The sequence below is a fragment of the Saccharothrix luteola genome (genome assembly GCF_020859565.1).
Classification (GTDB): Bacteria; Actinomycetota; Actinomycetes; order Mycobacteriales; family Pseudonocardiaceae; genus Actinosynnema; species Actinosynnema luteola.
Genome location: NZ_JAJHUO010000016.1, coordinates 68001 through 182080 on the forward strand (window position 1 = coordinate 68001; position 114080 = coordinate 182080).

Genomic DNA, 114080 nt, shown 5'->3' on the forward strand with positions numbered 1-114080 from the left:
AGCGCGAGCCCCACCCCGGCCGCCGCGTTCATGCCGGGGGAGTTGGGGTACTTGTAGTTGATGAAGAAGGTCGCCGCGCCGAGCACCACGGGTGTGAGGAGCAGGTGACGCCACGGCGCCCGCCGCCGCACCGTGCCGATCAGCCAGGTGAACGAGACTCCCAGCGCGAAGCCGACCGCGATGCTGGAGTTCTCGCTCACCGTCGCCCAGAACAGCAGGCCGGTGATGGTGGTCGCCAGGACGAGGCGCGGCCGGGGGAGGCGCCACCAGGCGATGTCGCCGGCCGCGTTCGCGGCGGCGTGGCGGGCCAGGAAACCGAGCCAGCGGTGTGCCCGGTCGGCCGGGTAGCGCCCGGCGCCCGGCGGCAGGGGCGCGAGCCGGGGCGGCGGTGTCGGCGGGTCGCCGTAGACCGCGGTCACCAGTGAGTCGAGCAGGTGGTGTTCGAGGTCGGTGTGGTCGGCGAACCGCGTCCGGTCGACCAGTTCGGCGGGGTCGCGGTCGACGCGGCCGTAGACGGCGCGGGCGAGGTTGATCGTCAACGGCGTGGACAGCGACCGCGCGAGCACCGGGTCGCCGGTCGTGCGCAGGTGGTCGAGCACCGGGGTCCAGCGCCGGACGACCTGCGGCAGCGAGGTGGCGAGGAACTCGATCGCGTCGTCGGCGGCGACCGGCTCCAGCTCGACCACCGCGGCCGCGGGCAGCCCCGCGCCACCGGCGCGCACCGCGGCTTCGTACTCGTCACCGCGGCAGGTCAGGACCAACGGCCGGCCGGGGCCGAACGCGTGGTGGACGCCCTCCAGCGCCGGCGCGAGCAGCTCCGGCGGCAGCTCGTCCAGCCCGTCGAGCAGCGGCAGCAGGCGCTGCTCGACCGCGAGGCGGCGGGCGGCGTGCCGGCCGTAGGCCCTCCGGTTCTTCAACGCGGGGTAGTCGATCTCCAGCCGGCGGATGATCCAGTCTTCGAGGTGCTCGTCGTGCGGGTTCCACGAGGCGGGGGACAGCAGCACCGGCACGGGCTCGCGGGGCGTTCGGCGTTCGAGCAGGTCCAGGACGAGCAGCAGCGCGGTGGCGGACTTGCCCGCGCCCGGTCCGCCCAGGACCACCAGCTGCCGGCTCGCCAACGAGGCGAACAACCGGTCGAGGTCGCCGAGGTCGCCGCCCATGACCGCGGGCGGGTGCGGGTAGGCGACCGGCCGGCGGGTGGGCGCCCAGCGCAGCCGCAACGGCTCCGGCCGCCGCAGCGAGCGGACGGCGGCCTCGGCTTCCCACTGCCGGCGCACCACGGCCGCCAGGAGGTCGGCGGCGTCGTCCAGGGCGGATCGCGCCCGGGTGACCACGTCACCGTTGATCACATCCGCTTGGACGACGGTGTCCGCGTGCCCGCCGAATTCGTTGCGGACCACCCGCGGCCCGATTCGATCACGCCCCGAGATGCCCATGCCGTCCCCTGGTCTCCCGCCCTTGTTCGGACGGTACCGAGACGATCACGTTCTGTTAACGGTAAAGCGTGAATTCACACTGACGGGGACTCGAAATCCGCCGAACTCGCCACGCGGGCGACGCTTATCCGGCCGTGAGCCGGAATTCGAGCAGGCACCGGTGATCGGTCAGGTCGGTCACGGTGTCGAGGACCAGGCCGTGCGGCGAGCCGAGCGCGCGGAACTCGTCGAGCCGCCGCTCGCGCCCGCCGAAGATCACGAGCATGTCCAGGTCGCTCGCGGTGCTCGCACGCAGCCCGCCGACCCCTTCGACGACCAGCACGCGTGCGCCGGGGTGGGCGGCCTCGGCGCAGCGGCCCAGGATGCGGTCGGCGTGCTCGTCGTCCCAGTTGTGGAGGATGTCGAACAGCACGTAGGCGTCCGCGCCGGCGGGCAGCGGGTCGAAGAAGCTGCCGGCCGTCACCTCGGTCCGCTCGTCGAGACCGTGAGCGCTGAACGTGCGGCGGGCGCCGGCGGCGGTCGGAGGGAGGTCGACCAGGTGGCCGCGCATCCCGGGGTGGGCGAGGAGGATCGCGGCGAGCAGGCCGCCCTCGCCGCCGCCGACGTCCACGACGGTGGCGAACAGGGACCAGTCGACACCGGCGACGATCTGCGGGATGTCGGCGCGGAAGCGGTGCGTCATCTGCCGGTCGAACGACGCGCGGAGGTGCGGGTGCTCGGCCAGGTCCCGGTAGAAGTCCTGCCCGTACCGGTGCGGGTAGGCCGCCCGACCGGTGCGGACGCTGTGCGCCAGCTCGACGAACGCCAGTTCCGCCCGCCCTCCCGCGGTGTCCAGGCTCAGGAGGTCGGCGAGGCCGTTGCCGGCGTCGACGCGGAGGTTCGCGCCGTACGCGCTCGTCCGGTAGCCGGTGGAGGTGCGTTCGAGCACCCCTAGGGTCACGAGGTGGGCGAGGAGGAGTTCGAGGGCGACCGGGTCGACGTCGAGCTCGACCGCGAGCTCGTCGGCCGGGCGACCGTCGCCGAGCAACCGGTCCGGCAACCCCAGGGTCACCGCGACCCGCAGCGCCATCGGGGTGGCCAGCCCGGCCAGGTCGCGGAGCGCAGTCGCGTCATCGTCGTTTCGTCCCACGAGAATCCACTCTCCCAGGGGTGTCAAAGGAGAAATCCGCGGAAATTTCTTCGACGACCTCGGGCCGGGATGTCGATCCGGGTCGTCGCCGTTCGACTCAAGGGTGACAGGGCACGATCGAGACCGGGGAGACGACGATGAGGGCAGGACGACGCGAGTGGTCGGGGTTGGCGGTGCTGGCGCTGCCGACGCTGTTGCTGTCGGTGGACATGAGCGTGCTGCACCTGGCGGTCCCGCACCTGGCCGCCGACCTGCGCCCGAGCAGCACCCAGCTGCTGTGGATCATCGACGTCTACGGCTTCATGATCGCCGGCTTCCTGGTCACGATGGGCACCCTGGGTGACCGGATCGGCCGGCGGAAGCTGCTGATGGCGGGCGGCGCCGCGTTCGGCGTGGCGTCGGTCGTGGCGGCGTTCACCACCAGCCCGGAGATGCTGATCGGCGCGCGGGCCGTGCTCGGGATCGCCGGCGCGACGCTCATGCCGTCCACGTTGGCGCTGATCAGCAACATGTTCCAGGACCCCGGGCAGCGGGGGACCGCGATCGCGGTGTGGATGAGCTGCTTCATGGGCGGCATGGTGATCGGGCCGGTGGTCGGCGGCGTGCTGCTGGAGCACTTCTGGTGGGGCTCGGTGTTCCTGATGGCCGTGCCGGTCATGGTCCTGCTGCTGGTCGCCGCGCCGAAGCTGCTGCCGGAGTACCGCGACACCGCCGCCGGGCGGCTCGACCCGGCGAGCGTGGTGCTGTCGCTCGGCGCGATCCTGCCGATCGTCTACGCCCTCAAGGAGACGGCCAAGGACGGCGTGTCGCCGCTCAACGTGGTCGTGCTCGTCGTCGGCGTGGCGGTCGGCGTGGTGTTCGTCCGCCGTCAGCGCGGCCTGGCCGACCCGATGCTGGACCTGCGGCTGTTCCGGGTGCGGGCGTTCAGCGCGGCGGTGAGCATCATGCTGGTCGGCGCGCTCACCATGGGCGGTGTCTTCCTGCTGGTCAGCCAGTACCTGCAGATGGTCGCCGGGCTCACCGCCGTGCAAGCCGGGCTCTGGCTGGTGCCGCAGGCCGGCGCGGTGGTGGTCGGGTCGCTGATCGCGCCGCGGCTGGCGCGGCGGTTCCGGCCGGAGTTCGTGCTCGGGTTCGGGATGCTGGTCGCGGCGGGCGGGATCCTGCTGTTCACGCAGGCCACCGGCGTCGGCGGGGTGGCGTTCGTGGTGGCGGGCATGGCGATCGCGAGCTTCGGGATGGGGCCGCAGGGCGTGCTGTGCACCGAGATGGTGGTCAGCTCGGTGCCGCCGCGGAAGGCCGGTGCCGCGTCGGCCATGTCGGAGACCAGCGGCGAGTTCGGCATCGCCATGGGCATCGCGGTGTTCGGCAGCGTCGGCACGGCCGTCTACCGCGCCGAGGTCGCCGTTCCCGAGCAGGTGCCCGCCGAGGCCGCCGCCCTGGCGACGGACAGCATGGCCGGCGCTCTACAGGCGGCGGGGAGCCTGCCCGGTTCGCCGGCGGACGCCGTGCTCGCCACCGCGCGGGACGCCTTCGCGTCCGGGCTGCACACCGTCGCCGTCGTGGGCGCCTCGGTCGTCGTGGTGTTCGCGGTGGTCGGCATGATCGCGCTGCGCGGGACCGGCCCCGTCGAGGAGCCGGTCCCCGCGCTGGAGAACCGCTGACCGCTCAGGCCGGGGCGCGCAGCGACGCGACGGCCGCGGCGATCCCCTTCTTGTCGTAGCTGCTCGTGGGCAGCGTGGCGCCGTGGGCGTGGCGGACGACGCCCTCGCGGTCGACGAGGACGCTGCCGGACTGCTGCATCGACCCGAACACCTTCCTGCTCAAGCCGACCAGCTCGTGGGGGCTCTCGCGGCGGCCGGTGAGGACGGGGAACGGGATCCCGCGCTTCGCCTTCCACGCCGTCGCCGCCTCGCGGTCCTCCGGGACCGCGATGAGGACGCGGACGTCGTCGGCGGCCAGTTCGTCGGCGCGCTCGACGAGGTCGCGGACGTGCGCGTTGCAGACCGGGCACGACGTCGAGCGCATGAAGAAGAGCAACACCGCGTGCCGCCCCCGGTAGTCGGACAGGCTGACGGCCTGCCCCGTGGTGTCCTCCAGCGCCAGGTGCGGTGCGGGTGATCCGGCTTCGAGCATGGTGGGGTTCCTTTTCGGAGCGGGGTGGTCGGGAACGTCAGTTCGGGACGGACGGCGAGGGCGGGACGGCTCCGCCACCCAGGCTGAGCCGGAGCGCGGTCCGGGCCCGGTGCAGGTGGGACTTCATCGCCGGGGTGCTCAGCCCGAGCGCCTCGGCGACCGCCCGTCCCGGTCGGCCCAGCACGTCGCGCATGATCAGCACGCGGCGCTGGACGTCGGGCAGCGCCCGGATCGCCTCCGCGACGCGTTCGGCTTCCAGCCGCCGGAGCACTTCGTCCTCGGCGGACGCCACCGGCACGACGCCGGCCTCGTCGTAGCGGTCGAACAGCCGCCGGGCGCGGCGCAGGCACTCGTGCCGGACCACCCGGAACATCCAGGACGCGAGCGCCGCCGTGGCCCGCAACGACCCGATCTTGCGGTAGAGGACGATCAACGCCTCCTGCGCCGCGTCCTCGGCGTCCTGCGGCGAGGCGCACAGGTGCCCGGCGAACCGCAGCACGTGCGGATGAGCACCGTGCACCACGGCGGCCAGCGACTCCAGGTCACCGCCCTGTGCGGCCTCGATGAGCTGCTCGCTCGCCCAACCGCGGTCAACCACGTCCACCCCCGCAGCACGCCGCGAACCCGTCGCACGTGTCCCTCTTGACGTAACCATCGCCCATAAGAGACCCCGACACCGCGAAAGGATTCACCCCGGCCCGCCCGGGTCGGCGTGGATCAGATCACACGATCGCGGTCGTGCCGTCGAAGCGGGTGTAGGTGAAGCCGTCGAACTCCTCGGTGAGGGTGCGGCGCAGGTCGGCGAGCAGGTGGTCGGCGACCTGCTCGCCCAGGAGCAGCCCGGCGGTGGTGTCGGAGCGCCAGTGCACGCCGGCGAAGTTGCGGCCGTAGGCGGCGTTGAAGGCGAGCTTGTCCAGCTCCCCGCCGACGGTGAGCGGCGGCCCCGGGTAGCGGCGCAGCGACGTGCCGTCCGCGCTGGGCACGACCGGGTCGCGCAGGACGAAGGCCTCGTCGTAGAACGCCTTGAGCACGGTCGCGCAGGCGCCCGCGACGGTGGCGTGCGCGGCGGTGTAGGAGGGGTGGGTGGGGCATCCCCTCGGGTAGGCCATCGGCAGCAGCAGGGTGCCGTGCTCGGCGCGGACGCGGTCCGGCGCCTCGGCGTCGAGCAGTTGCGGGTGCAGGGGGTGGTCGACCCGGCCGAGGGCGTGGTTGTGGGCGTGGCCGGCGAACTCCTCGGGGCGGAGCCTGCGGTGCACGCACCACTTCTGGAACCAGGCGGCCAGCTGCGCGGCCTGCACGACGCGGGTCACCAGGTCGAGCGGGTGGGACCAGTCGAACGTGACGCCGGGACGGGTGTTGGCGCGCAGGTAGGGGTTGTTGCGGTCCCAGGCGTCCGGGCCCTGGTCGATCAGCAGGAGGGTGGCCATCAGGTAGGGCTGGTGGGCGAAGTTCAGGCGGGAGTACTCGGCGAGGTCGCGACCGTTGCGCGGGTAGCGGGCGGTGCCGTCGTAGGCGCTCTCGCGCTCCGGCTGGTGACCGCGGATGTTGCGCAGCCACTCGTCGTAGTCGGTGAGGTGGTCGTCGCGCGGCGCCGGCACGCGGAACGTCTGCTTGATCGTCGCGGGGCCGAAGGGGACGTCGCGCAGGAGGAACTGCGAGAGGTACGGCCCGGTCAGGGCGCCGGGCATCGGGCCGCGGAACACGGTCGCCGGTGTGACGCGCCGGTGCTCGGTCGGGCCCTCGTAACCGGTGAGGCGGGACAGGTCGCGGCAGGCGGCGGCGATGAGCGGATCGGTGTCGTAGGCGGCGAACGGCACGTCGCGGCACAGCGCCTGCCAGTACAGCTCGACCATCTCCGCCGCCGTCGTCGCGCCGGCGAACGGTGGTGGCGGCGGCACGGTCAGCTGGTGGGAGTCCGCGCCGACCAGGCCGTAGGTGAACGCGGCGTGCGGGTTGGCCAGCCCGACCGGCCCGTCCACGACGATCCCGTCCAGGTCGCCGGGCTCGTCGCCGGAGACCGCGCGCACCATGCCGGCGTAGGCGGCCGGGTCGACGCGCCCCAGCCCGTCGTGCGGCAGCCCCTTGCCGTAGTTGCCGATCAGGTCGGGGTGGGCCGCCTCGTCACCGTTGTCGTGGTGCTGCGCCGCCGGCAGCCCCAGTTGGCGTGCCGCCGCCTGCTCGCGGATCCGGTACGCCCGTGCCCGCCGTGAGCCCGGCGGCACGGGGTCCGCGCGGTCCTCGGCGTGGGCGACGGCGCCGGGCAGGCCGGCGGTGAGCCCGGCCGCCCCCAGCCCGCCGAGGACGGCGCGACGGCTGAACGAGCGGTGCTCCGGCGCGTTCTCGACCGGTTCGTCCGACGGCACTGCCACGACTGCCCGTCCTGTCCTTGGCTGCTGTTCTCGTCGGCCCGGGCGGGCCTGTGAGCCAGCATCGCGCGAAGCGCCGGCGTCGCGGAACGGCGGAACCGACCGTCCACCCGAAGGTGCGACACCACCCACCACGGCGTCCCGGATCCCGCCGCGCCGACGGGATCCGGGACGCGCGCGGTCAGGGCGCGTTCGGCAGGGTCACCTGGCCGCGGAACAGGAGGCGGACGCCGTCCGAGCTGATCGCGGTGCGCCCGTGCAGGGTGCGCTGGTTGTCGATCACCAGCAGGTCGCCCGGCTGCCAGCGGTGCTGGTAGAGGTAGCGCGGCGAGTGCAGGTGGTCCGACAGCTCCTCGAAGAACTTGTCCGACGCGGCCTCGTCCACGCCCGCCAGGCGCACCAGCCAGCCGCGCGGCACGTCCGGCCCGAACCGCAGCGCCAGGTTCAACGACCGGACCCGGCCGTAATCGCGCGTGGTGGCGATCCCGTACCAGTCGGCGGGCACCTGGGGGAAGTAGCCGCGCTCCTCCACCAGGTACTCCAGCTCGCCGTCGGCGAGCGGCCCCGCCAGGTGCTCCGGCATCTCCCGCCACGCCGCCAACTGGTCGCACACCGTGGTCTCGCCGGAGCCGGGCTCGTCGGAGAAGTCCTTGGCGAACAACACGATCAGGTCGACCTGCTCACCGACCAGCAGCCCGTCGGTGTGCAGCGGCAGCGGGCCGCGGCCCGTCACGACCTTGCCCTCGTCCCGCGACGCGTTGAGCTTGAGCAGGTCGGCCCGGCCCTCGCCGAACTTGTGGTCGACGGTCTGCCCGAGCAGGTGGACCAGGTGCTGGAAGGACGGCTCGTCGAAGTCGAGCCCCCGCACCAGGACGACACCGCGCGACAGCGCCGCCTCCCGCACCCGCGGCACGAACTCCTCGATCGGCTCGTCGGCTCCCGCGGCCAGCACCGCGCCGAGCCCGGATTCGGTCAGGCTGCCTTCCACGACACCACTCTCCTCACTCATCGGGATGCCGCGACGGCGGCGGTGTAGACCTCTTGCGCGTCCCAGTCGTCCAGACGTCCTCGCCCGGCCAGGGAGAGCAGCTCCGCGAAGCACGCGCGGTAGACGCGCTCGGGATCGGACTCGCCCAGGTCGGCCGCGACCCGCCGCCGGATGCCGTCCTGGAGCCCGCCGCCGTGGTGCACGGCGATCTTGCGCCGCCAGGCGATCCCCGGTGCGACGTGCTCGGCCATGGCCGACCGCAGGTGGAACTTCTCCCGGCCCTCGCGCACCTTGCACGCGGGCGTGGTCTCCAGCGCGACCCGCATCACCGGCAGGGTCCAGAACGGGTGGAACGCCTCGACGCCGTGCGCCAGCGGCATCCGGTTGGACAGCTCGCCGCTCACGCGGGTGCGCCGGATCGACTCCAACCCCTGCTCGATCAGCTCCTCCGGGCGCTCGAAGGGCGTGAAGAGGCCCGCGTTGATCAGGTCGCTGCCGTAGCCGGTGAGCAGCACGCGACCCGGTTCCAGCACGCCCGCCTGGTAGACGGCGGTGGCCGTGAGCGCGACCTCGACCACCTCCGCGGCGGCCGTGCCCAGCCACCGCACGGCGGCGGGGATGGCGCGCACGATCGCGTCCTCGTCCAGCCGCACCTCCCGCATCCGCAGGCCGGCGGCGTCGGACAGCTCCCGGGCGTCGGCGAACTCGTCGCCCCACGGCGTGCCGACGCTGTAGGGCACGACGTCGAGCCCGCGTGCGGCGGCCAGGTAGGTCACCGTCCCCGAGTCGATGCCGCCGGACAGCAACGTCGCGTAACCCGCGCCCGGCCGGTCGGCGGCGATGGCGCCGATCACACCGTCCAATTCGGACAGTTGCGCCTTGCCCGCCGTCAGCGGGTCGTCGCGGTGCGGTTCGCGGAACCGCTCCAGCAGGTCGTCCAACTGCTCGGTGGCACGGTGCCGGTCGGCGAGCGTCCGGCGCTCGCGCGTGGAGTGCCGCAGCCGCCGCACTCCGACGACCAGCGTCGCCTCCGGGTCCACGCCCACCGGCGCGGTCGACGTCCGGACGCCCAGTTCCAGCGCCGGCAGCACGAGCGCGGCCAGCAGCAGGTCGGTGAAGTAGGCGAACCCGCCCGACGGGCCCTCCGCGGCGTAGATCGCCTCCTCGTTGAACACCGACGTGGACGCCAGCACCTCGCCCTCGGCGACCCGGATCACGGTCCGCTGCACGGGTTCCGCGGGCAACTCGCCGTCCGGCACGGTGGCGGCCAGCGTGCGCACGTCGATCTCGAACGGCGCGGTCGACGGCAGGCTCGTGCCGCCCCGGTGGTAGACGAACAGGTCACCGACCCGCACGGGCTCGGTGAACCGCTCCAGCCCCGGGACGCGCCGGTCGGCGACGACCGCCCACGCTCCCCTCACGCCTGCCCCACGATGCGGCGCATCCGCTCCTGCGGGCGACCGGAGGCGAACCCGGCGCGGTGCGACTTCTTCGCGGTCTCCCGCAGCACGTGCAACCCCTCGACGTAGTCGCCGTTCATCTGCGGTTTGGTGCCGCGCACCGCGACCGGGTTGTACTCGGCGAACGCGGCGGCCCGCGCCAGAGCCGTGGCCGACACCTCCGCCGCGGGCGCCACCTGGTGCAGCAGCCCGTCGCCCAGCGCGCGTTCCGCGGGCCATTCCTCGCACGACAGCAGCATGTTCTGCATGACGTGCCGCCCGACCGAGCGCTCCAGCATGTAGGCGCCGAAGTTGCACGCGATGCCGAGCTGGAACTCCGGCATCCGCAGCACCGACGTGTCCGCGCCGACGCGGAAGTCGCACGTCAGCGCGAGCTGCAGGCCGATGCCGATGGCGTAGCCCTCGATCGCGGCCACGGTCGGCTTGGTGATCTCCAAGCTCGCGACGTAGAGGTCGGTGATGCTGTCGATCCAGTGGTCGACCTCGTCACCGCCGGAGAAGTGGCTGACCTCGTGGAAGTCGCCGCCGACCGCGAAGGAGTTGCCCTCGCCGCCGTGCAGCACCACGGCCGCGACGTCGTCGTCGGCCTCCACCTCGCGCAGGATCTCGGTGAGGGCCCGCATCCGGGCGCTGCTCATGGCGTTGGACCGGTGCGTGCCGTCGAAGGCGATCCGCACGACGCCGTCGTGCGCGTGCACGGCGAACGTCTCTCTGGCCGAGGTGTCAAGACTTGTCATAGCCGACCGTCCTCCACGGGAAGGGAAAAGAGCGCACGGCGGGGAAACCGGAACACCGCCGTGTCGTCGGTCCGGGTTGGCTCGCCCGGACGGCGTGGGACGCGGACGGCGGACGTGCCGCGATCCGCGGTGGGAAACCCTTGTCGCGCAAGCCGAAGCGCTGATGCCCCCAGTGCCCCCGCCACGCGTCCCCCGACGTCCGCGCGCGGAGGCCGGCGTCGCGCAGCGCGCGCCGCGGGGGCAATGCGCGGCCGGAAACCTCCCGGATCGTGGGAGACGCGGCCGACTCACCCGATCGTGTGACGTGGGCGTTGTGGATAGTTATGCAACGCGGGGGCGGCAGGCTCCGGGCTCTGTCGACAGAGCGCATGTTGACTATGCAGTGTAAGGTATGCCCATCCATTGGGCGGGGTGGCCGCACACGAGCAGATCTGAGGTGTCCATGACGGAGACGGCGGTGCCGCGGGGCTTTCGCGGGATCACGAAGAACATGGGGCTGAAGGACGTCGGCGACGACTTCGCCGCCGTGGTCTCGGAGGTGCCGGCGCGGTCGGCCGCGGTGTTCACCAAGTCGCGGTTCGCCGGCCCCAGCGTGGTCCTGAGCCGCGAGTCCGCGGCGACCGGCCACTGCCGGGGCATGGTGGTGCTCTCGCGCAACGCCAACGTCGCCACCGGGCGGACGGGCGCCGCCCACGCCGTCGAGGTGCGCCGGCGCGTGGCCGAGATCGCCGGTGTGGCGCCGGAAGAGGTCGTCATCGGCTCGACCGGCGTGATCGGCCGGCCCTACCCGATGGAGAGCATCCGCGCCAACCTCGACGCGCTGACGTGGCCGTTCCCCGAGGCCGACTACGAACGCGCCGCGACGGCGATCATGACCACCGACACCCGCCCGAAGACCTGCCACGTCCGCGTCGGCGACGCGGTGCTCGTCGGCATCGCCAAGGGCGTCGGCATGATCGAGCCGAACATGGCCACCATGCTCGCGTTCTTCTTCACCGACGCCGACATCGACGGCGCCGAGCTGGACGCCGCGTTCCGCCGCGTCGTCGACCGCACGTTCAACGCGCTGAGCATCGACACCGACACCTCGACCAGCGACACGGCGGCGATCTTCGCCAACGGCCTGGCCGGCCCCGTCGACACCGCCGAGTTCGAGCAGGCCCTCTACGAGTGCGCGCTGCACCTCGTGCGGGACATCGCCTCCGACGGCGAGGGCGCGAGCAAGCTGATCGAGGTGCGCGTCACCGGCGCCCGCGACGACGCGCAGGCCAAGCTCGTCGGCAAGAGCGTCGTCAACTCGCCGCTGGTCAAGACCGCCGTGCACGGCTGCGACCCGAACTGGGGCCGCATCGCCATGGCGATCGGCAAGCTCGAGGACGAGACCGACATCGTCCCCGAGAACGTCCGCATCCTCTTCGACGACCTGCCCATGCACCCCGAGGAGCCGAGCGACGCGCTGCTGGAGCGCGCGGCCAAGTACCTCGGCGCCGACGAGGTCGTGATCAACATCGACCTGGGCATCGCCGACGGCGCGTTCACCGTGTACGGCTGCGACCTCACCGAGGGCTACGTCCGGATCAACGCCGACTACACGACCTGACGACGGCCCGTTCACGGCGACGCCAAGGCGCGCGTGATCTCCGCCTCCAAGCGGGTCACGGTCACGCGCGCCGAGAACAGCCGCTCGGTGTCGAGGTCGACGTCGAAGACCTCCTCCAACGCGGACAGGGCCTGGATCAGCGTCGCCGAGTTCACCCCGGCGCTGATCAGGTCCACCTCGTGCTCGTCACCGGACAGGGTGAACCCGCGGGCACCCAACTCCCGGACGATCGCGCCACGCACGTCCACCGCCATCACCGCACACCCCTGATCGCCGCGAGCACCGAGCGGGCGTTGTCGCCACCGAACACGTCGAAGTGCCCGCCCTCCAGGACCACCACGTCCGCCACCTCCGCCACCCGGCTCCAGGCGTCGGCGTCGCGCTCGGCCGGGCGCCGTTCCGCGCGGCACTCCACGACCGGCGCTCTTGACGCCCCGGCCGCTGCCGGCGTCCACCCGCGCAGCAGCGCCAGGTTCTGGCGGTACACCTCGAACCTGTTCGCCAACGTCGGGTCCGCGGCCACCTGCTCCGCGTCGACCGCCACACCGCTGGTCTCCAGCACGTCCGCGGCGAACCCGCCGAGCGACGGCTCGTCGAAGCCCCGCGACCCCGCCGACACCGGCGTGTCGACCACCACCACTCGTGCCACCTCCTCGCCGCACAGGCGTGCCGCCTCGAAGGCCAGCGCGCCACCGAACGACCACCCGCCCAGCACGAGCGGCACGTCACCGGACCGGACGTCGGCGGGCAGCCGCTCCAGGCAGCGGCGCGCCAGGTCGGTCAACGTCAGCGCGTCGTCGGGTTGCGGTGCGTCGAAGCCGACGACGTGCGCCTCGACGTCCACCGGCAGGTCGCGGATCAGGGGGGAGTAGCAGGACACCCCGCCGCCCACCGGGGGGAAGAGGACCAGTCGCAGCCGCGGTGCCGCCGCGGCACGCGGTTGGTAGGCCCAGATCGTCTGCTCCGCCGGACGCGCCTGCCGGCACCGTGCGGCCAGGCCCGCGACGGTCGGGTCGACCATGAAGTCGCCGAATGACACGGCGTACCCGAACCTGGCGCGCAGCAGGGACAGCAGCCGGATCACGTCGTACGAACCGCCGCCCGCCTCGAAGAAGCCGCCCTCGCCCGGCGGTTCGCCCAGCACCTCCTGCCAGCAGGCCGCGACCTCGTGCCCGACGAGGTCGCGCGGTTGCGGCGTCGCCGTCGGGTCGGGCGCGTCGTCCAGTGCCAGCGCGCCCAGCTTCCGGCGGTCGACCTTCCCGTTGGCGGTCAGCGGGATCTCGTCCAGTTCGGCGAGGACGTCCGGCACCATGTACTGCGGCAGGGCGTTGCGGAGCGCGGCGTAGGCCTCCTCGCGCCACGTGGTCGGCGCGTCCGGCGCGAGGCTGACGAAGGCGACGATCCGCTTGCGCCGGCCCTCGCCGCGCACGCAGGCGGCGCAGCCGTGCACGGCGGGCAGGCCTTCGAGCAGGTGCTCGACCTCGCCGAGCTCCACCCGGTGGCCGTTGATCTTGACCTGGGTGTCGGTGCGGCCCAGGAACTCCACCACGCCACCGGGGAACCGCCGGCCGCGGTCGCCGGTGCGGTAGACCCAGCCGTGCTCGGGGTCGTCGAAGAACGCGGCCGAGGTGCGCTCGGGGTCGTTGAGGTAGCCGTCCGCCACCCCGGCGCCGGCGATGTGGAGGTCGCCGACCTGCCAGTCGGGGCACACCCGCCGTGCGGCGTCGAGGACGAGGACGTCCTGGCCGCGCAGCGGCGTGCCGTACGGGATCGAGCGGCCGGTGCGGTCGGCGTCGGTGATCCGGTGGTGGATCGACCAGATCGCGCCCTCCGTCGCGCCGCCGAGGCTGACGACCTCCGCGCCGGGCGCCAGGCGTTCCAGCGCGTGCGGCAGGGTCAGCGGGATCCAGTCGCCGCTGAGCATGAACGCCCGGACCGACGGCGTGGCCGCACCCTCTTCCGCCAGCAGCGAGGCCAGCGCCGGCGCCGAGTTCCAGACCGTCACCGCGTGCCGGTCGATCAACCGGGCCCACGCCGCCGGGTCGCGCGCGGTCCGCTCGGACAGCATCACCACCGACCCGCCGCGCAGGAGGGGGCCGAAGATGTCGTACACGGACAGGTCGAAGCCGATGGAGGAGACCGAGAGCACGCTGTCGGTGTCGCCCAGGCCCAGCACGTCGTTGACCGCGTCGATCGTGTTGACCGCCGCCGCGTGGCTGATGACGACGCCCTTGGGCTCCCCGGTCGAGCCGGACGTGAAGATCACGTACGCGGTTGGCCACCCATCCGGCCGGGCGCTGCGGCTGCTGGGGCCGGCGTTCTGCGGCACGAGCAGCGGGCAAGCGCCTCGGGCTTCCCAGCCGGCCGCCGCTCCCGCCACCGTGACGGCGAACTTCACGCCCGCGCGGCGCGCGATGCCGTCGAGGCGGCCGTCCGGCACGCCGTGGTCCAGCGGCACGTAGACGCAGCCCGCCAGCAGCGCGCCCAGGACCGCGACCACCTGGTCGCGTCCGCGCGGCAGGTGGACCGCGACGTGGTCACCAGGCCGCGCGCCGGAGGCGAGCAGCGCGTCGGCCACCCCACCGGCCCGCTCGACGAGGTCGGCGTAGCTCAGCGTGCCGTTCTCGTCGTGGACGGCGGGCGCGTGGGGGCGCTCGGCCGCAACGCGCAGCACCCGCTCGTGCAGCGCATCAACGACCCTCCCACCCGGCCGCGCCATCCCACCCGGCCGCGCCATCCCGCCCGGCCGCGACATCGCGCCGGGTCCCACCGCGCGCTCGGGCCGCGCGACCCCGCCCGACCGCAGAGCTCCCTCGGGCCGCACCTCCCGTCCCGTCCCGCTGGCCCGCGGCGCCTGGGGCGCAGGGGTGCGCTGCGGTACGCACGTCCACGCCTCGCCGCCGCCGGGGCCGTATTCACCGGCTAACGTGAGAAATGCGGTTGGGGTTGTCACAGGTTGCGTTATTCGCCCGTCCGACTGATCCAGGACGTCGCTCCCCGAGGGCACCGGGTGAAGCGGGTCATCGGCCAAGGCCCGCACCAGGTCCGCGCAGCGGTCGACGAAGTCCTCCACGAAACCCTCGTCGAACGCGTCGGCCCGCCAGTCGAAGCCCAGCCGGACCTCACCGTCCGACTCCAGCACCACCTGGTGGTCGATCAGCACCTGCGGCACCCGCAGTTGCACCTCGTCCCACCGCCGGCGCAGACCGAGGTCCGCCTCGCCCAGCCCGTCGACCTCCAGGGACGTGAAGGCGAACGGGTGGGGCAGGCGCCGCGGGTCGCCGTCGGGATCACCCAGCCGCACGATCTCCGCACCGCTGAGCGAACCGCGCATCGCCTGGGTCAGGTACGTCCGCTGCACCGCGCGGGCGAGGTCGAGGAAGCTCGTGCCGGCGGTGGCCGGGATCGCCAACGGCATGGTGTTGCCGTGATTGCCCAGACCGGAGGTCGCCGACCGCTGCGAGTGCAGCACCGTGATCGTGTGCGCCGCCTCGCCACCGAGCTGCCCGAGCACGGACCCGTAAACGGCGAGGTACACCATCGGCGGCGTGAGCCCGTGGTGGCGGGCGGTCTTGGCGATCCGGTCCGCGGTCGCCGCGTCGAAGGTCACCACGCGGTGCGCGACGGCCGGGCCCGACTGCCGCCACGTCGGCCGCAGCGGGAGTTCCGCCGGGCCGGGCAGCGTGGCCGCGCGCTCGCGCCAGAACCGCTCGTCACGAGCCGACCGCCGGCGCACCGGGGCAGGGGCGTCGCCGGTCGGGCACACCTGGTCCGAGACCAACCCGGCCAGGAACAGACCGAGCGACGCGGCGTCCATCAACCACAGCGCGTAGCACAGGTGCAGGCTCGCCCGCCGGGCGCTGTGCACGACCACGACCCGCAACTGCGGCCACTCGCCGAAGCCGAACCCGTCGGAGGTCAGCTCACGGCGCACCGCGTCGTCGGCCGCCGCCAAGTCGGCGTCCGCCACCGGCCGGAGGTCGACCTCGACCACGGCCTCTCCGGCAGGCGACAGCGCCAGGTCCGCGCCCACCCGGGTCCGCAGCACGTCGTTGGCGCGCACGAGCCGGTCCAGCCGCGCCCCGATGCCCGGCACGTGCTCCGGGCTCAGGTCGCACGCCAGGTAGTAGCGCGCCGGACCGCGCAGCTCCAGCCCGTCCTGGTCGCCGACGAGGTAGGCGCGCTGGATCGGGCTCAGCGCCTCGACACCCGTGATCATCTCAGTGCACGACCTCTCGGACCGGATCACGGCTCAGGAACCCGGCCGGGCTGAACGACGGCCCGTAGGCGCCGACCCCGGAGAACACCAGGAGGTCGCCGACCACCACCTCGGGCAGCGGCACGTCCTCCGCCAGCACGTCGAGCTGCGAGCACAGCGGTCCGGTCACGTGCGCGCGCCCGACCGCCCCGCCCGCCCCGACCGCCCGCACCGAGGGCTCACCCCGGCCCGACCCCGCCACCAGCCGACTGGCGATCATCACGTGGTTCATCCCCGCGTCGACCAGCACGTACCGCCGACCGTCGATCACCTTGACGTCCAGCACGGTGGTGATCAGGCTGCCCGCCGGGCCGACGACGGACCGGCCGTACTCGCACGCCACGACCTCCGCCGGGCGGTCCCGAACCGGCGCGAGGCCGGCCGCTCCCAGCCCCGCCCAGTCCACGTCCGGCTCGCCGTCGCGCCACGGCATGGCGATGCCGCCGCCGAGCGAGAGGAACCCGAACGGGCCACCCCGCCGTGCCGCGAGCTCGGCCGCGCGTTCCCACGCCGCCTTCCGCGCCGCCAGGATCACGTCGGCGTCGAAGTACTGCGAGCCCCAGAACACCTGCAACCCGGCCAACTCCACCGGCGACCCGCGCAGGACGGCCGCGACCTCGTCGTAGTCCGCCGCGGACACCCCGAACTGGTTGGGCGACACCGGCCCGCCGGCGGCGCGCGGGGGATAGGGCGTGTTGAGCCGGACCACGGCCCGCCCCGTGACGCCGAGCTCGGCCGCCACGTCGGCGAAGAGCCGCGCCTGGGACGGTGACTCGACCGTGACCGCGACCCCGGCGGCGAGCCCGGCGGCTGCCTCGGCGCGCGATTTCGCCGGCCCCGTGAACAGCACCGACTCCGGCGGCGTACCCGTGTCGAGCGCGGTTTCCAGCTCCGTCGTCGAGCACACGTCGAACCCGTCCACCAGCGTGGACAGGAAGTTCACCACGCCGGGGTGAGGGTTGGCCTTCAACGAGTAGTAGATGTGCGCGTCCCGCACGGACGCGGCCCGCACCCGCCGCACGGCCGCGCGCAGCGCCTCCCGGCTGTAGGCGTACACGGGCGTGCCACCGGCCCGGTGCACGAGCAGGCGCGCCTCGTCGTCGCCGATCGTCGCGACCTCAGTCCGCATGTCCGGCCCTCCCCGCCGCCGAGACCGCCGCCAGGACCCGCGCGTGGACCCGGTCCACCACACCCGTCCCGTCCGGGGCGATCCCGCGCCGGTAGTAGTAGGTCAGGGCGATCTCCCCCGCAGACATCTGCAACTCGCCCTGCAACTGGTAGCGCAGCTTCCGGCCCAACTCGCGCGGCGAGCGGCTGCCGAGGTCGCGCACCCGCAGCCCGCGCGGCTTGGGGTGCTGGTTGAACAGCACGGTCGACAACGGGAACCCGGCGGAACCCGCCAAGCCCAACGCCTCGACGCGCTGGTCGAACTCCCACGCGCTGTGCGCCGTGCCGACCTCGACCTGGCGGGCGAGCTCCCGGGCGTTGTCGCGCAACGACGTGGAGCCCGTGCCGCGGACCACGAGCTGGCTCATGAACATGCCCGCGGTCGACGTCCGGTAGCCCTCGCGCACCTGCACCGGGACCACGACGGAGAGCGGTCCGAGCCCGAACTCCTCCGCCACGGCCCGTTCGAACGCGGCCAGCACGACCGCGAAGACCGACACCCCGACCGCCTCGGCCACCCGGTGCGCCGCCCGGGAACAAGCGACGCCGAACGGCCGCGACACCAGCATGCCGTCCTGGGCGTCGGCTCCCGGCGCTTCCGGCAGCTCGACCTGCCGCACGCCGCTGAGGAACGCCGTCCAGTGCTCGACGTCGGCCGCCGGCGGCTCCGGGGAGCGCCGCGTCGCCACGCAGTAGCCCCGGAAACCCTGCCGCGGCACGTCGTCCGGCCGCTCGCCGCGCAGCAGGGCGCGGAAGTCGGCCGCGAGGAGGTCCAGGCTCAGGCCGTCCACGAACAGGTGGTGCGCGACCAGGATCACGGAACCGGTCTCCCGGCCGCGGACCAGGGCCACGCGGATCGCGGGCGCGAGCGTCGGGTCGACCAGCTCCGCCACGGCTTCGACGCGGGCCCGCTGCACCACGTCGCGGTGGTCGTCGTGATCACCGGAGGACTCGTGGACGGTGACCGCGAACCCGCGACCGGCGGTGTCCACGTGGACCTGCCGCGACCAGTCCGGGGTGAGCGCGAGCCGCAGCACGTCGTGCCGCGCGACCAGCTCCGCGACCGCCGCGCCGACCTCGGCCGTGGACAGGGCGCGGTCGACCGGGATCTCGCGCGAGAGGTTGCACCAGTTCGCGTTCCCGTCGGCCATCGTGATGGCCATGTACGCGTGCTGGCGCGTCGACAACGGGTACGGGCCCGGTCCGGGGTCGCCTCCCAGGACCTCTCCGGTCGGCGCGGTCCGGTCCGCCGACCGTTCGATCGCCCGCGCCAGCGACGCCACGTCGCGGTGCTCGAAGCAGTCCCGCACCGACAGGTCCGCCCCGAAGCGCCGGTTCACCTCCAGGGCGAAGTCCATCATGTCCAACGACGACAGGCCGACGTCCACGAAGGACTCCGGCGCGTCGAGGCCGAGCAGGTCGAGCAGGGCGTCCTCGACACCGCGCCCGGCCGCCGCGTCGACCACCGGTGTGTCCTCGACGGACGCCGCCAGGGCCACCCGGTCGACCTTCCCGCTGCGCAGCAACGGCAACTCGGCGCGCACGTGCACGACCGGCCGGGGCAGCTCCAGCCGCTTGACGACGTCGAGCACGAGCTCCCGCAACGCACCCGGGTCCGGTGCGGCGACGAAGACGTGCGGCCCCTGCCGGTCCACGACCACGCACTGGTCCACGCCCGGCAGGTCCTCCACCGCCGCCACCAGGCGGTCGAACGACACCCGCTTGCCGGCGACCTTGAGCGTGTTGCCCAGCCGCCCGACGATCACCAGCTCACCCTCGTCGGTGCGCCGTCCCACGTCACCCGTGCGCAGCGTCGCGGGCATCGGGTCGATCCGGAACGTGCCCGGCGCCGACCCGCCGCCGTCGGCGAGCGTGCCCAGCGCCGGCTTGGCGGAGGTGACCAGTACCTCGCCGTGGCCGTCCGGGCCGGGCTGGTCGACCCTCACCTCGACGCCCGGCCGCGGGCGCCCGACCGGTACGACCTTCGCCGCGCCGCCCGTCGTCGGCGTCACGCCGCGGCGGTAGAGCTGGGCGAGGGTGCCCTCGGTCATCCCGTACAGGTTCACGAACTCCGCGCCGGGCGCGAGCCGCGCCCACCGCTCGACCACGCGGGTCGGCAGCACCTCGCCCGCGAAGAACGCCAACCGCAGGTCCGGCAACGTCGCCGACCGGGCGTGCAGCGCGTCGGCGACCCGCCGGGCCAGCGACGGCACCAGGAACGCGACGGTCGACGTGCCCGCCGCGAAGTGCTCCGCCACCGCGCGCGGGTCGAGCTGGGCGTCCACCTCGGGCAGGCGCAGCCTCCCGCCCGCGACCAGCACGGCGAGCAGTTCCCGCAACGACGGGTCGAAGTTCACCCTCGTCACGGCGGCGCAGGTGTCGCCGGCGTGCAGGCCGAACTCGGCCACGAACCACGACAGGAAGGCGTGCAGGCCGCTCCGGCTGCCCACGACGGCCTTCGCCTCGCCCGTCGACCCCGACGTGGGGATGAGGTAGCCGGCGTCCGGCGTCGGGTAGCGCCACGCGGTCGGCGCGCCCGGCGACGTGGTCAGCGCGACGCGACCGGTCGCCGCGTCGAGCAGCACCTCGCCCGCGTCCGTCCGGCCGCGGAAGTGCGCCACGGTGGACACGTCGCTGGTCACGAGCACGGACGGGCGCGCGACCCCTTCGGTCCACGCGTACCGGTCGGGGTCGAGCCCGGCGTCGACCGGCACCGGGACGGCGCCGCACCGCAACGCCGCCAGCAGCCCCACCACGTAGGCCGGGCACAGCGGTCCGAACAGCAGCACGGTGGTCCGCGGCGCGCCCAGCTCCACCAGCAGGTCGGCGAGCGCGTCGACCGCCGCCCGCAGCTCGGCGCGGGTCAGCCCGCCGTCACGCCACTCGACCGCCGTCGTCGCGTCACCGGTCGTCGCGAGCTCCAGCAGCTCGGCCAAGCCGTCGTTCCCCCAGTCCACGGCCGCCTACCCGGGTCTGTGGGTGGGCGGGTCGAGGACCAGCGGTGCCAGCTCGCGGCGGGCCGCGACGTCGCTGGCGGCGAGCGCCGAGGCCAGGCTCTCCGTCTCACCCTTGCGCTGGTTGAGCCGGAAGCACGACTTGAACCGCGGTTCGTGCAGGCGGAAGCCGACGATGTTCTTGAGGTAGCCGTCCGACAGGTTCGACGGGATCTCGTCCAGCGTCCACGTGGAGCCCTCGACCGTGCTGCGCTGGAGCCGGTCGATCAGCACCACCACGTCCTCGCGGGTGCGCGCCGGGTCGCTGAGCTCCAGCCGGCCGGAGATCTCCACCGACGTGTACAGCCAGGTGGGGATGCGGCTGCGCACCCCGAACCACTCGGCCGGCACGTAGGTGTCCTGCCCCAGCACGGTGATCGTGGCCGGTGGCCCGGCGGCGAAGGCGGCGGCCATGTCGTTGGCCTTGGCGACGTGCCCGGCGACGAACAGGCCGGTCTCCTCGGTGCCGCGCAGGTCCAGCGGCAGCGGTGAGGTGAACACCTCGCCCTCGTGGCACGTCGCCAGCACGCCGAACGACCGCTCCCGCACGAACTCGCACGTGGCTTCCAACGAGGGGAGGCTGAAGTGCTCTCTGGTGTACACGTCTACTCAGCGTCCCTCACGTCGGGTTCCAGCAGTTCCAGGCCGACGCCTTCGCGGGCTCCGCGCTGCGGCGGGTGGAACGCGATGGCGTTCAGCCCGCCGGCCAGCGCGGTGTGCAGGCCGGTGGTGGCGAACGAGCCGCCGCCCGCCGCGCGCAGCAGCCGCCCGCCGATGTCGGCGATCTCGTCCTCGACCCGGTCGCGGGCCCGCACGGCCAGGTTGAGCCCGTCGCGCACCGGCCTGCCGTCGTCCACGGCGCGTGCCGCGTCGAGCAGGCCCTCCCGCAACCGGTGCAGGTCGGCCGCGGCCCTCGGCCACCAGCGCGAGCCGGCGCGCTTGGCGGGCGGGGTCGCCTCGGCCAGGCAGCGGGCGATGCCCAGGTAGGAGGCGCTGATCAGCAGTTGGAACCACAGGTAGCAGTCGGCGGCGAACCGCAGGCCGACCTCGCCGACCAGCGGGAAGACGTTCGCGCGCGGGATCCGCACGGCCGTCAGGCGCACCGCGTGGCTCTGCGCCGCGCGGAACACGGGGCTGTGCCAGAACTCCTCGCGCTCCAGCCCGGCGGAGCCGGCCGGCACGAATGCCTGCCCGTACCCCTCGGGGGTGCCGTCGGGCGCGCGCAGCTCGACCATCAGCGACATCACGTCCATGGCGGACGACAGGCTGCACGGCCGCTTGAGCCCGGTGACGAGGTAGTCGTCGCCGTCGCGGACCGCCCAGCTGCCGAGCGTCCGCAGGTCGCGGCCGGGGGTGGACTCGGCGCCGCCGGAGGCGACCAGCTTCGCGTCCTCGGCGATGTCCCGCAGCAGGGCGCGGGCGTTGTCGTCGCCGGAGAGGGCGACGTTGCCGAACGCGGCGATCTTGTAGTGGTGCATGGTGGTGGCGAGCGCCGCCGACGGCGCGATCGCGCCGAGCGCGTCCTGGAACCGCACGGCGTCCCGCGCCGACGCGCCGGCCCCACCGCACGTCCGGGGGACGAGCATCGTCGCCGCGCGGGTGTCCTTCAGGGCGGCGAACGCGGGCCCGGCGTCCTGTTCGTGCTCCTCGGTCGACCTGGTGGCCAAGCGGTCGAACAGCCCGTCCGCCACGGCGTCGAGCCCGGCCCGGTCGTCGACCCCGATGTCGTGCGTCGCGGTCATCGTGCGGCTACCTCGTTCCCGGTCATCAGCCGCTTCACCGCGGCGTAGTCGATCTTGCCGAGCGGGGTGCGCGGCAACGCGGGCACGACCTCGTACCGCTGCGGCAACTGGTGCGGCAGCAGGGATTCGGCGAGCCGCCGCTTCAGCGGACCCAGCTCGAAGCCCGCCTCCGCCACCAGCAGCGCGGCGATCCGCTCGGTGCTGGCCGGGTCGGGCACGCCGACCACCGCCACCTCCAGCACGCCGGGGCACTCCCGCACCGCGGCCTCGACCTCCAGCGCGCCCACCTTGCTGCCCGCGACGTTGATGAACCCCGACTGGCGCCCGCGCACGTGCCAGCCGTCCGGGGTGGTCGACACGAAGTCGCGCGTCCGCAGCCAGCCGTCCTGGAACATGTGCGCGCCGGCCACCGGGTCGCGGTAGTAGCCGCGCGCCAACGCCGGGCCGCGTACGTAGAGCTCGTGCAGCTCCTCTTCGCCCGGCACGGGTTCGAGCTTCCACTCGACGCCCGCGATGGGCTTGCCGATGGAGCCGCCGCCGACGTAGTCCTTGTCGTAGCAGATGACCCCGATCTCGGAGAGGCCGTACACCTGCCGCAGCGGCAGGCCGTACCGCGACCCGAACTGCTCCTGCGTGCTCGTCGCGAGGGGCGCGCTGCCCGAGATCGCCGTGCGGAGCGTGCGCAACGCGTCCGTCGGCGCGCCGTGCGCGGCGGTGAGCATCTGGTACATCACCGGCAAGCCGCTCATCACCGTGACGCCGTGCCGTTCGATCAACCGGGTCAGGCCGCGTCCCGTGAGCCGACCGCCCCTGGCGAACACGACCGTCCCGCCGGCGAGCAGCGTCGGCAGGGTGAGCACGTCGATGCCGTGGCAGTGCGACAGCGGCAGCGCGCACAGCACCACGTCCGCCGCCGTCAGCTCCAGCTCACCGCCCCACAACCGGACGCGGGCGGAGATGGCGGCCTGGCTCATCACGATGCCCTTGGGCTCACCGGTCGACCCCGACGTGCAGTGCACGACGAAGTCGTCGGGCGCGTACCCGGTCGACGCCCGGTGGCGGTGCAGGTCGGCGTCGGGGAGCGGGCGCAGCATGAACGCCTCCGCCGCGTCGTCCACGGCCAGCCAGGAGAGGTCGTACTTGGCGGCGTGGCGGTCGACTTCCGGCTCCGGGAGGCGGCTGTCCAGCAGGACCACCACGAGGTCGAGCTTCGCCGCCGCCAGGTACAGCGCGACGAAGGTGGACGGGTCGTCGGCGGCCAGGCCGAGCACGTCGCCGTCGACGAACCGCGCGGCGAGCCGGTCCGCCGCCGCGTCGACCGCGGTCAGCAGCGCCTCGTAGGTCGACGCACGCCCGTCGTAGCCGATCACCGCGGGCGCGTCCGGTGCGCCGCGGGCGACGCGCCGGAAGTCCGCGTACAACCCGCCGGGCGCGGTGGTGCGTAAGCCGTTGTCCGACATCGTCAGCAATCCGCCATTTTTTCTCGTGCCCGGTCGCGGGCGCGCACTCTTTCGGTCGCGTTACCTGGAAATGGGAATGACTGCGGTCCTCCGTAGTGGCCGCAGGCCCGGTCGGGGTGAACGAATGCTCGCATCCCGAGGTGTCGTCGGTGCGCAGTTTTACCCAAACGTCGCCACCGCCACAAGCCTCTTGACAGTTGACGCGCGGTGCCTAGACTTGCCCTGATCTGCGGGGGGAACCGTAGCCGTGGATCGGTTTGCCGCGAACGTCCGCCGCATTGTCGGCGACAGACCACTGGAGGGGCCGCCTCGGCTCCACGGCGACACAGGAGCCGCGATGCTCAAGCCACGCCAACCCGTGCCCGCGCTCGACGTGCCGCTCGTCGGCGGCGGCCGGTGGGTGCTCGCCGAACAGCGGCCCGAGCGGTTCAGCGTGGTCGTGTTCTACCGCGGTGTGCACTGCCAGATGTGCAAGGACCACATCACCGAGCTCGACGCGCTCGTCGACAAGTTCGCCGAGGTCGGCGCGACGTCGGTGCTGGCCGTCAGCGGTGACGACGAGGGTCGCGCCGCACGTGCCGTCGAGGAGTGGGGCCTGGGCCGGGTGCCGGTCGGCTACGGGCTGAGCCCGCGGTCGATGCGCGAGTGGGGGCTGTACATCTCCAAGGCCATCAAGGAAGGCCAGCCGAACGAGTTCAGCGAGCCCGGCCTCTTCGTGATCCGCCCGGACGGCACGCTGTACGCGGTGGTGCAGACCAGCTTCCCGTTCCTGCGACCGCACCTGGACGAGGTCCTGGACACCCTGCGCTGGGTCGGCGAGCACGACTACCCGGCGCGCGGCGAGGTGTGACCGGAGCCCTGCCGGCTACTCCGCGCGACCTCGGCACCGGCGCTACGACGACCGGGTGAACAGGTTCTGGATGCTGAGCGGGAACGTGCCGATCCCTTGACGGGTCGCAGCCCGGTGGACATTCTCGGGAGAGGTGTTCGCGGGGGTTGCGAACCCGACGTCCAAGGGGGAGTCGCACGCATGCGACTGATCACTATCGTGTTCGGGCTGCGCCGAATCGGCGCCGTCGCGCGCGCATTCCACGGCGAGCGGACATTCGTCGAATTCACACCGGCCGGTCACCCTGGTGACCCGGATCGTGATTCGGCGGCGATGTCCGCGTCGATGTGATCGGCACGCCCACTCCTGGCGTTCGTCTCTGATCGGATTTCTCTACCGCCCCCGTTCGCGCGCGCCCACCGCGCCGCCGGGGGTGGCGAAAGGTCGTGCGCAAGTGAAGGTTCTCGTGGTCAGCCCGCCCAATTCCAACACCGTCATCGACGGCGCCTCGTGCACCGTGACCAGACCCGAGGAGCACACCGACTGGTCGGACTTCCCGAACCTCGGCGTGCTCACCCTCGCCTCCGCCCTGCGGTCCGTGCCGGGCGTGGAGCCCGTCTACCTCGACGGCACGGTGGTGCCCTGGTCGGAGGTCCTCACCTACGTCGAGGACAACGCGGGCGACATCCTGGCCCTGTGCGTCAGCGCCCTCACCGCGACCTACGAAGCCGGCCTGCACCTGTGCCGCGCGGCGAAGCGGATCAACGACCGGATCGTCACGATCTTCGGCAACGACCACATCACCGCGTTACCCCGGGAGTGCCTGTCCGGGCAACAGGGGGTGATCGACTACGCGTTCGTCGGCAACGAGGTGGTCGGCAGCTTCGTCGCGTTCGTCGCGGCGCTGGCGCAGGGGCGCGACCCGGCGTCGGGTGGCTACGCCGGTCTGGTCGTCCACCGCGACGGCGTGCTGCACAGCGAGCCGCAGCGCCCGGAGCCGATCCACACCGCGCTCGACTACTCCCTGATCAACGAGGGCTTCGACCACTCCCGGCTGTACCGCGAGAACTTCGACAAGCGCGTCGCGCCCACGTTCCACAAGCTCACCGGGCGGCACGTGCGCGCCGGGATGCCGGTGGAGATCGGGCGCGGGTGCATCAAGTTCGCCCGCAACGACGCCTGCTCGTTCTGCTCGATCCAGTTCGGCGGCCTGTGGCGGAACTCGGTGCCGGACGCGGAGGCGGCGTGGGAGGTCATCCGCGCCGCGCACGACGAGGGCTTCGACTACCTCTACCTGACCGCCGACGAGCTGCCGCTGACGTTCGGCAAGCTGTTGCGCGAGATGGTGGGCACGCCGCCTGCCTGGTGGAGCGCGCTGCCCGAGGACGACCGGCCGGTGATGGTCGGCTACGCGCGCGCCGACGGGCTGTCCGACGAACGGCACGCGACGATGCTGCGCGCGCTCGGCGTCCGCCAGCTCATGGTGGGCCTCGACGCGGGCACGCCGATCTCGCTGCACGCGATGAAGAAGCCGCTGGTGTCGATCCGCGAGGCGAACTCGCCGTTCGGGGCCGAGAAGATGTTCGATCACAACGTGCGCGCGCTGAAGTCGGCGGAGAACGCGGGTCTGCTGCTCAAGGTCGGCTTCGTCATCGGCCACCTCGGCATGGACGCGCGGCTGCTGCGGGAGAACGTGGACTCCATGAAGGCGATGCTGGGCTCCGGCGTGGGCAGCATCGCGTCGCTGGACGTCGAGGTGCTCTCCCCGGAACCGGGATCGCTGGACTTCAAGATGCTGCTCGACCCGGCCATGGCGTCGGCGCGGGCGCAGGAGCTCGGCCTCTCGTTGCCCGACCGGGACCGGCACGAGGAGCTGGCGCGGCGGTGGCGCGACACCGACCTGATCGACCGCGAATCGGCGATGGCCGACTACGTGGAGTCGGTGATGCCCGGCCTGACCCTCGACGACCTCGCGGCGGCCCGAGCCGAAGTGCGGCAGTACGGCAAGGGCCTCGGCGTCACGATCGGCGGGTGAGCGCGCGTGACCGCCGGAGCGGTGCTCGGGTTCGCGGGCCTGTGCCTGCTGCTGGCCATCACCCCCGGACCGGACACCTTCCTGGTGCTGCGGTACGGCCTGGGCGGCGCGCGGTTCGGCGTGTTCGCGTCCGCGGGGTCGGGGATCGGCTCGCTGTTCTGGGCGGCGGCCGTGGCGCTGGGGTTGGCGGACCTGCTGAGCTCCTCGCCCACCGCGTTCCTGGTGGTGAAGATCGTCGGTGGCCTGTACCTGCTGTACCTGGGGGTGGTGGGTTTCCTGCAACGCGACCAGGTGGCCGACACCGGCGGCGGGGACCCGGTGCAGTGGCGGTGGGGGCCGTCGTTCCGGGCGGGTGTGCTCTCGTGCCTGCTCAACCCGAAGGTCGGCTTGTTCTTCCTGGCCGTGGTGCCGCAGTTCCTGCCCGCCGAGGCCATCAACGTGGGCACGATCATGCTGCTCGGCCTGATCGACGCGGTGGTGGCGTTCGTCTGGTTGGCGGCGCTGGCGGTCGGCGCGGCCAAGGCGGTCCTGTGGTTGCGCAGGCCCAGGGTGTCGCGCACGATGGCGGGCCTGAGCTCCGCCGCGTTGTGCGCGCTGGGCGTCGGCACCATCGTCGCGGTCGTGTGACGCACCACCGCTGTGCCGACGGAGTGATCATCCTTTCCCGACCGGCGCCCAACCTGGAGACTTCAGCCATGCGGACGATCGACTGGGTGGACGGCCGGATCATCGCGATCGAGCAGACCCTGCTGCCGGACGTCGTGACGACGCTGCGGATCGACACGGTCGACCAGCTCGTCGACGCGATCAGGAGACTGGCGATCCGGGGTGCGCCCGCGCTGGGCGTCGCGGGCGCGCTCGGGGTGGCGCTGGCCGCCGGTGGTGGTGGGGACGTGCGCGCGGAGGCGGCGCGGTTGCGGGCCGCCCGGCCGACGGCGGTGAACCTCGCGTGGGGCGTGGACCGGGTGCTGGCCCGGCTCGACGACGGCCTCGACGCGGTGGTGGCCGAGGCCGTCCACGTCCTCGAAGACGACGTCCGCCGCAACCGCGCGCTGGGGTTGCGCGGCGCGCGGTGGCTGGTCGAGCGGCTCGGCGGACCGGTCAACGTGCAGACCCACTGCAACGCGGGCGCCCTGGCGTGCGTCGAGTGGGGCACCGCCCTCGGCGTGGTGCGGGCGTTGCACGAGGACGGCGCGCTGGGCCACGTCTACGTGGACGAGACGCGCCCGCTGCTGCAGGGCAGCCGGTTGACGGCGTGGGAGCTCGCCGGCATGGGCGTCGCGCACACGGTCGTGGTCGACTCGGCGGGTCCGACGGTGATCGCCAAGGGCCTGGCCGACGCGGTCGTGGTCGGCGCGGACCGGATCGCGGCCAACGGCGACGTCGTCAACAAGATCGGCACGTACCCGCTGGCGCTGGCCGCGGCGCGGGCCGGCATCCCGTTCGTCGTCGCGGCGCCCGAGTCGACCATCGACCTGGCCACCCCCGACGGCGCGCACGTGGAGATCGAGGTGCGGGACCCGGCGGAGGTCGTCGGGGACCGCGCCACCGCCGCGCTGAACTTCGCCTTCGACGTCACCCCGGCCGACCTGGTCACGGCCATCGTCACCGACGAACGGACGATCTGTGGAAAACCGCTGGGCTGAAACGGAAACGCACACCGACGAGCTGGACGCGTGCGTCTACGGGTCACGGCTGCTCGGCCGCGAGCCGGACCTCGTGCTGCACGGCGGCGGCAACACCTCGGTCAAGACGTCCACTGTGGACATCACCGGCCGTGCGGTGGACGTGCTGCACGTCAAGGGGAGCGGCTGGGACCTCGCGACCATCGAGCGGGCCGGGTTCGCGCCGCTGCGGCTGGACCGCCTGCGCGAGCTGCTGACCGTGCCCAGCCTGCCGGACTCCGCGATGATGAACGAGCTGCGGTGCGCGTTGCTGGACGCGAGCGCGCCCGACCCGAGCGTGGAGACGCTGCTGCACGCCGTGCTGCCGCACCCGGCCGTGCTGCACAGCCACGCCGACGCCGTGATCACGCTGACCAACCTGGACAAGCCGCTGGTGGAGGAGGTCTTCGGCGACCGCGTCGTGGTGATCCCCTACGTCATGCCCGGGTTCGCCCTCGCCCGCACGTGCGCGGAGCTCTTCCCCGAGCACGCCGGCGAGCGCACCATCGGCGTGGTGCTGCTCAACCACGGCCTGTTCACGTTCGGGGAGGACACCAGGCAGGCCTACGACCGGCACGTCGAGCTGGTCGGCGACGCCGAGGCGTACCTGTCCCGGCACCGGCCCGAGCGGAGGTCCGTGCCCGCGCCGCCGGTCGACCGCCACCGGCTCGCCGGCCTCCGCAGGCGGATCTCCGACGTCGCGGGCGCGCCGATGATCGTGAGCCGGCACGCCGACGCCGCCACGATGGCCTTCGTCGCCCGGCCGGACCTCGCCGACGTGGCCACGCGGGGCCCGGCGACCCCCGACCACGTGATCCGCACCAAGCGCGTCCCGCTGATCGGCGAGGACGTCGACGGCTACGCGGCCGACTACCGCCGGTACTTCGACGAGCACGCGGGACCGGGCCTGACCATGCTCGACCCGGCGCCGCGCGTCGTGCTCGACCCCGGGCTCGGCATGCTCTCGGTCGGCAGGCGGGCCAAGGACGCCGACATCGCGTACGACATCTACGCCCACACGATCGACGTCATCGAGCGGGCGGAGGAGCTGGGCGGGTACCGCGCGTTGCCGCCGGGGGACCTGTTCGACATGGAGTACTGGGAGCTGGAGCAGGCCAAGCTGCGGCTCTCCGGCGCGCCGGCGGAGTTCACCGGCGAGGTCGCGCTGGTCACCGGCGCGGCGTCCGGCATCGGCCGGGCGTGCGTCGACGCGCTGCGGGCCAAGGGCGCGAGCGTGATCGGGCTCGACCTCACGCCGACCGAGAGCCGCGCGGACTACCTCGGCCTCCGGGCCGACGTCACCGACCCCGCCGCGGTCGAGGCCGCGATCGACCGGGGCGTGGAGCGGTTCGGCGGGCTGGACGTGCTGGTCGCGTCCGCCGGCGTGTTCCCGGCCAACACCCCGATCGCCGAGCTGGACCCGGCCACGTGGCGGCACGCGATGTCGGTCAACGCGGACGCGATCGCCGCCCTGTTCGCCAAGGCGCACCCCCTGCTCAAGCTCGCGCCGCGCGGCGGGCGGGTGGTCGTCGTGGCCTCCAAGAACGTGCCTGCCCCCGGACCGGGCGCGGCGGCGTACTCGGCCTCGAAGGCGGCGGTCACGCAACTGGCCAGGGTTGCCGCGCTGGAGTGGGCGGCCGACGGCATCAGGGTCAACGCGGTCCACCCGGACGCGGTCTTCGACACCGGCCTGTGGACCGCGGAGGTGCTGGCCCGGCGTGCCGAGCACTACGGCTTGAGCGTCGACGCCTACAAGCGGCGCAACCTGCTGGGCGCCGAGATCACCAGCGCGGCGGTCGGCCGGGTGATCGCGGAGCTGTGCTCGGACACCTTCGCCCACACCACGGGTGCGCAGGTGCCGGTCGACGGCGGGAACGAGCGGGTCGTCTGACCCCGCCGGTCGGCCAGGTCCGCCCGCAGTGTCCTTTGTGGACGGACCTGGACCGACCGGCGGATGCCGAGGACGCGGGTCAGGCGAGCGGGATGTCGTGGCCCGGGCCTCGTTCGTCCTGCGGGCGGGGGCCGAAGTAGCGGCGGTCGGCATCGTCGATGCGCACGTCGTTGATACTGGCCTCGCGGCGGCTCATCAGGCCGTTGTCGGCGAACTCCCACAGCTCGTTGCCGTAGGAGCGGGACCACCGGCCCTCCGCGTCGCGCCACTCGTACTGGAAGCGGACGGCGATGCGGTTCCCGCGGAAGCCCCAGAGGCTCTTGCGCAGGACGTAGTCGAGTTCGCGGGCCCACTTCGCGGTGAGGAACCCGACGATCTCCGCGCGGCCGGTGACGAAGACGTCGCGGTTGCGCCACACCGAGTCCTCGGTGTACGCGAGGGCGACGCGGTGCGGGTCGCGGGTGTTCCAGGCGTCCTCGGCGGCTTGGACCTTGGCCAGGGCGCCGTCGACGTCGAACGGCGGGAACGGCGGGCGTGCGTCGGTCATGGCCGGGCTGTCCTCCACGGTGCGGTGAGCGGCGGGTTGTCGGGGGACGGGGCCACGGAGTCGGCCCGCAGCGGCAGCGGTCGGCCGGCGACCACGTGCCGGGGGGTGAAGTGGACGCGGCGGCCGGTGCGGTCGTCGTCGCCGGGCACGCCCGGGCGGGTCCACTCCACCTCGGCCCGGCCGGACAGGTGCAGGGTGCGGCCGGTGGTGAAGTCGCAGAACAGCAGCGCGGCGTCGGGGTCCGACCGGAGGTTGCCGAGGGTGTTGAACATGTTGTTGCCCGCGTAGTCCGGCCACCACAGCCTCCCGTCCTCGACGCGGACGAACCCGGGCGCCCCGCCGCGGTGCGAGGCGTCGTTGCCGCGGGAGGGGTGGGTGGTGCCGAGGAGGAAGGTGTCGGACCGGCGGATCAGGTCGACGTCGTCCGGCGCGAGGTCCGTGCCGCGTCGGACGGGTGCGGCGGTCCGGGACGTGCCGGGCGCGCTGTGGAGGCGTCGGGCCTGGATGTACCGCGGGCAGTTGCCGTACGCCTGCTCCACCTCGACGCGCAGCCCGTCGTCCCCGGCGTCGGACAGGGTGCCGTTGACGCGCAAACGTCTGCGGGTGGCGAACTCGACCACGATCACGCCGGCGGGCTGGTCCGCCGGCAGGCCTCGGAGCGGATCGCCCTCGCCGGGCGACGTCCGCACCGCGAGGGTGGTGGGTGCGTCGACGTGGAGGAATCCCGGCGGCCCGGTGAGCGGTGAGAGCCACAGTGAGCCGCCGGTGTCGCGTGCGGTGATCGCGGCGAACGTGCGCTCCGCCAGGAACCGCTCCGCCCCGCCGCTGAGCCGGGAGGGCGCCACCATGCCCGCGAGCCGGGCGGCGTCCGCGGAGACGCCGGCACGGCGTTGCACGGCCAACTCGCCCTCGTGGAAGCCCGCGGTGTCGGTCATGGGGGAGCACTCCTCCGATCACCGGTTCTGACGTTTGCATGCGCCAGTAACCGTTAGAACGACCATGACACGCGCCGGTGCCCGTTGTCAACGGATAGAGACCTCTGCAACCGTTAGAAGTGGGGTAGCCTCGACGGCATGGACACGGACGCGCCGCTGCTGGGCGAGCCGCTCCCGGTGGAGTTGATGAACACCGTCTGGGCCGACCGCGACGGCGTGCACGACGCGCTGCGCGATCCCGACGGCACCAGGGCCTGGCTGCGCGCCGTCTGCGCCAGGACGGACCTGATGACCCCCGGCGACCTCGACGCGCTCACCGCGTCCGACCTCGACCGCCTCGGCCACCGGCTGATCGGTCTGCGCGACGCGCTGCGCCGGCTGGCGACCGAGGCGACCGGGGACCCGCGCCCGGCGGCCGCGTCCGACACCCGCGGCCTCGACGCGGCCGTGACCGAGCTCAACCGGGCCGCCGGCCACACGCCCCACTGGTCGGCGCTGTCCTGGGTGCCCGGCCAGGCACCATCACGTCACACGCGCACCGGCGGGCAGGCCGCCTCCGCCGCCGTCTCCGCGATCGCCGAGGACGCCATCGCGCTCTTCAGCCAGGGCACCCGCCACCTGCTGCGCGCCTGCCTCGGCCCCGGCTGCGTCCTGTACTTCCTCAAGCACCACCCCCGCCGGGAGTGGTGCTCGGCGGGCTGCGGCAACCGCGCTCGTTCCGCCCGCCACTACCAGCGCCACCGCGGCGCGACGGCCTGACGGCAACCAGGAGAACACGTGGCAGACGCGCCGAGGCGGTCGTACGTCGACGAGATCTGCGAGCTCGTCGGGTGGCGGGCCGGTGATTTCCGGCCGGAGCTGGACTGGGCCACCGTCGAACGCGAGCTGGGAACACCGCTCCCCGGCGATTACAAGGCGTTGCTCACGAGGTTCCCCTCCGGCGGTTTCCGCGGCGCCGTCCAGTTCTCCAACCCCGGTCAGAGCACCGAGGAGTGCGCGAACGCCAAGGCGCACAACGACGAACTGCTGGAGATCTTCGGCGACGAGGACCTCGACTACCTGCGAGGTGTGCCGTACCGGCTGTTCCCGGAGCCCGGTGGTCTCTACCCCTGGGGGACCAACGGGGCGGGGGGAACGTTCTGGTGGATCACCGACTCGGCGGACCCGGACGACTGGCGGGTCGCCTACCACAACCGGGACTTCTGGCACGAGGAACATCCCGGGCCGATGACGAGCGCCGTCCGCGACCTGCTGGTGAGCACCGGCGAGGACAACCTCCTCCAGTGGGACATGGCCGGCAAGCCGGTGGACTTCGGCGGCCACTGGGCCGGCGGGTACGTCTCCCACCCGGGCTGAGGCGCGGCCGTCGACGGCGGTGTCGGGTCGAAGCGGGCCGAGGGTTCGGTTACCGGCCGCGGCGCGCGAGGAGGCCTTCGACCCCGAGGAGGAACGTCGCGCCGATCGGTTCCGGGTCGGTCAGGCAGCCGGCGGCCATGGCGCCGTCCCGCAGCATGACGAAGTGGCGGGCGGCGGCTTCCGAATCGGTTTCCCCGGTGGCTGCGAGGAGTTCGGTGATCGTGGCCAGGAACCACTGCCGGTGCCTGAGGACCGCCTGGTGGACCGGGTGGGTCGGGTGGGGGTACTCGGCGGCGGCGTTGAGGAACGCGCAGCCCCGGAAGTCGGGGCGCCGGATGTCGTCGGCGATGGACCGGGCGACGGTGCGGACGACGTCGTCGGGGGAGAGGTCCTCCGTCCGCGCGGCGTCCACTCGCGCGCGGATCGCCTCGTCGGCCAGCGTCAGGTAGGCGACGACGAGGTCGTCCTTGCCCGGGAAGTGCCGGTACAGGGTGGCTCGGGTGACTCCCGCGGCGGCGATGATGCGATCGATGCCCACCGAGTGGAGCCCTTCGGCGTAGAACAGCCCGCTGGCGGTGGTGAGCAGCCGCGTCCGCGCTTCCGACATCCGCTTCCCCCTTCGAGGCCTGGCCCCGAGGTTAGCAGATAGAACGTTCGGTCTTGACAGTCGCGCACGCCTGCCGCAAGCTCTCAGGTGTACCGATCGTTCTATCTACTTCGAGCCGTCACCCGTCTCGATCGTCGAAAGAGGAACGCGATGTCCAGCTCCACCCAAGCCGGCAACCCGGTCTCCGGGATCGCCGGCGGCGCCGAGGCGCTGCGAAACCTGTACTACGCCCGGTTCGGCTTCGCGATCGTCTGGGCGGGCCTGCTCGCCCTCACCGCCTCGACGCTCACCCCGGTCGGCATCGTGCTGCTGGTGGCCTACCCGCTGTTCGACGTCGCGGCCGCCGTGATCGACTTCCGCTCTTCGAACGCCGCGCGACCTCGGGTGGCGCTCTACGCCAACATGGCGTCGAGCCTGCTCACCGCCATCGGGTTGGCCTTCGCGGTCACGTCCGGCATCCCGAGCGTGCTGCGGGTGTGGGGCGCGTGGGCGATCACGGCGGGCATCGTGCAGCTGATCGTGGCGATCCTGCGCTACCGGCTCGGCGGCCAGTGGGCGATGATCCTCAGCGGTGGGCTCTCCGCGGTCGCCGGCACGACCTTCGTCGTGCAGGCCGGCGGGACGACGGCCACGCTCACCAACGTCGCAGGCTACGCGGCCGTGGGCGGCGTCTTCTTCCTGATCTCGGCGATCCGCCTGCACCGCCGCGGTCGGTGACGTCGCGGCGGTGCGGGCGGGCCGTGGTTCACGCGATGGCGTTCAAGCGGGACATGTCCTCGTCGGTCAGCCGCAACCCGGCCGCGGCCACGTTCTCCGCCACGTGCGCCGGGTTGCCGGTGCCCGGGATGGCGAGGACGTTGGGACCCTGGTGGAGCGTCCAGGCCAGGCGGACCTGCGCGGCGGTGGCGTCGTGCGCCTTCGCGACCTCCTCGATCACGTCCTTGCCCGTCTCGTCGGCCGCCCCGAACGGCGACGCGCCGGGGATCGCGGCCCCGATGGCGAAGAACGGCACGAACGCGACGCCGTGCCGCGCGCACAGCTCGACGAGCGCGTCGTCCTCGCGGCGCGTGACGAGCCCGTACTGGTTCTGGACGCACACCACCGGCGCGATCGCGAGGGCTTCCTCCAGGTGCTCGACGCCCACGTTCGAGATGCCGAGGTGCCGGATGAGACCTTCCTCCCGCAGCTCGGCGAGCGCGCCGAAGCGGTCCGCGATGGAGCCCTCGCCCCGTTCGAGGCCCCGGCCGATGCGGAGGTTGACGACGTCGAGGTGGTCGAGGCCGAGCTGGCGGATGTTCTCCTCCACCTGGCCGCGGAGACCCTTCCCGTCCTCGACGTGCAGCCAGTCGCCGGACGGGTCGCGGCCGGGGCCGACCTTGGTGGTGATGACCAGGTCGTCGGGGTAGGGCGCGAGGGCGGTGTTGATCAGCTCGTTGGCGGAGCGCAGCGGGGAGAAGTAGAAGGCGGCGGTGTCGATGTGGTTGACACCCAGCTCGACGGCCTTCCGGAGGACCTCGATGGCCCGCCCGCGGTCGCTCGGGCCGCCGTCGGCGTCGCTCATCAGCCGCATGGCCCCGAAGCCGAGGCGGTTGACCGTCCGGTCGCCGAGGTCCCAGGTGCCGGCGGCCGTCGCGTCGATCGTTGTGCTCATGGCTCCAGCTTCGGTTCTCAGGGTGCGGCCCGCCGCGAATGGCAACTTCCTGCCGACATTGGCGGTGGGGTTGTGCCGTGCGCAGACTGGGTGGCATGAGCCTCGATTTCGTGCCCGTCCTCCACAGTGACGAGGAGGTGTTCACCCGCACCGCCCACCTGTTCGCGACGGCGACCGAGATCACGTGCGCCGCGAGGGACCTGAACACCTTCGCGGCGACCCGGCGACGGCACGATGACGTCCACCCGGCGCCGATGCCGAGGCTGCGCAAGCTGTACCGGCCGGAGGCGCTGTTGAACCCGTCGATGGCGCAGCACCTCCGCACCGCCGCGTCGCGGGGCGCGGAGGTGCGGATCACGCAGGACGACGTCAACGAGACGATCATCATCGACCGCCGGCTCGCGATCCTGGCCGGTGACGTGGTGGACGGCCGCCGCGGTTACGGCGTCGTGACGGAGCCGACGGTGGTGCAGAACGTGGCGTCCTTGTTCGACGCCGCGTGGCGCTCGGGGACCGACCTCGCGGTGTACGACGCCCAGCACGCGGAGCTGCGCGCGCTCGCGCCGCGGGTGCTGGAGCTGCTGGCATCGGGCTGCAAGGACGAGACCGCGGCCCGCGCGCTCGGCCTCGGCGTGCGGACCTATCGGAGGCGGGTGGCGGAACTGATGGCCGTCCTGGGCGCGAACTCCCGCTTCCAGGCCGGGGCGAGGGCCCGCGACCTGGGCCTGATCTGAGCCGGCGCCGTGCGCGAGCCCGGTGATCGCCTCGCCGGCTCAGCCGCGGCCGGGGTGGACCAGGAACGGGTTCGAGCCGTCGGACCAGCCGAGGAACCGCAGACCTGAGCCGTGTCGCGCCGTGCCGGCCGCCGTGAAACGGCCGCCGTGGAGCACGTGCAGCAGACCGTCGACCGCCGGCTGGAGCACGGTGCCGCGCACCTCGCCCGCCAGCCTCTCCGCCTGGGAGAGCCGCACGGCCGGCTCGCAGAAGCTGAGCAGGAACAGGGCCTGCCGCCACGCGTAGGCGGCGTTCTTCACCTGGATCAACGCCGCGTGCCGGTGGTCCGGGCGCTGGTCGAACCGGCGGACGAGCCAACCGAACGCGCGCCACGCCAGCTCCGGCGCGCGTTCGCGCACCTCGTCGGTCAGGTCCAGGCCGTCGATCAGCACGGCGAGGTTGTGCGTGGTCAGGATCTGGCTCTGCTCCAGCACCATGCCGTTCGCCGCGACCGAGCCACCGGAGGTGCCCGCCCGCTCCCGGCACAGCGCCGCGAAGTCCGGCGCGGTCCGCTTGCCCCAGTGCAGCACCGTGCGCGGTGGCTCGGACCAGTCCGCCGGCAGGTCGTAGTAGTTCGCGTAGGGGGTGTCGGCCAGCAGCCGGCTCGCCACCACCGCGGCGTCACGCCACTTGGTGGTGAAGCGGCCCGTGAAGATGTCCGCGGCCACCTCCTCCACGAGCGGCAACTCCAGCGCGGCCTGCTTCGCCAGCGCGCCGAGCTCGGTCACCAGCGGGTTCGGCAGCAGCGCGTGCGGGAACGCGGTCAGCGCCAGCATCGTGACCTGCCGCAGCGCGCCGCAAGCCGCCGCGGCGCCGTCCGGCCGAGGTGACCGGTGCGGCTCCAGCGCCCGCACCCACGGCAGCTCGGTGAACCGCACCTGGTGTTCGAGGTTGAGCAGCAGCAGGCCGCGACGACGCCGGAACGCCGTGTAGGTCTGCTCGTACAGCCCTGCCACGACCGGGTCGTCGATCGCCGTGCCGAGCAGCCGCGAGGTGAGCTGCGGCAGCACGAGGGCCAGCGTTTCCCCCGACGTGATCACGCCGAGGCGCACCAGCTCGTCCGCCGGTGCTTCGAGCGCTCGCGCCGCCTTGTGCACCAGGCGGTCCGGCATCGTCGTGCCGCGGGGGACCTCGGCGGTCGTCTCGGCTTCGGACACCGGGGCCGACGCGACGTCGAGCGACGGCAGGCCGCCGTCGGCCGGGTACCGGTCCAGCCTGCTCGCGAGCACGCCGGCGAGCGCGGCCCTGGTCGGCGCCGCGACGGACGCCGCCCCGGCGGTGCGCCACGCGTCGCGCCGGTCGGAGTCCGGCGCGCCCCGGCGGCTCACCGTGTTCGCGATGGCGCGGCGGAGCCGGCCGACCTCCCGCGCGGTGAGCGCGTCGCTGCCGTCCGGACAGGACTCCAGGGCGTGGCGTAGTCTCGCGAAGTTGTGCTTCGGGTGGGCCTGCCTGCCCGAGAGCGGGTGGGTGCGGGACGCCTCGGCGAAGTCCGCGAGCCACTGGGCCCTCGCCGCCGCCCACTCGGCCGGCCACGTGCGACACGGCCAACCGCCGCGCACGGTCCCGTCCGCGGCGAGGTGCGGCAGCTCGCCGTCGACGGTGCGGCACCACAACGCGACCAGCCGGTCGTACAGCGGGTCCCACACGGTCACCGTGTCGCGCATGGTGGCGATCCGCGCCGGCACCCGCACGGAGCGCAGCGACGCGGCGGCGTCCTTCACCGACGTGAGGCGGACGGCGGAGTCCGACGGCCGGGCGATCGGCGCGAAGCGCGGCGTCAGCCGAAGCCGGTGCATCAGCGGGCGCAGTTCGGCGATCAGGTCGAGGGCCTGCTCCGGGAAACCCGTGTCCAGCAGCAGCGCCACGACCGGCAGCGCCGCGTCCTCCGGCACCTCGACCCGGAAGCGCCCGCCGCGGATCGCGTCCAGCAGCTCGGCCTGGCCCGCGTCGCCGAGGTACCAGAGGTTGAGCCGTTCCCGCGCGTTCCGGCCGGGCACGTCGTCCGGGAGGGACGCGACGCGCGCCGTCTCGTCCTCGGACAACGGCGCCTCGGCCAGGTACCGGCCCGTCGCGAAGCCGCCGTGCGCGACTTCGAGCGTCACCCACGCCGGGGTGTTCGCGACAGGGGTGCGGGAGCCGACCGCGAGCGTGCCGTCGGCCATCCCGTTGACGACGTCCTCCCAGCGCCGCACCTTGCGCAGCGCGCGCTCACCGTCGGCCTCGCCGTGCGCGGAGGCCACCGCGTCCAACGCCCGCGCCAGCTGACCGGTCGCGTAACCGGGGGAAGCGGTGCGGAACTGGTCGGACACGGTGGACTCCACGGTTGGCGGACATGGAGGCGGGAATCGAACCCGCGCCCTCCCCGTCCGGAGCGGGGCGATCTGCCACTGATCTACTCCATGAGGTGGCGGGATCGTATCGGCCGCGCACGCCCGTCGCTCCCGATTTACCGTTGTCCGCACGTTGATCGGGGCATTGCGGTTGGATCGGGCGGATGACGGATCGGATCTCGCCGCGGCAGTTCCACGAGGCCGAGGGCGTCGAGGACTGGCGGGTGCTGTTCTCCGGGGCGTGCGCCCACTTCCGGGTCGACTCGTTCACGGCGGGCGTCGCCTTGGTGGACGCCATCGGCGGGCTGGCCGCGGGCCGTGACCCGGAGGTCGACCTCCGACCGGCAGGCGTGACGGTGTGCCTGCCGCCGGTGGGTTTCGGCGGCCAGGACCGAAGAGACGTCGAGCTGGCCCGGCGGATCTCGGCGGCGGCGCGCGAGCTGGGCCTGCCCGCCGACCCGTCCGCCGTGCAGGCCGTGCAGATCTCCGTCGACGCGCTCGTGAGCGCGACGGTGATGCCGTTCTGGCGGGCCGTGCTCGGGTACGAGCAGGTCGGTGACGAGGACCTGCTCGATCCGCGTCGCCGGGGACCGTCGCTGTGGTTCCAGGGGATGGACGCGCCGCGTCCGCAGCGCAACCGGATCCACGTCGACGTCTCCGTGCCGCACGACCAGGCGGAGGCGCGGGTCGCGGCCGCGATCGCCGCCGGCGGGCGTCTCGTGAGCGACCGGCACGCGCCCGAGTGGTGGACACTGGCCGACGCCGAGGGCAACGAGGTCGACGTGGCCACCTGGGTGGGCCGCGAGTGACCGCCACATGTCGCCGCCGATGGTTCGTCGGCCCGGAACAACTTGTGCGATGGGTGAGGCGATCAACGGCCCGGGCGGCTACTTCGGCTGGAACCTCGACGCGCTCGACGAGTGCGTCACCGGGCAGTTCGGCGCACACCCACCGTTCCGACTGGTGTGGCACGACTCGGCCATCGCAGCCGACCGCCTGGTCGTCGGCCACGACCGGCGCAAGCCTGCTCCGGCGATTCCCTTGTCATACCTGCTCGACATGTTGTCGGAACACCACATCGAGGTCGACCTGCGCTGAACCGCCGCCCGTCCACCCCGACCGCAGGCTCAGGACAGGCCAGGCTGTGGCGACGACCGCCGCGCTTCTGCCCGGTGGTCACACACGCGTGCGCGTCAGATCGAGGTTCGACGTCCGGCAACTGATCGCTGTCGATCAGCCGGATGATCCGTGGCTTCCACGACATGAGTCGATATGCGGTCATGCCGATGTGCGTACGCGGTGTAGTTCAGGTCGTAGTGTGAGGGTCGTGGAACCTGCGCCGGCCAACGGGGATGACTGCGATCTCGCCGCCACCGCGGTCTGCTGGCTCACCGACGAGCCCCAGCCCGGCCTGATCCTCGTGGAGTTGACCGACGTCCGGGGAAGGTCGCACCAACTGGTCGGCAAGGTCGCCTACTTCGACAACGGCGACGACCTGACGCCGGACGCGGCCTATCCGAGGCCGGCCCTCGTGCGATGCACGATCGACCACGTGCACCACGACGTCGCCACGGTCAGCACCCGATGGGTGAGCGATCGCCACGGCGAGCCCTTCGTGTTCGACGTCTCTGTGACCGCCCTCCAACCGATCCCCTGAACAGCGAACCGGTCGGGTGACCGGTGCCGTGAACGTCCGATGCCGCCGCCGAGCGGACATCCGCTGACCTTGAACTCCGGGTACGCACCCGCCACGATGACGCGGTGAACGCGACCTGGAGCCTGCGGTTGATCGGGTACTGGCTCGGTCCTGAGGCACCGGATTGGCCTGACGTCCGGTCGTTCGTCGATCACTCGCCCGACCCCGTGCTGCGCGATCGAGTGGTGGAATACCTTCGGGGCGGGAGCGTGTTCGTCGCCGCCGCCGGCACGTCACTTTGTCGCATCTGCGGGCAGGCGAACGGTAGTGCGGAGCTGACGGACGGCGTTCGGTTCGTCTGGCCGGAAGGTCTCGCGCACTACGTCGAGGCGCACGACGTCAGACTGCCGGCCGAAATCACCGCGGCGATGGACATTCTCCCGCGGCCGGTGGACGTCACCGAGTTCGAGCGCCGCCTGCTCGACAGGAACGAGCTGGTCGTCGACGTGGACTGGTGGCGTGACCTCAGGGAGCGCTGAAGCCCTGGCACGCGGGACGGGTTCGACCGCGTCGTAGTCGGGTGGTGAGCCGGCAAGGCGGCACCCGCTGCTCCGACGTCCGCTCCTGCCGATTCACGGTGGACCAGCTGGTAAGGCCCGCTCCCGCACCGTCCGGTGGACGACAAGCCCTGAGCTCAACCTGACGGGTGGATGTCCCCTCTCGGCGTCGCACCCGATCGGGGTGCGGGAGCTGACAGCCGTCGCGCGGTTGCGGGAGGCTGACCCGTATGACAGGGGTGTTCGCGGTCATGTCGGCGTTGGTGTCGCTCCTGACCGTCCCGCTTCCCGCCGGTACGGGTGTGGTGGTCGACTCGGACCGGTCGGTGGCCTGGCACGGCTCGGTCGGACGGGACGACCGGCGGGCCCGGGACGTGCCCGAATGCCGGGTGGGGTGTGACCGGGTCGAGGTGGTGGTGCGGCTGCCCGCGCGGTTGCGGGACCGGCCCGGTGGGGTCGAGGTGGCGATCCGCACGGTCGGTGCCACGGTTGACGACAGCCTGGGTTTCGCGGTCTACGAGCGCGGTCGCCGGATCGCGCTCACCGAGGCGCAGATCGGCACGTCCCGCTCGGTCTGGCTGCCCAAGGCCACCGCCCGCTACACCGTCTACGTCTTCCAGAACCCGTTCGTGCCCGAGTTGGCGTCACCCACCGTGCGGTACGAGGGGTTGGTGGAGAACGAGGATTCCCCCGTCGAACCCGCGCCGCGCGACCTCCTGCCCAACCTGGAGGCGCTGCCGCAGCGGTTCGCGACCTTCGACACGCCGCCGCCGATCTTCGGGGACGCGGCCGAACCGGGCTCGTCGTGCTTCGGCAGCGAGGTCGAGGAGCAGCACGCGCGGTTGTGCCTGCGGTTCGGCCAGGCCATGGCCAACACCGGCGAGGGGCCGGTGGACGTCCGCTACCGCACGCCCGCCGGGCAGCGGCCCGACGAGGTGCCCGGCGTCCAGCGCGTCCACCGTTCCGACGGGACGTTCACCGAGCTCGCGTCCGTGGGCGCGATGCGCTACCACCCGATCCACTCCCACTACCACTTCGAGGACTTCTCCGTCTCCGAGCTGTGGGCGGTGGACGCCGACGGGCAGCCGACCGGGACCGCGCCCGCGGCCGTGGGGAAGAAGAACGGCTTCTGCATGGCCGACACCGAACTGGCGTGGTGGGACCGGAAGGGCAGCGCGCCCCAGAGCTACCCGGCGCCCCGCTGCTTCGCCCCCGAACCCGACTCGCCGCCCGGCGTCGACGCGTTCAGGAACGGCATCGCCCGGGGCTGGGCGGACGAGTACTGGTGGGCGCTCCCGGACCAGATGATCGAGGTCAGCGGTCTGGCGGATGGCACGTACGCGCTCGTCACCCGCGTCGACCCCGTGAACAAGCTGCGCGAGCTCGACGAGAACGACAACTGCGTGCGCGTACCGGTCACGCTCGGCAACCTCGCCGGCGACACGCCGGTGGCGGCACTGGGCGCCTCGGCCGTGCCCTGCTAGTGATCGCGAGCAGTCGAGTGGCACGTCCGGTGCCACTGCCCCGCCGGAGTGGCTCCTCGTGCTCGGGTCCGCACTGCCCGTGCTTGGATGGCCGGCCAGGCCTCGTGCTGGCGGGCGGTCTTCTCCCAGAGCGCGGTCAGCTGTTCGGGCTGGATGTCGTCCAGCGGTATCCGGAACTCGGTCAGCGCCTCGGCGAACTCGTCCGGAGTGGACAACGTGCGTCGATCGGCGCCGTGCGGCCCGGCGCGGGTGATCGTGCGCGCGCGGAGGGGCCAGCTCGTGGTCGTCGCGGTGGTGTTGAGCCACGAGCACTTGGTGCATCCGCCACGTCCCGGTGTCGAGGCGCTCCATCCGGTAGGTCAGCTTCCCCTGCCGGTGCGCACCCTCCCGCAACGGCAGCGGCTCGAGGAACGCGTCCCGCCGCACTCCGGCAGACCTGCACCGACGAACTCGACGACATCGACGCCGCCGCGATCGTCGGCGCCGGCGCCGGGGCCGTCCTCGCGGCCGGACAAACAGCCCTGCGCACCGGTCGACCCCTCGGCATCGCGATGCAGCGCGCCATCGACCTCGCAACCCGGCAACGGGAGTGACCACGGGCAACAGCGGTGCCTGCGAACATGCCGCTGATCGGGCGTCGGCGAACGAACGCACGTACCGATGAGCGGATAGACGGGCGGCGTGCGGCGGAACGGCGCGTGTGTTCCGTGGGCTCGGTCGACTTGGCGGGAGGCGGAGACCCGATCGGGTGCAGCGGGTGCGGAAGGGCTAACGCCGATCGCCCGGCGGCGAGATAGGTGATGTGACGGGTTGGCGGCGGTGGGCGGTCGTGGCGGTCGCGCTGGTGGCCGTGGTGACCGTGCTCGTCCGTGCCCTCGGCTCCCCGAACGGGCTGCAGTCGGCGGCCAGTGTCGGCAGCCTCGTGGCGGCGCTGACGCCGCTCCTGCTCGGGCTCGTCCTCTGGGCGCGCCGGCCACCGCTCGTGACGCTCACGACCTCGACCGCGGAGCAGGCCGACGCCGCCCAGCGCCAGCTGGCGGGCCAGGTGCTCGGTCAGTGGCGCGACGAGATCGACGTCCGTCAGCTGGACGACCCGGGCCCGCTCGCGGTGCGCTGGCGGTTCACCGAGCTGGACGTCGCGGATCACGTCGAGCACGTCGCGCACGAGAGCCGGTTGCGCGTCCTGCTCGGTCGTGGGCGCCACCGGTTCACGGGGCGGACCGACCGCATCGGCGACATCGCCGCGCGGTTCCGGGACCTGAAGCGCCGGCGGCTCGTGATCCTGGGCGAGCCGGGCACGGGCAAGACCACGCTGGCCTTGTTGCTGCTCCGCGAACTGCTCGACCACGCGGAGCCCGGTGAACCCGTGCCCGTGCTCCTCTCCCTGTCCGATTGGGATCCCGGCGCCGAGACGCTCCACGAGTGGCTGACCCACCGGCTGGCCGAGGACTACCCGGCGTTGCGCGCGACCGCGTTCGGTCCGGACGCCGCCCGCTCCCTGGTGACCGGGCGGCGGGTCCTGCCGATCCTGGACGGTCTGGACGAGCTGCCCGAGCGCGTCCGCCCAGCGGTGCTGCTGCGCCTGAACGAGGTCGCCGCGGATCCGCTCGTGCTCACCTGCCGCACCGCGGAGTACCAGGCGGCCGTCACCGCGCCGGGCGGGGACGTGCTCACCGGCGGCGCGGTCATCGAGCCGGACCCGCTCACCCCCGCCGACGCCGCCGACTACCTCGCCGGGTGCCTCCCGCCGGGCGCCGCGGCCGACTGGCGCGGTCTGCTGACGACCCTCACCGGCGATCGGCGCGGCCCGGTCACCGAGGCGTTGTCCACCCCGCTGGCGCTGTGGTTGCTCCGCAAGGTCTACGTCGACACCGGCACGCACCCGGCCGAGCTGTGCGACCGCGGCCGGTTCCCGAGTGCGGACGCGGTGGTCGAGCACCTGCTCGACCACCTGGTGGCCGCGCTCGTCACCGTCAACCCGCCCCGCGACGGTGAGCACGTGTTCCGGCCCCGGCGGGCCTGGGAGCCGACCGACGCGACGAGGTGGCTGACGTTCCTCGCCCACCACCTGACCACGATCGGCAGCCGGGACTTCGCCTGGTGGCGGCTGCACCGCGCGGCGCGACACCGCGTCGCGGTCGCGTCGGGGCTCATCGCCGGAGTCGTGCTGGGGCTCGCGGTGGCGGTGGGCGAAGGGCTCCTCGTCGGGCCCGTCAACGGCGCTCTCCTCGGCCCCTTGGTCGGGCTCGTGTTCGGCTTGGTCGTCGGGTTCGCCCGCGGGCTCACGATCGGGCACGTGGCCGGTCTCGCGTTCGGGTTCAGCCTGCTGGGCGCCGCCGTCGGCGCGGGACTCGTCGCCGGTGAACCCGTGGTGGGACTGGTGTTCCTGGTCGCGGGCGGCATCCCGGTGGTGATCGTCGGCGTGCTGGCGGCGCGGGCCGTCGGGTTCACCCCGCGGGAGACGCCGGCGTACGCGGATCTGCGGCTGCGCGGTCGAACCCGGTCGCTCGTGCGCGAGCTCACGAGGTGGGCCGGTGGTGGCCTGGTGCTCCGGTTCGTGCCCGGGTTCTCGGCCGGGCTCGTGTTCGGCGGCGTGCTCGGCGCGGCGGGCGAGACCTCCGACGGGCTGTGGTCCGGACTGGTGTTCGCCCTGGTGTTCGGAGGCGCCACCTGGCTCGCGGTCGGGCTGGTCGACTGGGCCGAGACCCCGCAGGCCGACGACCGGCCGCGGACTCCGGTCACCGCGTTCCGCCGCGACGTGCGGCTGGTGTGCCTCAAGGCGGTCGTGGGCGGATTCGTGATCGGCCTCGCGTTCTGGGTCCAGGACGTGATCGGCGGGACCTGGGGATCGCCGACCGGGCTTGTGGTCGGGGTCCTCGTCACCCTCGCGATCGCACTCGGGGTCGGGGCTCACCAGCCCAGCGGGCGGTACCTGGTGGCGGTGCTCGCGCTGCGTGCCCGCCGGCAAGTCCCCCGACGGCTCCTGGGTTTCCTGGACGACGCCCACCGGCTGGGCATCGTCCGCCGGACCGGTCCGGTGTACCAGTTCCGGCACGCGCGGCTGCAGGACCACCTCGCCCGGAAGTCCCTGCGATGATCGTGCGGTGACCGCGACCAAGGCAGTGGGGCTGCACGGCGTCGACCTGTGGGCGTACGACGCGAGCTTGTCGCTGGTGCTCGCCCAGGCGGTGCGCCTCGTCGAGGAGTCCTCGCCCGACCGGCGGCCGGCGTGGTGGTCGGGTGTCGTGCGGAAGTTGCGCGTGCACGCGGTGATCACCGAGTTCCACCTCGACCTCGACCTCGGGCTGAGCGCCGGACAGCGGGAGGAACTGGCGCGGTTGTTCGACGAGGCGGCCGGACTGGTGCGGGAGCGTGGGGTGTTCACCGCCGACGAGGCGGCTGCGTGGCCGATCCTCGACGACACGCCGGTCACGTTCCGGGGCCGGGAACCGCAGCCGACGGCGCCCGCGGCGGAGTTGGGGCACGCGTTGGCGCAGTTGATCCGCGGCACGCTCCCACCACCACCTACCGGGACGCGGTGGTTCTACGGGTCGCCGGGCGGGCGGCGCACCATCGCCATGGGCGGCGAGCGGGAATCGCGGTGAACCCTTCCCCGCGACCGCTCCCGATCCGCGACCGCGCGGGCAACGCGTTGGTGGGGTTCCGCACCGTCGTCGACGGGGAGTTGGAGTCCCTGGGTGATCGGGACGTCGTCCCGGCTGCCCTGGTGGTGGTCGAGTACGCGGGCGCCGTGCTCATGGTGTTCGACGCTTGGCGCCGGGAGTGGGAGCTCCCGGGTGGCGGGCGCGAGCCGGGGGAGACGACGCGCCAGACCGCGGTCCGGGAACTGCGCGAGGAGACCGGCATCGGCGAGGTGGCGCTGGACGGTGTCGCGGTGGCCGAGTTCGACCTCGTCGCACCGGACCGCCATGAACTCCTCGCCATCTACCGGGTGCGGCTGCGGGCCGCGCCCCGGCTGCTGGTCAACGACGAAGCGCTCGACTTCCTGTGGTGGCCGCCCGCCGACCCGGTCGTCGACGGCATGAGCCCGCTCGACGCCGAGATCGCCCGACGTGTCGCACGGCCCTCGACCGCGTGAGCCGGCCGCCCGTCAGCGCGGTCGGGTGGCGGCGGTGATCAGGGTGATCAGCTGACGGCGGAAGTGGTCGTAGTCGTCCACCGCGCCCAGCAGCGACTCGGACTCCTGCTCCTTGCGGCGGGCCGTGGCCAGGACGTCGCGGCCGGTCGGGGTGATCTCGACCAGGGTGCGGCGACGGTCGCGGGTGTCGGCGCCGCGGGTCACGTGGCCGGAGCGGTTCAGCCGCTCGATGGTGCGGCTCATCGTCTGGTCGGTCACCCGGCACAGCGTCGCCAGCTCGCGCTGGGCGAGGGGCCCGTCGGCGAGGTGGTGCAGCGCGATCAGGCCCGCGTGGGTCAGGCCCAGCCCGTCGAGCACCTCGTCGAAGCGGCTCTCCACGACCCGCGCGGCCACCGACAGCAGCCGCCCGGTCGGCCAGGAGTCGACGTCGGCGCGCACCTGATCCGGTCGCCGCGACACCTCCCGCTCGTCTCCTCGGCCCATCGGACCATCTTCGCAGAGCAACCGGGGCACGATCGTTCAGCCTGCTGAGTGTTTTGCCATAATGCTCAGCATGCTGAACGTTTTGCGGGGTCACAGCCGGCTGCTGCTCTGGGGCGTGGCGGGGAGCTTCGTGCTCACCGGCCTGGTGTGGCTGGTCGGCCAGGGCCTGCACGGCACGGTCCTGCTGCCCGACCGGGGTGCCTCTTGGTACTACTGGAAACTGCCCGAGCCGACCTTCTGGACGCGCGCGTCGGCGTGGGCCGGGTACGCGGCGCACCAGCTGGTGTCCTGGGGCCTCATCTACTACGCGCAGACGCGGGTCCGCCGCTACACCACGGGCTTGCACCGGGTGAACGTCCTCGCGCTCGCGGCCAACGGCGGCTTCATCGCGCTGCACGCCGTGCAGACCCGGGTGTTCTACGACGGCATCGCCCAGGACGTGTCGATCTTCAGCTCGCAGGGCTCGGTCGTGCTGCTGCTCGTGGCCGTGCTGCTGATGGAGAACAAGCGACGCGGCCTGTTCTTCGGCAGGCAGGCGCCGATCGCGGCCGACGTGGTGGCGTTCGTGCGGCGGTACCACGGCTACCTCTTCAGCTGGGCCGCGATCTACACGTTCTGGTACCACCCCATGGAGTCCACCAGCGGTCACCTCATCGGGTTCTTCTACATGTTCCTCCTCCTGTTCCAGAGCAGCCTGATGTTCACCACCGCGCACACGAACCGGTGGTGGACGCTCGGGCTGGAGCTGATGGTGGCGCTGCACGGCACGCTGGTCGCGGTGATGAACTCGGGCCCGAACGGGATCTGGCCCATGTTCCTGTTCGGGTTCGTCGGCGTCTTCGTGATCACCCAGCTGCACGGCGTCGGGCTGAGCCGGACGTCGCGGTGGTGGGTGGCCGGTGCGATCGGCGTGGCGGCCCTCGGCGTCTACGCGTGGCGCGGGTACGACCGGATCGACGAGGTCGTGCGCATCCCGGCCATCGAATACCTGCTGGTGGCCGTGCTCGCGCTGATGATCTGGGCGCCGCTGCGGCTGGTCCGGGCGACCCGCCGGTGACCCGGGCTCAGGGCCGCACCCGCTTGGTCTCGTACGCCCGGATGGCGATCTGGACACCGGGACAGCGAGTACACGAGAACGACGACGAACCCCCGGCGTAGGGGGAAAAGGGCTTGCCGCCGAGGACCGACGCGAGGTCGACCACCATCAACCCGCCGAACCCGAGCCCCACCGCGGCGAGCGGGCGAACCCGCCGCCACAGCATCGCGAGCGCCAACGCCACACCGGCCACGACGCCGACGGGACGCCACACCACGTCGGCGCGAACGACGACCTCCGCCGGTGCCGTTCCCGCCACCCCCGCGACGAGCAACCAGTCGCGCACGAGAACCGGCGGACCCCGGCCGTCAGGCTCCGTCCGCGGCCAACCGGGCGTTCTCCTCACCGGCCACGGAGTAGGGCCGCGGACGAGACGGCGGATCGACCGAAAGGGCAGGTCCGGGCCTGGCCGATCGGTCAGGGCGACACTGGCCGAGATCCCGGTGCGCCACGTCCCCGCCGCGATGACACTGGACCTCCTCGCCAATCAAGGAGCGGATCCGTGACGACGCCAAGGCAGTACCGGGACACGCCCGTCGACGTGAAGCTCGTGCTCTGCGCCCTGTGGGTCACGATGCTCTTCGTGTTCGCCTACGTCGACATCTTCGGGCTCTTCCGCGCCGATGTCCTCGACGCCGCGCTCGACGGCAAGATCGCGAACACGGCGTTCGCGGTCGACCAGGTGTTCCTGACCACCACCCTGATCTACATCCTGCCGTCGATCCTGATGGTGGTCCTGACCCTCCTCCTCGCACCCCGGGTCGACCGGATCGTCAACATCGTCGTCAGCTTCCTCTACCTGATCACCATCGTCGTGTCGTGCATCGGCGAGACGTGGGTCTACTACCTCCTCGGCAGCCTCGTCGAGGTGGTGCTCCTCGTCGTCATCGCCCGCACCGCCTGGAGGTGGCCGTCGCCGACGGTCGCACCCTCGCTGTCATGACCAACCGAGGCCGCACCCTCCTGCCGCAGAGCGGCTACCGCACGTTCGTGACGTGTTGGTGCGCCGGGAATGCCACGCACGAGTAGAACTGCAAGCTGGAGCCGCGACCGATCACCAGCATCGTCGGTTCGTCGGCAGGTAGCCGTCGTCCTCGTGGTCGAGCGGGCACCAGAGCACCTGCAGCAGGTCGGCGCAGTCCGGGCGGGGGAGACCGGGGACGTCCCGCGCGTACGGCTGGGCCACGCCCGCGCCAGGATCCGCCACAGCAGTGGGCCGCCGATCGAGCTGTCCGCGAGGTCGGTTCGCCGGGCCGGGGGTGCAGCCGCACGGCGGTGCGCGCCGGCGGCGCCAGGCGGGGCAGGTGTGCCGCGACGTCGACCGGGCGCGGCGCAGTGGTGCGGACCACGGCGGGCATGCTGTTCCGGGCTGTCCGGCGGGGGTGACGGCGGTCGGAAAATGCGTTCACGGTCCGGTCGGACGGCTGGTAGCGTCGGGGGGAATCGCTGACCGTGGAGGAAGCCATGGCTGCCCGGAGCCTCACGCCGGGCCACCGCACCGAGGCCGGTTGACGGCCCGGGTCGCCCGGTGACATCGCCTGTGAACGCCGATGCACCGCGAGGAGTTCCTCCATGTCCGAAACACCTTCGTCCACCTGGTACGTGGACTTCTTCACCGAATTGCCCAACGAGTTCTGGCGGCGCGCCGTGCCGCCGGAGGTCACCGTCGAAGAGATCGACTTCGTCGAGCAACGCCTCGGTCTCGCGCCCCGCTCGCTGATCCTGGACGTGCCGTGCGGCAGCGGGCGGCACAGCGTGGAGCTCGCCCGGCGCGGGCACCGCGTGACCGGTGTCGACCTGTCCGCCGAAGCGATCGGGCACGCCCGGCGCGCCGCCGACGGCCTCGACGTCGAATTCGTCCGCGCCGACATGCGGGAGATCCCGCGGGACAACGGGTTCGACGCCGTGCTCTGCCTCGGCAACAGCTTCGGCTACCTCGAGCTCGACGGCCTGCGGGAGTTCGCCGCCGCGCTGGGCGGCGCCGTCCGGCCCGGCGGCGGCCTGGTCGTCGACTTCGGCTCGGCCGCCGAGTCGGTCCTGCCCGGCTACCGGGCCGAGCCGCGGACCATGCGGACCGGCGACATCACCGTCCTCGCGACCAGCGAGTACGACGTCGCCGGGAGCCGGGTGTTCAGCCGCTACCGGTTCACCCGCGGCGAGGAGCAGCTCGACGTGACCGCGATCCACCACGTGTACACGGTGGCGCAGATCGTCGACCTGCTGTCCGGCCACGGGTTCACCGACGTCGAGCTGTTCGGCGGCCCGGGCGGCGAACCCTACGGGATCGGCAGCGGGCGGCTCCTGCTCGTCGCGCGCCGATCGTCCTGAGTGGACACTCCGGCCGGAGCCGCCGCGCTCCGGCCGGAGTCGCACCGGAACACCCGCTCAGGCCGTCCACCACGAGTCCACGTCCAGCACGCTGTGCGCGGTCCGTTCGAGCACCCCGTCGCGGAGCCGGCCGAGGAACGGGATCGCCGCCGTCAGCACCGAGAAGAACACGTACCTGTTCCAGTCGAGGGACAGGCGCAGCGCGTCGCGCAGCACGGCGAGCGCCGCGTCGTCCGCCCAACCCGGATAGCCGGTGACGGCGGCGAGAGCCCTGGCCTTGTCCGCGTTCGACTGGCCGATCGAGGTCAGGCGCCGGCCTGTGCCGGACGGCGTGCCGATCGCCGACGCCGTGCGGTGCGCCGTCTCCGCGAGTTCCCGGGCCCACTGCCTCCTCGCCGGCACGCCGTGTGCGTGAGTGGCCAGTGTCGTCAGCACGACCGCCAGCGTCTCGTCGCTCGGCAGGCCGTCACCCTCGTCCCAGTACTCCACCCGGTACGGCTGCGGATCGCGGATGACGGCCAGGGCGGTCTCGAAGCGGCCCGCGCGCGCCAGCCGCGTGACGACCGCGTCGAGGACCGCACCCCGGCGAAGGTCTTCGTACCCCGCGATCGCATGGGGGTCCGTGCCGTCCGGGGCGTCGACGAGCGCTTCGAGAGCCGCTGAGAACCTGTGGTCGTTCCGCTCCGCGCGGCGGCGCAGCGCGGTCGGCAGGTTCACGGCCAGTTCGGTCAACCCGCCGTGGGCGAGCAGGTCGGCCACCCGCTCGCCCAGGGTCTCCGCACCTTCGCCGAGCAGGTTGAGCGCGGCGCCCACGTCGCCGCCTTCGAGCAACCCGACGACGGCCGGGGCACGGCCGTCCCGGTAGGCGAGCCGGTCGGCGACGGCCAGCGCGGCGTCGACTCGCCCGGACCCGGCCAGGGCGCGCACAACGGCGTCGAAGAAGACGCGGCGATCGCGTTCCACGCCCTGCGCCGGCAGGACGGACAGCGAGTGCAGCGCGACCGCTCGCGCGAGCTCCGGGCGCCCTTCGGCCAGCTGGCCCCGCACCACGTAGGCCAGCGCGGTGGCGCGCACCCGCAGCAGCTTGTCGAACTCCGGCAGGACCCGGCGCAGCTCGTGATCGTCGCGGGCGACGATCGCACGCCGGACGAGCGGGTACGGCGACGACTCCACGCGCCGGCGCAGCACCTCCACCACCTCGTCGGCGGTGGACGCGAGGGCCAGGTCCGAGTCGAACGTCGGCCGGTCGAGCAGGTCTGCGGCCATCTCGGCGGTCGGCGGGCCGTCGACCAGCCCGAGGACGTCCGCGAGCCGGGCGAACGTCGACCCGCGCGTGATCGAGCGCTCCGGTATCGCCTCGGCGACCTCGATCGCCTCCGCCCCGAAGCCGGCCCTGGCCAGGATGACCGCGACGTCCCCGCGCGCGGCCTCCAAGTGGCCGAGCGCACCCAGCGCGGCCTCCCTGGCGTCCACGGGGGACCGCACGGCCAGCGCGCTCGCGATCGTCAGCAGCACCTGGACCTTCCCCTGGTCGGAGGTGAGTCCGCTGAGCAGGTCCCGCGCCCGTTCGACCGCGCCCGCGTGCACGTGCGAGATCGCGATCGCGGCCCGGACCACCTCGGCCGACTCGCCGTCCGCGCACAGGTCGAGCAGCTCACCGTCGACCCCGGCGAGGACCGCCTGGTGGGCGAGGACGACGGCGGCATCGCGTCGCGGCGTCGCGACGGCCCACCCGGAGAACTCGTCCCAGTCGATGTCGAACCACCAAGCGATCTCCGGCCACTCGCGGTGCCGGCGGCTCTCGGTCATGCGGCTGAGCCCGGCGAGGACGCGCGGGCCGTGCTCCGGCTCGCCCATCCTGACCCGTGCCGCCGCGACGCCGACCCGGTCCTCGTCCCACGGGTGCTCACGTCCGGCCAGCAGGAGGCTCGCCTTGTCGACGAGCCCGCGCGCGGCATCGGTCCGACCCCGGTCGGCGACGGCGATGGCCAGCTTCGCCACGGTGAGCGGCAGGTTGTCAGGGTGCCAACCGGTGATCCGGTCGTCGATCCCGTCGGCGACCGCCAACGCTCGGTCGACCTGCCCGGCCTCGGCCAGCGCGAGGGCCAGCAGCGCGTGGGCGATCGCGACGTCCGCGCGGTCGGTGAAGCCCCGCGCGATCGTGAGGCCCAACTGCGCGGCGCCGTTGCGCACGAGGGCGGGCGCGATCCGCTTGAACGCCAGGGCGACCGGCCGCCCTCGCGCCCAGATCCTGATCACCTCGCACCCATCCGCCACCGCGCCCGCCGAGAACAGCTCCAGCGCCAACTCCTCCAGGCACGACGACTGGTGCCGGTCGCCCGCCGCGCGCGCCGCGCCGACCGCGGCGCCGACCGCTTGGCGGCACCGCTCGGGCTCGCCCGCCCGCCACAGCGCGACCGCGATCGACTGGAACGCCCGGCACCGGTCGATCGGCCGTTCGGCCAACGCGGCATGTGCCTCGGCCCGCGCCGTCTCACCCGCGGCGACGAGGGCCGCCAGCAGTGATCCGGGGACGTCGTCGGCCATGCCCTTGACGTTCACGGCGGCCAGGGCCGTGCGGATCTCGGCCACGACGTCCGGCGGCGACCTCCGCACCAGGATGTCGAGGACGGCGCTGACGTCCGCCCGCACGCCCCGCGGCGACAGCGTCCTGGCCACCATCAGCTCCAGCCGCCGCCTGCCGACCAGCCGCGCGGCCAGCTCGAAGTCGTTCGCCCGGTCGACGTGGGCGATCACGGTGGTCAGCGCGTAGTCGGGCGTGTCGTCGGGCCACCCGGCCTCGGCGTAACCCCGGCACCAGTCGAGCAGGCGCCGGTCGGCCGCGCGCCGCTGCGCCGCCGTCAACCGGGTGGCCAGCACCACGGCGAACTCCTCGTGCATCAGCTCGTGCCGCGGCGACCCGATCAGGAACCGGCGCACCGGCGCGAGCGCCCGCCGGATCCGGTGGGCCGGCGCGCCGAGGGCCTCGGCGATCTCGACCTCGGTCAGGCCGCGGGCCGCCGCGAGCAGCAGGGCGAGCGCGTCCCAGGTCGTGTCGTCCTCGGCGTCGACCTCCAGCAGGTCGAGCTGCCAGCGGAAGTACCCGGCCACGTCCGAGGGCCGTTCCCGTCGGTAGGCGGCGAGGGCCGCCTCGCCGCGCCCCGCCACGTCCTGGGCGGTGAACCGGGCGAGCAGCGGTTCGCCCCGGGTCACCTCGTGCACGGCCGCCCCGAACGACGCGGGCTCGGCGGAACCGAAGACGTGGAGCAGTTCGACGACCTCGGCCACGGACAGCGGCGGCAGCGCCACGAGGGGCGCGCGGTGCAGCGGGTGGTGCGGCGGCACCAGCGACCGGGCCCGCGGACTCGGCCGGGAGGTCACGACCACGTGCGTGAAGTCGGGCACGTGCGCGGGCAGGAGCTCCGCGACACCCGGGCGGTCCGGCGAGGCTTCGTCCAGGCCGTCGACGACGAGCAGCAGCGGCCGGTCCGGCCCCGCGTTCGCCGCGGCCTCCTGCCACAGCTCGTCGAGCCGGCGGGCGCCGTCGTCCGACCGGTCCAGCAGCGCCGCCAGCTGACCGGTGAGCCCGGCGACGAACGCGGCCGGCGTGTGGTCACCGAGGTCGCGGCGCAGCGAGAACCCGACGAGGTCGGGCGCGGGACCGTCCCACGCGTCGGTGGCGTGCCGCCGCCACAGATCCGCGACCAGCGTCGTCTTGCCGAAACCGGCCGGCGCTTCGACGAGGGCGTAACCGCCTTCCCGCGCCCCGCTGAACGCCATCAGCCGACGTACCTGGCTCTCCCGCCCCACGACCGTGGACGTGTGCTCGACGATCGCCGCGCTCAGCTCGTACCGGAACGCCGCCCGTGCGCCCCGGCGTCCACCGGAGGGCGGTGGCGGCGCCGTGACCGACTCGGCGACGGGGCTCGATCCGCCGTGCGCTTCGACGAGGCGGCGGAACCCGGGATCGCGCACCACAGCGTCCAGGCGTGCCGCGTGCAGCCGCCGGTTGCCAAAGTCGACGTCGTCCAGCACGACCACGCCCACCAGCAGACCGGCGCAGAAGACGGCGGCGCCGGACACACCGGCCCAGGCCCGCCGCCCCGGCTGCGGCGCCGCGTCCTGGTCGAGGACGTTGCTGCCGTGCGGCCCCGTCGACAGGGGGTTGAGCACGCCGGCCAGCTGCTCGACACCGGCGCCCGCCTCGCCGTAGTCGGCGAACCCCGGGAACCCGATACCCGAGTAGCGAACCTGCTCGATGCCGTCGGCGACGCCCCACCGCACGGCGTCGCCGATGTCCCCGTCCTCGGGCGGCTCCAGCTCCAGCAGCGCCACGTCCAACTCGGGATGGCTCCACACCAGCCGGGCGTCGCGCGGTCGTCGTTCCCGGTTCGGGTGACCGAGCCGGACCACGACGCGTGGCCAGGCGCCGTCACCCGCGCTGACGACGTGCCTGGCGGTCAGCACCAGCCGCCTGCCGATCAGGTAACCCGAGCCGGTGCTGCGCGCCACCGCCTCCGTGCCCGCGCGGACGTCGGCGAGCCTGCGCTGGTCCATCAGCTAGTCCACGGACGCTCGACATCCCGGGAGACCTCGAGGTTGCGGCCGGTGGCGGCGTCGGTGGCGCTGAGCCGGAGCTTGATCCGGTGCGTGCGGGCGCTGGCCGCTTTGCCGTCCGAGTTCACCGAGACCACGCCGAACTGCACCTTCGCGCCGGCCTTGGCCTCCTTGCGCACCTCGACGAGGAGCTCGACCTCGACCTCGGTCACCTCGAAGCGGAACTGGTGGTCGGCCCCGGCGTCCTGGGCCAGGCCCAACTCCTCCCGCAGCCCGTCGATGGCCTCCGCGATGCCCACCCGGTTCGTCACGTCCCAACCCCCTGTTCACTGCGCCGAGAATCAGGCCGATTGTGACACGATCACCACTTCGCCCCGGCTGGGGAACATCCGCTCACGCCGTCGGTTGCCGAACGGGCTCCTGTCGGGGACGGCCTAGGAGATCTTGCGGCGGTAGGTGGCCGTGGCGAAGGCGTAGGCGACGACGAGGATGCCGACGCACCAGCCGAGGGCGAGCCAGATGTCCGTGCCGATCGGCTGCTGGGTGAACAGGTCGCGGATGGTGTTGACGAGCGAGGTGACCGGCTGGTGCTCGGCGAAGGCGCGCACCGGGCCGGGCATGGTGTCGGTCGGCACGAAGGCGGAGCTGAGGAAGGGCAGGAAGATGAGCGGGTAGGAGAACGCGCTCGCGCCGTCGACGGACTTGGCGGTGAGGCCGGGGATGACGGCGAGCCAGGTCAGCGCCAGGGTGAACAGGACCAGGATGCCCGCGACGGTGAGCCACGCCGTGAGCCCGGCTCCCGTGCGGAAACCCATGAGCAGGGCGACGAGCACGACGACCACGAGTGAGATCAGGTTGGCGACCAACGAGGTCAGCACGTGCGCCCACAGCACGGACGAGCGTGCGATCGGCATGGACTGGAATCGTTCGAAGATGCCGCCCTTCATGTCCAGGAAGAGCCGGAACGCGGTGTAGGAGATGCCCGAGGCGACGGTGATGAGCAGGATGCCGGGCAGCAGGTACTGCACGTAGGAGTCGGAGCCGGTGTCGATCGCGCCGCCGAACACGTAGACGAACATCAACATCATGGCGATCGGCATGATCGCGGTGGTGATGATCGTGTCGGGGCTGCGGGCGATGTGGCGCAGGGACCGTCCGAGCAGGACGGTGGTGTCACCGAAGAAGTTCTTGGTCATTGCCCGGTCCTCACTCGTTCGTGCCGACGAGCGAGAGGAAGACGTCCTCCAGTGTCGGCTGCTTCTCGACGTACTCGACCTTGGCGGGCGGGAGCAGTTGCTTGAGCTCGGCGAGCGTGCCGTCCACGATGATCCGTCCTTCGTGGAGGATCGCGATCCGGTCGGCGAGGTGTTCGGCTTCGTCCAGGTACTGCGTGGTGAGCAACACCGTCGTGCCCCGGTCGGCGAGGTCCTTCACGGCCTGCCACACCTCGATGCGGCCCTGCGGGTCGAGACCGGTGGTCGGTTCGTCGAGGAAGATGACCGGCGGGTTCCCGACGAGGCTCATCGCGATGTCGAGCCGGCGGCGCATGCCACCGGAGTACGTCGACACCTTCCGCGCGGCGGCGTCGGTCAGGGAGAAGCGCCTCAACAGGTCGTCCGCGATCCTGCCCGGGTCCTCGAGGTGACGCAGCCGGGCGATCAGGACGAGGTTCTCCCGGCCGCTGAGGATCTCGTCGACGGCGGCGAACTGCCCGGTGAGGCTGATCGACTCCCGGACGTCGGCGGCCCGGGTGGCGACGTCGAAGCCGTGCACGCTCGCCGTGCCCGCGTCGGCCTTGAGCAACGTGGACAGGATCTTCACGGCGGTGGTCTTGCCCGCTCCGTTCGAGCCGAGCAGGGCGAAGATGCTGCCTCGCGCCACGTCGAAGTCCACGCCGCGCAACACGTGCAGCGACTTGTACGACTTCTCGAGGCCTCGCACTCGGATGGCGGGTTCGACGGTGGGGCGGGTCGTCATGGGCAGGTCTCCCGGGGCTCGGCTTCGGCGCGCTCGGGGGAAGCCCGACCGCTACTCGGTGGTGCTGACTACCGGTACCTAGTAAAGCCGAGTAGTGGTGCCGGGTGCAAGTCGCACGGCTCGCGCAGGCACAGCGGGGCCGTCCTCGCGGTTGCCGGTGACGAGGCGACCAGGGATCTACTTGCGCGCGCCGGCGGTCGTGGCGAGGGCACGTGCCTGCTCGACGGCTTCGTCCGGGCTGCCCGCCCAGCGCACCCCCGGCCAGCCGCTGGTCCACGTGCGCCAAGTGTTCTCGATCTTGTCGTAGCGATCGGCCAGCAGCACGTGGGGCCGGTCGAGCAGCAGGCACAGCAGGTGCCCGTGCAGGCGGTCGGTGACGACGACGTCGCCGGCCAGCAGGTCGATCCCCCGGGTGAGCTGGAGCGCCGCGAGCTCGTCGTGGGCGGCGGCGACGGCGGACGCCGACTCCGGGCCGGGACGCGCGTGCACCGCGTGCACCGCGGCTCGCAGTCGCCGTCCGGCGGCTTCCCGCCGCAGCCGCCAGGCCGGGGCCGCACCGAGTTCGTCCGCCCAGTCGGTGTGCAGCGTCCTGCCGCGTGGCGCGGGCCGGGGGAGACCGGTGGCCTCGTGATCGGACCGGGCCAGCCACACCACGTCGTGCGCCCGGTGGCCCGTCGTGGCGGGCGTGGGCAGCGTGAAGACCATGTCGGGGCACAGCAGGCTCGTCGCGGCGAAGTGGGTTCGGGCCAGTTGGAGGCTGTGCCGGTCGCGCACCAGGAGGGTGAGGTCGGGGTGGGCGTCGAAGACGTCCCGCGCCCGGCGGAGGTTCTCCTCGTCCCGGAAGCAGATCGACTGGGGCAGTTGCACGATCCGGTGCCGGGGGAAGGACCGGATGACGTGTTCCCGGAAGCGCTGGCGCTCGGGCCACAGGTCGCCGAGGTTGCCGCCGCCCTGCAGCAGGATCACGCCCTCGGGCACGACGGTGAGCAGGTCCTCCCGCCGGAACGATCGCTCGTCGCAGGTGTAGGCCACCGGCACGCCCAGTTCGCGCAGCACCGCGCGTTCCCCCGACCAGATGGCGCTGTCGCCGACGTTGGCGTAGAGGGGGAAGTCCACCAGCGCGCACGGCGTGCCGGGTGCGAGCAGCGCCGAGAGGACTCGGGTGATCTCGCTCCGCAGCCGCGCTCGACGCCGTGCGGGGACTTCCCGGACGACCTCCGCGGTCACCCGGCCACCTGCCGGTGATCGCCCGCGCGACGCAGCCCTTCCCGCAGGGCGTCGGCGATGTCCTGCCGTCCCCGGTTCTCGGCGTCCTGCGCCAGCGAGCGCATCGTGTCCCGGCCGGGCTCGTCGGGCATCGGCACCGCGCGGACCAGCTCCAGGTCCAGCGCCGCCGGCAGGGTCGGGCACCGTCCCGACGCGCCCGCGAGCTCGAGCGCGACCATGGTGCCCAGGCACTTCTGGCACTGCCCGCAGTTGTGGCCGGGTTCGCTCTTCCAGCAGACGCAGAGGTCGTCCAGGGCCGGATCGCCGTCGCCCGCCATCCGGATGACCTTCTCGGCGCGGGTCGCCTCGGCGCCGTCGTGGACGATCTCCAAGCCCTCGGTGGAGAACAGGTGGTCCAGCAGGGGGTGCGAGCCCAGGGGTGGCAGGTACCGGTACTGGTCGCTGGAGGCGATCAGACAGCGTCCCAGCAAGCCCTGCAGGCTCAACGCGACCGAGGCCAGCGCCGCACCGTGGTACTCCGGCCAGAAGGCGGTGGGCTCGCACGTCGACCGGACGTTGGTGTCGATCACGAGCAGTTGCTTGCCCGTGCGCGCCGCCACGTGCCGCAACCTCTCCAGCAGGTGCTCGTAACGGCTGCCCGCCTTCCGCTCGAAGTTGGCGAACAGCAGGTGGGTCACAGGTTCCCAGTCCGGAGCCGCGGACCTGCCGATGTCCTTGAGGAGGCTGTAGAACGAGTCCACCCCGGCGGTGAAGAACAGCCCGACCGCGTCGCCGCCCCCACGGGTGGCGACGGGGGCGCGCAGGTCGACCGGGTGCAGGTGCGGCCACCAGGCGGTGTAGAGGTCGGTGATGGTGGACGCCGAACGGAACAGGCGGCGTGAGACGGGTGCGTGGACGTGCACGTCCTCCTTCAGCGCCATCGCGGGCATCATCAGCGCGGCGAGGAAGGCGTCCCCCACCGGCGGCATCCACTCCGGTTCGCCGCCGTGCACGGTGAAGTGCAGGCGTTGGCCGCCCGGCGTGAGGGCCGAGTCCACCGCCGCCGACAACCGCCAGCCGTCCGGCGTCCGATCGCGGACGACGTCATCGATGATCACGGTCGCGCCTCCCCTCGGACCATCAGACGATCAGCATGGAGTCGCCGAACTCGTGGAACAGGTAGCCGTTGGCGATGAGGTCGTCCCGGTAGGCCTTCAGCAGGGCCTCCCGCCCGGCGAACGCGGCGGTCAGCAGCAGCTCCGAGCTCTTCGGCCGGTGCAGGTTGGTCATGAACGCGTCACAGGCCCGGAACACGTGCCCCGGCATGATCGTGAGCTGGGTGAAACCGGTCTGGGGCCACAGCCGTCCCCGGCTGTCGGCGACCGTCTCCAGGGTGCGCATCGCCGACGTGCCGCAGACCACCACCCGGCCACCGTCGCGTCGACACCGGTTGATCAGGTCGGCGGTGTCCGACGACACCTCGTAGCGTTCCGCCCGGGGCAGGTCGAACCCGGTGGACGGGTCGTCGAGGTCCTCGCGCACCGGCAGGCCTTCGCGCACCGCCTTGCGGCGCACCATCATCCGCACGAAGTACCGGCTCCGGGCGGCCAGGTAGAGGGTCACCTCCGCCACGGCCACCCCGGCGGCGCGCAGCCCGTCGAGCATCTCCGGCGTGAAGTGCCGGCCCGCCGAGGGGAGCAGCACGGCGCCGGGCCGGGAGGCGTAGACGGTCTGGTACTGCTCCGGGTCCAGCGGCGCGCGGTCGAGGTAGCCGGGGCAGATCATCTCCGCCGCCCGCTGCAACGACTCGGCGTCGGGCGGGTCGACCGCCGCCCGCCACACGCCGGCGTCGGCCTCGTGCAGGAGGCGCACCGTGATGTCGCCGTCCCCGCCCAGGCGGAACTCCGCTCCCGGCGCGCAAGCCGCCGTGGGCGCGACCAGGCAGTGCCACGTGCCGTCCTCGACGGGGGAGTGCAGGCTCACCGCCACCGGCTCACCGCCGGCGTCGACACCTTCGAGCAGCGACGGGACCACCCGCGCGTTGTTGAGCACCAGGACGTCCCCGGCGCGCAGGTACTCGCCCAGGTTCGAGAAGTGGCGGTGGTCCACCTGTCCGCTGCCGCGGTGCAGCACGGCCAGGCGGGCGTCGGTGCGCTCGCCGCCTCGCGCCTCGGGTGGTTCCTGCGCGATCAGTTCCTGCGGCAGTTCGAACTCGTAGTCCGCCGTCCGCTCCACGACCTCGGTCATCGTCTCGTCCTCCAGCTGAGTCCCGCGGTCGTGCCGAAATGAAATGGGCGACCCTTTTCCGGGCCATGACAGTATGCGTTCCGCCGTCCGCGCCGCTCAATTCCCCGACAGGAGGTAAGAAAGGGCCACCATCGTGTCGTCCGTGGATTGTCGTGCTGTGCACCGATCACGCGTGATTACCCACGGTCGCGACCATCGGGCCCGTTGGAGGGCACTTCCGGTCATTCCCAGGACATCGCCTTGCCGCGTCGACCGGCGCGGCAGTACTTTTCGGGTGCCGTCGGCAATTCCGGTCCACCCACTCTGGGAAAGCGGTGGTGCTCCGTGGCGTCGGGTTCCGCTTCCACACCGTCCGTCAGCGTGATCGTGCCCGTGCGCAACGCGGCGGCCGTCGTGGAAAGCCAGCTGGCCGCCCTGTCCGAACAGGACCACGAGGGGCCGTGGGAGGTGGTGGTCGTGGACAACGGGTCCACGGACGGGACCGCCGACGTCGTCGCCCGGTGGGCGCACCGGCTGCCCGACCTGCGGGTGGTGCGCCACGAGCCGCCCGGGGTCAACGGCGCGCGCAACGCGGGCGCCCGGGCCGCGAACGGCGAGCTGCTGCTGTACTGCGACGCGGACGACGCGGCGACCACCGGCTGGCTTGCCGCCATGGCGCGGGCCGCGTCGCGGGCCGACGTGGTCGGCGGGTACCTCGACAGCACCGCGCTGAACAGCGAACGCGTCCGCACGTCCAGGTCGCCCCACCCCGCGGACCGGCTACCGGTCGTCATGAGCTTCCTGCCCTACGCGGTGGGCGCGAACATGGGCGTGCGGACCGAGGTGTTCCGGGCGTTGGGCGGGTTCGACGAGAGCTACACCGCCGGCGGCGGGGACGACGTCGAGTTCAGCGTCCGAGCCCAGCTGATGGGGTGCTCCGTGGCCTTCGCGCCGGACGCGGTGATGCGCTACCGATTGCGGGACCGGATGTGGTCGCTCGCCAGGCAGCAGGTGGGCTACGGGCGGGGCGACGCGAAGCTGCTCAAGGACTTCCGCGAGCACGGGATGCGCGCGAGCGGGACGAGCAGCGCACTGGCGGACTGGCTCAAGCTCGTCCGGCGCGCCCCGGTCCTCGCCTCATCGGATCGCGGACCCTGGGTGTGCCGGTTCGCGTGGCGGCTCGGCAGGCTGCTCGGCAGCGCGGAGCAGCGGGTGTGGTGCCCATAGCCGTCCGGGAGGTGGTCGTCTCGACGGAGGAGGGAACCGGTGACCGACGTTCACCATCTCGAAGTGCACCGCGCGCGACGGGCTGGACGTGCTGTTCCGCCGTCGCTACCCGCACAGCCTCGGGCTGCTGTACAGCGCCTTCACCCGGCGCTGCGGCCTGCGCCCGAACGAGGACGAGTACACCACCATGGGGATGGCCGCCTTCGGCGAGCCCCGGTACACCGACCACCTCCGGGCCGAGTGGATCGCGATCGACGAACCGGGTTTCCGGTTGCGCGCCAACGTGCACCGAGGCATCGGCGACTGGATGCCCGAGGCGCTGCCCGAGGACCTCGCGGCCGGCGTCCAGGCCGTCACGGAGGAGGTGCTGCCGGGCGCGGCGCGGTGGGCGCGCCGCGAGACCGGCAGCCGCAACCTGGTGCTGATGGGCGGCGTGGCGCTGAACTGCGTCGCCAACTCCAGGATCTGCGCGACCGGCGACTTCGACCACGTGTGGATCTTCCCCAACCCCGGTGACGCCGGGTCGAGCCTGGGCGCCGTCGCGGCCACCACGCGGGAACCGGTGACGTGGTCCGGGCCCTCCCTGGGCACCGAGATCCGGCGGGCGCTCGATCCCCACGAGGTCGTCGATGGGCTCAAGGCGGACGGGGTCCTCGCGGTGGCGAACGGGCGTGCCGAGTTCGGCCCGCGCGCTGGGCAACCGGTCGATCCCGGCGGACCCGCGGACCAGGCGGATGAAGGACCGCGTCAACGAGGTGAAGGGGCGGGAGAAGTTCCGCCCGTTCGCGCCGGTGATCCGGGAGGAACGCACGGCGGAGTTCTTCGAGATGCCGGTCCCGGCGACGCCGTACATGTGGTTCACCGCGCGGTGCAAGGGACCCGGGGAGGTTCCCGGCCGTCGTGCACGCCGACGGCACCAACCGGGTGCAGACGGTGACCCGGGAGCAGCACCCGCTGCTCTACCGGGTGCTGCACGAGTGGGAGCTGGAAACCGGGTGCCCGATGCTGCTCAACACGAGCCTGAACTCGCGGGGCGAACCGCTGGTGAACTCCTGGGAGCACGCGTCGGCGTTCGGCCGGCGCGAGGGGATCGAGGTGCTGTGACGGTCATGATCGGACTCCTCGTGGCGAACGGCTGCAGCTGCACCCGCGGCCAGGAATTGCGGGATCCCGGCACGAGCGCGTGGCCCGCGGTGCTCGCCTCCCGGTTGGGCACCCGCTCGCGAACCTGGCGTGTGACGGAGGGTCGAACCGCCGGATCGCCCGGACCACGGTCGGCAACCTCGACCGGGTGTGCCGCGAGTTCGGCGTGCCGGTCGAGGAGACCCTGGTCCTGTGCATGTGGACCTGCGTCTACCGCAGTGAGTACCACCTCCGGCACGGGCATGACCCACTTCCGATCCATGTCGAGCGAGCGGGGCGGCACGATCAATCTGCTGACCGACTGGGTCCTGCTGGACTCCTGCCTCCGCCTGCGCGGCGCGGTGCCCAGGTACACCTTCTCGTGGGACGTCCTGCCGTCGAGGATGCCGGGCGAAGCCGTGGAGCTGTGCCGTCAGCTCGACCCGACGTCGGTCTTCGGGACGAGGTCGCGAGCAAGGGCAATTCGATCAACGGCGTGACCTGGAAGAAGTTCGAGTTCGGCCCCGGCGGGCACCCCTTGGAGGCCGGTCACGCGTACTTCGCGGCTGTCCCGGTCGCGAACCTGGCCTGTGTAGCACCCCCTCGAAGCGGGGCACGCGCTCGGCGACGATCACCGTCGCGCGGTCAGGAACTGGTCGGGCCGCAGGCCCTTCGCGGTGATCCGCGTGTCGCCGATCCAGCCGTGGAAGCCCTGGCCGTAGCGCAGCGCGAACTGGGTGCCGCCGAGCGCGAACGGCCTGCCCAGGGTCGAGATGCCGCGTGACTCCTCGGCGGCGTTGCGGGCGATCTTCGCGCCGTCGACGTACATCCTGGTGTGGCGACCGTCGTTGACCACGGCGACGTGCGTCCACCGACCGACCGGCACGGCGTGGCTCCACGACGTGGGGTCGGCGTCGACGGGCACCGGGTAGACCACGAACTGGAGGAACCGCTCACCGGACAGGTTGAGGCTGCACGTCGGCTCGTCGTCGGACCAGCCGCTGGTCTTGCCCGCGTCGCCGGCGCGGCCTTCCCAGCTGAGCAGGCCCATCCACGCGTGGTCGCCGACGAGCGGGTCGGGCAGCTTGAAGAACGTCTCGATGGTGTAGCCCGCCTCGAACCGCATGGCGTTGAGCGGTGCGGTGTCGGACGTGCGCAGCACCGCGCCGCGGTCGGGGTCCTTGCCGCCGTCGAAGCGCAGGCTCGCGTGCGCGGGCTGGTCGTCGTGGTGCTCGGTCGACCAGGTCAGCACGTCCGGGCCGCTCCCGTGCAGCCGCGTGACGGTGAGGTCGTTGCCGCGGCCGGTGAGGTCCCGCGCCACCGCGCCCGCCGGCACGGGACCTTCGCCCGCCGGGAACCCGGCCGCGTCGAACCGCCAGTACGCCACCGTGTCGCGCGTGACGACGGCGCTCGCCGGACGCGCCGGCGGCACGACGGGCGGCGCGAAGCCCGCGAACCGCTCCCGGAAGTCGATCTCCACGGTGAACCGGTCGGTGTCGCCGGTCAGCCTCGCGGTCTCCGACTCGGGCCGCGTGTCGCCGTCGCGGTCCAGCAGCCACGGCGAGAACGTCTCCACGTCGATGACGTCGCGCGAGAGGTCGAACGTGTAGAACCGGACCATGCCCGCGCCGCCGTAGTAGCGGTCCTGGTAGTTGGTCAGGTGCAGGTGCACGTCGTGGCCGTGGTCGTTGACCAGGGTGGTGCGGCCGGACGGCCAGTAGTGCCCGTTGAGGGTGAGGAAGACCTGGTCGTTGCGGCGGATCAGGTTGTCCCACAGGTGCCTGCCGTGCGCGGAGAGCTGCGCGTCCGGGCTGCCCGCGACGAGGTCGTGCGTGGTGAGGATGGCGGGCAGCGACCGGTGCCGGTCCAGCACACCCTGCGCCCACTCGATCCCCTGGTCCGACACCCGCCAGTCCAGCGCGAGCACCAGCCACTGCCGCCCGCCGGCGCGGAGGACGTGGTAGCTGTTGTAGCCGTCCGGGGCGAACCCGCCGAAGGTCGGCATGCGGCGGAACCGCTCCGGCCCGAACACCCTGGAGAACGGCGTCGGCCCGCGCCGGTCGTCGGTGTTGCCCGGCACGTCGTGGTTGCCCGCCAGCACGCTGTAGGGGACGCCGTCGGTGAACACCGAGTCGGCCAGCCGCACCTCGGTCTCCGTGCCGTGTTCGGTCACGTCGCCGAGCTGGGTCAGGAACACCACGTTCGCGTCACGGCGGCGCGCCACCTCGCGCAACGCCACGCGCACCGGCTCGGGGTCCGAGCCACCCTCGTCGAGCAGGTACTGGGTGTCGGGCAGCACCGCGATGGTGAAGCGGGGGTCGGCGGTGTCCGGTCGGGCCGCCTTGCGCTCGTCGCGCTCGTCACCGTGCGCGAGGGGTGAGAGCACCGCGGGTGCCATCGCGGCGGCAGGCGCCACGACCGCGGCCTGGAGCAGTGCGCGCCGTCCGACTCGGTTCTCCGCCATGAAGGTGCCTCTCTGCCGGTGGGTGGCGAGAAGCCTCGTCGGGTCGCGTTCCACGGCGCCGACGTGCGCGGGAACACTCCGCGCACAGTGGTTGAACCATTGGGGAAGGGCCCGGTCGCCGGTGGACCCGCTCGACGGCGGGGGTGCGCTCGGTCGCGCCGGTCAGCAGCGGCCGGTCAGTGGGGCCCGGTCAGTGGCGGCCGGGCGCGCCCGGTCAGCGGCGGCCGGTGGCCAGGACCACGAGGAACTGACCGCCGCCCGCCTCGACCGTGGCGGTCACCGGCAGCCCCGGCGCCAGTCGGGAGAACCGGTCCACCAGCCAGTCCGCTGCCTCCCGGGCGTCCGGCCCGGTCGGGCAACGGGCCACCACCTCGCGACCGCCCTTGCGCTCCAGCCTCCCGGCCACGGTGATCAGCGGCGCCGGTTCGGCCACGTGCAGGCGGTCCGGCCAGGGGATGACCGCGGCGACCGCGCCCTTGCGGGTGTTGCACCCGCGGTGCGCGAGCCGTTCGGCGACCTTGGCCTTCCGGTCGGCGGTCCGGCTGTCGACGCTCGGCCCGCGCGAGTCGTTCACCGACATGTCGGGGTCGACCGGTTCGTCGCACACCCAGCACCGCCAGCCGTCGCGCTCGGCCACGTCATCGAGGAGGCTCACCGGGGCAACCTAGCCTGCCGCCCGCCGACGCCGCCGCCCAGCCGCACTGTCAGCGGGCATCGGCCGTGACCAGCAGCCTCAGGTGGGCCTTGAACCAGGTGGTCGCGGACGGGGTGTCGGCGAACGCCGTGACGAGGGCCGCCGCCGCGCGCAGGCCCGTGCCGTGCAGGTGGGCGCCGGCCTCGCGCACGCGGGCGAGCAGGCTGTCGGTCAGGTGGCCCAGGCCTCGGTGCGAGGCGTCGGCCAGCACGGTCAGCGCGCCGCCCACGCTCGCGCTCAACGGATCCGCCGTCGTGACGCCCGGCGGCAGCGGCTGCGGGGTCGTGTCCGTCGCCAAGTCCACAACGACCACGCCGGCCCGGGTGTGGACGGCCAGCGGGTCGACGACCAGCGTGCCGCGGTGGCGGCGGACGGAGCCGGTGATCGTGGTCGGGCCGGCGCGCAACGCCGCCGCCAGCGCGTCGAGCGACCGCGGCGCCACGGCGCGGTGCGCCGCCTCCAGCACGCACGAGGCGCCGGTGGAGTCGTGCAGCGTGGCGGTGAGGCGTTGTGCGGCCGGGTCGTAGGCCAGGTCGGACACCTCGGCGACGCGGACCGCGCGGACCGGTTCGGCCTCGACCCTCGCGCGGACCTGGCGCGGCGGCAGCTCGGCCAACCGTTCCGCGGCCGCGGCGTAGTCGTCGACCACCAGAGCCCGCGGCAGGTCGTCCCAGGCCGTGCCGACGGGGGTGAGCGAGGTCTTGGCGACCCGGTTGGTCTTCACCGTCACCGCTCGGCTCGCGCTGCGCGTCGCCGACTCGGAGACCACGTTCGACGTGGCCAGGTGCTGCGCGGCGCGCAGGGGAGTGGCGTGCTGCACCAGGACCACGTCGCCCGAGGCGAAGTAGACGTCCGCGGTGGACTCTGAGCGCGGCCGCGCGCCCAGCGCCGTCAGCCGGACCTTGCGCAGTGGCGTCTCGGCGGGTTCGTCGGGACCGAGGACCTCGGCACGGGGACCGTTCGCGGTCGTCCGCGCGTGCAGTTCGGTGAGCAGCCCGGCGAACCGCTCCGCCTCGTAGTCGGCGCCGCGCCGGCGGTACGCGTCGAGCTGGGCGAGCAGGTCCGCCACCGCGGTCAGGTCCGCCGCGGTGGTGGGGGAGCCGCCCACGTCGACGGTGTCGGCGCCCCGCGCGTCCGCCTCGCGGAACGCCCACACCGCCAGCGCCGTCGCCTCGTCGCGGTCGACCGCGGGTCGTCCTGGTGGGGGATGCGGCGTGGTGCATGCACCTCTACTCGGGCATGGGCGCCACGTCCTCGCTCCGCGGCGGCGCCGCGCTGGGCACGGCGCTGCGGGAGCACCCCGACGACCTCGACGCCGCCCTGGACGCCTGGGAGGCCGGGTTGCGCCCGTTCATCACGAAGAACCAGCGCACCGCCCGGCTCAGGCAGCAGATGTTCGTCCCGTCCGGTCGTGGGCCGCGGCGTTGCGCTCGGTCGTCGTCGGTGTGGGCCGCGAGCTCCGCGACCGCCGACTGGCGGCGGAGACCGCCGCACGGTCGGCTCCGGCCCTGTCCGGCACGGCGCGGTGACGACGAAATGGTGGTGCGCGGAACCAACGGTTGTGCGCAAGATCTACCGGTGACGAGCCTTGACGCCGAGCTGATCGAGCTCCGCCGGGAGATCCACCGCCGTCCCGAACTCGCCGGCGAGGAGCGGGAGACGGCCGGGCTGGTCGCCGAGCAGCTGCGCGCGGCCGGGCTGGAGGTGACGACCGGCGTCGGCGGGCACGGGGTCGTCGCGGTGCTCGACGGTGCCGCGGCCGGCCCCACGGTGGCCTACCGGGCGGACATGGACGCCGTCGACGCGCGGCGGAACGTGCTGCCCATCCCGCCGTCGGGCCGGGTGTTCGACGAGGGCTTCGCCTCGCGCGTCCCCGGCGTCGCGCACCTGTGCGGGCACGACCTGCACACCGCCATCGGCGTCGGCGTCGCCCGGGACCTGGCTCGGCGCTCCGAGCAGGTGCGCGGCCGGCTGGTGTTCGTCTTCCAGCCGGCCGAGGAGCCCTTGCGCGGCGCACGCGCGATGCTGGGCACCGGCTTGGTGCAACGGCTCGCGCCGCGCGAGTTCTACGCGCTGCACTGCAGTCCGTTCCCCTCCGGCACCATCGCGGTGTCCCCCGGATACGGCCTGCCCGGGCTCGACCACCTCCAGGTGGTGCTCCCGGGCGGTGACGACGCGGCCCTCGCCGCCGTCGCGGCCGAGGTGGCGGAGCTCGGCACCGTCGAGTTCCCGCGGAGCGTCGCCGCCTACCACGCCCACTTCACCGCGTTGCTGGAACCCGGCGCCGCCGCGTCGATCCAGGAGTCCGTGTCCGTCTCCCAGTGGACCGGGCAGACGCCCGACGCGCGGCCCGCCGTCACCGTGCTGCTGCGGGTCTGGCCGCAGGAGCGCAACCGGGAGCTGCGCGCCCGGGTCGAGCGGATCGCGACGGCCGCGGGCGGGCACGTCGAGTTCGCGGGCGACCCGTTCCCCGCCCTGGTGAACTCGGCGGAGCTCAGCACGGCCGCCGGTCGGTACCTGGGCGCGGCGCTGGGGCCGGAGTCCGTCCTGTGGGGCCGGGCGTCCTGGCCGTTCAACTGCGAGGACTTCGCGCTGTTCCTCGACGAGGCGCCGGGCGCGCAGTTCTACCTCGGCGTCGCGGACGAGGAGTCGGGGATCAACGGCGCGCCGCACGCGCCCGACTTCGCCGCCGACGAACGGGCGATCGGCCATGGCGTGCGCGCCATGTCCGGCCTGCTGACCCACCGGCTGGCCGCCCTGTCGGACGACCCGGGCCCTAGGGGAGGTTCTTCTCCAAGGCGGCCACGTACGCCTTCATGAGGTGGTCCCGCATCCCGTCACTGGCCGGCGCGAACGGGTCGGCGGCGAGACCCTTGCCGCGGTCGAGCAGGTTGGACACCACGGGCATGGACTCGCGGACCCGGCCGGAGGAGTCGATGTAGCGCAGGGCCGCGACGTGGTGGAACACCGGCTCCGGCGGGACCTGCGCGACCACGTCGTTGTTGTTGACCACCCGGAACGTGCGTCCGGCCAAGGCCTTGTCGTAGGCGTCGGCCAGGGCCCGGTCGCAGGTGCGGGGCTGGCCGAAGGTGTAGACGCCCTGGGCCGAGAGCCGCGGGTCCTCGAAGTGCAGCCAGGCCGCGGCCAGCATGGCCAGGCCACCGCCGAGGCTGTGCCCGGTGAACCACACCGTCTGCTCGTCGTCGCGCAGCTCCTCCACCGCCGCGAGCACGGACGGCATCACCGCGCGCAGCGCCTCGGCGAATCCGTAGTGGACCAGACCGGTGCGCGCCGGACCGGGCCACGGTGGCGTGGTCGTGTCCGACAGCCAGTCGCGCAGCTGCGCGGGCTCCGTGCCGCGGAACGCGGTCACGATCATCGTCGGACCGGCCATCGTGTACGCCTGGGTGTCGCTGATCGCGAACGGCGGGGAGAACGTCGAGTGGTGGTGGCGGACCCGGTCGAACCCCCACTCCGCGGCCGTGGCCTCGATCTGTTCGCGGTCCTGGTAGGCCAGCTGGGCGGCCTCGGCCATGCAGTACGCCTGGCGGGCGTCGTACCCGGTGGCCCGGTGGTTCAGCGTCGGCGCGGACATCGTCACTCCTCATGAAGACAAGCTGTCGCAAGGCGGCCATGACCCCGCCCGCGCTTCATGCCTACCCGCGCCGCCGCCGCTCCCACCACCGCACACCCCGCCCTTCACCCCACCGAGGCGCCCTCTCACCCGTCCTGGCCACAACTCCCTCCGAGCAGGTCGGTCGGGCGCTAATCCTGTGCCTTGCCCCCGGTCACGCGGGACACCGCCAGGGCGATGAGGATGATGGCGCCGTTGAGGGCGCCGATCCACTGCGCCGGGACGCCGCCGAGGGTGAGCACGTTCTGGATCATGAACAGCAGGAGGATGCCGGTGAAGGCGCCGAACACGGTGCCCTTGCCGCCGTTGAGGCTGATGCCGCCGATGACGGCGGCGGCGAAGACGGTGAAGATGTAGCCGTTGCCCTGCGCCGAGGCGACCGAGGCCAGTCGGCCGGACAGCAGCAGGCCGCCGAGGGCGGCGAGCAGGCTCGCGGTGACGATGACGATCCAGAGCACGCGGTCGGTGCGGATGCCGGCGGCCTTGGCCGCGTCGACGTTGCCGCCGATCGCGTAGAGGGACCGGCCGAAGCTGGTGAAGCCGAGGACCACGATGCCGATGGCGAACAGGACCAGGCACAGCCACACCGACACGGGCACGCCGAACCACTGCGTGGTGCCGAGGTAGAGCATCGACTCCGGGAGGCGGAAGAAGGTCTGGCCGCCGGAGATGCCGGTGAGGATGCCGCGCAGCACGATCAGCATGCCGAGCGTCACGATGAAGCCGTTGAGCCCGAACCGGATGATGAACAGCGCGTTGACCACGCCGACCAGGACGCCGACGGCCAGCGTGACGGGCACCGACCAGCCGCCCGGCACCAGGCCCAGCCCGTGACCGGTGCCGACCGGCACCGTGAGCCACGCGGCGACCCCGGGCGCGAGGCCGACGGTGGACTCCAGCGAGAGGTCCATCTTCTTGACGATCAGGACCAGGGTCTGGGCCAGGACCAGGACGGCGATCTCCGACATCGTCTGCAGGATGTTGATCAGGTTGTCGGGTTGCAGGAACACCGGGCTGACCAGTTGGCCGACGACGGCGATCGCGATGATGGCGGGGATGAGCGCCAGGTCGCGCAGGCGGGCGAAGGCGATCCGTCGCCTGCCCGCGGGCCGGACCGACGGGCCCCCGCCGGTCGAGCCCGTCCCGGTGACCGCGGCGGTCTTGCTCTCAGGCATCGAGGTCCACTCCTTCCATCGCGGCCACGAGCTGGTGGTCGTGCCAGCCGCCGGGCATCTCGGCGACCACGCGGCCCTGGAACACCACCAGGACCCGGTCGCACAGGCGCAGGTCGTCGAGCTCGTCGGAGGCGATGAGCACGCCGGCGCCGGACTCGGCGATCTCCTCGACCTTGCCGAGGAGGAACTCCTTGGACCGCACGTCGACGCCGGCGGTCGGGTTGATCAGCACCAGCAGCTCCGGGTCGCCTGCCAGGGCGCGCGCCATGACGACCTTCTGCTGGTTGCCGCCGGACAGACCGGAGACCGGCAGCTCCGGCCCGGGTGTCTTGATCGCCAGGTTCTCGATCATGGCCGCGGCGAGGCCGTCACGGCGGCGACCGTCGATGAACCCGTTGCGCCCGAGCCGTTCCGGGATGGTCAGGGTCCCGTTGTCCGCCACGGACATCTGCGGCACGAGACCTTGGTGGTGCCGGTCCTGCGGGACGAACCCGGCCCCCGCCTTCAGGGCGGCGGGCACGCTGCCCGGCCGTGGCCGGGAGCCCGCGATCTCCACGGAGCCGCGGGCGGCCGCGCGCAACCCCACGACCGTTTCGGCGATCTCGATGCGGCCGCTGCTCGCCGCGCCGGCGAGACCGACGACCTCCCCGGCGCGGACGCGGAACGACACGTCCTCGTACGCGCCGGGCAGGGACACGCCGTCCGCCACGAGCACGTCCGCGGCGTCCGGTGACGGGCCACGGCGCACGCCGCGCGCCTCACCCGCGGCCTCACCGGTCATGGCGGCGACCAGTTCCGCGCGGGGCAGCTCGTCGACCGCCGCCGTGAGGATGTGCCTGGCGTCGCGGAACACCGTCACCACGTCGCAGATCTCGTAGACCTCCTGGAGGTGGTGGCTGATGAACAGGAAGGTGACGCCCTGTCGCTGGAGGTCGGTGATCCGGGTGAACAGCCGGCTGATCGCGGCCCCGTCGAGCTGGGCGGTGGGCTCGTCGAGGATGATGAAGCGGGCCCCGAACGACAGCGCCCTCGCGATCTCCACGAACTGCCGCTGTTCGACGTCGAGCTCCCTCGCGGGGGTGCGCGCGTCGACGTCGACCGACCAGGTGTCCAGCAGCTCCCGTGCCCTGCCGTGCACCGTCTTCCAGCTGATCAGCCCGCCGCGGCCGTGGTCGTGCCGGTTGAGGAACAGGTTCTCCGCGACGGTCAGCTCGGGGATGATCGTGGACTTCTGGTAGACGCACGCCACCCGCTGCCGCCAGGCGTCGCGGTCGGCGAGCCGCGGTGCGGGTTCGCCGCCGAACCGCACCTCGCCCTCGTCGGGGGCCTGGAGTCCGGTGAGGATGGACACCAGCGTCGACTTGCCCGCCCCGTTGCGCCCGACCAGGGCGTGGGTCTGCCCGGCTTCGATCCTGATGGCGGCCTCGTGCAGGGCCACCGTCGACCCGAATCGCTTCGTGATACCCGTCGCCTCGGCCACGGGTGCGGTCACAGCCATCTCGCGTCTCGCCCTCCGCTCAGCCGAGCTTGTTGCCCCACAGCGACTGGTCGTCGCTCTTGAGGCTCGGAACGCCGTCGTAGGTGCCGCCGTCGGCGGTCACCAGGGGAGCGGAGAGCTGGTCCTCCAGCAGGCCTTCGCGGACCTGGATGATGGTGCTGTCGTGGTCGGTCTTGCCGGGCGCGAAGGTCTTGCCGTCGATCGCGGCCTTGAGGTAGTGCAGGGCGTACTTGGCGTAGAGGTCGGCCGGCTGGGAGACGGTGGCGTCGATCTTGCCCTCGGCGATGTTGCGGAGCTCCTCGGGGATGCCGTCGTTGGAGACGACGAACACGTGCTTGGGATCCTCCGGCCCCACCAGCAGGTCCTTCTGCGCGAGCACCTGGAGGGTGCCGGCGAGGGCGAAGCTGGACTGCATGTAGACGCCCTTGATGTCGGGGTGGGCGGTGAGGTCGGTCTGGAGCTTCTGCGCGGCGACCGCGCCGTCCCAGTTCGTGGCCTCGCCGAAGACCGTGATGCCGGGGTACTCGGCCTTCATGCAGTCGTTGAACGCCTCGGTCCGGTCGCGGCCGTTGATCGAGGCGAGATCGCCTTGCAGCATCACGACCTTGCCCGTGCCGCCGAGCTTGGCGCCGAGGAACCGGCAGGCCTTCTCGCCGTACGCGCGGTTGTCGGCCCGGACCACCATGAACACGTTGCCGGTGTCGGGGCGGGTGTCCACGGTGACGACCGGGATCTTCTTCGCCTCCAACTGCTCCAGCGTGGGCGCGATGGCCGCGGTGTCCTGCGGCGCCATCGCGACGCCCTTGACGCCCTGGCTGATGAAGGTCTGGGCGTTGGCGGTGAGCTTGGCGACGTCGTTCTGGGAGTTGGTGGTCTTGAGGTCGAGCCCGAGTTCCTCGGCGAACTGGGGGCTGTACTTGATGTAGGAGTTCCAGAAGTCGGTGTCGGAGCGGGGGTAGTCGACGCCCACCACGGGCCCGGTGGACCCCGCGTTCGTGTCGCCGCAGGCGGCGAGGGCGGCGGTCAGGGCGGCGACCGCCCCGAAAGAGGCGATCGTGCGGTTGGTGCTCTTCACGGGTTCTCCTAGCGGCGATGCTGTGGGAAACCTCGAGGGACCGTCAGGTGGGAGGGCGGACGACCACCGGACATGGGATCGATTTATAGGTCGTCCGAGGTATTGGTGTCTAGAGCTGACGGCCGACTCGGTCCGAAATTGTTGAATTCACCTGTTCAACGGCGGTGTCCGAAGTTCGGCCAGTTTTCCGAGACGTCCAATGTCTTTCGTAGAGATAGGATGTATTGCTAGCCTCCCAGCGCGCACGCCACGTCCGGGGAGAGCCACCGATGTCACTGACCGACAAGGCCATCGACCGCATCAGGGACCTGATCCAGTCGGGTGACCTGTCACCGGGGTCGAAGCTCCCTCCCGAGCAGCAGTTGGCCGCCGAGCTGGGACTGTCCCGGAACCTGATGCGGGAGGCGGTCAAGGCGCTCGTGGTCGCACGCGTGCTGGAGATCCGGCGGGGCGACGGCACCTACGTGACCAGCCTGGAGCCGGAGGTGCTGCTCGGGAGCATCGCGTCCGCGGTGGAGCTGCTCCACGGCGACACGTTGTTGGAGCTCACCGAGGTGCGGCGGCTGTTCGAACCGGTCGCCACCGGGCTCGCGGCCACCCGGATCAACGCCTCGGAGCTCGCCGTGGTCGAGGAGCACCTTCGCGCGATGCGCGCCGCCCGCGACGACGTGGAGCTGCTCAACCAGCACGACGCCGCCTTCCACCGGGCCGTCGTCGCCGCCACCGGCAACGCGACGCTGACGACCCTGCTGGAAGGCATCTCCGGTCGCACGGTGCGGGCCAGGGTGTGGCGCGGACTGGTCGACGACAACGCGGCGAGCCGAACCCTCGCCGAGCACGAGGCCATCTACCACGCGCTGGTCGACCGCGACGCCGTGCTCGCCCAGGCCGCCGCCCTCGTGCACATCACCACCACCGAGCGGTGGTTGCGCGAGCACGTGGACCGGGACGGCGACGCCCCGCCCGCCGGCTGACGCCGACGCCGCACACCGAGGAGAACCCGATGGAGTTCCTGCGCGTGGGCCCGACGGCTCACGAGCGGCCCGACGCCCGCGACCCGGCCCCGTCGACCGCCGACGTCGACGGCGCCTTCCCGGGCCAGGGGTGGCAGGTGGGCGCCTTCACCGGCGGCATCCTCGCCGGCCCGGCCACCGGCGCCTCCCACGACGACGCGCCCACCCCGGACGAGGTGCGCCGGCAGGCCCTCGTCCGGGCCGAGCGCCGCGCCGCGCACGGCGTACCCTTGGCCGCCGCCGCACCGCGCTTCCCGCTGCGGCACCCGGCAGTGACCGGCGTCGTCGTCGGCGCCCGGAACCCACGAGAAATCGCCGAGAACGCCGTGCACGCCGCCACCGGGATCACCGAGGCGCCGTGGTCGGAACTCGACGCGCTGGAGCAGGAGCGAGCGCAGTGATCCGGATCGATGCCCACCACCACTTGTGGGACCTCTCCGCCCGGCCGCAGGACTGGCTCGACGAGCCGACCCTGGCGCCGATCCGCCGTGACTTCGGGCCGGTGGACCTGCGTGCGGCCACCGAACGCGCCGGGGTGGACGCCACCGTCCTGGTCCAGGTGCTCCCCGACGTCGCCGAGACGGCGGAGTTCCTGGCCCTGGCCGAGCTCTCCGACCTCGTGGCGGGCGTCGTGGGGTGGGTCGACCTCACCGCGCCCGACGTGGCCGAGCAGCTGGACCGGCTGCGCCGCGGACCGGGCGGGGACCGGCTCGTGGGCGTTCGGCACCTGGTGCAGTCCGAGCCCGACCCGGACTGGCTGGTGCGCCCCGACGTGCTGGCCGGGTTGCGCGCGGTGCGCGACGCCGGGCTCGCCTACGACCTGCTGACCCGGCCGCACCAGCTGACGGCGGCGCTGGACGCCGTCCGGGCGGTGCCGGACCTGGTGTTCGTGCTGGACCACCTGTCGAAGCCGGACATCGCCGGTCGGGTGCTCCAGCCCTGGGCGACCCGGCTGTCGGCGCTGGCCGCCGAACCCAACGTGGTGGCCAAGGTGTCTGGCCTGGTCACCGAGGCGGACTGGTCGCGGTGGACGGCGGCGGACCTGCGGCCCTACGTCGACGTCGCGCTGGAGGCGTTCGGCCCCGACCGGCTCATGGTCGGCTCCGACTGGCCGGTCTGCCTGCTGGCCGCCGACTACGACCGGGTGTTCGCCACCGCCGCCGAACTCCTCGACTCCTGTTCCGCCGCGGAGCGGGACCAGCTCTTCGGCGGCACCGCCGTCCGCGCCTACCGGTTGGGGGACAACTGATGCGCACCGTGCGACTGGCCTACGGCGAGACCGGGCTCGACCTGCGGGTCGACCCGGAGGTGACCACCGTGGTGACACCGAGGCACCGCCAGGCCACCGAAGCGCCGCGGGAGATCCTCCGCCGCGCGCTGCGGACGCCGGTCGCGGGCCCGCCGCTGCGGGAACGCGTGCGCCCCGGGCAGACCGTGGCGATCTCCGCCTGCGACGGGACGCGTCCGCAGCCCCGGGAGCTGATGATCCCGGCCATCCTGGAGGAGCTGGACGGCCTGGTCGACCTCGACGACGTCGTGGTGCTGGTCGCCACGGGGACGCACCGGGGCAACACGGACGCCGAGCTGCGCCGGATGTTCGGCGACGAGGTGGTCGACTCGGTGCGGATCGTCAACCACGACGCCCGTGACCGCGGCGGCCTGACGTGGGTGGGCGAGTTCGGCGCGGACGTGCCCGTGTGGCTCAACAGCGAGTGGGTCGACGCCGACGTGCGCATCACCACCGGTTTCGTGGAGCCGCACTTCTTCGCCGGCTTCTCGGGTGGCCCGAAGCTCGTCGCGCCGGGCCTGGCGGCGCTGGAAACGGTGCTCGTGCTGCACGACGCCCGCCGGATCGGCGACCCGCGGGCGACGTGGGGGATCGTCGAGGGCAACCCGGTGCACGACGACGTGCGCGCCATCGCGGACGCCACTGGCGTGACGTTCGGCTTCGACGTGGTCCTCAACCAGGACAAGGAGGTCGTCGCCGCGTTCGGCGGAGACCTCCTCGCCATGCACGCCGAGGCGGTGCGCACCGCCCGCGAGGTCGCCATGCGGCCCGTGCCGCGGCCGTTCGACGTCGTGGTGACCACCAACTCCGGCTATCCGCTCGACCAGAACCTCTACCAGTCGGTGAAGGGCATGTCGGCCGCCTACCAGGTGGTCAAGCCGGGCGGCACGATCGTGTGCGCCGCGGAGTGCCGGGACGGCTTCCCCGACCACGGCTCCTACCGCGAGGTGCTGGCCTCGGCCGCGTCGCCCGAGGCGCTGCTCGCGGAGATCTCCGCGAGGCCGGTCACCGTGCCCGACCAGTGGCAGGTCCAGATCCAGGCGCGCATCCAGGCCGATTGCCGGGTCGTCATGCACACGTCCCACCTCAGCGACGCCGAGCTGGCCACCGCCCACCTGCGGCAGACCTCGGACATCTCCGCGACCGTCGCCGAAGCCCTGGCCGCCGCCGGACCCGACGCCCGGCTGTGCGTGCTGCCCGAAGGCCCGCAGACGATCCCCTACGTCGACGGGCCGCACCGGTGAACGGGACGGTCCTGGTCTGCCTGGACAAGTTCCGGGGTTCCCTCACCGCCGAGCAGGCCTGCGGGCACGTCGTCGACGGCGTGGCGGACGCGGGCGGCCGGGCGGTGGCGATGCCCGTCGCCGACGGCGGCGAGGGCACCGTGGCGGCGTTGGTGCGCGCCGGCTACGAGGAGGTGCGCGTCGAGGTCACCGGGCCCACGGGCGAACCGGTGCGGGCCGCGTTCGCGGTGCGGGGTGAACGCGCGGTGGTCGAGCTGGCCCAGGCCAGCGGGTTGGACGTGCTGCCCGACGGCTGGCTCGCGCCGCTCACCGCGGACACCTGCGGCACCGGCGAGCTGATCCGCGCCGCGCTCGACCGCGGCTGTCGCGACATCGTGCTCGCCGTGGGCGGCAGTGCCACGACGGACGGGGGAGCGGGCCTGCTGCGCGCCCTGGGCGCACGCGTCACCGGCGCCTCGGGCGAGCCGATCGGCCCCGGCGGCGCGGCGTTGACCGGCGCGGCGCGCGTCGACCTGTCCGGGCTGGACCCGAGGCTGGCGCTCGCGCGGGTGACGTTGGCCTCCGACGTGGACAACCCGCTGACCGGGCCGAACGGCGCCGCCGCGGTGTTCGCGCCGCAGAAGGGCGCGACACCCCGGGACGTGGCGGTGCTGGAGCGAGGGCTCCGTCGGTTCGCCGCCGTCGTGGCGGAGGAGATCGGGCGGGACCTGAGCGGGGAACCCGGCGCGGGCGCGGCCGGTGGCGCCGGGTTCGCGGCGCTGGCCGCCCTCGACGCCCGGCGCACGTCGGGTGCCGACTTCGTGCTGCGCGCGATCGGCGTCGAGGACGCGTTGCGCGAGGCCTCGCTCGTCGTGGTCGGCGAAGGCCGGTTCGACGAGCAGAGCCTGCGGGGCAAGGCGCCTATCGGCGTGGCCGAGGCGGCACGGCGGCACGGCGTGCCGGTCGTGGTGGTCGCCGGCGAGGTGCGGCTCACCGCCGAACGGCTGCGCGAGGTCGGCGTGGTCGCCGCCTGGTCGCTGCTGGAGCGCGCGGGCGACGTGGACACGGCGATGCGACAGGCGCCCGCGCTGCTCAGGGCGATCGGGAGCGAGCTCCTCGCGCACGCGCCCTCCACCGTCACGCAGGGAGTGCGACCATGACCGGACCGGGTGCGGTCGACCTCGGCTTCGCCAGGGTCGACGTGGATCGCGAAGCACGCCAAGGGCTGCCCGAGGTGATCTACGGCAGCGGGAAGACGCCCGAGCAGATCAGCGGGATCGTGCGGACGTTGTTGCGGCACAACGACGGTCCGGTGCTGGCCACGCGGGTGGAACCCGACGCGGCGGCGTCCGTGCTGGCCGCCGTGCCCGACGGCGCCCACGACCGCGAGGCGCGCCTGCTGACCTGGCGCCCGGCCGCGCCGACCGGGTTCGACGTGGTCGTCGCCGCGGCGGGCACGGCCGACCTGCCGGTGGCGCGGGAGGCCGCCGCCGTCGCGACCGCCGTGGGCCTCGGCGTCACCACCGTCACCGATGTCGGTGTGGCCGGGCTGCACCGGCTGCTGGCCGAGCAGCACCGGCTGCGGGCCGCGGACACCGTCATCGTGGTCGCGGGCATGGAAGGCGCGTTGGCGAGCGCGATCGGCGGTCTGGTCGCGTGCCCGGTGGTGGCCGTGCCCACCTCGACCGGTTACGGCGCCGGGCTGGAGGGCATCACCGCGTTGCTGGCCATGCACGCGTCCTGCGCGGCGGGCATCACCGTGGTGAACATCGACTCGGGCTTCGGCGCCGCGATGGCCGCGTTCCGGCTCGCCCGCGTGGTGGGGCGGAGGACGACGTGAGCAAGGTGTGCTTGATCTCGCCGTTCACCGGGCTGGCCGGTGACATGCTGCTGGCCGCGCTGGTGGACGCGGGCGCACCGCCGGCCGCGATCCGGGCTGCCGTCGCCGACACCGGCCTGACCGGCTGGGACCTCACCGTCGACCCGGTGCTCACGCACGGGCTCACCGGTCGCCGGGCCGTCGTGTCGGTGTCCGACGACGCGACGAGCCGCAAGGCGGGCGAGCTGATCGCCATGGCGTCCAGGGTGCGCGAACGGGAGGTCGCCGACACCGCGGTCGCCGCGCTGCGGGCCATCGCCGAGGTCGAGGGACGCCTGCACGGCGAGGACCCCGACCAGGTGCACCTGCACGAGCTCGGCGGTCACGACACCCTCGTCGACGTGGTCGGCGTGGCCGCCGCGCTGCACGCGTTGGACGTGCGGGCCGTGCACTGCGAGGCGTTGCCGATCGGCGCCGGGTCGGTCCGCACGGCGCACGGGGTGCTGCCGTGCCCGGCGCCGGCGACCTCGGCGCTGCTGCGGGGCGCGAAGGTCGTGGGCACGACCCTGTCCGGTGAGACCGTGACGCCGACCGCCGCGGCGCTGCTGCTCGCGATCGGCGCCGACTACGGTCCCGTGCCGGAGATGCGCCTGGCGGCCACCGGGTACGGCGTCGGCACCAGGACGCTGCCCGACCGGCCGAACGTGGCCGTGGTCCGGCTCGGTGACCGGGAGGCCGCGCAGGTGCGCGACCTGGTGGTGCTGGAGACCAACCTCGACGACGTCACCGGCGAGGTCCTCGGGCACGTCGTCGCCCTGCTGCTGGACTCGGGCGCGCTGGACAGCTGGATCACCCCGGCCACGATGAAGAAGGGCCGACCGGGTCACGTGCTGCACGCGTTGGCGACACCGGAGTCCGCGGACGGGATCGAACGGCGGATGCTGGTGGAGACGGGCAGCCTCGGCGTGCGGCGGACCGGCGTGCGGCGCACCGCGCTGCCCCGGACCACCGACACCGTCCACGTCCACGGGATGCCGGTGCGCCGCAAGCACGGACCACACCACGGCAAGCCGGAGTACGACGACGCCGTCGCCGTCGCCCGGCGGACGGGCCTGCCGCTGCGCACCGTGCTCGCCCTGGCCGCCGAAAGCCCAGAGGAGCACTGATGGACACCGGCACCACCGCCGCCCGGCTCGTGGCGCACCTGACCGGCATCGGCCCGGTCGCCGTCGCCTTCTCCGGCGGCGTGGACTCCGCGCTCGTGCTCGCCGCCGCCGCGCGCGCCCTGGGACCCGACGCGGTGCTCGCCGTCACCGCCGACTCCGCGAGCCTGGCCGCCGTGGAGCTGGCGGCCGCGGTCGCGTTCGCCGAAGGCCTCGGCGTCCGCCACGTCACGCCGGGGACCGCGGAGCTGGACAACCCCGCGTACGCGGCGAACGGCCGGGACCGCTGCTACTTCTGCAAGTCCACCGTGCTCGACACCATCACCGCCGTCGCCCGCGAGCACGGCCTGGCCTCGGTGGCGACCGGGGTGAACGCCGACGACGCGCGCGATCCGTTCCGGCCGGGCATCCGCGCGGGCGACGAGATCGGCGTGCGCACCCCGTTGCGCGACCTCGGGATGACCAAGGCCGACGTCCGCGCGGTGAGCCGCCACTGGGCGCTGTCCACCTGGGACAAGCCGGCGATGCCGTGCCTGGCGAGCCGGGTGCGCTACGGCGTGGCGATCACCCCCTCGCGCCTGGCGCGGGTGGAACGCGCCGAGGCGGCGGTTCGGGCGTGGCTGGTGAGCGCGGGGACACCGAGCTGGGACCTGCGCGTGCGCGACCTCGGTGACGTCGGGCGGGTCGAGCTCGACCCGGACCTGGTCGACCGGCCCGGCATCGGCCCCGCGCTCACCGAGGTCGTGCGAGCGGCGGGGTTCGAGGGCGTCGAACTGGCGGTGTTCCGGTCGGGCGTGCTCAACCACGAGTGAGCCCGCCGACCCCGGTCCGGGAGCTGACGTCGCCGGCGCGGGAGTCGGGGGAGGGCCTACTCGGGCTGGTCGCGCGGCGCGAGCATGGCGTCGGCTCCGATGTGGTTGAGGCAGAACTCCACCGAGTGGGCCATCAGCCAGCCGGCCTGCGCGTCGCGGAAGATCCGCTGGATCGGCGAGGTGGCGACGAAGCCGGACCCGCCACCGACCTGGAGGCACAGTTGCGCGACGTCGCGGGCGACCTGGTTCGCCGTGGGCTTCGCGCGCATCGCGGAGGGCAGGAAGAGTGGCGAGTCCTGGTCGGCGAGCCAGGCGGTGTGGTGGGCGACCAGCGCGGCGGCTTCGAGCCGGAGCACGGCGTCGGCGACCTCGAACTGGAGGCGCTGCTCGGCCGCCAGGGGTTGGCCGGTGGACGGCAGGGTCCGGGTGCGCGCGTAGCGGATGAGCGTGTCCAGCGCGGTGTCGGCGATGCCGAGTGAGAGCCACGCCAGCCCCGCGGCGATGTGGTTGGGCTTGGGCCGGGGGGACGGTGGGCACCGCCGGTCGGAGCGGAGCACGGTGCCGTTCAGCCCCACGAGCTGGCTGCGGGTGGCGCGCAGTCCCAGGGTGTCCTGTGGTTCGAAGGTCACGGTGTGGTCGGGTTCGAGCCCGAACAGCGTCGGTTGCCCGTCCACGAGCGCGTTGACGAGGAAGTGGTCGGCGATCTCGCAGCCGGACACGAACCGCTTCGCGCCCGTGAGCCGGTACCCGCCGTCGACGGGTTCGGCGACCTGCTGGGGTGTGAGGAACTGGTTGCCGCCCGAGGGTTCGGACAGGGCGTTGGCGAAGCGGCGTCCCGCGATGAGCTCGTCGGCGTAGTACCGGGCCACGTCGGGGGTGGAGTGGCGCACGAGGCCTTCGGCGGCGCCGATGTGCATGAGCCACACGCAGGCGGTGGACGGGTCCGCCGCGCTGAGGACCCGCAGGATCGCGCCGACCGTGCGGTAGCTGAGCGACTGCCCGCCCCACTCCCGCGGCAGGGTGGCCTGGTCGAGACCGGCGGCGTGCAGTGCCCGCAGGTTCGCGACCGGCAGGTGCGCGGTCCGGTCGAACTCGTCGGTGGTGGCGGCGAAACCGGTGGCCAGTTCGGTGGCGACCCGGACCCACGACTGCTCGTCCGGGGGCGGGCCGAGTGGGTGGTCGTCGGGCATCGGCATGGTCATGGGTGCAGATCCTCCCGCATCGACCCGGACTCGTCGGCCACTGTTGACGATGCGCCCCTTGGTTCCGTAGACCGGAGGACGACGGTGCCACGGGACCCGTCACCCCTCGACGGAGGACGGCAGATGGCCTACACCTCGATCAGACCCGGTCAGGTCTGGTTGGACACCGACGGCAACCGGATCCAGGCCCACGGCGGCTCGGTCCTGCACCTCGACGGCACCTTCTACTGGTACGGCGAGAACAAGGAGAAGACCAAGCCGGGCAACGGCGTCTGGCACTGGGGCGTCCGGTGCTACTCGTCGACGGACCTCTACAACTGGACCGACGAGGGCCTCGTCATCCCGCCGGTCGAGGACGACCCCGGCTCGCCGCTGCACCCCGCGCGGATGGTGGACCGGCCGCACATCGTCCGCGACGAGCGCACCGGCAAGTTCGTGTGCTGGCTGAAGATCATGGGCGCCGTCCAGACGTCGACGGTGCTCGTCGCCGACCACGTCCTGGGCCCTTACGAGATCGTGCGCACCGGCCTGCGGCCGCTGGGGATGAGCGCGGGCGACTTCGACCTCGTCGTCGCGCCCGACGGCAAGGGCTACTACTACTTCGAGCGGGTGCACAGCGAGCTGATCTGCGCGGACCTCACCGAGGACCTCACCGACGTGACGGGGTACTACTCGACCCACTTCCCGCGCCGCCGGCCGCCCGAGGTCCGGGAAGCGCCGGCGCACTTCGAGCGCGACGGGCGGCACTACCTGTTCACCTCGGGGACCACCGGCTACTACCCGAACCGCTCGGAAGTGGCGGTGGCGGACACCTACCACGGGCCGTGGACCGTGCTCGGCGACCCGCACCCCGCGGACCCCGCGGCGACGTCGTTCCGGTCGCAGATCAGTTCGGTCTTCAAGCACCCGGCCAAGGAGGACCTGTACATCGCCCTCGCCGACCGGTGGTTGCCCGACGTCACCGCCGAGGTGGCCCAGCGGGCTCCCGACGTGTTCCGGCGGCTCTTCGCAGGCGAACCGGTCGAGTCCGACGCCGCCTTCAGCGGGACGGACTTCGACACGTCCGTCGCCGACTACGTCTGGCTGCCCGTCCGGTTCGACGGCGACCTGCCGGTCGTCGACTGGTACGACGAGTGGCGGATCGAGGACCACCGCTGACCCGGGCGCCTCGTCGGCGAGCGGTCAGCGGGGCCGGGGTGGCGGGTGCGGTCCGCGCGGTGGGTTCAGGGCGGCGCACGTGATCACCAGTGAGACGAGGACGAGCACGGTGATCAGGGTGGTGATGAGCACGTCGAAGAGCCACTCGAAGAGCATGGTCAGTCCTGTGGTGTGGTGGCCTTCGCGCTCGGCTGGTGAGCGGAGGGCTTGGCGCGGTGGTGGCGCTCGGCACGGCGTCGGGAGCGCAGGCTGGTCAGGACGACGGTCCCGAGCACACCGATGATCACCGCCAGGGACACGGGGGTGGGGATCTCGGGCACGCCCGGCCAGATGCCGTGCGCCCAGTGCAGCACGAGCTTCGTCCCGATGAACGCGAGGATGACGGCCAGCCCGTGGTTGAGGTGGACGAGCTTGGCCAGGGCGGTGTGCAGCACGAAGTACAGGGCGCGCAGGCCGAGCAGGGCGAACGCGTTCGTGGCGAACACCAGGTAGGGGTCGTCGGTGATGCCGTAGACCGCGGGCACGGAGTCCACGGCGAAGACCATGTCGGTGGCGAAGACGGCGACCACGACGACGGCCAGCGGCGTGAGCGCGCGTCGGCCGTGTTCGCGCACCGTGAGGCGGGTGCCGCGGTAGTCGTCGGTGACGGGCATCAGCCGCCGCAACAGCCGGACCGACCGCATCCCGGAGACCTCGTGCACGACGACGCTACCGGTGAGCGCCTCGTGGAGGATCTTCACCGCCGAGGCGAACAGGATGAGCCCGAACACCAGGAACGCCCAAGTCCCGGCAGCCAGCATGGCCGCGCCGGCGGCGATGAACACGCCGCGCAGCACCAACGCGCCGACGATGCCGAAGAGCAGGACGCGCTGCTGCACGTCGGAGGGGACGGCGAAGACGGCGAGCAGCAGCATGAACACGAACAGGTTGTCCACCGACAAGGATTTCTCGACCACGAACCCCGTCATGAACTCCAGGGCGCGGTCACTGCCGGCGGCGCTCCACAGCCAGGCCGCGAACACGACCGGCAGGGACAGGTAGAACGCCGACCAGCCGACGGCTTCCCGCATCGAGACCTCGTGCGGGCGGTGGGTGACCGCGAAGTCGGCGAGCAGCAGCGCCACCAGGACCGCGATGCTGACCAACCACAGGCCCGGTGAGCCGACGACATCCGGCGCCGGGCTCGGCGGAACCGCTGCTGACAGGGGCACCGGACCTCCCCGAACAGTCGGTGTTCGAGGTCTCCTTCACCCCGGCGGGGCGGCCTCCCGGGGACATCGACCGAGGTGTCCGTACTGACCGGGTAGGCGCTTGGGAAGTACTCCCCTCGACGCTCAGTATCAGCCCGTACGGTCAGCGAGTAAAGCCCCGGTAAAGGTGGACGGTATCGCTCGATCGGGTACGGCTGTCCGGGCCGGCCCGCCACCTCGGTCCTACGCCGCTCCAGGGCCGTCCGCGCCGTGCGTCAGCGCGTCGAGCCGGGCGCGGGCGCGGTGCACGGCGTACTCGTGGTCGAGGAGCTCGGCGCCGGCGCCGTGGCGGCCGTGGTACATGACCAGGCGCACCTGCTCGCGTTGCAGTTCGCGCAGCGCCTTGGCGGCCCGGCGTCCCCGGGCCTTCTTCAGCTGCGTGCGGGCGTGGCGGCGGCGTCGCAGGGACGGCAGGTCGGCGCGCTCCTCGGGCGTGATGAGGTCGTCGGCGACGAAGTGGTCGGCCAGCACCTTCAGGTAGGAACCTTCCTCCTTGCCCGCGAGCCACCAGATCAGGTAGCCGACGACGGCGACCGGGACGGCCTTGACGATCATCGCGGGGACGAACCCGAGGTCGGTGAACGCCGGCGAGTTCCAGAAGAAGTGCAGCGACCACGCCACCGCGAACGCCGCCGCGGCCACGGCCAGGCGTCGGGCGAACGGCCGGTGCCGCCGGGTCAGGAAGTAGCCGATGCCGAACGCCGAGATGGACGTGTACATCGCGTGGCTCCAGATCCCGCTGAGGATCCCTCGGGTGCCCAGCATGGCGCCGATGGGCGCGAACTGGTTGTCGATCGGGAACGCGATGGCGGTGTTGATCGAGTAGGACAGGTCCTCCAGGACCTGGAAGCCCAGGCCGACCATCGCGCCGGCGGCGACCACGGACAGCGCGGTGGGGAACTGGTTGCGGGCCACCAGCACCAGCAGGACCACGCCGAAGTACTTGAGGGGCTCCTCGACGCTCGGACCGGCCAGGGCGGCTCACCAGTCGGCCCCGAACTGCGGCCCGCCCAGCTTGGCCGCCAGCGAGAAGACGGCGCCGTTGGCGGTGACGGCGAGGTAGGTCGCGGCGAAGCCGCCCCAGGCGAACGCCAGCACGTAGCCCAGCGGCGGATGCTGCTCGAACAGGTCCAGCGACCGGAAGAACAGCAGCACCGGGATGGTGTAGAGGGTCCACACCACGACGCCGAACAGCACCGCGACGGGCACGATGCGGTAAGCGGTGAGCAGCTGGGTGGCTTCGAAGAACAGGCCGTTGGCGGTGAAGAACACCATCACCCAGAACGCCACGCGCCGGGGCTGGAAGAAGCTGTCGACACCGACCGGGGCCAGGACGCCCGGGGTGGGCCTGACGTGGGTCACGGGCGTGCTCCCGTCATCCGGACGCTGTCGAGCATCTCGTCGACCTGGCCGGCGGTCCGCTGGTAGGTCTCCACCGCGCTGGGACCGTAGGCGACCACCGACAGGTCGGCCCGCTCGTCCACCACGACCCACGCCCGACCCCGCAGGTGCGGACCGGCGTAGGACAGCGCGACACCGGTCAGCCCGCCGGCGGAGTGGAACGAGCTCTCGTCGCCGGTCAGCCGGATCGAGCGGTCGGCGGTGATGCTCCGCTTGGTCCGCTCGACCTCCGCCGCGGCCGTCCCGTCCCACTCGCCCACGTTCACCGAGAACGTCGCGCCCTGCCCGGCCACCTGCGACCGGCTGCCCGGCGTGGTGCCCTCGCGGATGAGCGACCACCCGTCCGCGGGCACGTAGGTGACCCCCTGGCCGACCTCGATGGTCGTCCCCGGCGCGATCGGCTCGGCCCCCGAGGTGTGGTCGTCGACCAGCACCAGCGTGCCGACCAGCACCAGGATCGCCGCGACCACGATCAACGACCCCCACCACGTCCGGTACGGCTCGCGACGGGGCAAGTCGGGGAGTCCCGCTCCTCCGGTACCGATCACGCCGCCACCTCCGCGGTCGAGCCGATCCGAGCCCGGACGAGTATGTGCACGGGCGACTGCCACCCGCATGACGAGAGGCCGGAGCCCGATCCGAGGCCGGTCGCCGTCAACCCGAACGTCGTGGGGTTCAGGCGACGGCGCAGGCCGCCCCGTTGAGGGTGAACGAGGACGGTTCGCCGGTGTTGCCGGTGTGGTTGGCCTGGAAGCCCAGGGTCACCGACGTGCCGGGCGCGATGGCGGTGTTGTACGAGACGTTGCGGGCGGTCACCGCGCCGGTGGTCGGCGCGTAGGTGGCGCTCCAGCCGCTGGTGATGGTCTGCCCGCCGGGGAGGGTGAAGGCGAGGCTCCAGCCGTTGACCGCCGTGCTGCCGGTGTTGGTGACGGTGATCGACGCGGTCAGGCCGGTGTTCCAGGCGCTCACGGTGTAGGCGACCCGGCACCCGTCACCGGGCTGCGGCGTCGTGGTCGTGGTGGTCGTGGTGCTGGTCGTCGTAGTCGTAGTCGTGCTGGTGGGCGGGGTGCCGTCGAGACCGAAGAAGCGGATGACCTGGGCCGCGTCGACGGGGATGTTGTGGGTGACGCCCTGCATGCTGATGGCCTCGACCGGCGCCATGCCCCCGGTGCTGCCGTAGCGGGTGCGGGTGTAGCCGGACTGCGGTGTGTCGGTGAACGTCGGCGTCTGGCTCAGGCCGTGGACGTTGGTCCACTGCTTGACCTGTTCGCCGAAGTTGGGGTAGCGCAGGGTGTCGTCGTTGGTCCCGTGCCAGATCTGCATCCTCGGCCTGGGCCCGGTGTAGCCGGGGTAGGCGGCGCGCACCAGGTCGCCCCACTGCTGCGGTGTCTTGATCGACTGGCCGCTGGAGCACTGGCTGTTCCACTCCGAGCCGTTGGTGGTGGCGAAGCACGCGAACGGCACGCCCGCGAACGAGGCGCCGGCGTTGAACACGTCGGGGTACACGCCGAGCAGCACGTTGGTCATCATCGCGCCGGAGGAGGTGCCGGTGGCGAAGATGCGGCCGGGGTCGGCGTTGTGGCGCTGCTTGACGTAGTCGACCATCGCCATCAGCCCGACCGGGTCGCTGCCACCGCCCCGGCGCAGCGCCGCCGCCGAGGACACGTCCCAGCACTTGCTGCTGCGGGTCACCGTCGGGTAGATCACGACGAAGCCGTACCGGTCGGCCAGGGACGCGTACTGGGTCTGGGAGTGGAACCCCGGCCCGGACCCGCCGCAGTAGTGGATCGCCAGCAGGATCCCGGGTTTGGCCGCCACCCGGTCCGGCACGTACAGGTGCATCTGCAGGTTGGTCGGGTTGGTGCCGAAGTTCGTCACCTGGGTCAGGCTCGCGGCCGACGCCTGCGGTGCGGCGAACGCCACCAACGCCGCGACCATCGCCCCCGCGACCGCCAGGATGGCGCCGGGTACCCACTTCTTCAGGTTCATCGGACCGTTTCCTCGCAGGTGAGCAGGAGACGGGGTCCGCTGCGCGCTGCCCGCCTCCCGACGTCGGTGTCGGGGGTGGTGAAATGTTACGCAGTATCGAGCGAAACAGTTCGAACCGGCAAGACCCGGAACGTTCTGCCCGTCTCATTAGCGTCGGTTGCGAGCGGGTTCACCCCTGTGGAGCAGCGTGGGGCGGCCGATTCGCGTAACGAGGAGAGTCGGTTGTGGACAGTCCATTTCGGATTCGAGGTGGTCCCGCGGCCCGCGCGGGTCGTCTCCCACGTCCTCGACCCGGGCAGACCTGCCCGACGCGCTACCCCGACGGCTGCTCAAGCCCATCTTCGTCCGGGAAACGCGATGAACCCACCCGTGACCAGCCCATTCCCGACAACCACCGACCAGGGCCGCACCGACGTCCCCGCCGGACATCGCGCACCAAGGGTCGCCCGGCTACGGGCACGGCGGCATGAGCGCCATGCTGCTGGACGAGCTCACGGGCTAAGCCTGCGCCGCCGTCTCACGCTTCGCCCTTCACGTGGCGCACGACGGCGTCGGGACTGGGCAGGATGACGGTTTCGTGCCCGTCCTCGAACCGCACCCGGTAGGGCGGCTCGCCGTCCTTGCCCAGCACTTCGAGGATCTCGGCGGTGCGGTCGTGCTGCCCGACGACCTTGCCGTGCACCACCAGCTCGTCACCGACGCCTGCCCGCATGGCACATCCTCCTCAGCCCGCTTCCAGCATGGGACACCCCTGAACGGACCGTCTCGAGCCTCCGGGGGAATGTGCGACACGAACGGGGATCACTTGCCGTGACGCGACTGGTGGGCAGGCGTGCGCCGCCTCAGGGCGGTCGGACTTCGTGCACTTCGAGGGGAACGCCCTGCTGGCAGGTCGTGGGTATGCCCGGCTTGGGCGTTCCGCGCACCTGGACCGTGAGGCCGGGCCGCAGCAGGGCGCGGTCGCCGCCGAGGAGCAGGTAGTCCTCGGTGTCGGCGTCCAGCACCAGGCAGCCGGCCTCCACACCGGTCCGGACGACGCCGGTCACCGTCACGTCGGCGCGGTCACGGGTCGGAGTCCGGGTCGGCGTGGAGGTCGGTGCGGTGGTGGGTGCGGAAGGTGGCACGGGTGGTCGGACGTCTTCCGCAGGAGGCGCCCCGCAGGCCGTCGCGGTGAGGACCGCGGCCGTCGCCGCGAGGGCGAACCGATGATGTCGTCGCATGGCCGGATCACCTCCGTTCGGCCGGCTGACGCCCGGCCTTCTCCGGCACGCTTGGTCGGCTACCCGTTTCCGGGGCCGTGCACACGGGTGCCGAGCGGGCGTCGGAAGTGGTGATCTCCCGGATCCGGGCGGACCATCGACCCGGTGGTGACGGTGTTCCTGTGCGGTGACGTGATGACCGGCCGCGGGGTCGACCAGATCCTGCCGCACCCGGGCGACCCACGGCTGCACGAGCCGTACGTCCGGGACGCGCGGACCTACGTGGCGTTGGCGGAGCAGGAGAACGGTCCGATCCCCCGCCCGGTCGACTTCGCGTGGCCGTGGGGAGACGCCCTGCACGTGCTGGACCGGGAGGCGCCGGACGTCCGGTTGATCAACCTGGAGACCAGCGTCACGGGTGACGGCGAGAGGGACGTCGCCAAGCAGTTGCACTACCGGATGAGTCCGGGGAACGTGCCGTGCCTGACCGCGGCCCGACCCGACGCCTGCGCGCTGGCCAACAACCACGTGCTCGACTTCGGTCGGCGCGGACTGGTCGACACGCTCGACGCGCTGACCGGCGCCGGGATCGCGGTGGCGGGCGCGGGACGCACCGCGAGCGAGGCGGAGCACCCGGCAGTCCTGCCCGCCGGTCGCGGGAGCCGGGTCGTCTTCTTCTCGCTCGGGGCGGGATCCAGCGGAATCCCGCACAGTTGGGCTGCCACCCGGAACCGGGCCGGGGTCAACCTGCTACCGGACGTGTCCGAGGACGTGGCCCTCGACGTCACCACGCGCGTGTGCCTGATCAAGCGTCCCGGTGACGTCGTCGTGGCCTCGCTGCACTGGGGATCCAACTGGGGCTACGACGTTCCCGACTCGGACGTCGACTTCGCGCACGCTCTCGTCGACGGCGGGGTGGACATCGTGCACGGCCACTCCTCTCACCACCCGCGCCCGATCGAGGTCTACCACGGCAAGCTGATCCTGTACGGCTGCGGCGACCTCATCAACGACTACGAAGGCATCACGGGCCACGAGGAGTACCGCGACGACCTGCGCCTGCTGTACTTCGCCGCGGTCCGGCCGGACACGGGCCACCTGGTCGGGCTGCGGATGGCCCCGATGCGCGTCCACCGGATGCGCCTCCACCACACCGACCGTGCCGGCACCGACCACCTGCGTTCGGTCCTCGACCGAATCAGCCACCCGTTCGGGTCACGGGTCGACCTGCGAGAGGGCATGCTCGACCTGCGCATGGAAATCAGCGAGCAGAAACCGCCAGGCCGACGTTCCTGACCGAGTCGGCGACTGTCCACAATAGAGAGTGTTGCACCGGATCTGTCGCGACGTTCACGCGCTCAGCGCGGTGGGCCGAGGACGACTTGGCCGAACTCGTCGGCCGCCTTGGCCATCAGCTCGGGTGACAGCTCGAAGCCTGCCGGCCTCGGGGTGGACAGGTCCCGCCCGGCCATGCGGAACATGCCTTCGAGGCCACCGGGGGTGGCGATCATCAGCAGGTCGGCGTGGTCGGAGGTGATGCGGTAGCCGTGGGGCACGTTGCGGGGCAGGTAGATGATGCCGCCCTCCTCCAGTTCGACCGCGTCCTCGTCGCCCGACCACACCAGCGCGGTGCCGGAGATCAGCATGAAGATCTCGTCTTCCCTGGTGTGCAGGTGGAACGGTGGCGCTTCGCCCTTCTCGGCGGCGAACCGGCCGACCGTGAGCTGTCCGCCGGTGGCCGCGCTGTCGAGCAGGACGGAGAACGTGCTGCCGCCGATCCACTCCAGTTGCTGCTGTTCCCCGGGCTGTGCCAGGTGCACCATGCTCATCGAACCGCTCCTCCTCCGACCGCACGTCAGCCAGTTACCTGTTCGAACAGGAAAGTTCGCGTGCCTGTTCCGGGTCGGACTGCGAAGTGGTCCACGACACCACTGGCGCGAGGTCGGTCGTCAGCGCACGGCGAGCACGAGACGCCGCAGGCCGGCCAACGCGTCGTCCACGACCGTCGAGGGCAGGCGCTTGGTCACGTCCAGCATCTCCTGCGTGATCGTCTGGGGCGGCAGGTGCTTGTTGGTCAGCTCGTCGACGTCCTTGACGAAGCCGGTGCAGGCGGTGCCGGCCTGAGCGGTGGTGATGAGGAACAGGTGGATCGCGGTCCGCGGCTGTCCTTGCGCCTCGTTCCGCGTCCACGTCGACTCGACCGCTTGTGCGCAGGACTTGAGGGACTCGCGCAGTTTCACCCCGTGCCAGGTGAGCTTGTCCTGCACCCACTCGGCCAGCAGATCGGTCGCGTACGCCTGGAAGGTGTCCCTCGTGGCGTGGTCCAGGAAGATCTCGACCCCCGTCGAGGGGCTCGCGGGCGTGGTGCTCACCTCGGCCTTCGCCAGTGAGGGCAGCAGCGTCCAGCCCGGCGCGGGCAACGACGTGCGGGCCAGGTCCGCTCTCACCGCTCCGGCCAGGTCGTCGTGCACCGGTTGCGTGACGGTGACCCGGGCGGTCGGTGCGGAGACGAGCAGGACCACTTTGGAGCCGTTGGTGACCTCGACGTCGCCGTTCAGGCGCCGACACGCCGTGACGAACAACGACCAGGGGGCCTGGACCGGGATCGGGGCGCAATAGCGGCCCGCGGTGGACGCCGTCGGCACGGTCACGGTCGCCGGGAAGGTCGTGGGAGGGGCGTCGCCGGTAGTGGTCGGCCCTGGATCCGAATGTCGGCAACCGGAAGCGATCAGCACGACGGCCAGTGCGGTGGCAGTGCGGCGCGAGAACGGCATCGCGCCACCTCCTCGATGAGATGAACCCCTGCACAAGGGGTGTCGCAGCGGAGGGCAGGGCGTTACGGCGCGGGCGCGGCACCGCGTACCGGCATCGGGGCGACGGGGTCCGCCCGCCCTCGGCTCCGACGCCGCCGGGGTGGTGCTCGCGGTCGGAGGCCGTGGTGCACGCGCTCGCCGCACTGCTCGGCACCCAGCCCTCGGCCGTCACGGCGCACGCGAAGTTCACCGATCTCGGGCTGGACTCGCTGCTCGCCGTCGCCCTCACCCGCAGACTCCACGTGGACCTGGACATCTCCCTGACCCCCGCGGAGGTATGGGCGCACCCGTCGCCCGCCGAACTGGCCGGGCACATCGACTCGTCGTTGGGGTAGCACTCGCGCACCGGGACCAGCGGTGGCCGCACCCGCGCCGGCCGCCGCCGGTACTCGCGGCACCGAGCAGGTCTCCTGTGCGTTTCGGGGTGGGTCGGTTATGCGCGGCCTTGGCTCGCTGCCGCGCTCAGCATGTCCAAGTCGATGGAGTACCAGGTCGATCCGAGGAAGGCGTGCAGCACATCGCCTCTGCCGGTGTAACGCAGTCCGCGGGCCTCCAAGCCGTCGGGCAGGACCAGACGGCAACGCCCGCCTTGCTGACGTACCCCGTCCTGGCAGATCCGCAGCAGCGTCGCGACGTCGTACTCGGGACCCGAGCCGCGGAGGAGGGCGAGGTCCGGACCGCGTCGCAGCAGCTGGTGGGCCGACCTGTACGGGGAGGGTCCCCAATCGGTCACCGCGGTGCCGACGGCGGACAGGATGTGGAACTTGTTGTAGGGGCAGAAGTAGGCGGTCTCACCGTCGACGTTGAGCGAGTAGCAGTCGGAGATGTAGGGCAGACCGGCATCGAACGGGTAGAGCCACTCGGTGGTCAGATCGTCCCTGAAGCGGGCGAGCCCGTGCCCTTCCGGACCACTCCCGCCCATCGCTTCGTCGAAGTACCCGACCCAAACCTTGCCCGCGGGCGTGGTCAGCAGCTCCTCGATGGCGTCACCGATGTATCCGCTGTGCTCAAGCTCGCCGCCGCTGGTCCACACCTCCGCGTTGACCGCGCCGGGCTTGGCCCGTGCAGCCGCCAGGAGAACGCGCTCGTCGGGCAGCGGCTGCACGAAACTCACCCGCAGGTCCGTCTCCACCTCGATCGCGCCGACGACCCTCCGCCGGCCGCCGACGTGCCAGGTCACCTGCTTCCGCTTGCCGCCGTCGCGGTACGGCCACACGGCGAAGGCCGTGCCGTCGGGACCCACGCTCACCGCCTCGGGCTCCCACGTCGTCGCGGTGGGGTCCGCCGGCCTCACGAAGCCGTGCCGTCGAAGCGGCACGACCGGCAGCGTCAACACCTCCACCCGCCGCCGAAGGCTCGCCCGGTCGCGTTCCGCGTTGGTGCTCATGACCGAGATCATCCCAGGTGGGAAGGGCCCGGTTGGGTCCCGCGCGCCGAACGGTCCCGGCGGATGCAGGTTCGACCGGTGTACCTTCGCCCCGTGGGACTGGTCGAGTCTTTGTACGCTCGACGGCTGCGCCGTCAGGTGGCGAGCGGTCTGCTTCCCCGCCACGTCGCGCTCATCATGGACGGGAATCGTCGCTGGGCCCGCGAACGGGGTTACGCGAACCCCAGCATCGGTCACCTGCACGGCGGTGAGCACCTGGAGACCGTCCTGGGGTGGTGCGCCGACCTCGGCATCCGGTATGTGACCGTGTTCGTCGCGTCGAGCGACAACCTGCGCAAGCGCGGTTCGGAGGAGACGGCCTTCCTGATGGAGGTCGTCGAACGGGTCGTGGTCGACCGGGTGGTGGCGCGGTCGGAGAGGTGGCGCCTGAACGTGACCGGGCGGCTCAACCTCCTCCCCGACTCGACCGCGCACGCGCTCAAGAGGGCGCGGGACATGACGTTGGAGCGTGCGACCGACTCGGAGTTTGACGGTCGCGGTCGGCTACGACGGCCGCGAGGAGATCGTCGACGCGGTCCGCTCGCTGCTCGACCAGGCCGCCGAACGCCGTGTCACCGTTGAGGAACTGGCCGCCACGCTCACCGTCGAGGACATCACCGCCCACCTCGACCCCGCCGGCAGGCCGGACCCCGACCTCGTCATCCGGACCAGCGGCGAACGCCGGCTCTCCGGTTTCCTGTTGTGGCAGGCCGCCGATTCCCGGTTGCACTTCTGCGACGTCTACTGGCCCGCTTTCCGGCAAGTGGACTTCCTGCGCGCATTGCGCTCTTACGCGGTGCGGCGGGGTTCCCAGCCACGCCCCTCACGATGTGCGAAACCTCGTCCGTGAGCTGCCGGCGAGGGGTGGGCCACGCGCCCTCGGTCAGGGCCGGAGCCAGCGGCCGAACCACGTGCGGGTCCGGTGCAGGACGTCCAGTTGGTGGTGGCGTTCCCGGATCGAGTGCCCCTCCCTCGGGTAGATCACGAACTCGTGCTCGACGCCGAAGTGGCGCAGCGCCCGGTGGAGGTACACGGACTGGCCGAGGGGCACGTTGGTGTCCTCCGCGCCGTGCAGGATGAGCACCGGCGTGCGAATGCGACCGGCGAAGGAGATCGGACTGACGGCGTCGTGCGGATGCGGACCGATGCCGGACCACCCCGTGCTGCCGCCGAGCGCCGCTTCGAACTGGCCGTGCTCGCCGGTCGCGGCGAGCATGCCCCAGTCGACGACCCCGGCGAGGACCAGCGCGGCGCGGAACCGGTCGGTCTGGCCCACGGCCCAGGCGGACATGAACCCGCCGTGGCTCCCGCCGGCGATGCCCAGCCGATCCGGGTCGGCGACGCCCTCGGTGACGAGCAGGTCGATGCCGGTCAGGATGTCGGTCCACTCCTCCTGCCCGACCCGGCCCGCCACGCTGAGGGCGAACCGGTGGCCGTGACCCTGGCCCCCGCGCGGGTTGGGCAGGAACACCGCGTAGCCGGCGGTGGCCAGCCACTGCGCGCTGGGGAACCAGAACAGCTGGAGACGATCGGCGTAGCGGTCGTACGGGCCTCCGTGCACGATCGTGACGAGCGGGAACGGGCCGTCCGAGGCGGTTCTCCCGACTGGCAGCACGAGCAGGCCGTCGAGGTCGAGGCCGTCGGCGGCGCGGTAGGCCAGCGGTCGTTGGGTCCCCAGAGCGGTGCCGTTCAGTTCCGGACGGGTGTCGGTGATCTTTCGCAGCGGCCCGGTCGGTGGCCCGACGTGGACGTTGGCGGGCTCGTACCGGGTGCCGGTCAGAGCCCCGATCTGCTCGCCGGCGGGTGTGGTGGTGAGGTCGTCGAGGCGGCCGGGGTGCTGCGACAAGGTCGTGGGACCGGTCGGCTCGAGCCGGGCCAGGGTCGTGTTCAGGCCGTCGGCGAACACGACCAGTGGAGCGGTATCGGTCTGGTGCAGTTCGGTGGGGCACATCGGGAGGCCGGACGTCCGGTTGCGCAGGACGCGGCTGTCCACGGCCAGGTCGAACACGGCGGTGCCGGCTTGCAGCGACGGCGGGGTGAGGGCGAGGTAGCCCAGGTGCCAGCCGTCCTCGCCAGGCCACCAGGCCAGCGACCGTGCGTCCGCCCCGACCGCGCCGAGGTCCACGGTGGCCCCGGTCGTGGGGTCGAACAGGTGCAGGCGGCCGGTGCGAGGGCCGTAGTCGTGGTCGCTGCCGGCCTGGGTGAGCACGGCGAGCGGGCCGCCGTCGGGTCGTTGCCGCAGTTCCACGACGTGCCGGTCGCCGAACACAGCCGGCGTCGTGACCTGGCCGGTGTGCAGGTCGAGCAGGCGCAGTCGGGCCCGCGGTTCGCGTTCGCCGACCACAACGGCGTCGTCGCGGTCCCGGGCGCGGCGCATGTCCTGTTCGGTGGGTTCGTCCTGGGCGAGCAGGGCGACCAGGTCGGGGTCCGCGAGCGGCAGGTGGTCGATGATGCCGGCGCGCCAGTGGGTCACCGCGGTCACCGCGCCGGAGGCGAGGGTGAGCCGGTGCACCTGCGAGGTGCCGCGGTCCGCGCGGTCGGACCGGAAGAACACCGTGCCCGAGTCCGCGGACCAGCGTGGTCGGGACTCCGTTGCGGTGTCGGTGGTCGCCCGGCGCGACGCGGCGGCGCCGTCGGTGTCGACGAGCCGGAGTTCGGTGTCGAGGTGGTCACCGGTCCGGCTGGTGGGAGCGAGGACGTAGCAGAGCAGCTTCCCGTTCGGGGCAAGGGCTGGGGTCTGCGGTGCGCGACCATCAACCACGTGTTCGGCGGTCAGATCCGTCATGTGATCAGTCTGCCGCCCTCTCGCGGACGCCGAGCCGGAGCGCTTTCCGGGATCGCAGCGACCCGACAAGGCAGCGGTCGGCGAAGGGGACGCCCAGGACCTGCTGCGCGAGCTGCGGCAGGACCCGGCGGTGGCCGAGGTTTCGCTCGACTACGAGCGGCGTACCACGGCCACGCCCGGAGACCCGTTCTTCGCGAGCCACCAACTGTCCTGTTCGGACACGGTTCGGCTGGGACAGGCTTGGGACGTCAACAAAGGCTCGACCGGTCAGGTGGCCGCGGTGCTGGACACCGGCGTCAACGGGCTGCACGACGATCTGCGAGGTGTGACGGTCACCGGCTACAACGCCCTGACCGGCGTGGAGATCGCGGCCGGCGCCGACTCGGACGACCACGGCCACGGCACGATGACGGCCGGGATCGCCGCGGCGAACACCGGCAACGGGATCGGTATCGCCGGTGCGGCCTGGACCGCCCGCGCGATGCCGGTCAAGGTGCTCGACGCCGGTGGCCGCAGCGACTCCACCACCGAGTACCGGTGGGTCCACGCCGGGTCGACGGCGTTCATCGGGTGCGACTCCCCGATCACGACGGTCCGGGTCAGGTGAGCGGGTTCGACCCGAACCGGTCGTGACCGGCCGGCTCGTGACCGGTCGCGGCCGGCGCTGTCGCCACCTGGGAGACGGCCTCCGCATGGTCTGCGCACCCGCGGAGGCCGTCGCCGGTGGGAGCCGTCTGGTGATCTCACCGCCTCGGCGTCACCGGAGGCAGTCGCGGACGGCCTTGGCCAGGTCGGCCGCGCGCGGGTCGTCGGGGCGGAAGTTCCACAGGTTGGTGACGTAGGCGAAGCCGACACCGGCGTCCGGGTCGGCGAAGCCGATCGACCCGCCGGAGCCGGGGTGGCCGAACGACCCCGGGCCGAGCATCGGCATCGGCGGGCAGGACCGCCAGAAACCGAGGGACATGTTGAAGGAGCGGTCGGCCGGGATCTCCAGGCCCGCGGGCAGGCCGTGCATGCGGGTCCCGCCGGTCTGGACCTCCGTCGCCCGCTCGACGGTCGCCGGGTCGAGCAGCCGCACGCCGTCGACGTCGCTGACCGTGGCCGCGTACATGCGGGCGATCGAGTGCGCGTCGGCGACCATGTTCGCGGCCGGGAACTCGGCGGCGCGCCAAGCACGGGTGGTGAAGTAGGCGGAGGTGTTGTCGAAGGCGCCGCCGACCTCGCCGGCGCGGGCCTGGACCGAGTCCGCGCCCCAGACGGCCTGGACCCAGGCGGTGACCGTGTCGGCGTCCAGCCCGGTCGTGGCGATCATCCCGGCGAGCAGTTCCTCCACGCTGAACGGTGCGGCGTAGTGGAGGGTGGCGACGCGGTCCTCGTGCTCCTCGGGCAGCCCGATCCAGGCGTCGAGGCCGAGCGGGGCGGCGACCTCGTCGGCGAAGTACGTGCCGAGTGACTTGCCGGTGACCCGGCGGACGACCTCGCCGACGAGGAACCCGTAGGTCATGCTGTGGTAGACGTGCTCGGTGCCCGGCTGCCACAGCGGCGCCTGCGCTTCGAGCGCGCGGATGACCGGGTCCCAGGCGCACGCCTGCTCGAACGTCAGCGGCCCGTCCACGATCGGCAGGCCGACCTGGTGCGAGAGCAGCCAGCGGACCGGGATGTCGGCCTTGCCGTTCGCGCCGAACTCCGGCCAGTACCTGGTCACCGGGGCGTCGAGGTCCAGCTCGCCGCGTTGGACCAGCATGTGGGCGCAGATGGCGGCGGCGCCCTTCGTGGTGGACGCGACCTGGACGATCGTGTCCCCGGTCCACGGGCGGTTGGTCTCGCGGTCGGCCAGGCCGTCGCGCAGGTCGACCACCGGTCGTCCGCCGACGTAGACGGTGCACGCCGCTCCGACCTCGCCGCCGTCCGCGAAGTTCGCGCGGAAGACGTCGGCGACCTTGCCCCAGCCCTGCTCGACCTGCTCGTAGGTGGTGTTCATGGTGATTGGTCCTTCCTGGTGGGTCGGGGTTCAGGCCGTGGCGCGGTGGATGACGATGTCGTCGAGCCGGGTGCGGGCGTGGATCTTGACGGTGTCGGTGGGGTTGGTCGGTGCGGGCAGGGTGTTGCGCACGACGCCCTTGGTGCTGTTGGCGTCCACTTCGGCGGTGGCGTCGTCGGGGACGCCGATCTCGATGCCGCCGGAGGCGTTGGCGAGTTCGACCTGGCCGCGGGTGACGTGGCCGATGCGGATGGGGCAGTTGGCGGCGCGGGCGGTGACGCTGCCGTCCGCGTGGTCGACGGTGAAGGCGCCGTTGGAGCCGCCGAGGTCGATGTCGGAGCGGGCGTGGCCGATCCAGACCTCGCCGGTCGTGCCCTGGTAGCGGACGGTGCCGTCGACCTCGCCCAGCCGCAGGCCCGCCGTGCCGCCGTCGACGTCGACGGCGCCCGCGACGTGGTCGACCTGGACCGTGCCGCCGCCGAGGTTGCCGCGCAGCGCGGCGACCCGGTCGAGGAGGACGTGGCCGGAGGCGGTGTTGAGCTCGCAGGCGCCGAGTGGGCCGGTGGCGCGCACGTCGCTCCACGCGGTGTTCAGGACCAGTGCGGAGCCGGCGGGCAGCTCGACGGTGATGGCGACCGAGCCGGTCTTGTCGCCGGACTTGGTGGTCTTGATCGACAGCGTGCCGTCGGTGAAGTCGATCTTGGTGCGTTCCGCGACCTTGACGTCGGTCTTGTTCGCGCTGTCGAGCGGCTCGACGTGCACGACGGTGTCGGCGCGGTCGCCGGCGGTGACCCGGACGTGGGCGCCGGCGGTGGTCAGCGCGGCGGTGACGGGTGCCGGCGTGGTGAAGCTGGGCATGTCGCATCTCCCCTGGTGAGTGGCCCGTCCGGGGTGGTCGGGCCGTTCGATGGGGATACGATCACCGGCCGCGCTGACACCGTGCAGCCACGGCGCTGACACTGTCCTGTCCGCGGCCCGGTGGCGATGACAGCGCCACCGCCCGGCACATCGCGCTCTGTCAGCTGTCGCCGACGTGGACGGTGCCGCCGAGGGCTACGACCTGTTGTTCCAGATCCCGGGTTCCGGCTTGGTGCCGGAACGGGGTCGAGGTCCAGCTTGCGCCGGAACGCCGCCGGCGGACCAGACCTTGGAGGTATTCCCGTCGAACGGGGGTGGACGCCTGTGAGGTCGACCGCCCGGCCTGGTCGTCGGTGTGAGATCAACAAGACGCTGACTAGTCCTCTGGGGTAACGAGATGCGTGTCGGCCGGTATGCGGCAGGGTGTCTTGTGCGTTGCAGCGCGGATGCGTATACATACCGACCATAGATCGGATGTATGAGCGGGGGGTGCGCGCGGTCGCCGAAGTTGTCCGGCTCTGCGATCGATGTCAACAGTCGAAACCGAGGAGCGCAGTTGCAGCGAACGAGTTGTCCGACCACCGCCGCGCTCGACCGCACAGGTCGAGTTGCCGGCGCCGGGCGTGCCGCCGGCTCGGCCGCGGACGAGATGCGCACCCTCCGCCGTGCGGGGGTGCGGCGATGAGCGGTGACACCCGGGAACTGCCGCGACGTCCACTCGGGACCACCGGCGTCACCGTGACCGAGTTGGGGTTCGGCGCCGCGCCGATCGGCAACCTCTACCGGGCTCGACCGGACGACGTGGCCCACGCCGTCATCGAGGCGGCCTGGGCGGAAGGGGTGCGGTACTTCGACACCGCGCCCCACTACGGGCTCGGCCTGTCCGAACGGCGGCTCGGCGCCGCGTTGGCCGGCCGGCCGCGCGACGACTACGTCATCTCCACGAAGGTCGGACGGCTGCTGGAGCCGAATCCCGCGCCCACGGGCTCGGACCTGGCGCACGGTGGGTTCGACGTGCCGGACGACCAGGTCCGCGTCCGCGACTACAGCGCCGACGGGGTGCTGCGCAGCATCGACGCCAGCCTGCGGCGCCTGGGTGTCGACCGGATCGACATCGTGCTCGTCCACGATCCCGACGACCACGTCGACCAAGCGCTGACCGAAGCCGTTCCCGCCCTGGTCGCGCTGCGCGAGCAAGGGGTCGTGCGGGCGGTCGGCTTGGGGATGAACCAGTGGCAGGCGCCGCTGCGGGCGGTCCGGGAGACCGACGTCGACGTCATCATGGTGGCCGGCCGTTGGACCCTCGTGGATCGAACGGCGGCGCCCCTGCTCGACGCGTGTGCGGAACGCGGGGTGTCGGTCCTGGCCGCCGCTCCCTACAACTCCGGTCTCCTGGCTCGGCCCTGGCCGCCGGACGACGCCTACTTCGACTACGGGCCGGCGCCGGCCGACGTGCTCGCGGTGGCCCGGTCGTGGGCCGGGACGTGCGAGCGGCACGGGACCACGCTGCCGCACGCGGCCATGGCGTTCCCGTTGCGACACCCTGCCGTCGCGTCCGTGGTCACCGGGCTCGGCGCGGTCGACCACGTCCGTGCCGCCGCGGACCGGATCCGGGAACCGGTGCCGGAAGGCCTGTGGGCCGCCGGCCGGTGAACCGCCGGGGCTTAGGTGGCGTCGAGCCAGTCGCAGCTCTCGCGCCACAGCCGGCCCGTCTCCACGAGGCCGGGGTCGTCCTTGACGAGCGACGCCGCCATGTCGACGCGGAACCCGGCGACCCCCAGGTCGAACCAGTGCGCCATGATCTCCCGCAGCGCGGCGCGGTTGGCCCGCGGCCCGTCGGCTTCGACCGGGGCGCGCCACGGCTCGTCGGGGTCGGTGCGCGCGTAGCCGAAGTTGAGCGCGGGCCGCACGGGGAAGAAGTTCGGCAGGTAGGAGCCGCCGCGCCGCCCCGAGCCGGGCACGAAGCCCTCGACGGGGACGTCGCTCCACACGTACCGGTCGTCGTCCGGGTCGTCGGCGGACGCCCGGAACCAGGGGTGCTGGTCGGAGGTGTGCCCGGCGACGACGTCGAGCCACACGGCGCCGACGCCCAGCCACCGCAGGTAGTCGAGCCGGGCGGTGATCTCGGCGAGGTCGCCGATCCCGTCGGCGCCGGCACGGCCGGAGTCCGCGAAGCTCTGCGGGTACAGGTGGGTAGTGCCGCTGCCCGATCTCGGACGTCAGACCGTGCCGGTGATCGTCGCCTTGATGGCCAGAGCGGCGCCGGACCTGGCCCACTCGCTGTGGTCGAACGGCTGCACGTCCAGCTCCACCAACGCCGGGTCGTCGTCGAAGGTGTCCTCGATGCCGTCGTGCACCAGTTGCGTCGAGACCTCGTACAGCGGCAGGCCCTCGCCGGTGAGCAGGACCTTCTGCGGGTCGACGGCGTTGGCGACGGTGCCGATGAGCACGCCGAGCGCGTAGCCGGCCTCGTCGAACACCTGCCGCGCCTGCGGGTCTCCCGCGCGGGCCCGGTCGAGTGCCTCTTCGTAGGTGGGGCGACCGGTCAGGCGTCGCAGTATCACGTGCGTCAGCAGGTAGGCGGAGACGCACCCGCGCCGGCCGCAGCCGCACAGCGGTCCGCGTGCGTCGACGAGGGTGTGGCTGAAGCAGGGCGGCAGGCCGTGCGCGCCTTCGACGAGGCCGCCGTTGAGGATCAGCCCGGTGCCGACGCCCGCGCCGACGGTGATGACCGCCATGGACCGCAGTCCGGCGCCGGGACCGAACCAGTGCTGCGCCGCGGTGAGCGCCTGCACGTCGTTGCCGACCGCGGTGGGGACGCCGGTGGCCCGGGTTACCGCGGCCTTGAGCGGCACGTCGGTCCAGCCGAGGTGCTCGTCGCGCACCACCACACCGTCGAGGGCGATCCCGCCCAGCGTCACCCCCACGCCGGTCGCGAGGGGGAAGCGCGTGGCCACGTCGGCGATCTGGGCGACCACGTCGTCGGGGTCGGGGGAGCGCAGCGGCTCGTGGGTGGCGGCGACCGCAGTCGTGGTCAGGTCGGTCATCGTGGCGTAGAGCCGTTCGGCGGTCAGCTTCACGCCGAGGAAGTGGTGTGCCCCGCCCCGCACGTGGAGCATCTCGGAGGGCCGACCGGCCGAGGGGTGCGGCCGGTTGTCGCCCTGCACCAGAAGCCCTTCGAGCATCAATGACCTGGTCACGCGGGTGAGGGTCGGCCGGGACAGGTGCAGCCGGTCGGCGATCTCGGCCCGGGACAGCGGCCCGTGGACCAGCACCTCCAGCAGGACGTCCCGGGCGACGGAGGACAGGTCCGGCCACGAGGGAGTGGTGCGGGTGCCGGCTTCCGAGGTCACCGGCCGACGATACCGGGGCTCCCGGAGCGCGGTGCTCGCCGTCGCGTGGGGTGTTGTCACGAAACCACTCCTCGTGCGTGTGGGAGCGTTACCAGAGTTCATTACTAAGCGTGATATTCGGTGAACCGACCACCTGCGTAGTGGGAGTGACTTGAGCGGGCGTCCTCGCGTCGATCGGTTCACCTGTTCACCTCCGGTTCGGCGGGGAGGGGTGTGGGTTCATCGGCCCCGCGTGGCACGCCCGCCTGGGTGTGGCTGGTGGTGAGTGCGATCAAAACTACTGGTCAGGGACCTATACGGGCAGGCGTTGACTTCTCGGCGATGGCGGACGTACCGTGTGGGAGCACAAGTTCCAGCTAGAAACTAATACGGTTCGCAGTCAGGCGCCACCCCGTTCCGCGACCGGGCCGCGACGGCTCGGGTCGAGCTGGTGGACCTCCGGGCTGCGGCCATGCAATGACGTACTGTCAACAGCTCTTCTGGGAGCGCTCCCAGGACCGTGGAGCAGTCGAACCCTGTACGAGGCTTGAGCTGGGCAGACAAACCGGACAAGTGTCATCGACTCAACGAGGTGTCGAAAGACCATGAGAACAAGGATCGCTGCGGCCGTCGCCGCGCTGCTCGTCGCCGCCGGCTTAGGGACGACCGCCCTGTCACAGGCCCAGGAAGCCGCCCCGGAGGCAGTGGGCCTGCACGTCAGCGGGACCAAGGTCGTGGAGGCCGGCGGGCAGCCGTTCGTGATGCGGGGTGTCAACCACCCGCACGTCTGGTTCACCGGCGAGACCGACTCGTTCGCCGACATCAAGGCGCTGGGCGCGAACACCGTGCGCGTGGTGCTGGGCACCGGGAAGCGGTGGGGGCCGTCCACCGACGTGCCCGCCGTGATCGACCTGTGCAAGCGCAACCGGATGATCTGCGTGCTGGAGGTGCACGACACCACCGGGTACGGGGAGGAGGGCGCGGCGGCGTCGTTGGACGAGGCGGCGAACTACTGGATCGGCCAGAAGAGCGCTCTGGTGGGCCAGGAGGACTACGTCGTCATCAACATCGGCAACGAGCCGATCGGCAACGTCGACGCCGCGCAGTGGACCGATGCGACCGCGAACGCGGTGAAGAAGCTGCGGGCCAACGGTTTCGAGCACCTGCTGATGGTCGACGGGCCGAACTGGGGCCAGGACTGGCAGAACGTCATGCGGGACAACGCCCAGACCATCTGGAACGCCGACTCCCGCCGCAACACCGTGTTCTCCATCCACATGTACAGCGTCTACAACACAGCCTCGAGCATCACTTCCTACTTCGACGCCTTCCAGAGCAAGGGCCTGCCGCTGGTCGTCGGCGAGTTCGGCTGGCAGTTCAAGAGCGGTGAGGTCGACCACGAGACGATCCTGAGCGAGGCGCAGAAGCGGGGCCTGGGCTACCTGGCCTGGTCGTGGAGCGGCAACTCCGACCCGATCCTGGACATGGCGACCGCCTTCGACCCCGCCCGGCTCACCACGTGGGGTCAGCGGATCTTCAACGGCGCCAACGGCATCAAGGCCACCGCCAAGGAAGCCGCGATCTTCGGCGGCACGACCACGACCACCACGACCACCACGACGACGACCACCACCACGACCACCACGCCCGGCGGCGGACTCGCCTGCACCGCCGCCTACACGGTCACCAACCAGTGGCCGGGCGGCTTCCAGGGCGAGGTCCGGATCACGGCGGGGACGTCGGCGATCAAGGGCTGGACCGTCACCTGGACCTTCGCCGACGGCCAGGCCATCACCAACGCCTGGAACGCCACCGTCACCAGCAGCGGCTCGACCGTGACGGCCCGCAACGCCGGCTACAACGGCAGCCTCGGCGCGGGCGGCAGCACCTCGTTCGGGTTCACGGCCTCGTCGCGCGGCGCGAACAGCGCCCCGACCGCCTCCTGCACCGCGAGCTGACCCGGTCACACCCGTGGGGGGGGGGGGGGGGGGCCACCCCCCCCCCCCCCCCCCCCCCGCGCGGGGGGGGGGGGGGGGGCCCCCCCCCCCCCCCGCGGGGGGGGCGGGGGGGGGGGGCGGGCGCCCCCCCCCCCCCCCCGGGGGGGGGGGGCCCCCCGGCCGGTCTGGCAGGCTCGGCCGCGACCACGGGGCACGGCGGCCGACCGTTGGTGACCCAGCGTCGTCAGGCCATTGCGCGGGATCACACGAACCACCGCAAAGCCGAGTCGCGCTCGCACGGTCCGTCACCGGAAATCTCGCGGCGACCCGGACTGGTTGCGGGCGGAACTGCTTGCTTCAACCCCGCGAAACGTGCCTGTAACACCAGGGGCGGGACAGTTCACCTGTACGAAACCTGAGGCGCAACCGCGTGAAACAGGACATACCGATGCTCCCTGCAACCGACGTGCAGTGGAGGTCGACGTGGATACAGGGGACACCGCCTGGGTGCTCACCAGTGCCGCACTGGTGCTGTTGATGACGCCGGGACTTGCCTTCTTCTACGGGGGCATGGTCCGGTCGAAGAGTGTGCTCAACATGATGATGATGAGCCTGGGCGCAATCGCCGTGGTCGGTGTGCTCTGGGTGTTGGTCGGCTATTCGATGGCGTTCGGCACCGACGTCGGCGCCGGCCTGCTCGGCAAGCCGTTCGAGTTCTTCGGCCTCGACGGCCTGCTCGGCAAGGAGTCGTTGTCGGGGACCATCCCGAGCACCGTCTTCGTCGCGTTCCAGGCGATGTTCGCCATCATCACGGTGGCGCTGATCTCCGGCGCGATCGCCGACCGGGCGCGCTTCGGGCCGTGGCTGCTGTTCGCCGGCCTGTGGGCCGTGCTCGTGTACTTCCCGGTCGCGCACTGGGTGTTCGACTTCGACGGCAAGGACGCTGACGGCAACGTCGTCGACGCGGGCGGCTGGATCGCCAACAAGCTGCTCGCCATCGACTTCGCGGGTGGCACGGCGGTCCACATCAACGCCGGTGCGGCGGGCCTCGCGCTGGCGCTCGTCCTCGGCAAGCGCGTCGGTTGGCCGAAGGACCGGATGAAGCCGCACAGCCTGCCGCTGGTCGTGCTGGGCGCGGGTCTGCTGTGGTTCGGCTGGTTCGGCTTCAACGCGGGCTCCGCCCTCGGCGCGAACGCCACCGCCGGCGTCACCTTCGTCAACACCCTGGTCGCCACCGCCGCCGCGATGCTCGGCTGGCTGCTCGTGGAGCGCGTGCGCGACGGCAACGCCACCACGCTCGGCGCCGCGTCCGGCGTTGTCGCGGGCCTGGTCGCCATCACCCCGGCCTGCTCGTCGGTCACCCCGCTCGGGGCCATCGCGATCGGCGCGATCACCGGCGCCCTGTGCGCCCTGGCGGTCAGCTTGAAGTACCGCTTCGGCTTCGACGACTCGCTCGACGTGGTGGGCGTGCACCTGGTCGGTGGCCTCTCCGGCACCATTCTGATCGGCTTCTTCGCCAGCTCCTCCGCCCCGGCGGGCATCGACGGCCTCTTCTACGGCGGCGGCGTCGACCAGTTGTGGCGGCAGGCCGTCGGCGCGCTGGCCGTGCTCGCGTACTCGTTCGTGCTGAGCCTCGTCCTCGGCTACCTGGTCAAGCTCACCGTCGGCTTCCGCGCCGACGAGGAGGCCGAGGTCGCCGGCATCGACGAGGCCGAGCACGCGGAGACCGCGTACGAGTTCGGCAGCGGCATCGGCGCCCGTGGCGGCAGCAAGCCCAGTGTCGCCGCCGGCGCCACTGCGGTCCTCGAGGGGAGCAACAAGTCATGAAGTTGGTCACCGCGATCATCAAGCCCTTCACCCTGGACGACGTGAAGGCGTCCCTGGAGCAGCTGGGCGTGCTGGGCATGACCGTCAGCGAGGTCCAGGGGTACGGCAGGCAGAAGGGCCACACCGAGGTCTACCGCGGCGCCGAGTACGCCGTGGACTTCGTGCCCAAGCTGCGCATCGAGGTCCTGGTGGACGACACCGCCGTGGAGAAGGTCCTCGACGCCGTCGTGGAGGCCGCGCGCACCGGCAAGATCGGTGACGGGAAGGTCTGGGTGACGCCGGTCGACACCGTCATCCGGGTCCGCACCGGGGAGCGCGGCTCGGATGCCCTATAGGGATCCGAAGTAGGAATGGGAGACGGCCGTATGGATAACGCCGAGGCGGCCGTCGTCACGGCTGACGACCTGGTGCGAGCACGCGATCGGCTGCTCGCGCCAGGTCGGCGCCGTTTGACGGGGGAGTCGCTGCGCGAGGCGCTGGTGGACCTGCACGAGTTCTGGCTCACCGCGCACGCCTCGCTGTCGGGCGTCGGCGGACCGGGCAGTGGGGTCGCACTGGTCGCCGTGGGGGGTCTGGGCAGGCGGGAGCTGGTGCCCTATTCCGATCTCGACCTGCTCTTGGTGCACAACGGGCACAAGGGCGTGGACGGGATCGCCGAGAAGCTCTGGTACCCGCTGTGGAACTCCGGCATCGGCCTCGACCACTCGGTGCGCACGGTCGGCGAGGCGCTGCGCGTCGCCGCCGGTGACCTGCGCACCGCGTTGGGGCTGCTGGACATCCGCCACATCGCGGGCGACCAGGAGATCAGCAAGCGGCTGACCGACAGCGCCCGGCAGGCGTGGCGCACCGGGGTGCGCACGAGGCTGGACGAGATGGCCGAGTCGGCGTCGCGGCGGTGGGCCCGCAGCGGCGAGATCGCGCACCGCGTCGAGCCGGACCTCAAGCACGGCCGCGGTGGGCTGCGCGACGTGACGCTGCTGGACGCGTTGAGCGCGGCGCAGCTGACCGACCGGCCGTCCGCCGAGGTCAACGAGGCCCGCAAGCTGCTGCTGGACGTGCGCACCGAGCTGCGCCGGGTGGCGGGCAAGCCGCGCGACGTGCTCCGCGCGCAGGACGGTGACGAGGTCGCCACCGCGTTGGGCCTGCAGGACCGCTTCACGCTGGCCCGGTCGATGTCGTCCGCCGCCCGCACGATCGTGTACGCCGTGGACGTGGCCATGCGCACAGCGCGCGCCGCGGTGCCCAAGCGCGGGCTGGGCGTGTTCGCCCGTTCCCCGCTCAGGCGTGCCCCGGCCAGGCGCCCGCTGGACGAGGGCGTGGTGCTGCACGGCTCCGAGGTGGCGTTGGCGCGTGACGCCGTGCCCAGCCGCGACCCGGCCCTGCTGCTCCGCGTCGCCACGGCCGCCGCGCGCAGCAAGCACCCGATCGCCCCGGGCACGTTGGCCAAGCTCGCCGACTCGGCACCGGAGCTGCGCCAACCGTGGCCGAGGGAGGCCCGCGAGGAACTGCTGGCCCTGCTCGGCACCGGCGTGGGCCTGATCGACGTGGTCGAGGCGCTGGACCGCACCGGCCTGTGGGGCAGGCTCTTCCCCGAGTGGGGCGCGGTGCGCGACCTGCCGCCGCGCGACGCCGCGCACACGTGGACCGTCGACCGGCACCTGGTGCAGGCCACCGCGCACGCCGCACGCCTGGTGACCAGGGTCTCCCGGCCGGACCTGCTGCTGCTCGGCACGTTGGTGCACGACATCGGCAAGGGCAGGCAGGCCGACCACTCCGAGGTCGGCGCGGCGATCACCACCCAGATCGCCGAACGGCTCGGCCTGTGGCCGCAGGACGTGGCCACGCTCACCGCGCTGGTGCGCCACCACCTCCTGCTGCCGCACACGGCCACCCGCCGTGACGTGGAGGACGAGGCCACCGTGCGCCGCGTGGTGGACACGCTCGGCGGCGACCCCGTGCTGCTGGAGCTGCTCTACGCGCTGGCCGAGGCCGACGCCGTGGCCACCGGGCCGGGCGTGTGGTCGGACTGGAAGGCCTCGCTGATCAGCGACCTGGTCGCGCGCTGCCGCACGGCGATGGCGGGCGACCCGCTGCCCGAGCCGGAGCCGTTGGACCAGCGCCAGCAGGACCTCGCGCGGGCCGTGCTGGCCAGCGGCAAACCGGACGTGCTCATCGACCCGGGCGACCACGCGGCCACCGTGACGGTGGTCGCGCCCGACCGGCCGGGGCTGCTGTCCCGGGCGGCCGGCGTGCTCGCGCTGAACTCCCTGGAAGTGCACGCCGCCACCCTGCGCTCCCACGAGGGCGCGGCCGTGGACGTGTTCACGGTGTCGCCCAGGTTCGGCTCCCTGCCGGACGTGACCCTGCTGCGCGAGCAGCTCACCAGGGCGCTGGACGGCTCCCTCGCGCTGGCCGACAAGCTCGCCGCGAAGGAACGCGACTACGGCGGCCCGCCGCAGGACCCGCCGCCGCCGAAGGTGCTCTGGTTCGACGACGAGTCGACCGGCGCGGTGGTGCTGGAACTGCGCGCGGCGGACCGGATCGGGCTGCTGCACCACGTCGCGGACGCGTTGGAGCAGTCCGGAGTGGACATCGTCTGGGCGCGGGTGTCCACATTGGGCTCCACGGTGGTGGACTCGTTCGCCATCACCTCGCCCGAAGGCGGCAACGCCGACCAGCGGCGGCGGGTCGAGCGGGCCGTGCTGCTCGCCGCGCGCTGAGGTTGCGTAGGTCTACGCACAACCGACCGAGGGTGCTCACGCTGCCGGTGGACCCCCGTGCCGGGGGAGGCTTCTCCCCGTGGCACAGGGGACCGCGCGGCCGGGGGGCGCCGGCGGGGTCAGCGCCACCGCGTGGTCGGGAGCGGCCTGTCGAGGGGTTGGGCCGCTCTCGATCACGCCCGGAACTCGTGGTCGTCCGAAACGTCTCTTTAGTATGGATGCGATGACCGCTGTCGCCGTGAGGCCGCGCTCGCTGGTCGTGCTGGCCGGACTGCCGGGAGCGGGCAAGTCGACGCTGCTCGCCGCCGCCGACACGGGCGGCGCGCCCACCGTCGTGCTGGATTCCGACCAGGTGCGGACCAGCCTCCGCGCCTTCTTCCCCAAGGCCCTGCCGTACCGGCTCTACCGCCCGTTGGTGCACTTCGTGCACCGGGCCCGGATCGTGTGGTTCGCGATCACCACGAACGGCCTGCTGCTCGTGCACGAGCCGTCCACCCGCCCGACCACCCGCGCCGGCCTCGTCGCCGTCGGCGCGCTGACCAACCGGCCACGGCACTTCCTGTGGCTGGACGCGAGCCCCGAGCAGGCCCTGTCCGGCCAGGTGGCGCGGGGCAGGCTGATCCGGTCGCGGTCGTTCACGCGGCACGTGCGCCGCGCGGCCAGGCTCCGCGCCCGGTTCGCCGAGGGCGTGCCGCCGCGCGGCTGGCAGGGCCTGACCCTGCTGACCCGTCGTGACCACCTGCGCCTGTCGGTGACGCCGGCGTGAACGGCTACCCTGAGTACGAGGAACCCACCGACGACGTGCGAGGTCTGGCGGCATCGTGTTCAACACCCTTTCCGACCGGCTCACCTCGGTCCTGCAGAACCTGCGGGGCAAGGGGCGGCTGTCCGAGGCCGACATCGACGCCACCGCGCGCGAGATCCGGGTCGCGCTGCTGGAGGCCGACGTCGCGCTGCCCGTGGTGCGCACGTTCATCGCGAAGGTCAAGGAGCGCGCCAAGGGCGCCGAGGTCAGCCAGGCCCTGAACCCGGCCCAGCAGGTCGTCAAGATCGTCAACGAGGAGCTGGTCGGCATCCTCGGCGGGGAGACCCGCAGGCTCAACCTGGCCAAGAACCCGCCGAGCGTGATCATGCTCGCGGGTCTGCAAGGTGCCGGTAAGACCACCCTGGCGGGCAAGCTCGCCAAGTGGCTCAAGGGCCAGGGCCACACCCCGATGCTGGTGGCGTGCGACCTCCAGCGCCCCAACGCGGTGACCCAGCTGCAGGTGGTCGGCGAGCGCGCGGGCGTGCCCGTGTTCGCGCCCGAGCCCGGCAACGGCGTGGGCGACCCGGTCGACGTGGCCCGCAAGGGCATCGAGGAGGCCAAGCGGGCGCAGCACGACATCGTGCTGGTCGACACCGCGGGCCGCCTCGGCGTCGACGAGGAGATGATGCGCCAGGCCGTCGACATCCGCGCCGCCGTGCAGCCCGACGAGGTGCTGTTCGTGGTCGACGCGATGATCGGCCAGGACGCGGTGAACACCGCCACGGCGTTCCAGGACGGCGTCGGCTTCACCGGCGTGGTGCTCACCAAGCTCGACGGCGACGCCCGCGGTGGCGCCGCGCTCAGCGTCCGCGAGGTCACCGGCCAGCCCATCCTGTTCGCCTCGAACGGCGAGAAGCTGGAGGACTTCGACGTCTTCCACCCGGACCGGATGGCGAGCCGGATCCTGGGCATGGGCGACATGCTCACCCTCATCGAGCAGGCCGAGCAGGCGTTCGACGCCGACCAGGCCGAGGCCGCCGCGGTCAAGATGGGCTCCGGCCAGCTCACGCTCGAGGACTTCCTGGAGCAGATGCTGGCCCTGCGCAAGATGGGCCCGATCGCGAACCTGCTCGGCATGCTGCCCGGCGCGGGCCAGATGAAGGACCAGCTGGCCAACCTGGACGAGCGGCACCTGGACCGGGTGCAGGCGATCATCCGCGGCATGACCCCGGCCGAGCGCGACGACCCGAAGATCATCAACGCGTCCCGCCGGCTGCGCATCGCCAACGGCTCCGGCGTCCGGGTCAGCGACGTGAACGACCTGGTCAACCGCTTCTTCGAAGCGCGCAAGATGATGAGCCAGATGGCCGGCCGCTTCGGCCTGCCCGGCGGTGGCGGCAAGAACAACCGCAAGGGCAAGGGCAAGAAGGGGAAGAAGGGCAAGGGCCGCGGCCCCACCCCGCCGAAGGTGCGCGGCGGGTTCCCCGGCATGCCCGGGATGATGCCCGGCATGCCTCCGCAGGGCGGCGGTCCCGCGCTGCCACCCGGCCTCGGCGGCTTCGACCAGCTCCCGCCCGGCTTCGACCCGTCGAAGCTGAAGTTCGACAAGTGAGCGGCCTGCACCTGCGGGGCGTCGTCCTCCCCGAGGGTGGCGACCCGCGGGACGTCTGGGTGGTCAACGGGCGGATCCGCACCCGGCCGGTGCCCGGCGCGACCACCGTCAGCAGCGGCGGGTACCTGGTGCCCGGCCTGGTCGACGCGCACTGCCACGTCGGCCTGGGCGCCAGGGGCGCGGTCGACCTGCCCGAGGCGGTCGACCAGGCCCTCGCCGACCGGCGGACGGGCACCCTGCTCATCCGCGACTGCGGCTCGCCGCTGGACACGCGACCGCTGCAGGAGCGCCTCGACCTGCCCCGGATCATCCGCGCGGGCAGGCACCTGGCCAGGCCCAAGCGGTACATCAAGTACCTGGGCGTCGAGATCGAGGACCCGGCCGACCTGCCGTCCGCCGTGGCCGAGCAGGTCGCCGCCGGCGACGGCTGGGTGAAGCTGGTCGGCGACTGGATCGACCGCTCCACCGGCGACCTCGCGCCCCTGTGGACCGAGGACGTGCTCACCGAGGCGATCAAGGTCGCGCACGAGAACAAGGCCAGGGTCACCGCGCACGTCTTCGGCGAGGACGCCCTGCCCGCCCTGCTCAACGCGGGCATCGACTGCATCGAGCACGGCACGGGCCTGACCGACGACACGATCGCGCAGATGGCCCGCAACGGGACCGCGCTGGTGCCGACGTTGATCAACATCGAGAACTTCCCGGCCATCGCGGCGGGCGCCGACAAGTACCCGGTCTACCAGGGCCACATGCGGCACCTGTACGAGCGCAACACCGAGACCATCGCGAAGGCGGTCGAGGCGGGCGTGCCGGTGTTCGCGGGCACGGACGCGGGCGGCGGCATCGAGCACGGCCGGATCGTGGACGAGATCAAGGCGCTGCACGGGGTCGGCCTGAGCACCACCCAGGCCCTCGGCGCGGCGTCCTGGGCCGCCCGCGAGTGGCTCGGCTTCCCGTCGCTGACCGAGGGCGCCGCGGCCGACGTCGTGGTCTACGAGGACGACCCGCGTGAGGACCTCGACGCCCTGCGGCACCCGAAGCTGGTCATGCTGCGCGGCCGGATCCACGCCTGACCTCGCGGCGCCCGGTCGGCTGCGGTAGGAAATCCGTGATGGGGGCGGGTGGCGAGGAGTTCTTCCGCCACCCGTGGTGAGTGCTGCCGCCGTCAGGGTGATCTTGAACGGCCTCGGGCAGCACTCCGCCCCACCGGACCACTACGTTCGGACGAGTGGAGGAACAGCAGGACCAGGACACCGGCCGCGCGCACTGGGGTTTCCTGGCGTTCTTCACCGGGCTCGGCGGTTACCACCTCGCCATCCTCGCCTTCACCGCCGCGACGGCCGACCGCTTCGCCGAGGTGGACGTCACCAACCCGCCGGTGCTCGGCCCGCTCCTGCTGCTGGTCTTCCTGCCCAACGTCCTGCTCGGCCTCGGCCCCGTCGTCATCTCCTGGTACCGGGGCGACGGGCCCAACAAGGACTTCGGCCTGGTGCCCACCCTCCGCGACCTGAAGGTCGGCCTGGCCGCAGGCGGCGCGGCGCTGCTGGCCGCCTGGCTCATCGGCGCGCTGCTGCTGCGCATCAACCCGGACCGGTCCAGCTCGCTGGACGAGATCGAAGCCCTCTCCGGCGGCCGGACGGTCTGGCTGGCCGCCGCGGCGCTGTTCGTCTTCCTCGGCGCGCCGCTGACCGAGGAACTGCTCACCAGGGGAGCGCTGTGGCAGGCGCTGGCCCACTACCGGATACCCAGGATCGCGATCCTGGCGCTGACCGCCGTCGTCTTCGCGTTCCTGCACGAGGAGAGCTGGCGCGTGCTGAGCCTGTTCGCGCAGGGGCTGGCCATCGGCGCGGCCCGCATGATCACCGGCCGGGTGGCCTCCAGCGTGGTGGCCCACGCGACGAACAACCTGCTGCCCGCCGTCTACCTCTACACCGGCTGACTAGGGTGGATGGCTGTGACACGACCGGATGAACCGCCCCCGGGGCTGATCGCCAGCGTCCGCGCGGTGGGACGGGAGCCCGAAGCGGTGCACGCGGGCCAGCGGTGGGGCTTCGGCGCGTTCCTGCTCGTCGAAGCGGTCTTCGTGCTCAGCGCGGTGTTCATCACGGCGGTGGCCAGGACCTCGGGCACGGACATCGGCTCGTCGGTGAGCTTCGTCCTGATCGGGTCCATCGTGCCGACGGTGCTGGCCGCGGCGGTCGCCGTCACCATCACCTACCTGCGCGGCAACGGCCCGTTCCAGGACCTCCGGCTCGCCTGGGACTGGGCGGACGTCAAGGTCGGGCTCAAGCTGGGCGCGCTCGGCCTGGTGCTCACCTACGTGGCCGCGGTGATCTGGTCGAGGGTGGTCGGCGACAAGAACGCCACCTCCGCGATCGGCGAGCTCGTGGACGGCGCGGGGCTGCCGCTGGCCGCCGCCGTGGCGATGTTCCTCTACGTGTGCTTCCTGGGCCCGGTGTGCGAGGAAGTGATCTACCGGGGACTGCTGTGGGGCGCGATCGAGCGGCAGCGCTGGAGCCGGTGGGCGGCGTTCGTGCTGACCACGCTGATCTTCGCGGCCAGCCACCTCGAACCGCTGCGGACGTCGTTGCTCATCGTCATCGCACTGCCCATCGGCATCGCCCGCCTCATCACCCGCAGGCTCACCGCGAGCGTGGTGGCGCACGTCATCAACAACTTCCTGCCCGGCCTGACCCTGCTCCTCGTCTCCATCGGGGTGATGCCCGCGTGAGCACCCGCGCGATCGACCTCAACAGCGACCTCGGCGAGGGCTTCGGCATCTGGCGCCTCGGCGACGACGAAGCCCTGCTCGGCATCGTGACCAGCGCGAACGTGGCCTGCGGCTTCCACGCCGGCGACCCGTCGACCATGCGCCGGGTGTGCGGCCAGGCGGCGGACGCGGGCGTGGCGGTCGGCGCGCAGGTCTCCTACCGCGACCTGGCCGGCTTCGGCCGCCGGTTCATCGACGCGGACCCCTCCGAGCTGGCCGACGAGGTGCTGTACCAGATCGGGGCGCTGGACGCGTGCGCCCGGGCGGCCGGGACGTCGGTCGAGTACGTCAAGCCGCACGGCGCGCTCTACAACGCCGCGGTGCACCACGACCGGCAGGCGCGGGCCGTGGTGGAGGGAGTGAAGGCGTTCGGCGACCTGCCCGTCCTCGGGTTGCCCGGCTCGCGCCTGCTCCACCACGCCGAACGGACGGGCCTGCGCCCGGTGCGGGAGGCGTTCGCCGACCGCGCGTACACACCCGAGGCCACGCTGGTGCCCCGCACCGCGCCGAACGCCGTCCTGACCAGCACGGACGCCGTGCTGGCGCAGGTGCTCCGGCTCGCCGAGCGGGGTGAACTGGTCGCCGCGGACGGCGCCGTCCTCAAGGTGGAGGTCGACTCCATCTGCCTGCACGGCGACACTCCGGGCGCGGTGGAGCACGCGACGAAGATCCGCGGGGCGTTGGCGGACGCGGGCGTCCCCGTGGCCCGATTCGTCCTCCGGTAGAACCGTCTGGCAGAATGGTCGGTTGTTCGCCGAGGTCGGTCCCTCTCACCGTGCCATGGCGCCCCAGACACCTGGGCTTTCACCACCCGTGCCCCACTCGGGTGAGGACTGCCCGCACCTGAGCACACGAGAGCACGAGGAGCACCCACACCCGTGGCCGTCAAGATCAAGCTTCAGCGGCTTGGCAAGATCCGTCAGCCGTACTACCGGATCGTCGTCGCCGATGCCCGCACCCGCCGCAACGGCAAGGCCATCGAGACGATCGGCAAGTACCACCCGAAGGAAGAGCCGTCGTTCATCGCGGTGGACAGCGACCGCGCGCAGTACTGGCTGGGCGTCGGCGCGCAGCCGACCGAGTCGGTCCAGCGCCTGCTGGAGATCACCGGTGACTGGCAGAAGTTCAAGG

108 protein-coding genes, 1 tRNA gene and 4 pseudogenes (2 of these 113 cut by a window edge) are annotated in these 114080 nt (G+C 72.5%); 56 read left to right on the forward strand and 57 right to left on the reverse strand.

What is annotated here, in order from left to right:
* A protein-coding gene (locus LNK82_RS22475) for a hypothetical protein (protein WP_230569018.1) crosses the window boundary here: on the reverse strand, window positions 1–1400 show its 5' portion. 649 nt of this gene lie to the left of the window's left edge; only the first 1400 of its 2049 coding nucleotides appear in the window; the start codon lies at window positions 1398–1400; the stop codon falls past the left edge of the window.
* Between the two features lie 160 nt (window positions 1401–1560).
* A complete protein-coding gene (locus LNK82_RS22480; RefSeq protein WP_230569019.1) occupies window positions 1561–2565 on the reverse strand; it encodes a methyltransferase in 1005 nt (334 codons plus the stop codon).
* Window positions 2566–2702: 137 nt separating this feature from the next.
* Here LNK82_RS22480 and LNK82_RS22485 point away from each other — a divergent pair, with 137 nt between their 5' ends.
* Window positions 2703–4226 (forward strand): MFS transporter, encoded by a 1524-nt coding sequence (locus LNK82_RS22485; protein WP_230569020.1) that lies wholly within the window; start codon window positions 2703–2705, stop codon window positions 4224–4226.
* Window positions 4227–4230: 4 nt separating this feature from the next.
* Here the strand turns inward: LNK82_RS22485 and LNK82_RS22490 are convergent, their stop codons facing one another.
* The 6 genes from LNK82_RS22490 to LNK82_RS22515 all read right to left on the reverse strand — a co-directional run bounded on the left by LNK82_RS22490 (window position 4231) and on the right by LNK82_RS22515 (window position 10249).
* Window positions 4231–4698, reverse strand: coding sequence for a peroxiredoxin family protein (locus LNK82_RS22490; protein WP_230569021.1), 468 nt, complete (start codon window positions 4696–4698; stop codon window positions 4231–4233).
* A gap of 37 nt (window positions 4699–4735) precedes the next feature.
* Complete coding sequence (locus LNK82_RS22495) at window positions 4736–5302, reverse strand: RNA polymerase sigma factor (RefSeq protein WP_230569022.1); 567 nt, start codon at window positions 5300–5302, stop codon at window positions 4736–4738.
* Between the two features lie 118 nt (window positions 5303–5420).
* Window positions 5421–7067 carry a vanadium-dependent haloperoxidase gene (locus LNK82_RS22500; RefSeq protein WP_230569023.1) on the reverse strand — a complete coding sequence of 549 codons (1647 nt, stop codon included), beginning with the start codon at window positions 7065–7067 and terminating at the stop codon, window positions 5421–5423.
* A gap of 178 nt (window positions 7068–7245) precedes the next feature.
* Window positions 7246–8052, reverse strand: a complete 807-nt coding sequence (locus tag LNK82_RS22505; protein WP_230569024.1) for a TauD/TfdA dioxygenase family protein — start codon at window positions 8050–8052, stop codon at window positions 7246–7248.
* A gap of 17 nt (window positions 8053–8069) precedes the next feature.
* A complete protein-coding gene (locus LNK82_RS22510) occupies window positions 8070–9473 on the reverse strand; it encodes an asparagine synthase C-terminal domain-containing protein (RefSeq protein WP_230569025.1) in 1404 nt (467 codons plus the stop codon).
* Complete coding sequence (locus LNK82_RS22515) at window positions 9470–10249, reverse strand: enoyl-CoA hydratase/isomerase family protein (RefSeq protein ID WP_230569026.1); 780 nt, start codon at window positions 10247–10249, stop codon at window positions 9470–9472. Before LNK82_RS22515 ends, LNK82_RS22510 begins: the two co-directional genes overlap by 4 nt.
* A gap of 442 nt (window positions 10250–10691) precedes the next feature.
* Here LNK82_RS22515 and argJ point away from each other — a divergent pair, with 442 nt between their 5' ends.
* Window positions 10692–11849 carry a bifunctional glutamate N-acetyltransferase/amino-acid acetyltransferase ArgJ gene (gene argJ / locus LNK82_RS22520; RefSeq protein WP_230569027.1) on the forward strand — a complete coding sequence of 386 codons (1158 nt, stop codon included), beginning with the start codon at window positions 10692–10694 and terminating at the stop codon, window positions 11847–11849.
* Between the two features lie 11 nt (window positions 11850–11860).
* Here the strand turns inward: argJ and LNK82_RS22525 are convergent, their stop codons facing one another.
* The 7 genes from LNK82_RS22525 to LNK82_RS22555 are packed head-to-tail and all read right to left on the reverse strand — an operon-like array spanning window position 11861 to window position 23469.
* Entirely contained in the window at window positions 11861–12103 is a 243-nt protein-coding gene (locus LNK82_RS22525; RefSeq protein ID WP_230569028.1) for a phosphopantetheine-binding protein, read from the reverse strand.
* Complete coding sequence (locus tag LNK82_RS22530; protein WP_230569029.1) at window positions 12103–16068, reverse strand: non-ribosomal peptide synthetase; 3966 nt, start codon at window positions 16066–16068, stop codon at window positions 12103–12105. The genes LNK82_RS22525 and LNK82_RS22530 overlap by 1 nt, the downstream gene beginning before the upstream one ends.
* Window position 16069: 1 nt before the next feature.
* Window positions 16070–17236, reverse strand: coding sequence for an alanine racemase (locus LNK82_RS22535; protein ID WP_230569030.1), 1167 nt, complete (start codon window positions 17234–17236; stop codon window positions 16070–16072).
* A complete protein-coding gene (locus LNK82_RS22540; RefSeq protein WP_230569031.1) occupies window positions 17226–20231 on the reverse strand; it encodes an AMP-binding protein in 3006 nt (1001 codons plus the stop codon). The genes LNK82_RS22535 and LNK82_RS22540 overlap by 11 nt, the downstream gene beginning before the upstream one ends.
* Before the next feature lie 6 nt (window positions 20232–20237).
* The gene (locus LNK82_RS22545) at window positions 20238–20870 is read right to left on the reverse strand and encodes an FMN-binding negative transcriptional regulator (protein WP_230569032.1); all 633 of its coding nucleotides are present in this window, start codon (window positions 20868–20870) and stop codon (window positions 20238–20240) included.
* Window positions 20871–20872: 2 nt separating this feature from the next.
* Window positions 20873–22009 (reverse strand): acyl-CoA dehydrogenase family protein, encoded by a 1137-nt coding sequence (locus LNK82_RS22550; RefSeq protein WP_230569033.1) that lies wholly within the window; start codon window positions 22007–22009, stop codon window positions 20873–20875.
* Window positions 22006–23469, reverse strand: a complete 1464-nt coding sequence (locus LNK82_RS22555; RefSeq protein ID WP_230569034.1) for a class I adenylate-forming enzyme family protein — start codon at window positions 23467–23469, stop codon at window positions 22006–22008. Before LNK82_RS22555 ends, LNK82_RS22550 begins: the two co-directional genes overlap by 4 nt.
* Window positions 23470–23806: 337 nt before the next feature.
* Between LNK82_RS22555 and LNK82_RS22560 the strand changes: the two genes are divergently transcribed.
* The 6 genes from LNK82_RS22560 to LNK82_RS22585 all read left to right on the forward strand — a co-directional run bounded on the left by LNK82_RS22560 (window position 23807) and on the right by LNK82_RS22585 (window position 29888).
* Entirely contained in the window at window positions 23807–24319 is a 513-nt protein-coding gene (locus LNK82_RS22560) for a peroxiredoxin-like family protein (protein ID WP_230569035.1), read from the forward strand.
* 180 nt (window positions 24320–24499) lie between these two features.
* Window positions 24500–24649: a hypothetical protein gene (locus LNK82_RS22565; RefSeq protein WP_230569036.1), complete on the forward strand. Its 150-nt coding sequence runs from the start codon at window positions 24500–24502 to the stop codon at window positions 24647–24649.
* 103 nt (window positions 24650–24752) lie between these two features.
* On the forward strand, window positions 24753–26333 hold the full coding sequence (locus LNK82_RS22570; RefSeq protein ID WP_230569037.1) for a B12-binding domain-containing radical SAM protein: 1581 nt from the start codon (window positions 24753–24755) through the stop codon (window positions 26331–26333).
* Between the two features lie 6 nt (window positions 26334–26339).
* A complete protein-coding gene (locus tag LNK82_RS22575; RefSeq protein ID WP_230569038.1) occupies window positions 26340–26960 on the forward strand; it encodes a LysE family translocator in 621 nt (206 codons plus the stop codon).
* Window positions 26961–27028: 68 nt separating this feature from the next.
* Entirely contained in the window at window positions 27029–27979 is a 951-nt protein-coding gene (gene mtnA / locus LNK82_RS22580) for an S-methyl-5-thioribose-1-phosphate isomerase (RefSeq protein ID WP_230569039.1), read from the forward strand.
* A complete protein-coding gene (locus tag LNK82_RS22585) occupies window positions 27960–29888 on the forward strand; it encodes a bifunctional aldolase/short-chain dehydrogenase (RefSeq protein ID WP_230569040.1) in 1929 nt (642 codons plus the stop codon). Before mtnA ends, LNK82_RS22585 begins: the two co-directional genes overlap by 20 nt.
* A gap of 79 nt (window positions 29889–29967) precedes the next feature.
* Here LNK82_RS22585 and LNK82_RS22590 read toward each other — a convergent pair whose 3' ends face one another.
* Complete coding sequence (locus tag LNK82_RS22590) at window positions 29968–30435, reverse strand: nuclear transport factor 2 family protein (protein ID WP_230569041.1); 468 nt, start codon at window positions 30433–30435, stop codon at window positions 29968–29970.
* Window positions 30432–31370: a pyridoxamine 5'-phosphate oxidase family protein gene (locus LNK82_RS22595; RefSeq protein ID WP_230569042.1), complete on the reverse strand. Its 939-nt coding sequence runs from the start codon at window positions 31368–31370 to the stop codon at window positions 30432–30434. Before LNK82_RS22595 ends, LNK82_RS22590 begins: the two co-directional genes overlap by 4 nt.
* Window positions 31371–31508: 138 nt before the next feature.
* On the opposite strand from LNK82_RS22595, the gene LNK82_RS22600 reads away from it, so the two are divergent.
* Together LNK82_RS22600 and LNK82_RS22605 are read left to right on the forward strand one after the other, a co-directional pair.
* A complete protein-coding gene (locus tag LNK82_RS22600; RefSeq protein WP_230569043.1) occupies window positions 31509–32129 on the forward strand; it encodes a CGNR zinc finger domain-containing protein in 621 nt (206 codons plus the stop codon).
* A gap of 18 nt (window positions 32130–32147) precedes the next feature.
* The gene (locus LNK82_RS22605) at window positions 32148–32726 is read left to right on the forward strand and encodes an SMI1/KNR4 family protein (RefSeq protein WP_230569044.1); all 579 of its coding nucleotides are present in this window, start codon (window positions 32148–32150) and stop codon (window positions 32724–32726) included.
* Window positions 32727–32775: 49 nt separating this feature from the next.
* On the opposite strand, the gene LNK82_RS22610 is transcribed toward LNK82_RS22605, so the two are convergent.
* Window positions 32776–33333 (reverse strand): TetR/AcrR family transcriptional regulator, encoded by a 558-nt coding sequence (locus tag LNK82_RS22610; protein WP_230569045.1) that lies wholly within the window; start codon window positions 33331–33333, stop codon window positions 32776–32778.
* Window positions 33334–33483: 150 nt separating this feature from the next.
* On the opposite strand from LNK82_RS22610, the gene LNK82_RS22615 reads away from it, so the two are divergent.
* Window positions 33484–34050, forward strand: coding sequence for a hypothetical protein (locus LNK82_RS22615; RefSeq protein WP_230569046.1), 567 nt, complete (start codon window positions 33484–33486; stop codon window positions 34048–34050).
* Window positions 34051–34078: 28 nt separating this feature from the next.
* Here LNK82_RS22615 and LNK82_RS22620 read toward each other — a convergent pair whose 3' ends face one another.
* On the reverse strand, window positions 34079–34984 hold the full coding sequence (locus LNK82_RS22620) for an oxidoreductase (RefSeq protein WP_230569047.1): 906 nt from the start codon (window positions 34982–34984) through the stop codon (window positions 34079–34081).
* A gap of 95 nt (window positions 34985–35079) precedes the next feature.
* Here LNK82_RS22620 and LNK82_RS22625 point away from each other — a divergent pair, with 95 nt between their 5' ends.
* The gene (locus LNK82_RS22625; RefSeq protein ID WP_230569048.1) at window positions 35080–35718 is read left to right on the forward strand and encodes a helix-turn-helix transcriptional regulator; all 639 of its coding nucleotides are present in this window, start codon (window positions 35080–35082) and stop codon (window positions 35716–35718) included.
* 39 nt (window positions 35719–35757) lie between these two features.
* On the opposite strand, the gene LNK82_RS22630 is transcribed toward LNK82_RS22625, so the two are convergent.
* Window positions 35758–38067, reverse strand: a complete 2310-nt coding sequence (locus LNK82_RS22630; protein ID WP_230569049.1) for a hypothetical protein — start codon at window positions 38065–38067, stop codon at window positions 35758–35760.
* Between the two features lie 21 nt (window positions 38068–38088).
* A tRNA-Arg gene (locus LNK82_RS22635) sits at window positions 38089–38160 on the reverse strand.
* A 92-nt stretch (window positions 38161–38252) separates the two neighbouring features.
* Here LNK82_RS22635 and LNK82_RS22640 point away from each other — a divergent pair.
* The 5 genes from LNK82_RS22640 to LNK82_RS22660 all read left to right on the forward strand — a co-directional run bounded on the left by LNK82_RS22640 (window position 38253) and on the right by LNK82_RS22660 (window position 41765).
* Window positions 38253–38897 carry a 4a-hydroxytetrahydrobiopterin dehydratase gene (locus LNK82_RS22640; RefSeq protein WP_230569050.1) on the forward strand — a complete coding sequence of 215 codons (645 nt, stop codon included), beginning with the start codon at window positions 38253–38255 and terminating at the stop codon, window positions 38895–38897.
* Window positions 38898–38946: 49 nt separating this feature from the next.
* A complete protein-coding gene (locus tag LNK82_RS22645) occupies window positions 38947–39186 on the forward strand; it encodes a barstar family protein (RefSeq protein ID WP_230569051.1) in 240 nt (79 codons plus the stop codon).
* A 229-nt stretch (window positions 39187–39415) separates the two neighbouring features.
* Window positions 39416–39745, forward strand: a complete 330-nt coding sequence (locus LNK82_RS22650; RefSeq protein ID WP_230569052.1) for a hypothetical protein — start codon at window positions 39416–39418, stop codon at window positions 39743–39745.
* 104 nt (window positions 39746–39849) lie between these two features.
* Window positions 39850–40263, forward strand: coding sequence for a hypothetical protein (locus LNK82_RS22655; RefSeq protein WP_230569053.1), 414 nt, complete (start codon window positions 39850–39852; stop codon window positions 40261–40263).
* 248 nt (window positions 40264–40511) lie between these two features.
* Complete coding sequence (locus tag LNK82_RS22660; protein ID WP_230569054.1) at window positions 40512–41765, forward strand: lysyl oxidase family protein; 1254 nt, start codon at window positions 40512–40514, stop codon at window positions 41763–41765.
* On the opposite strand, the gene LNK82_RS22665 is transcribed toward LNK82_RS22660, so the two are convergent.
* On the reverse strand, window positions 41762–41980 hold the full coding sequence (locus LNK82_RS22665) for a hypothetical protein (RefSeq protein ID WP_230569055.1): 219 nt from the start codon (window positions 41978–41980) through the stop codon (window positions 41762–41764). The genes LNK82_RS22660 and LNK82_RS22665 overlap by 4 nt on opposite strands.
* Window positions 41981–42567: 587 nt before the next feature.
* Here LNK82_RS22665 and LNK82_RS22670 point away from each other — a divergent pair.
* The 3 genes from LNK82_RS22670 to LNK82_RS22680 are packed head-to-tail and all read left to right on the forward strand — an operon-like array spanning window position 42568 to window position 45864.
* Window positions 42568–44862, forward strand: coding sequence for an NACHT domain-containing protein (locus tag LNK82_RS22670; RefSeq protein WP_230569056.1), 2295 nt, complete (start codon window positions 42568–42570; stop codon window positions 44860–44862).
* A 7-nt stretch (window positions 44863–44869) separates the two neighbouring features.
* Entirely contained in the window at window positions 44870–45370 is a 501-nt protein-coding gene (locus LNK82_RS22675; protein WP_230569057.1) for a hypothetical protein, read from the forward strand.
* Entirely contained in the window at window positions 45367–45864 is a 498-nt protein-coding gene (locus LNK82_RS22680) for an NUDIX hydrolase (protein ID WP_230569058.1), read from the forward strand. The genes LNK82_RS22675 and LNK82_RS22680 overlap by 4 nt, the downstream gene beginning before the upstream one ends.
* A 12-nt stretch (window positions 45865–45876) precedes the next feature.
* Here LNK82_RS22680 and LNK82_RS22685 read toward each other — a convergent pair whose 3' ends face one another.
* Window positions 45877–46347 (reverse strand): MarR family winged helix-turn-helix transcriptional regulator, encoded by a 471-nt coding sequence (locus LNK82_RS22685; RefSeq protein WP_230569059.1) that lies wholly within the window; start codon window positions 46345–46347, stop codon window positions 45877–45879.
* 70 nt (window positions 46348–46417) lie between these two features.
* Between LNK82_RS22685 and LNK82_RS22690 the strand changes: the two genes are divergently transcribed.
* On the forward strand, window positions 46418–47404 hold the full coding sequence (locus LNK82_RS22690; RefSeq protein ID WP_230569060.1) for a hypothetical protein: 987 nt from the start codon (window positions 46418–46420) through the stop codon (window positions 47402–47404).
* A 7-nt stretch (window positions 47405–47411) separates the two neighbouring features.
* On the opposite strand, the gene LNK82_RS47845 is transcribed toward LNK82_RS22690, so the two are convergent.
* Window positions 47412–47729, reverse strand: a complete 318-nt coding sequence (locus LNK82_RS47845; RefSeq protein WP_230569061.1) for a hypothetical protein — start codon at window positions 47727–47729, stop codon at window positions 47412–47414.
* Window positions 47730–47945: 216 nt separating this feature from the next.
* Here LNK82_RS47845 and LNK82_RS47850 point away from each other — a divergent pair, with 216 nt between their 5' ends.
* Window positions 47946–48386 carry a DUF6326 family protein gene (locus tag LNK82_RS47850; protein WP_230569062.1) on the forward strand — a complete coding sequence of 147 codons (441 nt, stop codon included), beginning with the start codon at window positions 47946–47948 and terminating at the stop codon, window positions 48384–48386.
* Window positions 48387–48497: 111 nt separating this feature from the next.
* Here LNK82_RS47850 and LNK82_RS46955 read toward each other — a convergent pair whose 3' ends face one another.
* Window positions 48498–48629 carry a hypothetical protein gene (locus LNK82_RS46955; protein ID WP_268996868.1) on the reverse strand — a complete coding sequence of 44 codons (132 nt, stop codon included), beginning with the start codon at window positions 48627–48629 and terminating at the stop codon, window positions 48498–48500.
* Window positions 48630–49015: 386 nt separating this feature from the next.
* Here LNK82_RS46955 and LNK82_RS22705 point away from each other — a divergent pair, with 386 nt between their 5' ends.
* Window positions 49016–49771: a class I SAM-dependent methyltransferase gene (locus LNK82_RS22705; protein WP_230569063.1), complete on the forward strand. Its 756-nt coding sequence runs from the start codon at window positions 49016–49018 to the stop codon at window positions 49769–49771.
* Window positions 49772–49828: 57 nt separating this feature from the next.
* Here the strand turns inward: LNK82_RS22705 and LNK82_RS22710 are convergent, their stop codons facing one another.
* From LNK82_RS22710 to LNK82_RS22740, 7 genes are all read right to left on the reverse strand, one after another.
* Entirely contained in the window at window positions 49829–54328 is a 4500-nt protein-coding gene (locus LNK82_RS22710; RefSeq protein WP_230569064.1) for an AAA family ATPase, read from the reverse strand.
* The gene (locus LNK82_RS22715; RefSeq protein WP_230569065.1) at window positions 54328–54639 is read right to left on the reverse strand and encodes a trypco2 family protein; all 312 of its coding nucleotides are present in this window, start codon (window positions 54637–54639) and stop codon (window positions 54328–54330) included. The genes LNK82_RS22710 and LNK82_RS22715 overlap by 1 nt, the downstream gene beginning before the upstream one ends.
* 123 nt (window positions 54640–54762) lie before the next feature.
* Window positions 54763–55524, reverse strand: a complete 762-nt coding sequence (locus tag LNK82_RS22720) for an ABC transporter permease (protein ID WP_230569066.1) — start codon at window positions 55522–55524, stop codon at window positions 54763–54765.
* Window positions 55525–55534: 10 nt separating this feature from the next.
* Window positions 55535–56305 (reverse strand): ABC transporter ATP-binding protein, encoded by a 771-nt coding sequence (locus tag LNK82_RS22725; protein ID WP_230569067.1) that lies wholly within the window; start codon window positions 56303–56305, stop codon window positions 55535–55537.
* Between the two features lie 177 nt (window positions 56306–56482).
* A complete protein-coding gene (locus tag LNK82_RS22730; protein WP_230569068.1) occupies window positions 56483–57532 on the reverse strand; it encodes a polysaccharide pyruvyl transferase family protein in 1050 nt (349 codons plus the stop codon).
* The gene (locus LNK82_RS22735; protein WP_230569069.1) at window positions 57529–58629 is read right to left on the reverse strand and encodes a hypothetical protein; all 1101 of its coding nucleotides are present in this window, start codon (window positions 58627–58629) and stop codon (window positions 57529–57531) included. Before LNK82_RS22735 ends, LNK82_RS22730 begins: the two co-directional genes overlap by 4 nt.
* A gap of 22 nt (window positions 58630–58651) precedes the next feature.
* Window positions 58652–59758, reverse strand: a complete 1107-nt coding sequence (locus LNK82_RS22740; RefSeq protein WP_230569070.1) for an S-adenosylmethionine:tRNA ribosyltransferase-isomerase — start codon at window positions 59756–59758, stop codon at window positions 58652–58654.
* A 324-nt stretch (window positions 59759–60082) separates the two neighbouring features.
* Here LNK82_RS22740 and LNK82_RS22745 point away from each other — a divergent pair, with 324 nt between their 5' ends.
* The 6 genes and pseudogenes from LNK82_RS22745 to LNK82_RS22760 all read left to right on the forward strand — a co-directional run bounded on the left by LNK82_RS22745 (window position 60083) and on the right by LNK82_RS22760 (window position 62586).
* Window positions 60083–60964 (forward strand): glycosyltransferase family 2 protein, encoded by an 882-nt coding sequence (locus tag LNK82_RS22745; RefSeq protein WP_504947827.1) that lies wholly within the window; start codon window positions 60083–60085, stop codon window positions 60962–60964.
* A gap of 88 nt (window positions 60965–61052) precedes the next feature.
* Window positions 61053–61490, forward strand: a pseudogene (locus LNK82_RS48345) (carbamoyltransferase N-terminal domain-containing protein); the annotation flags it as partial.
* A 208-nt stretch (window positions 61491–61698) separates the two neighbouring features.
* Window positions 61699–61779: pseudogene (locus LNK82_RS48350) on the forward strand (carbamoyltransferase C-terminal domain-containing protein); the annotation flags it as partial.
* A gap of 118 nt (window positions 61780–61897) precedes the next feature.
* Complete coding sequence (locus LNK82_RS46965; RefSeq protein WP_308257252.1) at window positions 61898–62068, forward strand: carbamoyltransferase C-terminal domain-containing protein; 171 nt, start codon at window positions 61898–61900, stop codon at window positions 62066–62068.
* A 79-nt stretch (window positions 62069–62147) separates the two neighbouring features.
* Window positions 62148–62342: pseudogene (locus LNK82_RS48355) on the forward strand (DUF6071 family protein); the annotation flags it as partial.
* 25 nt (window positions 62343–62367) lie between these two features.
* Complete coding sequence (locus LNK82_RS22760) at window positions 62368–62586, forward strand: DUF6071 family protein (protein WP_230569112.1); 219 nt, start codon at window positions 62368–62370, stop codon at window positions 62584–62586.
* A gap of 131 nt (window positions 62587–62717) precedes the next feature.
* Here the strand turns inward: LNK82_RS22760 and LNK82_RS22765 are convergent, their stop codons facing one another.
* The 3 genes from LNK82_RS22765 to LNK82_RS22775 all read right to left on the reverse strand — a co-directional run bounded on the left by LNK82_RS22765 (window position 62718) and on the right by LNK82_RS22775 (window position 66400).
* Window positions 62718–64550 carry a LamG-like jellyroll fold domain-containing protein gene (locus LNK82_RS22765; RefSeq protein WP_230569072.1) on the reverse strand — a complete coding sequence of 611 codons (1833 nt, stop codon included), beginning with the start codon at window positions 64548–64550 and terminating at the stop codon, window positions 62718–62720.
* A gap of 214 nt (window positions 64551–64764) precedes the next feature.
* The gene (locus tag LNK82_RS22770) at window positions 64765–65205 is read right to left on the reverse strand and encodes a hypothetical protein (protein ID WP_230569073.1); all 441 of its coding nucleotides are present in this window, start codon (window positions 65203–65205) and stop codon (window positions 64765–64767) included.
* 49 nt (window positions 65206–65254) lie between these two features.
* The gene (locus tag LNK82_RS22775; RefSeq protein ID WP_230569074.1) at window positions 65255–66400 is read right to left on the reverse strand and encodes a YehQ family protein; all 1146 of its coding nucleotides are present in this window, start codon (window positions 66398–66400) and stop codon (window positions 65255–65257) included.
* A 65-nt stretch (window positions 66401–66465) separates the two neighbouring features.
* On the opposite strand from LNK82_RS22775, the gene LNK82_RS22780 reads away from it, so the two are divergent.
* Window positions 66466–68064, forward strand: coding sequence for a M20/M25/M40 family metallo-hydrolase (locus LNK82_RS22780; RefSeq protein ID WP_230569075.1), 1599 nt, complete (start codon window positions 66466–66468; stop codon window positions 68062–68064).
* Here the strand turns inward: LNK82_RS22780 and LNK82_RS22785 are convergent.
* From LNK82_RS22785 to LNK82_RS22800, 4 genes are all read right to left on the reverse strand, one after another.
* Window positions 68021–68839, reverse strand: coding sequence for a lipase family protein (locus LNK82_RS22785; protein ID WP_230569076.1), 819 nt, complete (start codon window positions 68837–68839; stop codon window positions 68021–68023). The two genes, LNK82_RS22780 and LNK82_RS22785, sit on opposite strands and share 44 nt — an antisense overlap.
* A 170-nt stretch (window positions 68840–69009) precedes the next feature.
* Entirely contained in the window at window positions 69010–70053 is a 1044-nt protein-coding gene (locus LNK82_RS22790) for an ABC transporter permease (RefSeq protein WP_230569077.1), read from the reverse strand.
* Window positions 70046–71551: a sugar ABC transporter ATP-binding protein gene (locus tag LNK82_RS22795; RefSeq protein WP_230569078.1), complete on the reverse strand. Its 1506-nt coding sequence runs from the start codon at window positions 71549–71551 to the stop codon at window positions 70046–70048. Before LNK82_RS22795 ends, LNK82_RS22790 begins: the two co-directional genes overlap by 8 nt.
* A 19-nt stretch (window positions 71552–71570) precedes the next feature.
* Window positions 71571–72626, reverse strand: a complete 1056-nt coding sequence (locus LNK82_RS22800) for a sugar ABC transporter substrate-binding protein (RefSeq protein WP_230569079.1) — start codon at window positions 72624–72626, stop codon at window positions 71571–71573.
* Window positions 72627–72895: 269 nt separating this feature from the next.
* Here LNK82_RS22800 and LNK82_RS22805 point away from each other — a divergent pair, with 269 nt between their 5' ends.
* The 8 genes from LNK82_RS22805 to larE are packed head-to-tail and all read left to right on the forward strand — an operon-like array spanning window position 72896 to window position 79944.
* A complete protein-coding gene (locus LNK82_RS22805) occupies window positions 72896–73600 on the forward strand; it encodes a FadR/GntR family transcriptional regulator (RefSeq protein WP_230569080.1) in 705 nt (234 codons plus the stop codon).
* Window positions 73601–73629: 29 nt separating this feature from the next.
* Window positions 73630–74040 carry an aldo/keto reductase gene (locus tag LNK82_RS22810; protein WP_230569081.1) on the forward strand — a complete coding sequence of 137 codons (411 nt, stop codon included), beginning with the start codon at window positions 73630–73632 and terminating at the stop codon, window positions 74038–74040.
* Complete coding sequence (locus tag LNK82_RS22815) at window positions 74040–74888, forward strand: amidohydrolase family protein (protein ID WP_372470586.1); 849 nt, start codon at window positions 74040–74042, stop codon at window positions 74886–74888. Before LNK82_RS22810 ends, LNK82_RS22815 begins: the two co-directional genes overlap by 1 nt.
* The gene (gene larA, locus LNK82_RS22820) at window positions 74888–76171 is read left to right on the forward strand and encodes a nickel-dependent lactate racemase (RefSeq protein WP_230569083.1); all 1284 of its coding nucleotides are present in this window, start codon (window positions 74888–74890) and stop codon (window positions 76169–76171) included. The genes LNK82_RS22815 and larA overlap by 1 nt, the downstream gene beginning before the upstream one ends.
* A complete protein-coding gene (locus LNK82_RS22825; protein ID WP_230569084.1) occupies window positions 76168–77310 on the forward strand; it encodes a glycerate kinase in 1143 nt (380 codons plus the stop codon). The genes larA and LNK82_RS22825 overlap by 4 nt, the downstream gene beginning before the upstream one ends.
* Entirely contained in the window at window positions 77307–77990 is a 684-nt protein-coding gene (larB, locus tag LNK82_RS22830) for a nickel pincer cofactor biosynthesis protein LarB (protein WP_230569085.1), read from the forward strand. Before LNK82_RS22825 ends, larB begins: the two co-directional genes overlap by 4 nt.
* Window positions 77987–79135: a nickel pincer cofactor biosynthesis protein LarC gene (gene larC, locus LNK82_RS22835; RefSeq protein WP_230569086.1), complete on the forward strand. Its 1149-nt coding sequence runs from the start codon at window positions 77987–77989 to the stop codon at window positions 79133–79135. The genes larB and larC overlap by 4 nt, the downstream gene beginning before the upstream one ends.
* A complete protein-coding gene (larE, locus tag LNK82_RS22840) occupies window positions 79135–79944 on the forward strand; it encodes an ATP-dependent sacrificial sulfur transferase LarE (RefSeq protein ID WP_230569087.1) in 810 nt (269 codons plus the stop codon). The genes larC and larE overlap by 1 nt, the downstream gene beginning before the upstream one ends.
* A 56-nt stretch (window positions 79945–80000) precedes the next feature.
* Here the strand turns inward: larE and LNK82_RS22845 are convergent, their stop codons facing one another.
* On the reverse strand, window positions 80001–81146 hold the full coding sequence (locus LNK82_RS22845; RefSeq protein ID WP_230569088.1) for an acyl-CoA dehydrogenase family protein: 1146 nt from the start codon (window positions 81144–81146) through the stop codon (window positions 80001–80003).
* Between the two features lie 123 nt (window positions 81147–81269).
* Between LNK82_RS22845 and LNK82_RS22850 the strand changes: the two genes are divergently transcribed.
* A complete protein-coding gene (locus LNK82_RS22850) occupies window positions 81270–82304 on the forward strand; it encodes a family 43 glycosylhydrolase (protein ID WP_230569089.1) in 1035 nt (344 codons plus the stop codon).
* 24 nt (window positions 82305–82328) lie between these two features.
* Here LNK82_RS22850 and LNK82_RS46970 read toward each other — a convergent pair whose 3' ends face one another.
* The 8 genes from LNK82_RS46970 to LNK82_RS22885 form a co-directional block, all read right to left on the reverse strand.
* The gene (locus tag LNK82_RS46970; protein WP_268996870.1) at window positions 82329–82460 is read right to left on the reverse strand and encodes a hypothetical protein; all 132 of its coding nucleotides are present in this window, start codon (window positions 82458–82460) and stop codon (window positions 82329–82331) included.
* A 2-nt stretch (window positions 82461–82462) separates the two neighbouring features.
* Window positions 82463–83509 carry a TerC/Alx family metal homeostasis membrane protein gene (locus LNK82_RS22855; RefSeq protein ID WP_268996904.1) on the reverse strand — a complete coding sequence of 349 codons (1047 nt, stop codon included), beginning with the start codon at window positions 83507–83509 and terminating at the stop codon, window positions 82463–82465.
* 228 nt (window positions 83510–83737) lie between these two features.
* Window positions 83738–84529 carry a PrsW family glutamic-type intramembrane protease gene (locus LNK82_RS22860; RefSeq protein WP_268996905.1) on the reverse strand — a complete coding sequence of 264 codons (792 nt, stop codon included), beginning with the start codon at window positions 84527–84529 and terminating at the stop codon, window positions 83738–83740.
* Window positions 84530–84535: 6 nt separating this feature from the next.
* On the reverse strand, window positions 84536–84916 hold the full coding sequence (locus LNK82_RS22865) for a hypothetical protein (RefSeq protein ID WP_230569092.1): 381 nt from the start codon (window positions 84914–84916) through the stop codon (window positions 84536–84538).
* Window positions 84913–85503, reverse strand: coding sequence for a hypothetical protein (locus tag LNK82_RS22870; RefSeq protein WP_230569093.1), 591 nt, complete (start codon window positions 85501–85503; stop codon window positions 84913–84915). The genes LNK82_RS22865 and LNK82_RS22870 overlap by 4 nt, the downstream gene beginning before the upstream one ends.
* A gap of 127 nt (window positions 85504–85630) precedes the next feature.
* Window positions 85631–86944: an extracellular catalytic domain type 1 short-chain-length polyhydroxyalkanoate depolymerase gene (locus LNK82_RS22875; protein ID WP_230569094.1), complete on the reverse strand. Its 1314-nt coding sequence runs from the start codon at window positions 86942–86944 to the stop codon at window positions 85631–85633.
* A gap of 517 nt (window positions 86945–87461) precedes the next feature.
* Complete coding sequence (locus LNK82_RS22880; RefSeq protein WP_230569095.1) at window positions 87462–87656, reverse strand: DUF1918 domain-containing protein; 195 nt, start codon at window positions 87654–87656, stop codon at window positions 87462–87464.
* Between the two features lie 130 nt (window positions 87657–87786).
* Window positions 87787–87996, reverse strand: a complete 210-nt coding sequence (locus tag LNK82_RS22885) for a hypothetical protein (RefSeq protein WP_230569096.1) — start codon at window positions 87994–87996, stop codon at window positions 87787–87789.
* 312 nt (window positions 87997–88308) lie between these two features.
* Here LNK82_RS22885 and LNK82_RS22890 point away from each other — a divergent pair, with 312 nt between their 5' ends.
* On the forward strand, window positions 88309–89439 hold the full coding sequence (locus tag LNK82_RS22890) for a CapA family protein (protein ID WP_308257253.1): 1131 nt from the start codon (window positions 88309–88311) through the stop codon (window positions 89437–89439).
* Between the two features lie 62 nt (window positions 89440–89501).
* Here the strand turns inward: LNK82_RS22890 and LNK82_RS22895 are convergent, their stop codons facing one another.
* Both LNK82_RS22895 and LNK82_RS22900 read right to left on the reverse strand, forming a co-directional pair.
* Window positions 89502–89972, reverse strand: coding sequence for a cupin domain-containing protein (locus tag LNK82_RS22895; protein ID WP_230569097.1), 471 nt, complete (start codon window positions 89970–89972; stop codon window positions 89502–89504).
* Window positions 89973–90092: 120 nt separating this feature from the next.
* Window positions 90093–90794: a hypothetical protein gene (locus LNK82_RS22900; RefSeq protein WP_230569098.1), complete on the reverse strand. Its 702-nt coding sequence runs from the start codon at window positions 90792–90794 to the stop codon at window positions 90093–90095.
* Between the two features lie 287 nt (window positions 90795–91081).
* On the opposite strand from LNK82_RS22900, the gene LNK82_RS47855 reads away from it, so the two are divergent.
* Complete coding sequence (locus LNK82_RS47855) at window positions 91082–91291, forward strand: acyl carrier protein (RefSeq protein ID WP_230569099.1); 210 nt, start codon at window positions 91082–91084, stop codon at window positions 91289–91291.
* Between the two features lie 98 nt (window positions 91292–91389).
* Here LNK82_RS47855 and LNK82_RS22910 read toward each other — a convergent pair whose 3' ends face one another.
* Window positions 91390–92343 carry a hypothetical protein gene (locus LNK82_RS22910; protein ID WP_230569100.1) on the reverse strand — a complete coding sequence of 318 codons (954 nt, stop codon included), beginning with the start codon at window positions 92341–92343 and terminating at the stop codon, window positions 91390–91392.
* Between the two features lie 177 nt (window positions 92344–92520).
* On the opposite strand from LNK82_RS22910, the gene LNK82_RS47860 reads away from it, so the two are divergent.
* Both LNK82_RS47860 and LNK82_RS47865 read left to right on the forward strand, forming a co-directional pair.
* Entirely contained in the window at window positions 92521–92964 is a 444-nt protein-coding gene (locus tag LNK82_RS47860; protein ID WP_308257255.1) for an undecaprenyl diphosphate synthase family protein, read from the forward strand.
* A complete protein-coding gene (locus LNK82_RS47865; protein WP_308257254.1) occupies window positions 92870–93232 on the forward strand; it encodes an undecaprenyl diphosphate synthase family protein in 363 nt (120 codons plus the stop codon). Before LNK82_RS47860 ends, LNK82_RS47865 begins: the two co-directional genes overlap by 95 nt.
* Window positions 93233–93265: 33 nt before the next feature.
* Here LNK82_RS47865 and LNK82_RS22920 read toward each other — a convergent pair whose 3' ends face one another.
* Window positions 93266–95167, reverse strand: coding sequence for a S9 family peptidase (locus tag LNK82_RS22920; RefSeq protein ID WP_230569101.1), 1902 nt, complete (start codon window positions 95165–95167; stop codon window positions 93266–93268).
* Between the two features lie 130 nt (window positions 95168–95297).
* Between LNK82_RS22920 and LNK82_RS22925 the strand changes: the two genes are divergently transcribed.
* Complete coding sequence (locus LNK82_RS22925; RefSeq protein ID WP_230569102.1) at window positions 95298–95774, forward strand: S8 family serine peptidase; 477 nt, start codon at window positions 95298–95300, stop codon at window positions 95772–95774.
* Window positions 95775–95924: 150 nt separating this feature from the next.
* Here the strand turns inward: LNK82_RS22925 and LNK82_RS22930 are convergent, their stop codons facing one another.
* On the reverse strand, window positions 95925–97148 hold the full coding sequence (locus LNK82_RS22930) for a serine hydrolase domain-containing protein (protein ID WP_230569103.1): 1224 nt from the start codon (window positions 97146–97148) through the stop codon (window positions 95925–95927).
* Window positions 97149–97178: 30 nt separating this feature from the next.
* Window positions 97179–98006: a DUF4097 family beta strand repeat-containing protein gene (locus LNK82_RS22935; protein ID WP_230569104.1), complete on the reverse strand. Its 828-nt coding sequence runs from the start codon at window positions 98004–98006 to the stop codon at window positions 97179–97181.
* A 681-nt stretch (window positions 98007–98687) separates the two neighbouring features.
* Here LNK82_RS22935 and LNK82_RS22940 point away from each other — a divergent pair.
* Window positions 98688–99659: an aldo/keto reductase gene (locus LNK82_RS22940; protein ID WP_230569105.1), complete on the forward strand. Its 972-nt coding sequence runs from the start codon at window positions 98688–98690 to the stop codon at window positions 99657–99659.
* A gap of 11 nt (window positions 99660–99670) precedes the next feature.
* Here LNK82_RS22940 and LNK82_RS22945 read toward each other — a convergent pair whose 3' ends face one another.
* From LNK82_RS22945 to LNK82_RS22950, 3 genes and pseudogenes are all read right to left on the reverse strand, one after another.
* Window positions 99671–100084 (reverse strand): alpha-amylase family protein, encoded by a 414-nt coding sequence (locus LNK82_RS22945; RefSeq protein ID WP_230569106.1) that lies wholly within the window; start codon window positions 100082–100084, stop codon window positions 99671–99673.
* Between the two features lie 3 nt (window positions 100085–100087).
* Window positions 100088–100195: pseudogene (locus tag LNK82_RS48625) on the reverse strand (alpha-amylase family glycosyl hydrolase); the annotation flags it as partial.
* A 30-nt stretch (window positions 100196–100225) separates the two neighbouring features.
* The gene (locus tag LNK82_RS22950) at window positions 100226–101359 is read right to left on the reverse strand and encodes an ROK family transcriptional regulator (RefSeq protein WP_230569107.1); all 1134 of its coding nucleotides are present in this window, start codon (window positions 101357–101359) and stop codon (window positions 100226–100228) included.
* A 584-nt stretch (window positions 101360–101943) separates the two neighbouring features.
* On the opposite strand from LNK82_RS22950, the gene LNK82_RS22955 reads away from it, so the two are divergent.
* From LNK82_RS22955 to rpsP, 11 genes are all read left to right on the forward strand, one after another.
* The gene (locus LNK82_RS22955; protein WP_230569108.1) at window positions 101944–103296 is read left to right on the forward strand and encodes a cellulase family glycosylhydrolase; all 1353 of its coding nucleotides are present in this window, start codon (window positions 101944–101946) and stop codon (window positions 103294–103296) included.
* Window positions 103297–103758: 462 nt separating this feature from the next.
* Entirely contained in the window at window positions 103759–105102 is a 1344-nt protein-coding gene (locus tag LNK82_RS22960) for an ammonium transporter (protein WP_230567691.1), read from the forward strand.
* Window positions 105099–105437: a P-II family nitrogen regulator gene (locus tag LNK82_RS22965; protein ID WP_230567690.1), complete on the forward strand. Its 339-nt coding sequence runs from the start codon at window positions 105099–105101 to the stop codon at window positions 105435–105437. Before LNK82_RS22960 ends, LNK82_RS22965 begins: the two co-directional genes overlap by 4 nt.
* 30 nt (window positions 105438–105467) lie before the next feature.
* Window positions 105468–107822 carry a [protein-PII] uridylyltransferase gene (locus LNK82_RS22970; protein ID WP_230567689.1) on the forward strand — a complete coding sequence of 785 codons (2355 nt, stop codon included), beginning with the start codon at window positions 105468–105470 and terminating at the stop codon, window positions 107820–107822.
* Window positions 107823–108045: 223 nt separating this feature from the next.
* Window positions 108046–108588: an AAA family ATPase gene (locus tag LNK82_RS22975; RefSeq protein ID WP_230567688.1), complete on the forward strand. Its 543-nt coding sequence runs from the start codon at window positions 108046–108048 to the stop codon at window positions 108586–108588.
* A gap of 55 nt (window positions 108589–108643) precedes the next feature.
* Window positions 108644–110179 carry a signal recognition particle protein gene (ffh, locus tag LNK82_RS22980; RefSeq protein WP_230567687.1) on the forward strand — a complete coding sequence of 512 codons (1536 nt, stop codon included), beginning with the start codon at window positions 108644–108646 and terminating at the stop codon, window positions 110177–110179.
* Window positions 110176–111252 carry an amidohydrolase family protein gene (locus LNK82_RS22985; RefSeq protein ID WP_230567686.1) on the forward strand — a complete coding sequence of 359 codons (1077 nt, stop codon included), beginning with the start codon at window positions 110176–110178 and terminating at the stop codon, window positions 111250–111252. Before ffh ends, LNK82_RS22985 begins: the two co-directional genes overlap by 4 nt.
* Before the next feature lie 155 nt (window positions 111253–111407).
* Window positions 111408–112118, forward strand: coding sequence for a CPBP family intramembrane glutamic endopeptidase (locus LNK82_RS22990; protein WP_230567685.1), 711 nt, complete (start codon window positions 111408–111410; stop codon window positions 112116–112118).
* Window positions 112119–112127: 9 nt separating this feature from the next.
* The gene (locus LNK82_RS22995) at window positions 112128–112910 is read left to right on the forward strand and encodes a CPBP family intramembrane glutamic endopeptidase (RefSeq protein WP_230567684.1); all 783 of its coding nucleotides are present in this window, start codon (window positions 112128–112130) and stop codon (window positions 112908–112910) included.
* A complete protein-coding gene (locus tag LNK82_RS23000; RefSeq protein ID WP_230567683.1) occupies window positions 112907–113674 on the forward strand; it encodes a LamB/YcsF family protein in 768 nt (255 codons plus the stop codon). The genes LNK82_RS22995 and LNK82_RS23000 overlap by 4 nt, the downstream gene beginning before the upstream one ends.
* Window positions 113675–113827: 153 nt before the next feature.
* Window positions 113828–114080, forward strand: partial view of a 30S ribosomal protein S16 gene (gene rpsP / locus LNK82_RS23005; protein ID WP_123745950.1) — the 5' portion only. 200 nt of this gene lie beyond the right edge of the window; the window shows 253 of its 453 coding nt (coding positions 1–253); it begins with the start codon at window positions 113828–113830; its stop codon lies off the right edge, out of view.

Coding starts and splice junctions, on each gene's coding strand:
- LNK82_RS22690 (WP_230569060.1), top strand. CDS start 46,418: ATGCTGAACGTTTTGCGGGGTCACAGCCGGCTGCTGCTCTGGGGCGTG.
- LNK82_RS22895 (WP_230569097.1), bottom strand. CDS start 89,972: ATGAGCATGGTGCACCTGGCACAGCCCGGGGAACAGCAGCAACTGGAG.
- LNK82_RS22780 (WP_230569075.1), top strand. CDS start 66,466: ATGCACCTCTACTCGGGCATGGGCGCCACGTCCTCGCTCCGCGGCGGC.
- larE (WP_230569087.1), top strand. CDS start 79,135: ATGGACACCGGCACCACCGCCGCCCGGCTCGTGGCGCACCTGACCGGC.
- LNK82_RS22640 (WP_230569050.1), top strand. CDS start 38,253: ATGACGGATCGGATCTCGCCGCGGCAGTTCCACGAGGCCGAGGGCGTC.
- LNK82_RS22485 (WP_230569020.1), top strand. CDS start 2,703: ATGAGGGCAGGACGACGCGAGTGGTCGGGGTTGGCGGTGCTGGCGCTG.
- LNK82_RS22515 (WP_230569026.1), bottom strand. CDS start 10,249: ATGACAAGTCTTGACACCTCGGCCAGAGAGACGTTCGCCGTGCACGCG.
- LNK82_RS47860 (WP_308257255.1), top strand. CDS start 92,521: ATGGACGGGAATCGTCGCTGGGCCCGCGAACGGGGTTACGCGAACCCC.
- LNK82_RS22725 (WP_230569067.1), bottom strand. CDS start 56,305: ATGACGACCCGCCCCACCGTCGAACCCGCCATCCGAGTGCGAGGCCTC.
- LNK82_RS22760 (WP_230569112.1), top strand. CDS start 62,368: ATGTCGAGCGAGCGGGGCGGCACGATCAATCTGCTGACCGACTGGGTC.
- LNK82_RS22930 (WP_230569103.1), bottom strand. CDS start 97,148: ATGAACACCACCTACGAGCAGGTCGAGCAGGGCTGGGGCAAGGTCGCC.
- LNK82_RS22935 (WP_230569104.1), bottom strand. CDS start 98,006: ATGCCCAGCTTCACCACGCCGGCACCCGTCACCGCCGCGCTGACCACC.
- LNK82_RS22940 (WP_230569105.1), top strand. CDS start 98,688: ATGAGCGGTGACACCCGGGAACTGCCGCGACGTCCACTCGGGACCACC.
- LNK82_RS22595 (WP_230569042.1), bottom strand. CDS start 31,370: ATGACCGACACCGCGGGCTTCCACGAGGGCGAGTTGGCCGTGCAACGC.
- LNK82_RS22705 (WP_230569063.1), top strand. CDS start 49,016: ATGTCCGAAACACCTTCGTCCACCTGGTACGTGGACTTCTTCACCGAA.
- LNK82_RS22660 (WP_230569054.1), top strand. CDS start 40,512: ATGACAGGGGTGTTCGCGGTCATGTCGGCGTTGGTGTCGCTCCTGACC.
- LNK82_RS22720 (WP_230569066.1), bottom strand. CDS start 55,524: ATGACCAAGAACTTCTTCGGTGACACCACCGTCCTGCTCGGACGGTCC.
- LNK82_RS22565 (WP_230569036.1), top strand. CDS start 24,500: ATGCGACTGATCACTATCGTGTTCGGGCTGCGCCGAATCGGCGCCGTC.
- LNK82_RS22615 (WP_230569046.1), top strand. CDS start 33,484: ATGTCCAGCTCCACCCAAGCCGGCAACCCGGTCTCCGGGATCGCCGGC.
- mtnA (WP_230569039.1), top strand. CDS start 27,029: ATGCGGACGATCGACTGGGTGGACGGCCGGATCATCGCGATCGAGCAG.
- LNK82_RS22970 (WP_230567689.1), top strand. CDS start 105,468: ATGGATAACGCCGAGGCGGCCGTCGTCACGGCTGACGACCTGGTGCGA.
- LNK82_RS22590 (WP_230569041.1), bottom strand. CDS start 30,435: ATGACCGACGCACGCCCGCCGTTCCCGCCGTTCGACGTCGACGGCGCC.
- LNK82_RS22625 (WP_230569048.1), top strand. CDS start 35,080: ATGAGCCTCGATTTCGTGCCCGTCCTCCACAGTGACGAGGAGGTGTTC.
- LNK82_RS22880 (WP_230569095.1), bottom strand. CDS start 87,656: ATGCGGGCAGGCGTCGGTGACGAGCTGGTGGTGCACGGCAAGGTCGTC.
- LNK82_RS22550 (WP_230569033.1), bottom strand. CDS start 22,009: ATGACCGCGACGCACGACATCGGGGTCGACGACCGGGCCGGGCTCGAC.
- LNK82_RS22740 (WP_230569070.1), bottom strand. CDS start 59,758: ATGACCGAGGTCGTGGAGCGGACGGCGGACTACGAGTTCGAACTGCCG.
- LNK82_RS22645 (WP_230569051.1), top strand. CDS start 38,947: ATGGGTGAGGCGATCAACGGCCCGGGCGGCTACTTCGGCTGGAACCTC.
- LNK82_RS22490 (WP_230569021.1), bottom strand. CDS start 4,698: ATGCTCGAAGCCGGATCACCCGCACCGCACCTGGCGCTGGAGGACACC.
- larA (WP_230569083.1), top strand. CDS start 74,888: ATGCGCACCGTGCGACTGGCCTACGGCGAGACCGGGCTCGACCTGCGG.
- LNK82_RS22790 (WP_230569077.1), bottom strand. CDS start 70,053: ATGCCTGAGAGCAAGACCGCCGCGGTCACCGGGACGGGCTCGACCGGC.
- LNK82_RS22975 (WP_230567688.1), top strand. CDS start 108,046: ATGACCGCTGTCGCCGTGAGGCCGCGCTCGCTGGTCGTGCTGGCCGGA.
- LNK82_RS22765 (WP_230569072.1), bottom strand. CDS start 64,550: ATGGCGGAGAACCGAGTCGGACGGCGCGCACTGCTCCAGGCCGCGGTC.
- LNK82_RS22600 (WP_230569043.1), top strand. CDS start 31,509: ATGGACACGGACGCGCCGCTGCTGGGCGAGCCGCTCCCGGTGGAGTTG.
- LNK82_RS22535 (WP_230569030.1), bottom strand. CDS start 17,236: ATGCGGACTGAGGTCGCGACGATCGGCGACGACGAGGCGCGCCTGCTC.
- LNK82_RS46970 (WP_268996870.1), bottom strand. CDS start 82,460: ATGCTCTTCGAGTGGCTCTTCGACGTGCTCATCACCACCCTGATCACC.
- LNK82_RS22995 (WP_230567684.1), top strand. CDS start 112,128: ATGGCTGTGACACGACCGGATGAACCGCCCCCGGGGCTGATCGCCAGC.
- argJ (WP_230569027.1), top strand. CDS start 10,692: ATGACGGAGACGGCGGTGCCGCGGGGCTTTCGCGGGATCACGAAGAAC.
- LNK82_RS22910 (WP_230569100.1), bottom strand. CDS start 92,343: ATGAGCACCAACGCGGAACGCGACCGGGCGAGCCTTCGGCGGCGGGTG.
- LNK82_RS22610 (WP_230569045.1), bottom strand. CDS start 33,333: ATGTCGGAAGCGCGGACGCGGCTGCTCACCACCGCCAGCGGGCTGTTC.
- LNK82_RS22685 (WP_230569059.1), bottom strand. CDS start 46,347: ATGGGCCGAGGAGACGAGCGGGAGGTGTCGCGGCGACCGGATCAGGTG.
- LNK82_RS22845 (WP_230569088.1), bottom strand. CDS start 81,146: ATGACCATGCCGATGCCCGACGACCACCCACTCGGCCCGCCCCCGGAC.
- LNK82_RS22795 (WP_230569078.1), bottom strand. CDS start 71,551: ATGGCTGTGACCGCACCCGTGGCCGAGGCGACGGGTATCACGAAGCGA.
- LNK82_RS22955 (WP_230569108.1), top strand. CDS start 101,944: ATGAGAACAAGGATCGCTGCGGCCGTCGCCGCGCTGCTCGTCGCCGCC.
- LNK82_RS22620 (WP_230569047.1), bottom strand. CDS start 34,984: ATGAGCACAACGATCGACGCGACGGCCGCCGGCACCTGGGACCTCGGC.
- LNK82_RS22555 (WP_230569034.1), bottom strand. CDS start 23,469: ATGTCGGACAACGGCTTACGCACCACCGCGCCCGGCGGGTTGTACGCG.
- LNK82_RS22965 (WP_230567690.1), top strand. CDS start 105,099: ATGAAGTTGGTCACCGCGATCATCAAGCCCTTCACCCTGGACGACGTG.
- LNK82_RS22525 (WP_230569028.1), bottom strand. CDS start 12,103: ATGGCGGTGGACGTGCGTGGCGCGATCGTCCGGGAGTTGGGTGCCCGC.
- LNK82_RS22920 (WP_230569101.1), bottom strand. CDS start 95,167: ATGACGGATCTGACCGCCGAACACGTGGTTGATGGTCGCGCACCGCAG.
- LNK82_RS22710 (WP_230569064.1), bottom strand. CDS start 54,328: ATGGACCAGCGCAGGCTCGCCGACGTCCGCGCGGGCACGGAGGCGGTG.
- LNK82_RS22785 (WP_230569076.1), bottom strand. CDS start 68,839: ATGTCCGCGCCGACGCTGAACCACCGGGCCACCGGGTACGACGCCCGC.
- LNK82_RS22875 (WP_230569094.1), bottom strand. CDS start 86,944: ATGAACCTGAAGAAGTGGGTACCCGGCGCCATCCTGGCGGTCGCGGGG.
- LNK82_RS22530 (WP_230569029.1), bottom strand. CDS start 16,068: ATGATCACGGGTGTCGAGGCGCTGAGCCCGATCCAGCGCGCCTACCTC.
- LNK82_RS22810 (WP_230569081.1), top strand. CDS start 73,630: ATGGAGTTCCTGCGCGTGGGCCCGACGGCTCACGAGCGGCCCGACGCC.
- larB (WP_230569085.1), top strand. CDS start 77,307: ATGACCGGACCGGGTGCGGTCGACCTCGGCTTCGCCAGGGTCGACGTG.
- LNK82_RS22805 (WP_230569080.1), top strand. CDS start 72,896: ATGTCACTGACCGACAAGGCCATCGACCGCATCAGGGACCTGATCCAG.
- LNK82_RS22850 (WP_230569089.1), top strand. CDS start 81,270: ATGGCCTACACCTCGATCAGACCCGGTCAGGTCTGGTTGGACACCGAC.
- LNK82_RS22560 (WP_230569035.1), top strand. CDS start 23,807: ATGCTCAAGCCACGCCAACCCGTGCCCGCGCTCGACGTGCCGCTCGTC.